Here is a 115,343-nt window from a genome sequence, read left to right on the forward strand (position 1 = left end):
AACAAGATCATATTCAAAAAGCAAATGATGACGGCGAGCCTAGCGGTACAGCTGGCGTACCAATGCTGGAAGTACTTAAAAAACGTGGACTAAAAGATACCGTTGTTGTTGTAACACGCTATTTTGGTGGCATTAAACTTGGTGCAGGTGGATTAATTCGTGCATATGGAAAGTGTACAAGCGAAGGCATTAATCATGTCGGTGTTGTCCAGCGAAAACTAATGCGTGTGATGCAAACCGAGATTGATTACACATTACTTGGCAAAGTGGAAAATGAATTACGCAATTCAAAATATGCCATTAAAGATATTCATTATCTAGAAAATGTCACATTTGATACGTATGTAGAAGAAGACGGCAAACAAGCATTTACAGATTGGATGATTGAATTAACAAACGGGAAATGTACAATTACAGAAGGAGATATGTTGTACTTAGAACAAGATGTTATCTAAGCATAACCCATTTATCACCTTCAAAGATTAATGTAGTGAATTACTTCCCTACAAATGAACTAACGAACTAAGGAGATTATATATGGAAGAACGTTATTATCATCTCCAAAATAGCAGAATAAAAAAGAAGCGAAGAAGGAAACTTTTCTTCTTCCTTATTTTCGCATTTTTATTTGGCAGCATAGGAGTTTATGTGTTAAATTCTTACTCTTCTCTTATGGGGATGTATAGTGGTTTTACTCGTGAAAAATCAGATTTAAGAAACAAAGATGTAGAAATTACAAAAGAACCTTTTACAATTCTCATTATGGGTATAGAAGATTATGCGACAGATGGTCAAAATGGTCGTACAGACTCATTAATGTTTGCAACAGTCAATCCAAAAACGCAAAAGATTTCACTTATGAGTATTCCTCGTGATTCTCGAGTTAAAATTGTTGGCAAAAATAAGGAAGACAAAATTAACGCTGCCCATGCTTACGGCGGAGAAGAAATGGCAATCAAAACTGTCGAAGGCTTTCTAAAAGTTCCTGTAGACCATTATCTGAAAATTGATTTCCAAGGCTTTAAAGGTATCGTTGATGCTGTTGGCGGCGTTACCGTTGACGTACCCTTCGATTTCTGGGAGCGCTCTGACGTGGATTACTACAAAAAAATTCAGTTTAAGCAAGGACAGCAAAACTTAAACGGTGAAGAAGCACTTGCTTACGTCCGTATGCGAAAGCAAGATCCAAATGGCGATTATGGTCGAGCTGCTAGACAAAGACAATTACTGGCCGCTGTTGCTCATAAACTAAACTCCACCTCTACTGTATTTAAAATTAAAGATTTAACAGCTGTCGTTGGAAAATATATAAAAACCGACATTCCTATTTCAGACGGACTTGCTCTTTACAATAAACTTTCTGGATTTGATCCTTCTACAATGCAAACGTTAAAGCTTGAAGGCGAAGACAAAAAGATAGGCGGTATTTATTACTTCCTTCCAGATCCAATCAGTGTAGAAACGGTGCGTAACGAAATTGAAAAAGAATTAGGAGAAAAAGCAAAAAATCCAACTACAAAAAACAACTCAAATCCTGATTTAAATTCAAGTTCTAACTCTAACGAACAAACAAAAAAAGAGACAAACCAAAATAAAACACCAACTGATCCGCCACCTTCTACAAATGCTCATGCAGAGTGGATTATGCGCAATCAGCCGTAAAAAAAAAGGCCCAATCTATCCGATTGGGCCCTTTTTTTTTTACTTATTAAAGTGTTGTAAAATCGCTTCTACAATACGCTCTGATGCACGACCATCACCATAAGGGTTAGATGCTTTCGCCATCTTATCATGGGCTTCTTTATCTGATAACAGCTCATCAGCAAGACCAAAGATTGTCTCTTCGTCTGTTCCTGCTAATTTCAGCGTACCTGCTTCAATACCTTCAGGACGCTCTGTTGTATCACGAAGAACAAGAACTGGTACCCCAAGTGATGGAGCTTCTTCTTGTACACCACCAGAATCCGTTAACATTAAGTATGAACGAGCTGCAACATTGTGGAAATCAATTACATCTAGCGGCTCAATTAAATGAATACGGTTATGTTCACCTAAAATTTCATTTGCTATTTCACGAACAACAGGGTTCATATGAACAGGGTACACAACTTGTACATCTTCATGCTTATCAACAAGACGCTTAATTGCACGGAACATATTGCGCATCGGTTCACCTAAGTTTTCACGGCGGTGAGCTGTCATAAGTACAAGACGATCATTTCCAAGTTTCTCTAGTACAGGATGACTATATGTTTCTTTTACAGTCGTTTGTAGCGCGTCAATTGCTGTATTTCCTGTAATGAAAATACGTGACTCATCTTTATTTTCCTTCTGTAAGTTCGTTGCTGATTTTGCTGTTGGTGAGAAATGAAGATCCGCCATTACACCTGTTAATTGACGATTCATCTCTTCTGGGTATGGAGAATACTTATCCCACGTACGAAGGCCCGCCTCAACATGACCTACTGGAATTTGATTATAAAAAGCAGCTAAGCTTGCAATAAATGTTGTTGTTGTATCACCATGTACAAGTACAATATCCGGCTTCGCTTCTTTCATTACTTTATCCAAACCTTCTAAACCACGCGTTGTAACATCAATTAAAGTTTGGCGGTCTTTCATGATATTTAAATCGAAATCTGGCGTAATTCCAAAGATACTTAATACTTGATCTAACATTTGGCGATGCTGTGCTGTTACAGTCACAATCGATTCAATTTTTTCTGGGTGTTTTTGCAACTCTAATACAAGAGGTGCCATTTTAATTGCTTCTGGACGTGTCCCGAAAATTGTCATTACTTTTAAACGTTCAGTCATGTGATTGCCTCTTTTCTTTCACTAATTACAGCTTCTATTATGACATATAAAAATATGCATGAGTACATCCCTTTTTAACGCATAACAGAAACTTTTCTATTACAAATACTTTTTCTTCCCACCGAGTAATAATCTATCTTTTGTTTCTTAACATCTTCATCAGTATAACAATTTCTCCCATCAAATAAAATAGGCTCCCTCATAAGTTGTACGTACTTTTCTAACGGATAAGTTTGAATATCTTCCCATTCTGTTACGATAAAAACCGCACTCGCATCTCTAATCGATTCATCTATACATCTACTATATTGTATAGCATCTCCAAATATATTTTTTACATATTGAATTGCTTTTGGGTCGTAAAGAACAATTTCTGCACCTATATTAAGTAATGCTTCTATTATAATAAGAGATGATGCCTCTCTAATATCATCCGTATTCGGTTTAAAGGATGCGCCAAGAACTGCAATCCGCTTTTTACTCATGTTCATAACTTTTTTCGCTTTTTCAATCAATAGCAGCTGTTGCTTATTATTTACTTCAATAACCGCTTTTAACAAACGAAAATCATGAGCAACATTTCCCGCAATTTGCACCAGCGCTTTCGTATCTTTCGGAAAACACGACCCTCCGTAGCCAATGCCCGCATTTAAAAAAGATGCACCAATTCTCTTATCCATTCCCATCCCTTTGGCAACATCCAATACATTCGCGCCTACCTTCTCACATATATTTGAAATTTCATTAATGAAACTAATCTTTGTAGCTAAAAAGGCATTCGACGCGTATTTAATCATCTCTGCACTTTTAATATCTGTAACATACGTTTCTAAACATAATTCACTATACAAACTCTCTACTCTTCTTGCTACTTCCTCGCTATCCGCTCCAATTACAATACGATCTCCATGAAAGAAATCATAAATACCTGAACCTTCACGCAAAAACTCTGGATTCGATACGATATGTACTGTATGCCTCCCTTTTAACTTCTCCTCAATCCATCCCTTCATTACATCATTTGTACCTACTGGAACTGTACTTTTCGTAACAACAATAATATCGTTCGTCGCGTATAATCCAATATCGTTACAAGCACTCTGAATATACGTTAAATCTGCCGTCCCATCTAATAAAGGTGGTGTTCCAACTGCAATAAATATAAACTCTACATCATCAAATGCCTCTTCTTTATTTGATGTAAAAATTAAAGCATTATTCTCATATGCATAATTTATTAATTCATGTAATCTAACCTCATAAATAGGTAAATCCCCTTGTTTTATCCGTTCAATTTTTTCATCATCTATATCAAAACATGTAACTGAATGCCCTAATTTTGCCAATCCTACTCCTGTAATCAATCCAACATATCCAGTACCTACTATCGTAATTTTCATTTCTTTTTCGCACAGGAATTTACAATAGAAAAGATATGAAATATAGAACTCTCCCTGCGCTTCCCCCTCTCATATTAAAAATGAGAAAACCCTTTTCCTTTTTCATTATATGAATTACTTCTCTTATTTTTTTTAAAGTTTTTGTAAAATTAAATGCACTATAAAGTAAAACTTAATCAGTAAGAATGAGGCTGCCAGTTTACGCGTAATAAATTCCCACATTTTAACACGAGACTTACTCATTTCTACGTGCAACACTTATAATACTGAAATAAAAGTATTCACTATCGAAGAAAAAGAGAAAATGTCACATTCCGAAGTCCAGTACGATTAACCTTCTTATATGATTCAACATTCTATATACAATTGTCATATATTTTATTCGCTTCCATTAACCGTAAAAAGAAAAAAAGATTGAATTCTAATCTTTTTGTGATACCATATGTTATGAGCCTGTAAACAAACATCATAATTTTCAGATAAATATATTTTCAAAAAAAAAAATTACGTTAGACTATAAAGGGTGGGGTATTAATGGACTCACAAGTGATTTATGCCATTTTGGCATCTTTCATCACTGTACTTGTCGTTACTCCTTTAGTTATTAAATTAGCTTTTAAAATAGGAGCGACAGATAAGCCAAACGCACGTAAAGTGCACCAAAAGATTATGCCACGTCTTGGCGGGTTAGCAATATTTATTGGTGTAGCTGTAGGATTTGTTGTCGGTGGCTTATATGAGCAAAGAATGTTATCGATAACGCTAGGTGCAATTATCATTGTAATCATCGGAATTTTAGATGATATGTACGAGTTATCTGCGAGAGTAAAATTCGGTGGACAACTGTTAGTTGCCATTATGATTGTAAAAAGTGGATTATTAGTGCAAGTATTATATATCCCATTCATTGGGGATACTGAACTTGGATGGCTTGCTTATCCAATTACAGTATTTTGGCTTGTAGGTATTACGAATGCAATCAACTTAATTGACGGCTTAGATGGATTATCTGCTGGGATTTCATCTATCGTACTTGCAACGCTAGCATATATGGCCTTCACTAGCCCATGGGGTACTGGAACAGCTATTATCTTGCCACTTGCATTAATTATATTAGCAAGTACAATTGGATTTTTATTCTACAACTTCCATCCAGCAAAAATTTTCATGGGAGATACAGGAGCACTATTTTTAGGATACTGTATTTCTGTTATATCGTTACTTGGATTATACAAAAGTGTAACGTTATTCAGTTTTATCGTTCCAATTATCATTTTAGGTGTACCTATATTTGATACGATATTTGCAATCATCCGTCGTATCGTAAATAAAAAACCTATTTCAGCACCAGATAAATCGCATTTACATCACCGCTTACTTGCAATGGGATTCTCTCATCGCAAAACGGTACTAATTATATACGCATTCGGTATTTTCTTTAGTGTAAATGCCATTATTTTTACTACTGCAACGTTATGGTTATCCATTATTCTTCTTTTCGCTTTGATTTTCTTCACAGAAATCATCGCTGAAATAATCGGGCTTGTACATGAACGCTACAAACCAATCATTTCCTTTTATAAAAAAGTGAAAAAACGCGAAGACTAATTGTAGTATAGCCTTTTCAATTATGAAATATTCAAATAGCATCCTCTTTCTTATAAGAGGATGCTATTTTTTATTCTCATTTTATATTTCCAAAATATAGATTGTTTGAGAGTTCCTCTATTGGAGAAAGATATACATAATAAGAAAAGTATCAAGTTTTCTTTTTTACATCTTGATTGTCAAACTGAGGGTGAATGTTATGATCAAGCGAGTATTTCAATGTATTATTTTATTTTTAACGATTACTATGTACGTATCATCTAATACTGAAGCAACAACTGTTATTCCTGCTGAATATCATCCAAATACTGAAACAACTTCTCCTACACAAAAAATTGCGTACTTAACATTTGATGACGGTCCAAACAAATATACTACACAAATTTTAAACATCTTAAAAGAAAAGAACGGAAAAGCAACTTTCTTTGTTATTGGTGGAAAAGTACCACATTATAAAAAGACAATGCAACGATTAATTAAAGACGGACATTATATCGGACTTCACAGTATGTCACATGATGTAAAACGCCTTTACACTGGTGACCCTTCCACTTTAATTGCAGAAATGGAGCAAACACAAAGCATTGTCCAGCAAGTTACGAAATTAAATACACATCTCGTTCGCGTTCCATATGGTAGTATGCCTTATTTAAAGAAGAATTACCGTGACGCACTTGTATCGGCCCAGTATAAAATGTGGGATTGGACGATCGATACATACGACTGGAAAAGCTATGACAATCCTTCTGCCATACTCGAAAGAGTACGTAATCAAAGTGATGAACAAGTCGAAGTCATTTTAATGCATGATTCGAGTGTAACCGTACAAATACTGCCAAAAGTAATTGATTACTTACAGTCACAAGGATACAAACTTCTTCCCTATAATCCTTCTTCTCATCTCAAGGTAAATTTTTGGAAAGACACAAGATTGTAACAGCTTTAGTGCCTATGTGCTAAAGCTGTTTTATTTTTCTCTTCCCACCCTTCCCATTTTTGTGTAAAATTTTAAATAGTGATGAAGTTTCGAGGTGAATAGAAATGAAACGAATAGATCTCATTTTTAACGCAATACAAAAAGGCAATTATACAGAAGGTGTAACCGCATCAGAACTCGCTACATTTCTGCAACTAGATCGCGCCAATGTAAGTAGCGATTTAAACAAACTTGTAAAAGATAAACGTTTATTAAAAACAAATACGCGACCTGTTCGTTTTTACATAGAAACGAACACTTCGTTGGAAACGCATTCAAAAGGCATAACTTCATTAGATACATTTGCAATTGAAAATACGAGCCTTAAAATTGCAATTGAAAAAGCGAAAGCTTCTATTCTCTATCCTCCAAACGGTATGCATACTTTACTACTGGGAGAAACAGGGGTCGGAAAGTCTATGTTTGCTTCTTTAATGCACGAATATGCAATTGAAGTTGAACAGCTTCCCAAAGATGCACCATTTATCGTCTTTAACTGTGCTGATTATGCAAATAATCCCCAGTTACTACTCGGGCAATTATTTGGGATTAAAAAAGGAGCTTATACAGGAGCAAGTGATCAAAAAGGGTTAATTGAAAAAGCACATGAAGGAATTCTTTTCTTAGATGAAGTACATCGCCTGCCTCCAGAGGGACAAGAAATGCTTTTCACCTTTATTGACCGCGGAGTATACCGCCGCCTTGGAGAAACAGAGAACGAACGTAAAGCACAAGTATTAATCATTACTGCAACAACAGAAGAACCAAATTCATTTTTATTAAAAACATTTACAAGACGTATACCGATGACTGTTACGCTGCCACCACTTCGTGAGCGTACACATAAAGAGCGCTTTGCTTTACTACAGCTATTTTTCACAAATGAAGCAATTCGTCTGCGAAAAGACATTCACGTTAGCCCAAATGCAATGCGTGCTTTCGTCTTTTACAATTGTCCCAATAACATCGGTCAATTAAAAACAGATGTTCAAATTGCATGTGCGAAAGCCTATTCTGATTTGGTCACAAAGAAACGTGATTCTGTCTATGTTTCAAGTACAGATTTACCTTGGTATATGAAAGAAGGGTTGTTCATTGAAAGAAAGAGCCGTCACTTATACCAAATACCAAATGAAACATTTGTATTTACAGGTGAGGAAGGTTGGAGTAATCATAAAACAGAAAATGAAAAACGCTCTTCTATTTACGATTATATTGATTATAAATACGAAGAACTTCAAGCACGTGGTATTGAAGAGGAAGAATTAGAATTACTAATAGAAAATGATGTTCAAAGCTTTTTCGTACAATATTTTAACCAAATATCCAAAAAAACAAGCCATGAAAATGTTTTTAAAATTGTGGATCGTAATATCGTTTCCGTATGTGAAAAAATAGCGGAACTTGCTGAAAAGCATTTATCTAAGACGTTTGATGAAAAAGTATTTCTTGCTTTAAGTTTACATGTACAGACAACTCTACAACGTTTACAGAGCGGAAAACAAATACATCACCCACAATTAAATCAAATTCGTACGAAATATAAAGAAGCTTTTTCCGTAGCTATGCAATGCATTCAACTACTGGAGGAAGAATTACAAATAACAATGCCTATTGATGAAGCTGGCTTTTTAACAATGTTCTTCGTTGTTGATCCAATTCCTGCCTCACAAACAGAAGTAAAAGTATTAATATTAGCACACGGTAATGGCATCGCAACTGAAATGGCAAACGTTGCAAACGAACTTCTCGGTATTGAGGAAGTAACCGGTATTGATATGCCGTTACACGAATCACCGAAAGATTTCTTGGAACGTGTGAAAGTGTATATGAAAACACTACAAAATGTAAATGGGCTTCTCTTACTTGTCGATATGGGGTCACTTGCTTATATCGGTGACATATTAGAAACTGAGTTCAAAATCCCTGTACGTGTTCTCTCGATGACGAGCACACCACATGCACTAGAAGCAGCTCGAAAAGCTCAGCTCGGTTATTCATTAGATGCGCTGTATGAAACAGTAAAAAATTTAACACCGTTTTACTTAAACGTACAAGAAGAAAAGAAAAAACCTCTCTCTCCAATGAAATCTGTTATTTTAACAGCTTGTTTAACTGGTGAAGGAAGTGCTTTAGCTATTCAAAAAATGTTAGAGAACTATTTACGATTTGATAAAGACTTAATTGAAATTATTCCGATTAGTATCGTCCATGAAAAAGATTTAACGAAAATGATCGAGAACATAAAAAAAGAGCGTAATATCATTTGTATCGTCACGAATTTCGATGTGCAAGTGCCGTGCTTAACATATCATTTCCAAGACATCGTAAACTACACAGCAATTCAGCCCATTCAAGAATTAATTACGTATGAAGAAACATATGCAAAAATGGCGGATATTCTTGAACAACAAATGCAGCGTAACGATGGGGCATTACTTATTAAAACAATTCGTTACGCATTAAATACAATTCAAGAATTAATTTCCTTACAGCTAACTCCTGATAGCTTAATGGGGGTTATTCTGCATATGAGCTGTATGGTTGACCGTCTTCAAAAAGGAGAAAGCCTTCTTCCTCACCCTGATAAAGAGAAAAGAAGACAAGATGAATACTGGATGTATATGAAAGTAAAAAAAGCATTGCAACCGATTGAAAATACATTTGAAATACAAATACCTGATGACGAAGTATTTTACGTTATGGACTTCTTTATTAAAAATCAGCCTGTTAAAAATTAATTGAGGCCGTTTTTAAAAATATCGACCGTAACGTGAGTTATATCGGCGATTTTCAAAACATATCGATTTACCGACAATAATCGCTAAAACTAGCACCTTATATAATGAGAAAAGGCTGTTCCAACATATGGACAGCCTTTTCATCTACTTCTTTACTTTTCTAACTCGCCCTCTTATTTCTCCTCTTTTTTGTGATTTCGTATGGACATTAACATATACATTTGCTTGAATAATTTCTTGAAGTAAATGTACAAATGATTTCCCTTGTAAAGGTCCCTCAAAATCCTCTACATTCACTACACCAGTAATACTTCCCTCGTTCAAACTAATCCCTTGCTCCAGTGGACCATACAAATATAAAACAACAGGACCAATTTGAGTAGACTTCCCTAAATGAATTTGACACGATGTAACCTTTTCTATATTTTTTAGTATTACTCTGTAATGCAATTTCGTTAAATCATCACTAAAAATAAACTCTGCTACCCCAAAAGCTTCTGTATTTACAGGAGGCACTTCCCTCTTACCTGTTAACCTGGCAAAGAAATGTGTTGTCATAAGGCATTCTCCTTATATAAATTTCCCAGCACTACTTCTACTACTTTATGGTTTAGACATAATCATTTATGACTTTTTCAATTTTTAATTACAAAGAAAAGATTCACAAAATCTTTACATTAAAATCGTTCCTGTAGATTGAAAGTCTCTTGTATAATGCACATAGAAAAACATTATAGGAGGTTATTTTGAAAAAAAACAAACACATCTTTCACACATTATTAGAGATTTTTCTCGTCTCATTTAAATTAGGACTTACTTCATTCGGCGGTCCTGTCGCTCATCTCGGCTATTTTCACCACGAATACGTGCAAAAAAGAAAATGGATGGATGAACGAAGCTATGGAGATTTAGTAGCGCTATGTCAATTCCTTCCTGGTCCTGCCAGCAGTCAAGTCGGTATGGGGGTTGGATTATTAAGAGGCGGACTATTAGGAGCTATTATTTCATGGATTGGATTCACTTTACCGTCTGTACTTGTTTTGGTTTTCTTCGCCTCATTCCTTAATCAGTTCGATCTTGGAAGTGCTGGCTGGATTCATGGACTAAAACTTGTAGCAGTAGCTATTGTCGCTCATGCCATATGGGGAATGGCGCGAAAGTTAACTCCAGATCGCAACCGTGCGACGATTGCGATTGTAACTGCCGCAATTGCCTTATTATGGCCAAGTAGTTGGACACAAGTCATCCTTATTATAATATGTGGCTTTATCGGCTGGTTTTTATATCGCAACCAACCAATTAGCCAATCACAAAATATAAAAGTACCTATTTCAAAAAAGATAGCAGTTTCTTGTCTCGTCTTATTCTTTGGACTATTACTGCTGCTACCGATATTAAGACCGTTTTCTTATTACATCGCTTTATTTGATAGTTTCTATCGTTCTGGCGCACTTGTATTTGGAGGAGGACACGTCGTGCTGCCCCTTCTTGAAGGTGAGTTCGTACAAAACGGAATGATGACGAAAGAACAGTTCCTAGCTGGATACGGATTAACACAAGCAGTACCAGGACCACTATTTACATTCGCCTCTTATATAGGAGCAGTATTAAACGGGACGCTTGGGGCAACACTCGCAACAATTGCGATTTTCCTCCCTGCTTTCTTACTCGTTATTGGTGTTTTACCATTTTGGAACAGTGTGAGAAAAATATCATTCATACAAGGCGCACTACTTGGTGTTAACGCCGCAGTTGTTGGTATTTTAATTGCCGCTTTTTACGATCCTATTTGGACGAGTACAGTTATAAATGCTTCAGATTTCGTTTTCGCTTCGCTTCTTTTTTGCTTACTAGCTTTTTGGAAAACACCACCTTGGGTTATCGTTATACTGGGAGCCTTTGGCGGATATATTCTGTCCATTTTATAAATAAAAAACGACGGCATGATGTAGCCGTCGTTTTTTCTATTAAAACTTCACAAGCTCTATGCCTTCTGGCAACTCACTCTCTGTTAAAATACGCAATTCCTTCACACGATCCATTACGTAAGAAGAACGCTTCACAAGCTCTGGATCAATATATGCTGGATGAACCATAATTTCTACCGTTTGTTCACCTTGTACTCTTTCTTTTAACTTCACAAAGTAATCTTCCGTCACACCATCCGCATAAAAATCACTGTAAAACACATCAGAAAATGGATGCACCGCTCTATCTTCCTCACAACGACGAATCGGAACATTATATTTAGCCGCTAATCTCTCAAGAACATCATGTAAGATCGGTAAACCATGCACATGATGATGACTATCTAAATGAGTTGGTGTTAATCCGTAAGATAAAAACTTCTCAATTTGAGCAGTCCATTCTCTCTCAACTTCTTCTGGATTTATATTCCCTTCCCTTACAACACTTTGTTTATGAAACGATCCGTTTTCCCCTACGAGTGACGGTACATCCTTTAACAGTGGTTCTCCTGCCGTTAATACGAGATGTACGCCTACTCCGAGTAGGTTGTACTCTTTCGCTAAGCGTACCGCATGCTCTGTTCCTGGCATATTCATCATCATCGTCGTTGAATTTACAAGTCCATTTATATGCCCATCAATAATGCCGTAATTTGTACCTTCTGTAAGACCGAAATCATCTGCATTTACAATTAACTTAATCATCATAATACCTCCTAATAGAATAAAAAAAGCGGGCTAAATAGCGCCGCTTTTACTTCTCTACCTTTTTGAAGAACTGCGGAAGATACTCTTTATGTGCTTCCAACATTTCATCTAAAATTTGTTTTGCAACTTTATCTGATGGTACAAGTGGATTGATTGTCATAGCAAGCAGCGCCTTATGATAATCCCCTGTAACAGCAGCTTCAATTGTTGTGCGCTCAAATGATTTAATTTGTTGTACTAAACCGCGAACTGGTACTGGAAGATCTCCCACTGCAATTGGTTTTGGGCCTTCTTTCGTAATAATACAGTTCACTTCAACAGCTGAATCATGTGGTAAGCTTGCAATTGTTCCGTTGTTTCGTGTATTAACAGGCTGGATATCACCTTTATTATTGTAAATAGACGTAATTAAGCTACATGCTGCATCACTATAATAAGCTCCGCCACGTTTTTCTAATTGTGGTGGTTTAATATCTAAGTTCGGGTCTTTATATAACTCAAATAAATCATTTTCTAATTGTTTTACTACTTCTGCACGTGTACCTTTTTCAACAGAAGCTTCTTTCTCTTCTTCTAACATTTCACGTGTTTTGTAGTAGTAACGGTGGTATGGACATGGAATTGCACGAAGTCCTCGAATAAAGTCTGGTTCCCAGTTAAGCGCTGCGATATTTTCCATCGTAATTTGCTTTTCTGGATCTGTCACAAGCTCTAACACACGGTCCATTACACTCACGCCATCTAAATATACGTCTAATCCATATACCATATGATTTAAACCTGCGAAATCAACGTGAACACGACTCGCATCTACTTCAAGTAATTTTGCAAGACCCATACGAATTCCGATTGGAACGTTACATAGACCAACTACTCTTTGAATATTTGTATAACGAAGAACAGCTTCTGTTACCATACCAGCTGGATTTGCAAAGTTAATTAACCATGCATTCGGACAGAGCTCCTCCATATCTTTACAAATATCTAAAATAACAGGAATCGTTCTCAACGCTTTGAATAAACCACCAGGACCATTCGTTTCCTGACCGATTACATCATATTTTAATGGGATTGCTTCATCTTTTGCACGTGCTTCTAATAAACCAACGCGAAGTTGTGTTGTTACGAAGTCAGCATCTTTTAATGCCTCGCGACGATCAAGTGTTAAATGTACCTCGATTGGTAAACCTGATTTTTTCACCATACGTTTCGCTAAGTTACCAACGATTTCTAACTTTTCTTTTCCTGCCTCAATATCTACTAACCAAATTTCACGAACAGGCAGTTCATCATAACGCTTAATAAATCCTTCAATTAACTCTGGTGTATAACTAGATCCACCGCCGATTGTAGCAATTTTAATTCCAGTCATGCTTTATTCCCCTTTCGCTTCAAGCTTTTTATAAAGATCGATAAACTCTGCTGCTAATTCTTTCACTGTAATCGCATTCATTAAATGATCTTGTGCGTGAATTAAAAGAACACTAACCTCTGTTTTTTCTCCTCTTGCTTCTGATTGTATGAGCTCTGTTTGGAAATGATGCGCTTCATTAATCGCTTCTTTTGCCTTTACCATCGCTTCATCTGCTTCTACCATTTTCCCCTGTTTGGCAAATTGAAGTGCCTCCATCGCAAAGCTTCGTGCGTTACCACTATTTAAAATCAATTGGAATGGAATTTGTTCTGCTGTAGTCATCATAATTACCGCCCTCTCTATAAGGTTCAACCGATTTAAATACCCCTTCAGTTTGAACATTTCTATTACATTATTATTTTATGAATGATAGTTTGGTGTTCTTGTAGATGAGTTTCATCTTTTTGAACATGATATAAAGGTGATTGTCCTCACAGATAGTGTTATCTGTGAGAACAATTACTGTGTTACATAGGTACAGAGTTGTTATTTCCTTGTGCTGCTGCTTTTTCAGTACGAACAACAGAACGATCGCACAATACAACGAATGGATAGTAGATTACCATCGCAATTACAAAGTTGAATAACTGTAGAATTGCACCTGAAAGATGCCCACCTGTTACAAGATAACCACTAATAATTGGTGGTGTTGCCCATGGAATCATTGCAACTGTTTTTGGTCCCCAACCAATAGATATAGCTGTATAAGAAGTAATTACCAATACAATTGGTGTTATGATAAACGGCAAGAATAAAACTGGATTTAAAATAATTGGTGTACCAAAGATTACTGGTTCGTTAATGTTGAATGCACCTGGACCAATTGATAAGCGGGATACACCGCGTAATTGTGCACTTTTTGCTACAAGTAATACAACTACTAAGAACGCTAATGTTGCACCAGAACCACCAAGATATACGAAAGTATCAAAGAATGGTTTTGTAACAATGTTTGGAACATCAAATGCAGATGTGCCACCTTGGAATAACTTCATATTTTTCTCTAATGCTGGTAAGTATAACGGCTCAATAATACCACCAACGATATTTGGACCATGTAAACCGAAGAACCAAAGAAGATGAACAAGGAGTACAATGACAATTGCACTTGGTAATGTCCCTGCTAAACTTTGCAGTGGTGATTGAATCGTATTAAAGATAAATTCATGAACACTTGTACCAGCTAATTTCACTGCTAATTGAATACCTGCAACTACTGTTAAGATAACAAATGCTGGAACTATAGCTGCGAAAGATCTTAAAACTGCTGGTGGTACTCCATCAGGCATTTTAAAAGTAATGTTTCTTTGTACGAAGAAACGGAATACTTCAGTAACAAGGAGTGCCACAATAATTGCTACGAATAACCCTTGTGCACCTGTCCAAGCTAAGTTCAATCCGCCTTCTTTCGGTGTTGTTGGCGTAAGAATAATTAACGCACCAAATGAAATAATACCTGCTGACAAACCATCAACGCCGTAAGATTTTGCTAAGTTATAACTTGTTGTAAATGCTATGATTAGTGCTAGAATCGCGAAAGAACCAGTCCACATTCCACCGCCAACTTGTTTCCACGTTTCACCAAACAAACCTTTCATGAAATCTTGGAAAGCCTCAGATGGAAAACCATTAATTAGTGATGCCAGTGCACCAACTAAAATAAGTGGCATAACTGCGATAAATCCGTCACGGATCGCAGCTAAATGACGTTGCGACCCGATTTTACCAGCGACAGGAACAATATATTTCTCCATGAATGCAATAAACTTTTGCATTTCGCTTCCCCCCTAATTATTTTTTAAGTGTTAATGCGTGATCTAAAACTGCTTCTCCATTCATCATGCCGTAGTGCATTGGATTGATAACGTCGATTCCAACGTTTCTCTCATCAGCAAGCGTTTTCATTGGAAGAAAGCATGTAACGAACTTGTGGTCCTAGTAATAATACATCTGCTTGATCGATATTCGTTTTTACTGCATCCCCAGATACAGCCCAAATCTTTCCTTCTAAACCGCGAGCTTTTGCAGCCGCTTCCATTTTTGTAACTAGTAAACTTGTAGACATCCCTGCTGAGCAACATAATAAAATATTCATTTGAAAATCCCCCTTGTGTAGTATAAAAAATTTATGTTTTATTTATTTTTCTTTACGCTATTTATTAATGCAATTAGCGTGCCAACTTTTTAAAACCACTAAAATCAGTGCTTTTTCGAGCATTTTCTTTGTGTGTTAACGCTTTCAATTAGTGTGTCGTCTAAAAAACACACAGTGTGTTATAAAACAACACGCTTTTAACACATAACTGTATGAAAATAGATTAGTGTTTAGTTGTCTAGTTATGTTTAATATGAAAAAACACTAAAAAAATTTTTTATCGTAGAAATCTAGTAAAAAACAACATTTTCTTGAGCTCAGTCTTCTATCTATTCTATTGTCCAAGCATACTCTACTAGATTACATAAAATAAAATAGAATAAAATAACACAATTCGAAAGGGGATTCCTATGCCAAAACATAGAAAACAAAGCAAAATAAAGATTTATAGAATAACAAGCTATAAAAAAGACAAGCGTTCTGAATTAGACTCTGACAAATTTGAACTAGAACAGCAGGACAAGCATGATATACAAGACAAACAGGACAAACAGGATGAGCAGAATAAGCAAGATAAGCAAGTACAATCGGAAAATGTAACTATAGTACCTACAGATTCACACAGCTTAGATGTGTGGGATGAAATTTCTCTAAAGGAAATACAAGCTGGTGAACATACGAGCCTATTTGAAGAAAAGAGTAATTATCAAAATATTAATTTAGTCCAAGTAAACGATGTTCGCTTATACTTGGACAAGCAACTACAATTCAGTTCCGTTGATGAGCAAATTTATCATGAAGCACTTGTACATCCGATTATGGCAAAAGTAATTGATCCAAAACGTGTTCTCATATTAGGTGGTGGCGATGGCCTTGCCTTACGAGAAGTTTTGAAATATGAAACTGTGCTACATGTAGACCTTGTTGATTTAGACGAGGCAATGATTAATATGGCACGTAATGTTCCAGAAATAGTATCTTTAAACAAAAATGCTTTTTTTGATAATCGTGTGAACGTGCACGTATGCGATGCAAAAGAATTTCTAAATTCACCTTCATCTTTATACGATGTAATCATTATTGATTTTCCAGACCCAGCGACAGAATTATTAAGTACTTTATATACAAGCGAACTATTTGCTCGTATAGCTACATTCTTAACAGAAGATGGGGCTTTCGTCTGTCAATCTAATTCACCTGCTGATGCACCTCTAGTATATTGGAGTATTGGTAATACAATTGAACACGCTGGATTAACTGTGAAGAGTTATCATACAATCGTTCCTTCTTTCGGAACTGACTGGGGATTTCATCTTGCTACTAATTCTGCACATGTACTCGATCAAATTGAACAATTATATGTAGTACCAACTCCTCGAACATTGCCTGCTCTTCTTTTTCCTTTATTTCAATTTAAAGAAGAACATCTAGAACAACGTAACCTCGCTCTTTTAAATTCAGAATCAAATCTTATCTTACATCAATGCTACAAACAGGAAATGAAGTTTTGACAATATTATAATAAGGAGTGCTACCCTATGGAATATTCTACTTTTGGCAAGCATATAATAGTAGATTTGTGGGGAGTGGACTTTTCCCTATTAGATGATATGCACTTTTTAGAATATCATCTAGTTACAGCTGCAGATTACTCTGGTGCCCATGTTTTAAACGTAAGTAAAAAAGAGTTCCAGCCATATGGTGTTACTGTATTAGTGTTATTATCAGAAAGCCATCTTTCCATTCACACTTACCCGGAACAAAATTTTGCGGCTATTGACTGTTATACTTGCGGTACAACCGTTGAACCACAAATAGCGATTGATTATATCGTAAATATATTAAAACCGGAACGGATGCATATAAAAAGATTAATTCGTGGTATAGGAGAAATTGTTACTGCCGATTAATTATAACTCTTACTCATCCGAAAAAAGGAGGATTGTAAAATACCATCAGTGGGATGAACATTCCACTGATGGTACAGGCACATACATAAAATGAAATTTTAATTAGTGGAAGTTTTACTGCCCGTTAATTCGAGATAAAAAAACCTTGCATAAGCAAGGTTCATTCATCCACCGACATCTTCCTATATAACTCTACAAACTCACTCGCTAATTCTTTCACCGTAATTGCATTCATTAAATGGTCTTGTGCGTGTACCATTAAAAGAGTAACTTCGGTCTTTTCACCACCAGCTTCTTTCTGGATAAGCTCCGTTTGTACACGGTGCGCCTCTTTTAATTCCTCTAGTGCTTCTTGTAATTTAGCTTCAGCTTCTGTAAACTCCCCACGCTTCGCACAATCAATTGCTTCCATTGAACAACTTCTCGCGTTTCCCCCATGCAAGATTAAATGAAAAGCTTTCGTCTCTATCGTATCCATTTTAGTTCTTTACTCCCCCTTTTCTTCCGCCAGTTTTTGTTTATCCCATATTTTTAAGAACGGTAAATAAATGAAGAATGCTAGCGCAAAGTTAACAAGTTGTAAAATAACACCTGAAATTTTCCCGCCCGATCCTAAATATCCACTAAAAAGAATAGGTGTCGTCCAAGGTACAGCGGCCCCACTCGGACGTGCGACCCATCCCCATTCCATTGCAAAGTACGAAACAATTGTTAACACAACTGGAACTAATATAAATGGAATTAGTAAAAGTGGGTTCATCACAATCGGCATACCAAAAGTTACCATCTCATTAATATTAAATATACCAGGTGCAATTGACAATCTCCCTAAACTTTTTAATTGTTGACTTCGTGCAAATAGTAACATTCCGACAACTAGAGCAAGCGTTGCACCAGAACCGCCCATATAAATCCATAAGTCAAAAAACTGTGCCGTAATCGTATTTGGTACATCTTGCCCAGCTTGAAAAGCGACTCGGTTTTGATCCATTAACGACAACCAAACGGGGCTCATTACACCACCAACAATAGTAGCACCATGAATTCCACACGACCAAAGAACATGAACGAGAATAACTGCTATTATTGCGCCCCAAAGACTAGCACCAAGTACACTAAGTGGTTCCTGTAAAATTTGTCCTACAATATTATGGATACTGCCAAAAGAAGTATTTTCTATAATTAAGCGTAAAATCCAAATAACTGTTACAACAATAAATCCTGGAACAAGTGCTGCAAATGAACGCGTGACAGCTGGTGGAACTGTCTCTGGCATCTTTATAATTATCTTTTTTTGTACAATAAATCGATACAGTTCAGTAGATATAAGTGCAATAATCATTGCTACAAATAACCCTTGGCTTCCCATTAATGCAGCTGGGATAGCGCCTTCTACAAGTACACTTTCTTTTGTACTTGGTATAATATATGCAACTTGAAATGGCGTCGCAAGTAAAAACGTCACAAGCGACAATGCCCCGGATGCTAAAGCATCCACTTTATAATACTCTCCAAGCCTGTAAGCGATTCCAAAAACAGCTATTAAAGCCATTATATTAAAAGTTGCACTAACTGGATACCCTAAAGCTCTCTGCCAATTCTCACCAAACAAACCTGCCATAAACTCGTTATATCCGGGTATTGGCAGTGCACTAATAATGAGGAAAAACGATCCAATAATTAAGAAAGGCACTCGTTTTCATAATTCCATCTCGAATTGCTTGCAACTCCCTATGCTCTGCAACCTTCCCTGCTACTGGCATCACGTACTTCTCTAAAAACCGTATCATCTATCCCACTCTCCTCATGGTTTCATTGACAAAGCTGCTTGCAAGATAGCTTCTCCATTACAAAGTCCGTAATGAACGGATTGAATGACATCAACAGGTATCCCTTTATCCTTACATAATTCTTTCATTTTCGGTAATAAATAACGTACTTGCGGTCCAAGTAAAAGGACATCAGCTTTATCAATATGACTATTCACTTCAGAACCTGATACTGCCCAGATTTTCACTTCTATCCCTCTTGCCTCTGCTGCTTTCTCCATCTTTGTAACAATCAAACTGGAAGACATTCCCGCTGCACAGCAAAGTAAAATATTCATCCCGCTTCCCTCCCCTTTTTTCTCTACCTAAATTATGGTGCACTCCTTGCCACCACTAGGTTACAAATATATATGTCTAGATTTCCTGCTGTATGCCGAGCTTAAAAACAAAAATTTCTTGGTTTTCGCGCTATTCCATCTATCCGTATTCTCCTAGTAAAGAGAACTCTAACTCGCTATAATGATTCAGTATGACTTTTTTTAATTGATAGGAGGATATATTTATGAAGGCATATCGCTTTCCACTTATTTTATTATCTTCTATCCTAATTGGTGGTTTCATTGGTTATTTCATGGGTGCCGATGCAGTTGCTTTAAAGCCGCTTGGTGACATTTTCTTAAACTTAATGTTTACGATTGTTGTACCTCTAGTGTTCTTTAGCATCGCATCGTCTATTGCTAATATGGATGGATTAAAACGTTTCGGTAAAATTATGTCTAGTATGGCTGGGACTTTCTTATTTACAAGTATTTTAGCTGCTATTTTTATGATTATTGTTGTGAAAATATTCCCGCCAGCACAAGGTGTTGTACTAGAACTAACACAACCTGACAAAGCCGGCAAAGCTGTTAGTGTTGCAGATCAAATCGTTGGTATTTTAACAGTATCTGACTTCTCGAAGTTACTATCTCGTGAAAATATGTTAGCTCTTATTTTCTTCTCTATCTTAATGGGGATTGCAACTTCAGCAGTTGGCGAAAAAGGAAAGCCATTCGCTACATTCCTACAGGCTGGTGCAGAGATTTCAATGAAGGTTGTATCTTTCATTATGTACTACGCCCCAATCGGACTTGCTGCTTACTTCGCAGCATTAGTTGGTGAATTCGGACCACAACTTCTTGGAACTTACTTCCGAGCGGCAATGGTATACTATCCAGCTTCTCTAATTTATTTCTTTGTATTCTTCACATTCTATGCATACCTTGCAGGTCGCAAGCAAGGTGTACAAGTATTTTGGAAGAACATGGTCTCTCCTACAGTTACATCACTTGCAACTTGTAGTAGTGCCGCAAGTATTCCAGCGAACTTAGAAGCAACGAAGAAAATGGGTATTTCTTCAGACGTTCGTGAAACAGTTGTCCTTCTTGGTTCTACACTTCATAAAGACGGCTCTGTTTTAGGTGGCGTATTAAAAATTGCTTTCTTATTCGGTATTTTCAACATGGAATTCGAAGGGCCGAAAACATTAGCAATCGCACTTGTTGTTTCTTTATTAGTAGGAACAGTAATGGGTGCTATTCCAGGCGGTGGTATGATTGGTGAAATGTTAATCGTATCTCTATACGGTTTCCCGCCAGAAGCACTGCCAATTATCGCAGCAATTAGTACAATCATTGATCCACCTGCAACGATGTTAAACGTAACAGCAGATAACGCTTGTGCGGTAATGACAGCTCGCCTTGTAGAAGGTAAGAATTGGATCAAAAACAAATTTGCTTAATAGAAAGAGGATGCTCGTTTAGAGCATCCTCTTTTTGTCTTTATTTATTGATTAGTCGATACCACTCATTCTCTCTCGCCACAAATTTGTTAAAATCTTCACAAATATTCCACATCCATTATCCATTCTCCGTACTATAATCATGTATGGAAAAGGAGATGGAAACGATGACACAAAGCGCACCTGAATTTAAAGTTTTGCAAAGCATTGCATTTCTCGCTGTCGTTTTGCAAAGTTCCTTATTATATACAATGAATCAAGGAAATGTCTTACTTGAGCAATCCCTCATTATGGGCATGCTATTTAATCTTGCAAAATTCTCAGCACCAGCATTCATATTTATCGTTGGATTTCACTTAATTCGTCACTATACGAAGCAATTAGTATATAAAGAATATATTTCTGAAAAAGCGACACACTTACTCATTCCTTATTTCTTTTGGTCTATTCTTTACTTATTAACAACAAATGATCTTATTACATTACAAGGCGGAATAAAAAGTTTATTACTCGGAACAGCCGCGCCCCATCTTTGGTACGTTATTATGATGTTCCAAATTCACTTATTGTTCCCTTTACTATGCACACTTTTTTATTGGTTTCAAAAACGAACAGAAAATAAAAAAGACATATATAAATATATGACCTTTTTCGCTTGCCTATATTTTCTATTAATGTGGTTCTCTTCTCACTATATTTTTAATGGAGAAAAATTAACAAGCTCAACAATTTTACATTATACAGATCGATCATTTCTATTCTACTCATTCTATTTCGTTATGGGTGGCATTGCCGCTGTACCACTAAAAACTTGGCGTCTATTCGTCATGAAACATATCCCGCTTATAACAATATTATTTTTCATCTTATTTTTATTCATCAATTATGAGTTGTTTAGTTTTTACGGAGCAAACTCTATTCATTTAACTGTTTCTACCTATTTAAAACCATCTATGTTTTTATATATCGTATGCGAAATTATCATACTGTATGTGTTATCTATTATGATAGTACAGCGTCGTGGTTTCTTATATAAAACGTTACGTTTCATTGGAAATTACACGTATGGTGCTTATTTAGCTCACTTATTCTTCTTGCAACTATGCACAAAGTTTCTTTCTTTATTCACACTGCAAGAAAATACTATATTATATAGCCTATTACTATTTGTGTTAACGGCTATTATCTCTATTTCAACAATGGTCATTTGTAGCACAATACCATTTCATACTTGGATTACAGGTCCTTCTCCTACAACAAAGATGAAATGGACGAAGGTTGTATTCCGAAAAAATCATAAAAAACTATTCAAGCCATATATTTGATATAATGATACGCATATAAAAAGAAAGCGAGAGACACCTATGATTAATCAAGTTGGACAAATTATGCTATATGTAAATAACCAAGACGAAACAGTACAATTTTGGACAGAAAAAGTAGGGTTCCAAATCATTGCGGAAGAAAATAACGGAAATGGCTTCCGCTGGATTGAAATTGCACCGGCGAAAGAAGCAGGAACAAGCATCGTCCTTCACGATAAAGCGTTAATCGCGAAGATGCAACCTGAACTAAACCTAAATACACCTTCACTTATGTTCTTCTCAAATGACTTAGACCGTCTATATAAAGATCTTTCTGAGAAAAATGTCACAGTTGGACAGGTTGTAGATTTACCTACTGGTAGAGCATTCAACTTTGCTGATAATGAAAATAATTACTTTGCAGTAATGGAACGTAAATAAAAAATAAGCTATCCGAAAAAATCGGATAGCTTATTTCATCTTAAGAAACTTGTTCTACATTCGTTTCTCTATGCTGTATATGACTCGTGATCCAAGCAATTCCACCGGCAACAACGAGATAACATAACAATATTAAAATTTGCATTTGTAATTGCGACCAATCTCCTAAAGAAATAACATCTTGTAATCCTCTAAGAGAATGAGACATTGGGAGAAACTGTCCAATTTTGCTAAGAACAGCTATGTTTAATTCTCCTGGGAAAGTACCTCCGCTCGTCGCTAATTGCAGGACAAGAAGGGTTACCGCTAAGAACTTTCCAACAAGACCAAATACTGTTACTAACATAAGAATAAATGTCATGAACGTAAAGGAAATAACAATACTTGATAAAACAAAGAGTGGCACACTTGCGACTTCTAATTTCATAACACCTAGCACAACTACATCTACGAGTAGCGCTTGAATAAGTCCAATTAAATATACCAATCCTAGTTTATTAATAAAATGTACCGTTCCGCTTACCTTCATATTTTGTCTGCGGCCAAGAGGTAAAATATTCGATGCCATAATTCCGCCAACATAAAATGCAAGTGATAAGAAATATGGCGCAATGCCTGAACCGTAGTTAGGCACGTCAGAAACTGTTGACTTCACTAACTGAACTGGCTCTGAGAACATCGTATTACGTGCATCATCATTACGAACATCCGCTATCTTCTCTGCGCCCTCTCCCAATTTCGTAGAAAGTTCTTTCGCACCATCATCAAGTTTAACAAGTCCATTTGTTAATTTACCAGCACCGTTATTCAGCTCCGTTCCACCACTCGCAAGCTGATTTACACCTTCTTGCAATGATGTAAACCCATTTCCCCACTTCGTAAATCCATCAGCCAAATTCGATGCACCATCTGCTATCTTTTTCGTTCCAGCAGTAGCTTCATTTAACTTAACTCCGAATGTATTCATGCCTTCTTCAATCTTATGTTGACCGTCAGCAATCTTCTTCGCACCTTGTGTCAATTGTTGTTGGCTATTATTTAAATTATTTGTTGCTTTAGCTAGTCCATCAGACGTAGCAACAATTTTTTGAAAAGCGGGATCTTGCTGCACTTCTGGATGATTTTTCACGTAATCTTCTAATTGTTGTTTTACGCTATTTGCTGCATTGTCCGCTTTCACTTGCCCTTCAGCAAGTTTCTCACTTCCGTTCACCCATTCATTTGTACCAGCACTTAATTCACTAACCCCTGATTGTAAAGTTTTTTGACCTTGCGTCAATAACTCCATCCCGCTATGAAGTGAGGTTGCTCCTTGACTTAGCTCATTCGCTCCATCAGTTAAGGCTGATTTGCTAGAAGCAAGTTTTTCACTTCCCTCTTTCACTTTTGATGTCCCGTCACTTAAACGATGAATACCATCTGCAAGCTGATTTGCTCCATTTCTTGCTTCTGTCGTTCCTTCATGTAACTTCCCAGCACCATTACTTGCATCATTCAACCCTTGTGCTAAGTCTTGAAACTTTGAAAAGACACCTTCTGTATAAGATTTTGTAATACTATTTGAAATTTTTGTTTTCATATTTTCAACAGCTGTCGTTCCAATTTGCGCTGCTACAAAGTTTTTACCCGGATTTACTTTGTACTGAAGCTGCGCTGGCTCTGGTTTCTCATCCATAAGTGTACTTACCTTTTTAGAGAAATCCTCTGGAATCGTAACAACCATATAGTACTTATCTTCTTTTAGCCCTTCATCAGCATTTTTTTCTGATATGAAATGAAAAGCTAGTTCCTTATTCTCTTTTAAATTTTTCACAAAATCGTCTCCTGCACGAATTGTTTTCTCATCCATCGCAGCACCCTTATCTAAATTTACAATCGCAACAGGTAATTTATCTAATCGTCCGTACGGATCCCAATATCCAGCTAAAAAGAATCCTGAATAAATTAAAGGAACGATTAATAAAAAAATTAAAGCGATACGTCCATGTTTATGGTGCCACATCGCTTTCCAATCTTTAAATATAAGTTGAATTCCCTTCATGAAACATACTCCTTCTCCGAATTTAACACCATTACAATGGTTTAACAGATTTACTATACACGTCCATTTTCATACTGTATAATACATCTTTAATTATCAATCCATTCCTTTTGGTCTATAGAAAGGGGAGTCAAAATGGAACTTCTTCAACTAAAATACTTTCAAACAGTTGCACGATTAGAACATATGACAAAAGCCGCTGAAGAATTGCATATCGCACAGCCTTCACTCAGCAAAACAATTGCTAGACTAGAAAAAGACTTAGGCGTCCCGTTATTTGATCGCCAAGGTCGACAAATTACATTAAACTCTTTTGGGAAAGTATTCTTAAAACGAGTAGAGCGCATTTTTCATGAATTAAGTGAAGGTGAACGAGAAATTAAAGATTTAGCTGACTTACAACAAAGCTCTATTACGCTGGCTGTTTCTATTCCAAGAATATTACCCGAACTAATTGGTTCTTTTTTACTAGAACATCCTAACGTTCGATTCCAACAGTTTCTCGCATCTACTCCTTCTATGAAACGACAACTAGATAATATAGAAATTGACTTTTGCATTTCTTCTGTGCCAATTGAAGGCGAGGAGATTATTTGGGAACCACTTATTACAGAAGAAATTTTCTTAGTCGTCCCTTCAGGCCACCGTTTATCAGAACGTGAAAGTGTATATCTGCATGAAGTAAAGGACGAACCGTTTATTAGTATGAACACTGGTTATGGATTTCGGCACTTAACAGATGAATTTTGTAAAGAGGCTGGCTTCACTCCACATATCGCTTTTGAAGTAGATGAACCAACCGTGATTAGCGACCTTATTAAGCAAGGCCTCGGCATTGCTTTTGTCCCAAGTTTAACTTTATTAAAAAACTCTACTTTAGCATTAAATAAGTTACGTATTATTGAACCCATTTGTAAGCGAACGATTGGCTTAAGCTGGTCAAAAAAACGTTACTTATCGAAAACCGCTCAGCAATTCCGTGAATTCGTGATTGATTACTTCTCCAATATTAGGACGTAAAATGATATCAAAAAATAAAAGGTGCTATCCCCATAGGGTGGCACCTTTTATTTTTCACTCTTCTCTAATTCTATTTCAGCTAAAAGCGGCAAAACATTATCAAAAATATGCGTATTGTTATTTTCGCCTGTTACATATCCACCGTAATATCTACTAAATACGTTGTCATTTCGGAATGTGGCCATATGATCATACAATTCCTTCGCAAACTTTGTATCACCTGTTTGTAGTACGTACAAAATCGTTAGTCCATACGCGGCCGGCGATTCATAATTCACAGTTTGTTTTCCCGTTTCTAAATTGTAACGACCGTATAGCTTTCCATCCTCCTGGAACTTCTTCTTTATAAATTCCAAATAAGCAGCTGATGAAAGACCACCTAAACTTCGATGATATGCAACGTATGATTGGTCAATAAGATTCACTTCTTTATCGTACGTAAATGTACCATCTTCTTTATACTCTTTTGGGAATGCCCAGCCATGCCTTGGATAATCTGCTAAAAATTGAACGACTTCCTGATATTGCTGAGCAGAAACTTTGCCGTACTTCTTCATATAGGAGAATGCACGCGGATTTATGTATGATGTTGTTACAAAATTATTTTGTTTCCCTGCATCTGCATCATAATAATCAACATAATAATTATCTTTTTTATTATAACGAAGTACAGCATCACTTAATTGATCGGCAAGGTTTTTATAACGCTCTTCCTTATACATTTCATAAGCACGATATAATTGTTCTATAATACGAAGATCATCTATAAGTGCATTTGTAGCTGACTGCCTCTCTCCCTTTTCAGAGAGTTTCCATAAAACGATATGATTCTTATATATGAAATTATCTTGAATAACCTTTACTTGCTCATCAAATAACGCCTGATCATCTTTATCAAGTGTATACTGTAACCATAATCCCGCCGATTCTGATAAAGCTTCGCGTCCCTTAGCTTCACCCGTACCTGCCTTAGTATCTACTAAACGATACGTGGCAAGTGTTCCATTGTCATTCACCATATGTCTTAAAATAAAATTTTCTGTACGGTTTCCTTGTAAAGCTGACCAAAATACAATTCCACCTAAAGCGATTAAGAAGATAACTCCAATCCCTATATATAAACGTTTCCGCAATCTTTTCACCTCCCTAGTAAGGCTAACCTTAATTTTATCAGAACATACATAAATTTAAAAAAGACAATCTATTAGATTGTCTCCCGCATTTCTATCCCCCGCAAACCTCTTTAGAAGGTTTATATAGCGATTGTACAAGTCGATCATATTCACGACGTGTAATTTCTTTATTATATAGCTTCAATAATAAATCTCTATGCTCTTTTGAAAATGCCATCTTTTTAATGACTTCAGGATACATAAAACACCCTCTCCATTTCACATAAACTTCTTGATTCCGAAAAAAAGAACTTATGTTCGCATAAAAGATTATAAAAGATTCCTGAGCAAAAAACAAACAAAACATGACCAACTATTTATTTCTTTCTATTCAAAATATTACAACATTATATTATCATATTCACTTTTTAAATACATATATATTTTTGGTAGTTTTTTTGAATAAATCTTCCAATTCAATCAGAAAATAATGGCAAAAAAGAAGAGGAGTTTACATATGGATACGGTAACATTAGCAAGAGCATTTTTTGGTTCTTCATTAGCATTCCACATTATCTTTGCAACACTTGGTGTCGGTCTTTCATTGATGATTTTTATAAGCGAAATACTCTATCACTGGAAGAAAGACTCCGACTATGCCATTATGGCGAAAAGATGGACAAAGGCGTTTGCTATTCTTCTCGGTGTAGCAATTCCAACTGGAACAATTGTTGGTGTGCAAATCTCACTTCTTTGGCCTGGTTTCGCCAAAATTGTTGGGCAAGTTATTTCTGTTCCCTTCCAAATTGAGATTTTCGCCTTCTTTTTGGAGGCTTTATTCATGTCGATTTACGTATATGCAGCTGATAAACTTCCTCCATTTATGAGATTAATCTCGCTATTTTTCGTCATGCTTGGTGCCACGGCATCCGCCGTGCTCATTACATCAGCAAATACATGGATGAATACACCAGCAGGCTTTTCAATGAATCCAGATGGATCTGTTTTTAACGTTGATCCGTGGAAAGCTTTCTTTAATCCAAGTTTTGGCACAAGTGCATTCCATGTTGTTATTACGGCTTATGCAACTGGTGCGGCTGTCATTGCTTCTATCGCTGGATTTAAATTATTGAAGAAAAATTTAAGTACACGTGAAATTGCTTATCATAAAAAAGGGCTACTATTAGGGCTTGTCGTTACATTTATTACAGGCGCTACGATGTGGCTTTCAGGACATGAATCAGCGATCGCCTTACATAAACACTCACCTGAAAAACTTGCATCTGCTGAAGCTTTATTTGAAACGACATCACACGCACCGCTATCCATTGGCGGAGTTGTGGATCCCAATACACTTGAACTAAACTATGCACTTGAAATTCCCAACATGCTTAGCTTATTAGTGGGATTAGACCCTAGCACTGTCGTAAAAGGTCTAAAGGAATTTCCCCAAGAAACATGGCCACCATTTTATACACATACACTATTCAACTTAATGGTCGGCACCGCTGCGTTTACCTTTGCAGTTGCAGCAATTGCGCTCTTATATTGGTACTTCGTTTACCGAAAAAAGGGAACAGAACTACCGAAGTGGCTACTTTGGGGGGCTGCCGCATGCGGACCAATTATGATGCTCGGTATTGAATTCGGATGGATTTTCAGTTGTAGCGGTCGTCAACCATGGACAATTTATGGTATGCAACGTACCGTCGATGCATCTACACGCGCCGATTTCGTCGGTCCTTTATTTGTTTTGTTCATCATTTTATATATTGGACTCGCTATTTTAACAGTCATTGTTCTACGGACATTCTTTAGAAGACATCCATTAAAGAATGATTTACAACACCAAGGAGGCGATTCTCATGCATGAGGAAAGTATTGCAATCATCATCTTATGGGCCCTTATTTTCGTATACAGTATACTAGGGTCCATCGATTTTGGAGCTGGTTTTTGGGGCATGGTATACGCAAAACATCCGACGCTCGCTGCTAAACTTGCGAATCGGTACTTATCACCAACTTGGGAGGTAACAAATACGTTTCTCGTCTTCGTCGTTGTCGCATTTCTCGGCTTCTTTCCGAAAGCGGCCTTTACTCTTGCGACAGTAATGTTCGTACCAGTTATGTTAATTTTAGTGCTCGTTGCAGTACGTAGTACGTTTATGGTATTTGCTTACTCCTTGCCAAAATATCAGTACCTTCTTCGGGTTATTTCAGGTATTACTGGTCTCTTAATTCCAGCACTATTAATTACCGTTTTACCCGTTACAGAGGGAGCCTATATTACAATGTCTGAAGGAAAAGAAGTACTTCTGTATGGAAAACTTCTTTCTAGCCCGGTTATCTACTGTTATATGCTTTTCGGACTAACGTCTGAACTATTTCTCTCCTCTCTCTTTCTTGCTGATTTTGCGAGAGAACAAAGTTCAGAAGATACGTATAGAATTTATAGAAGAAATGCTATCATTCTTGGTCCTGCAACGCTCGTTACAGCAATCATCGCCCTCGTTGTAATGGACCCAGAAACACATTGGCTTATGCAAGGATTAATAAAGCAATTCCCGTGGTTTACAGTTTCTATTGTTTTATTCGTTATCGGATACTCGTCCCTTTGGTGGACAAACAAAAAATACAATACACTAGGATACCCTCGCATTGCCGTTTTAGCTGTCGTCGCTCAATATGCATTTGCAAGCTACGCTTACGGCGTCGCGCATTTACCGTATATTATTTATCCTGACGTAACTGTATTTACAAGCTTCACAACGACAGAAACGTTCTATGCACTGCTCATTCTATACGCAATTGGGATTGCAATTTTATTACCAGGATTTATTTTCTTCTGGAATTTATTCTTGAAGGATCGTACTTTTTTGAAGGAAAAATAATATAGTCTTGGAGTCTGTCCCAAAAGGCATTTTGGAATAGACTCCTTTTGTCATGTTTTGTCGATAAGTCGATATATTTTAAAAATCGCTGATATATTTTGAGTTGCGCCGATATATCTCCATAATCGCTGATATATTTTAAGTTGCGCCAATATATCTCCATAATTGCCCATATAAATTTCATTTACTATTTTACTGCCCCAATAATTTATAGACTCCTCTCATAATAGTTATTTCACTATTCGTGACACTTGTCCTTTAGCATGAAAAACACATATTCGGTTCATCTCGTTATACGTCTAGTTCTTCTTATTTTTTGCTGAATATACTACCAATATAAACTTGAGACAAGCTACATCTGTTCAAGGGAAAATAGAAAGGTAGGCAAAATATGAGCATTGAAATATGGATTACTATTATTGTATTCTTCTTAACGATGATTGTTATCTTTTGGCGGCCTCGCGGTTTAAATGAGGCGTGGCCAGCAGCAATTGGTGCTGGCATTATCCTAATTACTGGACTTGTGTCAAAACCAGACGTCATAGATATTGTTAGTAAAATAGGAGGGGCCTCCATAACAATATTAGCGACCATCGTCATGGCAGTTATATTAGAAAGCTTCGGCTTCTTCCATTGGTCCGCAGCGAAACTGGCAAATCTAGCGAAGGGTTCTGGACGCCGTCTATACTGGTATATTCAATTATTATGTTTTCTTATGACTCTTTTATTTAATAACGACGGTAGTATTTTAATTACAACTCCCATTTTAATTCTTCTTCTAAAAAACCTTCAATTAAAACCACATCAACAAATTCCTTATTTATTAAGTGGCGCTTTAATCGCTACTGCATCTAGTGCACCAATTGGTGAAAGTAATATCGTAAACTTAATTGCATTAAATATCGTTAATATGACTCTTTATATGCATACTGCTATGATGTTTGTACCTGCAACATTAGGCTTATTATTTATGTCATGGCTCATGTATTCAGTTTTGAAGAAAAAACTTCCGAAAAAATTACCTGTTTCTTCATATGATATTGAAGAAATTTTCTTCACGAAAAACTTCCATCCACTAAAAGGAAATAATTCTGTTGATACGAAACAAAAACGGACAAGATTCATGTTAAAAGTATTAGGTTTCGTCTTCCTGATGCGCTGTCTTCTATTCGTTGCATCCTTCTTATCCATCCCAATTGAAATCGTTGCAGTACTTGGTTCACTTGTTCTTCTCATTTGGAGATGGTACTACTTACGAACAAACCCTGTCGACATTTTGAAAAAGACACCGTGGCACATTTTAATTTTCGCCTTCTCTATGTACGTCATTATTTACGGACTCCACAACGCAGGATTAACAGCTGCACTTGTACAATGGCTCGAGCCAATTGTGAATCAGCATCTACTCTATGCTAGCTTTGCAATGGGCGGACTTGTATCCATCCTCTCTAACGTCTTCAATAACCATCCTGCCCTTATGATTGGTACAATCACATTAACAGAAATGGGACTAGATCCAGTCACATTAAAAACAATCTATCTTGCAAACATCATTGGTAGTGACATCGGTTCACTATTACTACCAATTGGTACACTAGCTTCACTCATTTGGATGTATATTCTGAAACAAAACAAAATTAAAGTAAAATGGAAAGACTATTTAAGTGTATCCCTTATCGTTATCCCGCTCACAACAGTCGTCACACTATTCCTCTTATTCTACTGGGTACATCTCTTCTTTGCCTTATAAACAACAGAAGCCCCATTTGCTACCGTCTTAGCAAATGGGGCTTCTTCTATAATAAAGTTAGGTACTACAGTGTGATCAATCAAGTAAAGAGGTGTAACATGTTATTGATATAAATGACTACCAGCTTCTTTAAATTCTTCTGCTTTCTCTTTCATTCCTTTTTCAATTGCTTCTGTCGTTTCTAAATCATTTTCTTTTGCATACTCACGAATATCATGTGAAATTCTCATACTACAAAACTTCGGTCCACACATTGAACAGAAGTGAGCTGTCTTTGCCCCTTCTGCAGGCAACGTTTCATCATGATATTCCATCGCACGTTCAGGATCTAAAGATAAATTAAATTGATCGCGCCAACGGAATTCGAAGCGTGCTTTTGAAAGTGCATCATCACGCTGATGAGCCGTTTTATGTCCTTTCGCAAGATCAGCCGCATGCGCTGCAATTTTGTACGTAATAACACCCGTGCGTACATCATCTTTGTTTGGCAAACCTAAATGTTCTTTCGGCGTTACATAACAAAGCATCGCTGTTCCAAACCAGCCAATCATAGCAGCTCCAATCGCCGATGTAATATGGTCATAACCTGGTGCAATATCTGTCGTTAGTGGCCCAAGTGTATAAAACGGCGCGCCCTGACAAATATCAAGCTCTTTCTCCATATTCTCTTTAATTAAGTGCATCGGTACGTGTCCAGGTCCTTCGATCATAACTTGCACATCATGTTTCCAAGCAATTTTGGTTAATTCACCAAGTGTTTCAAGCTCAGAGAATTGTGCTTCGTCATTTGCATCTGCAATCGATCCTGGACGTAATCCATCTCCAAGAGAGAACGAAACATCGTACTGCTTCATAATTTCACAAATCTCTTCAAAATGAGTATATAGGAAGTTTTCTTTATGATGGAATAAACACCACTGCGCCATAATCGAACCACCGCGCGAAACGATACCTGTCGTACGCTTTGCCGTGATTGGAATGTAACGAAGCAATACACCAGCGTGAATTGTAAAGTAATCAACGCCTTGCTCCGCCTGCTCAATTAACGTATCACGATATACTTCCCACGTTAAATCTTCTGCAATTCCGTTTACTTTTTCCAGCGCTTGATAAATCGGTACAGTTCCAACTGGTACAGGCGCGTTACGAATAATCCACTCACGCGTCGTATGAATATTTTTACCTGTAGATAAATCCATAATCGTATCTGCACCCCAGCGCGTTGCCCATGTCATCTTCTCTACTTCTTCTGCAATCGAAGAAGATACAGCTGAGTTTCCGATATTCGCGTTTACCTTCACATGGAAATTACGCCCGATGATCATCGGTTCAGCTTCTGGATGATTAATATTCGCTGGTAAAATAGCGCGGCCTTCTGCGATTTCCTTACGAACAAACTCCGGCTCTACCCCTTCACGAATCGCAACATACTCCATCTCAGACGTAATAATGCCATTACGTGCATAGTGCATTTGCGTAACGTTTGCACCTTGCTTTGCTCTAAGTGGCTTGCGATCCATCTGCGGGAAAACAGGTGTATGTTTCGAAGCCACTTTCACACCGTCATCCTCTGGTTTCACTTCACGCCCTTCGTATGCTTCTACATCACCACGCCCCAGAATCCAAGAATGGCGCGGCGTTGGAATCCCCTTTTCTAACTCCACTTTATACTCAGGATCCGTATAAGGGCCGCTCGTATCATACACACGAATTGGCGGATTTGGAACGCCATTCGTTTCGCTTTGTTCAATCTCACGCATCGGTACTTTCATGCCTTCTCGTGGTCCATCCACATATACTTTCTTACTCCCTGGTAAACTCGATTTCAATTCAATTTGCTCAGCTGAAACAGATTGTTTCATAAATTTTATTGCCCCCCTGTTCGTGACAAGGACGAGATATGGCCAGCGCATGCCAAAATAAAAAGAGCCAGGTCCATAAAAAAATAAGGACCTGGCTCATAAAGACATCATTATGTAAAGCCGTTAACTTCCCTACGCTGGTACGAGCCAGATCAGGTCCAAAGGGTTAAGAAGTTCACGCGCTTCTCTCTCAGCCTACGCATACGTTAGGCACCCCTAGTTTATCACTGATTTAATTTTCAATACTTTCCCATCATACACCATAATCTGAAAAATTCAAAGCTTATTTCTTTTGCTCTTTACGGAATCATCCACGTTAAATAATACGCCTGCACATACGTCATAATACCAACAATAATTACGAAGAATAAGCTATGCTTCACTGTAAAACGGAACAAATCCGATTCTTTTCCAGCAAGACCAACCGCTGCACAAGCGATCGCAATCGACTGCGGGGAAATCATTTTACCTGTTACACCGCCTGTTGTATTTGCTGCAACGAGGAGCACTTCAGATACGCCGACTTGCTGCGCTGTAATGGCTTGTAAATTTGAGAACAGTGCATTCGCAGACGTATCAGACCCTGTTAGGAATACGCCAATCCAGCCTAAGAATGGTGAGAAGAACGGGAATAGGCCGCCAGTTCCGGCTAATGCTAACGCTAACGTGGAAGATAGACCAGAATAGTTTGCGATAAATGCAAACCCTAGTACGAATCCGATAGATAGAATTGGCATTTTTAATTCGCTTAACGTTTCTTTAAATGTCAATACTGCATCTTTTACATTCATTTTCAAAATAAACATGGAAATGATACACGCAATTAAAATCGCTGTTCCGGTTGCCGATAATACATCAAACTTCAAAATTGCCTCGTAAGGCGTTGGTTTATTTACAATTGGCTCTGCTTTCATTACTAGATTATGCAGACCTGGAATTTCAAACTTAAATACAAGACTTTCTAAAGCCCCTCCTGGAGTGAATAATGCCTTAAAGAAACTTTGGCTCCAAATGACTACCATAACCGTTAATACGATAAATGGGGACCATGCCTTCACTACTTTTCCAAACGTTAATTTCGGCATCGATGCCGCTGTCGTTGTTGCTGCTACTTCACTATTTACTTGCCCAGATTGATAAATTTCTTTCGGCTGCCAAACTTTTAAGAACAGCGCTAAACTAATTAAACTTACAAGTGCCGATGTAATATCCGGAAGTTCTGGTCCTAAAAATGTCGCTGTAATGAACTGCGTAATCGCAAATGAACTACCCGCTACAAATAACGCAGGCCACGTTTGTCGTATCCCCTTAAATCCATCCATTAAAAATACGATAAAGAATGGCACAAATAATGATAGGAACGGTAATTGATGCCCAGCCATTTGTCCAATTTTATGTGGATCAATACCTGTTACTTGTCCAGCGACTGTAATCGGAATTCCCATCGCTCCGAACGCCACTGGTGCAGTATTTGCAATCAAACAAAGACCTGCTGCGTATAAAGGATTTAACCCAAGTCCCGCAAGAAGTGCTGCTGTAATCGCTACTGGTGCCCCAAATCCTGCCGCTCCTTCTAAAAATGCTCCAAATGAAAATCCAATTAAAATAACAAGTAGACGATGATCGTTCGTAATCGATAATACCGATGCACGAATCACATCGAATTGACCTGTTTTCACAGAAATTTTATATAAAAATACCGACATAATGATAATCCAAGCAATTGGCCATAATCCGTATAAGAAACCATATCCGGTCGCTGCCATTGCCATCGTGAACGGCATTTTATAAGCGAATAACGCTACTAAAACTGTAAGTACAACTGTAATAAATCCTGCCACATACCCTTTCATGCGGAAAACTGCTAAAGCTAAGAAAAAAAAGATAATCGGAATAAGTGCTACCGCTGCCGAAATCCAAATGTTTCCGAATGGATCATAAACTTGTGTCCATGTGTTCATTGTTCTCTCCCCCTAAAGAATCCCCTTTTAAATAGAATAACCTCATCAATAGACTATCAGGTCATCATACCTTTAAGTCTAAAATAAAAAAACGTTTAAGAAAACGTTTTCAACAACTTTCATTTATACTGTACCATAACAATTTCCATTAAAAAAGATTTTTTTGAAAATTTTATCATTTGACGAAAAAATCTTACAAAATCGTCATGTTCCTGTAATGTTCATCGATAGAAAGCTTGCAAAATTTATTGCATAATAATAGTATAACAACGGACATTATTTATGAGGTGATATATATGAATGGAAACAAAATATTAGCTGCTTTATCGTACTTTAGTGTACTATTTGCCCCTATCTTATTCCCAATTATCGTTTGGATTGTGGGGGACGCTGAAACAAAGCCACATGCAAAACGTGCTCTATGGACACACATCATTCCAAGTATTGCTACATTTATCGGCGTAGCCATTTTAGGAATTATGGGCATGGGATCTGACCAAGCAGATGTAACACTTGGAATTGGATCAATGATTGTCTTAGCTATTTGCGGAATCATCAGCTTATACTACTTCATCTGGAACATTGTAAAAGGAATTAAAGTACTGAAAGCTTAATTTTAAACAAACGTTTGTTTAAAAAAGGACCCTTGCAAATTGCAAGGGTCCTTTTCCTAATTCGTTCACTTTATCTTCTGCGTTTCTTCTTTTTTCTCATCATTTTCTTTCGGCGCGTATTCACTTTATCCGCTATAATGTGAAGCGTACTTGCCACAACAATTCCCATTAAGAACGTTACAATTTCAACCTCATGTTTCTTCGCAATTTCTATTAAATTACCATCCAGTGCGATTACATTTAATAGAAATAAAAATGGAGAAAAGACGATTAACATGTACGCAATACGAATCACATCACCAAGTATAATCGTATGCGTAAAGAAAGATCGATGCGGCATTACTTTTTTATAAGGATACCAAAATATACGTAAGAAACCCCATTTGTTATAAGCATTACTGTACGTATCTAAATCTGGTGTTAAAAATGAAGTACCTACTAAAAAACCAATTGCAAAAGTTAATAAAAAATCAAAATTTGTTAATCCATACGAAAAGAGAAAAAACAAAACAACCGGAAGGGATATTAAGTTTATTTTCGTATGCGTTCTTCCTGATGGCATAATGCACTTCCTCGCTTACGTTCGTCCTGTCACCTTATGACAGGTTTCACCTATTGACCTAATTTCTGATCGATAAATGTTGTGTCTATATCCGAACCAAACCATTCTGCCAACTTCACTCGTGCCTTATCTTTCACATCTTCATTGACGTATAACGACACCTGTATTAGTGCGGCCGTTAACGCCCCTAAATCATCCGTATAGCCAATTCCAGCAATGAAATCTGGAATCGCATCAATCGGTGCAATAAAATAAGCAAGTGCTCCAATTACAATAATTTTCACTCGTTTTGGAACATCGGGTCTTTGCAAAACGTAAAACAGTAATAAACTTGCATAAATGACCGACTCCCCAGCTTGCTTTGCAACATGTTTTACTTTCTTCCAAAACGCTTCAACTGAAAATTTTTGTTTCATGTAAAAAGCCTCCCTATTTTTAAAAAGAAATAAGCTACAATATGTTATCAGTAAAAGTTCATGGAAATTACACAAAACCTATCAATGAACTTTTATTGTAACAAACAAACCAAAAAAGAACAAGTGTTCGTTAATTTTCACACGATTTCCTTCATATAATAGATTTCTAGATAACCCTTATCCATCTTCGTTTCTTATTTCTCAACAAAGAAAATTTTCACTTCTACTTAACATTCTGCTCTACCTTTGTTATATTTTCTAGTTGACGGACATATAAACGAATGTTAAAGTTTTCTCTGGTAGTGACAAATCTTATACAAAAAATGTAAAATGTTATAGTGTTTCTCAGAAATGAATTTTGTTGTATAATACAGAAATGACGTTATGCTTATGAGCAACAAAAGAAACCAAAAGGGTATGCATAGTTATAGTCGTATATGGGTGAATATAGAACCTTTAATTATGGCCAAGAAAACTATGTATTTTTTATTTTAGCATTTTTCGCTCCAAAATCGACCAAGCCTGATAGAGAAAGGGTGGAAATGAATGAAAGAAACCTTGAAATCACAATTTCAAAATGTGCGTTTCACTGTATTCGTAGCTTTAGCCTTATGGCTAAAAACTTACCTTATTACACGCACAAGCTTTGATTTAAAACTTGAATCTTTCATGCAAGAATTCATTTTATTCCTTAGCCCATTAGCAGCATCATTACTGCTTGTTGGTCTTGCATTATTTGCAAAAGGGAAAAAACGTAACTATATAGCACTTGGAATTAATTTTGTCTTAACAATCGTTCTTGTTGGTAACGTAATGTTCTACGGATTCTACAATGACTTCGTTACATTACCGGTGCTAGGACAAACATCTAACTTCGGAAGTTTAGGTTCTAGTGTGAAAGAATTATTTAACTACAAAATTATCCTTGCATTTGCAGACATTATCGTTTTCTTCGTTCTATTAAAGAAAATGAAGAACTTTGCACCTACAGAGCGTGTAGCACGCCCGATGCGTTCTCTATACTTCGTATCAACAGTTGCTATTTTCTTCGCAAACTTAGGACTTGCAGAAGCTGAACGCCCAGAACTATTAACACGTTCATTCGACCGCGTTATGCTTGTTAAAAACTTAGGATTATATGTACACCAAGTATACGATCTTGGCTTACAAGCAAAATCAAGTTCACAAAAAGCGTTCGCTGACGGTAGTAAATTACAAGAAACAGAAAACTACGTAAAAACAACACACAGTAAACCAGATCCAAATATGTTCGGTACTGCAAAAGGGAAAAACGTAATTGTTGTCTCTCTTGAGTCATTACAAACATTCTTAATTGGTGCAACAGTTAACGGACAAGAAGTTACACCATTCTTAAACCAATTTACGAAAGAAAGTTATTACTTTGATAACTTCTTCCATCAAACTGGTCAAGGTAAAACATCTGATGCTGAATTCCTAGTAGATACTTCGTTATATCCACTAGACCGCGGTGCTGTATTCTTCACACACGGTAACAATGAATATACAGCAACTCCAGAAATTTTACGTCAGCAAGGGTATCACACGTCGGTATTCCACGCAAACAACGCAACATTCTGGAACCGTAACATTATGTATCCAGCACTTGGTTATGATCGTTACTACAACGAACTTGACTACAAGATTACGCCAGAAACAAAATTAAACTGGGGATTAAAAGATATCGAGTACTTCGATCAATCTATTGATATGTTAAAACAAGTGAAGCAACCATTCTATACTCGCTTCCTTACTTTAACGAATCATTACCCATTCACTTACGATGACAGTACAAAATTAATCGACGAATACAATTCTGGTGATGGAGTATTTGACCGTTACATGGTAACTGCTCGTTACTTAGACGAAGCAATGAAACACTTTATTGAGCGTCTAAAAGCAGAAGGTATTTACGACAACTCAGTAATCGTATTCTACGGTGACCACTACGGTATTTCTGAAAACCATAACCGTGCAATGGCACAGTTCTTAGGAAAAGAAGAAATCACTGCATTTGACCATATGAACTTACAAAAAACACCGATGTTTATTCACGTTCCAGGTCAAAAAGAAGGTAAAACAATTTCGAAACCAACTGGTGAAATTGACATTAAACCAACTATTCTAAACTTACTTGGTGTAGATTCTACAAATGACGTTCGATTCGGTCATGATGTATTCTCACCTGATAATAAAGGATTCGTTGTTCTTCGTGACGGTAGCTTCGTTACAGATAAATATATGTACACAAACAGTACATTCTATGACCGTGCTACTGGCGAAGTTGTACAATTACCGAAAGAAGAATCTCAACCACTAATTGATCGCGCCCAAAATGAATTGAACATGTCTGATAAAATCATTGAAGGTGACTTACTTCGCTTCTCTGAAAGTAATAAGATCAAAACTGGTGAAGTAAAAACAGTTATTAAAGAAGAAAAGAAGAGTGCTGAGTAATCTCAGCCTCTTTTTTTATTTTCTTCCATACAACTACTTATATTCATTAACTTTAAAATTACATAACCTTTACCAAATATTCACATAGTGTTAATGAAGAATCTCTATAATAAAATATGTAAACGAGGTTCTACATATTTCTTTTCTCTCATCCTTCGCAAGACCCCTTAAAGAAGTGTGTAAATCTCCTGCCCCCCCCTCCCCACCAGCGTCCCGCCGCACGCTCCGTTTCCACCCCCAAAACATTCAACGAGACAATGTCCCTATGAAAGATAGCTACCCTCCTTGTGCAGCATTCCATAAGAATGTTGCTTTTTTTTATTTAAAAGCAGGATTCTCATTCTTATTTTCGAATTTGTATATACAAAATGCTGTAAAGTGAAACTTTAATCAGCCCTCACCAATCGGGCAGCTACGGGCAGTTATTCGCCCAATTCACTTCTTTGCTCCACCCGAATTTTTAAGTAGGAGTTTTACTGCCCGTTAATGCGGGGTAAACCATCCTTACTTCTCTATGATTTACAAATACATATACGGTCATATGTAGAGAATTGCTTACATAAAAATTACTATAGTGATTTTTATCTCGCATGAATGAAAGTTTCACATTACTTACGTACTTACGAAAGGATGGGACGGAAATTGGCATACGAAAAATTTGTACTTTGGAATGATGAAGTTATTGATACAACAAAACAACAAACGTACATAGAACTTGAAGAGAGAGGTTCGCAGTTCGGAGATGGTGTCTACGAGGTTATTCGCCTATATAAAGGGAACTTTCACTTATTAGATCCGCACATAACGAGATTATATCGATCCATGGAAGAAGTAGAATTATCGCTCCCTTTCTCAAAAGCTGAGCTCATCACTTTACTTTACAAATTAATTGAACGAAACCATTTCCACGAAGATGGCACAATTTATTTGCAAGTATCTCGTGGTGTACAAGCTCGCACACATGTATTTTCATATGACACCCCTCCGACAATTTATGCCTATATTACAAAAAAAGAAAGACCAGCCTTATGGATTGAATATGGTATACGCGCTATATCAGAACCCGATACTCGATGGCTACGCTGTGACATTAAATCATTAAATTTATTACCAAACGTACTAGCTGCTACGAAAGCTGAACGAAAAGGCTGTAAAGAGGCACTTCTCGTAAGGAATGGTATTGTAACGGAAGGAAGCCATTCCAACTTCTTTTTAATTAAAAACGGAACTCTTTACACACATCCAGCCAATCACCTTATTTTAAATGGCATTATTCGTCAATATGTCCTTTCTTTAGCGAATACTCTTCACATTCCTGTACAGGAAGAACTTTTCAGCGTTCGTGACGTTTATCAAGCAGATGAATGCTTTTTTACAGGCACAACAATTGAAATTTTACCAATGACCCACCTTGATGGAACCGCGATTCAAGATGGGCAAGTTGGAGCTATCACCAAAAAACTGCAAAAATCTTTTAATAAAATCTTGTTACAATCCAATATGTCATCTTCTTAAACACGAATAATTTCTGTCCTTTTATATTCAATATATGCATTTAAATGGAAATCAAGGTGTAAATTTATATCTTGATTTTTTCTTGTAATCTTTTTGTCATATTCAGATTCCCACATAAGCCTTGACAGTAATCGACATGCTCTTTAGAATTTTTAACAGTTGGTAAATATTTCTTCACTACATTACAGACAGAAAGGAATCGACAAATTATGAAAAAGTATCTTGCCGGTCTTGCGGCAGTGTCTGTAGCAGGAGGAGCAGCACCTACACTTGATAGTGTTCAAGCTGCACCTGAACAAAATACACAAAAAGCTGCTACAACTGTCCAAGCTTCTGCGTCAAACAACTCATCTTATACGGTAAACACGAGCGTCTTACATGTTCGTGCGGGATCAAGCACTTCTCACGACATCATCTCACGTGTTTATAACGGTCAATCACTAAACGTGATTGGCGAAGAAAATGGTTGGTTCAAAATTAACATTAACGGAAAAACAGGCTTTGTTAGTGGCGAATTTGTATCAAAAAGTGGAGCAGCAAACAACAATGTAAGCACAGGTGGAAACAATAAAGTTACCGCTGATGTATTACGTGTACGTACAGCTCCTAACACTTCTAGTTCTGTTTCTGGACGTGTATATGCAGGACAAACATTAAACGTAATTGGACAAGAAAATGGTTGGGTGAAAATTAACCATAATGGACAAGTAGGTTATGTAAGTGGCGAATTCGTATCTGGCGTTTCTTCTAATGGGGGTTCTTCAAACAACAATACGAATAATAACAACCAAGAAGTAAAACCAGCAAGCGGAAACTATACAGTAAATGTATCTTCCCTTCGCGTTCGTACAGGTCCTAGCACTTCTCACACAACTGTAGGTTCTGTCAAAAAAGGACAAGTAGTACAAGTTGTTGGCGAAGTTCAAGATTGGTTCAAAATCAATTACGCAGGACAAACTGCTTATATAAGCAAAGACTACGTAACAAAAGGTGGTTCTAACGAAAACGTTACAGAAGGCAACAAACAAGAGCAAAACAATAATGGAACTATTCAAACTGGCGGTTCTTATGTAGTTAACGCTACATCTTTACGTGTTCGTACAGGCCCTGCTGCTTATCATAGTGTAATTGGTGGCGTTTTAAACGGTACAACATTAAACGTAGTTGGATCTGAAAACGGTTGGTTTAAAGTAAATTACCAAGGAAAAACAGGCTTTGTTAGCAGCGAATTTGTAAAATTCGTTAAAGGTGGCACTACTACTCCTGAGCAACCAAAACAACCTGAAAAACCTAACCAAGGTACAATTGGTGACTACTACATTAATGCTTCTGCACTAAATGTACGTAGCGGCGAAGGTACAAATTATAGAATCATAGGCGCACTTCCACAAGGTCAGAAGGTTCAAGTAATCTCTGAAAACTCTGGATGGAGCAAAATTAACTACAACGGTCAAACTGGTTATATCGGAACACGTTACCTATCTAAAACACCAGTTGGAGGCGCAGTAGATAATAAGCCTAACAATAACCAAAATAACAATCAAAACAATAACAACAATAATAATACAGGTAATAATAGCGGCGACAGTTCTTCCGTACTTGCATACGCAAAATCAATGCAAGGTGTACCATACGTTTGGGGCGGAACTTCTGCTAACGGTGTTGACTGCAGTGGTTACATCTACCACGTATTTAAGAAATTTGGTCATAACATTAGCCGCCAAAGTGTTGCAGGATATTGGAGTAGCCTACCAAAAACTTCAAGTCCACAACCTGGTGACTTAATTTATTTCCAAAACACTTATAAATCTGGTCCTTCTCACATGGGTATCTACCTTGGGGGCGGATCATTTATCCAAGCTGGAGATAAAGGTGTAGCAATCGCTTCATTAAGTAACTCTTATTGGAAGAGCCACTTCTTAGGATACACGAAAGCACCTTAATTAATAGTTTCAAAGCCTTCTAGTTTACTAGAAGGCTTTTTTGCTATGAGTTCAACATATTACTCCCTTTCTCCTACCTTCTCTCTACAAAAATAATGTATCCATTCTTCCATTTCATACACTTTATTCTGCAAAAACAATGCATAACGTTATCATAATGTATATATTCCCATAAAAAACATAACCTATTTCATGTCTATTTATTTCATATGTGTTTTTTTGAAGAATTTTCTTTTTATTTAAACTTTTCATTAGACGTTTGACCTCCGATGTCCATTATGATAAGTTACTTAAGATGTTATATTCGTAAACGTATAGACAACTGGTTTATACACTGTTTTTACTATGAGGAAGGAGCATACACTGCATGAATCTTTTATGGGGAATTGGCGGCGTGATTGGAGTATTAGCAATTGCATTCTTACTATCTTCCAACCGCAAAGCTATTAATTGGCGCACAATTTTAATCGCGCTAGCATTACAAATGTCATTTTCATTTATCGTATTACGATGGGATGCTGGTAAAGCAGGTTTAAAACACGCTGCTGACGGTGTTCAAGGATTAATTAATTTTTCTTACGAGGGAATTAAGTTCGTTGCTGGGGATTTGGTCAACGCAAAAGGACCTTGGGGATTTGTATTCTTTATTCAAGCACTACTTCCAATCGTATTTATTAGTTCATTAGTAGCAATCTTATATCATTTTGGTATTATGCAGAAATTTGTTAGCGTCGTTGGTGGTGCATTAAGTAAACTTCTTGGAACTTCTAAAGCAGAAAGCTTAAACTCAGTAACGACTGTATTTTTAGGACAAACTGAAGCTCCAATCTTAATTAAACCTTACTTAGCACGCTTAACAAATAGTGAATTCTTCACTATTATGGTAAGCGGTATGACAGCTGTTGCTGGATCTGTTCTTGTCGGCTATGCAGCAATGGGTATTCCGTTAGAGCACTTATTAGCAGCTGCAATAATGGCAGCTCCATCAAGCTTATTAATTGCGAAACTCATTATGCCAGAGACAGAAAAAGTAGATAATAACGTTGAACTTTCTACAGAACGTGAAGACGCAAACGTTATCGATGCAGCTGCACGCGGTGCATCTGAAGGTATGCAACTTGTTATTAACGTAGCAGCAATGTTAATGGCTTTCATCGCATTAATCGCTTTATTAAATGGATTATTAGGATGGGTTGGTTCTCTGTTCGATATTAAACTTAGCCTTGATTTAATCTTCGGTTACTTATTATCACCATTTGCAATCTTAATCGGGGTTTCTCCTGGTGAAGCTGTACAAGCAGCAAGCTTTATCGGTCAAAAACTTGCAATCAACGAATTCGTTGCATACGCAAACTTAGGACCACACATGGCAGAGTTCTCTGACAAAACAAATCTAATTTTAACATTTGCAATCTGTGGATTCGCAAACTTCTCTTCTATCGCAATTCAATTAGGTGTAACAGGAACGTTAGCTCCTACTCGCCGTAAACAAATTGCACAATTAGGGATTAAAGCAGTTATCGCTGGTACATTAGCGAACTTCTTAAATGCAGCAGTTGCAGGTATGATGTTCCTATAAACTTATATAGAGTCTTCTCTTTCTACAAGAGGAGACTTTTTTCATGCAATCCAAGCGTCTTTTATGTATCTATTAATCAATTTATCCTAAATATAAGTACATTATGATACAATAATGTTTAAGTCTTTTTATTTTTCTTATGAAAATAGAGATACTACTTGTTGTTGCCCTTCAAAAGAATGTAACGACATAGTCAATTTCTTAATAATTGCGCATACTACAAGTATCTATTGATGAAATAGCTTTAAGGAGGAAAGTTTTGTGAAAGATAAGTTCTATAAAATCCTCTCTATGTGGATTTTACAAATTGTATTTTATTTTACTACTGTACATGTGACGAAATATGAGCATGCGCTCATTTTTACAATAATATACGTAATCGTAAATGTACTATTCTTATTTTTAGCTGACAAAACAGCATTTGTTTTCTTCATACTAGGAACCATTATTTCCGTATTTTATTTGTTCTATCAAGCATGGCTTCACTTATGGAGTACATCAGATCAATGGCAATATATGATTACCCACTTCCTGATGGCAGCTAACTTCTTCATTGTATATATAACAACTCACCTATTGAAAAAAGTGATTCATGAAAATAAAACTTTAACTGAGCGTGTGAGAACATTGGAACAATATATTGGAGAATCCAAATTACTAACAAGACAAGAATTCGAGAGACGCCAAGCGTTATTAACGACTGCAATGAATCGTCGTAATGAAACAGGCGTTATCATTTACTTTGATTTCACTTCCTTTAGTAAATATACGAAGGAAAGTGTTATGGACCGTGTAGCTTCCTTATTAGTTGAAACGGTAAGGAATGATTTTGACCTTGCTGCTGAATATGATAATAATACGCTAGTTATTTTATTACAAAACACAAATGAAGCTGGTGCTGACATTGTAATGAACCGCCTAAAGCCAAAAATGGAGCAATGGCTTGCTGCTGAAGCAATCCGAGATATAAAAATTTCACGCGAGCACATTGGAAACAAAGGACAGACACTGTTATGATGACTCTCGTTATACTTCTTTTATTCCTTCTGTTTTGCGTACTCGTTTTTTGGATTAGTATCACATTTTCAATTAAATATGTACTGATTTTTACGGCCTTTCTATTCTCTGGCTTACTCGTTTACTACTCTTTCTTAACAATTGCGGGCTTAATTCATCGAAATAGCAAACGAAAAGATCGTACGCTAGAACATTATCCGAGCGTCGATATTTTCATACCTGCCCATAATGAAGGCGTCGTTATTAAAGATACTTTAGAGGCAATGGCGAAGATTGAATATCCAGGAAAGCTAACTATTTATTTATTAAATGATAACTCTCAAGATGAAACACCTGAAATCGGCGATGATTTCGACAAAGCTTATGCTCATATTCGCCATATTCGTGTTCCACCCGGTGAACCGAAGGGTAAATCACGTGTACTAAACTATGGGCTTAGTATTTCAGATGGTGAATACTTCTGTGTTTACGATGCAGATAACCAGCCTGAACCACACGCACTGCGAATGCTTGTAGAGCACGCTGAAACAACTGAAGATGCTGTTGGAGCTGTTGGACACGTTCGTACAGTAAACGAAAAGCGAAACTGGCTGACGCGAATGATTTCACTAGAATTCCAAATCTTCCAGCTCCTTATGCAATCTGGACGCTGGTTACTATTCCAAACAGGCTCACTGACAGGAACAAATATGCTTCTTCGTCGCTCCGCACTAGAAGAGCTTGGTGGCTATGATCCTTATGCAATTGCAGAAGATGCTGAATTAACATTACGAATTACACAAAAAGGTTATCTCTTACCAATCGTCCCAGAATCAGTTACTTGGGAACAAGAACCAGAGCATTTAAAAATTCTTATTAAACAACGTACACGTTGGCTCCAAGGGAATTTATATATTTTAGAAAAAATGTTCTCGTCATTAAGTTTCTTTAAAGGAAAGCTGCTTGTTCATTCCTTACAACAAGTTCTAGTGTATGTTGTATTTTGGCTATTCCTAATCATTTCAAACGTTTGGTTTGTAATTGGGCTACTCGGGATATTCCAAATTCAATATAGCATTCCGCTACTATTTATGTGGTATGTCGCATATATTACATATGTTTCTCAATTATTTAGTGCCCAGAGTGTTGAACGAACCTTTACACCGACTAATATTTTCATTAGCGTTATTATGTACTTTACGTACGCACAGCTCTTTACGTACTTATTTATTCGTAGCTTAATCTTATACTTACGTGCAAAGAGCAAGAAACAAGTCATTGGCTGGGATAAGACAGTTCGATTCAAAAAAGATAAATAATAACAATAAGCACAGAGCGCCGTATGCTCTGTGCTTATTTATTGCCGTATAAATTATATATCAGACAATACCCCTTAGCTGAAAGTAATTTCACGTCCATCCCCCAACGAACGATCGACCTTCATTTATATACGAAAAAGTGATTGCTATTTTTGTAGAACCAATTGCTTCTCTTGCTGTTCTTTGCGCGTTTCAGTCTTAGGTTCCGTGCTTTCTTGGACACTACGATGTGCCACACGTTTCAAACAAATATGCTTCCACTTTCTTTCGTAACGTTTCATTATTCTAGATGTCCCCCTTGAATGCGCTTTAAAACTATTTGAAATCGCTTACAGGAAATAATATAGCACATATATATAAACGTGACAACACATTTCCGACATATTTTTGACAAAAATACGAATAGAATTCGTAAGATATCGAATATTGTCGAAATCTATCGTTTTTTCTTCGTATAAAAGGCATACTACTTATATGGTAAAGTATTTTATTTCCCCTACCCGCATTTCAAATTCCTTCTATATAAAGTGAAACTTTCATTAGCCATCACCAATTGTACTTTTACAGGCAAATAGAGAAATAAAAAAGAGCTGATATGAAATCAGCTCTTTTCCTTCTATTATTAATGACGCTTCATACGCCCTTCTTTTTGTAACTCTTTAAATAATGCTGCCATCATAAAGAAAATAACGAAGACGAACGGGAATGCCGCAATGATAGCTGCCGTTTGTAAGGCTTCTAATCCGCCAATATATAATAGCGTAGAAGCTATCGCGGCTAGAACGATACCCCAAATCATTTTAATACGATTTGGTGGGTTTAAACTACCATGTGTCGTTAACATTCCTAAAACAAATGTTGCAGAGTCTGCCGATGTAATAAAGAATGTTGCAATAAGTAAAATACCTAAAACTGATAAAGCTGATCCAAAGCTGCCCATCTGATCGAACATAGCGAATAATCCTACTTCTGTTCCCATTTCTTTCACTTTGTCGAAGATATGTGCATCACCAAACAGCTCCATATGAATACCAGTACCGCCGAACACAGAGAACCAAAGTGCACCAATTACGGTCGGCACAAGTAACACACCGATAACAAACTCACGAATCGTACGACCTCGTGAAACACGAGCAATAAACGTACCTACGAACGGTGACCACGCAATCCACCATGCCCAATAGAAAATTGTCCATGACTGAATCCATTGATTCCCACCTTCGTCTAATGGACTTAAACGGAAACTCATACTTGGCAATTCCTGAATATAAGAACCGATTGTTGAAGTGAAGTAATTCATAATAAAGTTTGTTGGACCTGCAAATAATACAATGATCATAAGTGCAAATGCAAAAATAATATTCGTATTACTTAAATATTTAATTCCTTTATCAAGACCTGTTTGCGCAGATAACATAAATAATACTGTTACGATTGCAATAATAACTAACTGAGTCGTTAATGAGTTCGGGATAGATGTTAAATAACTAACACCACCTGCAATTTGTTTCGCACCAAGACCTAATGACGTTGCAACACCAAACACAGTTGCGAAAACAGCTAACACATCAAATGAATGAGCAATACGCCCGTGTTCCCCGCCCTTAAATAACGGACCTACTGTCGCACTAATCGTACTTGCTTTTCCTTTTCTAAAGGTAAAGTAAGCAATACATAACGCTACAAACGCATATAGTCCCCAAGGATGTAATCCCCAATGGAAAAATGAAAAACGCAGTGCAAGGCGCGCACTTTCCTCAGTTGCACTATCTCCAAACGGAGGTGCGTATAAATGGTTTAATGGTTCGGCAACGCCCCAGAAAACTAAGCCAATACCCATACCAGCACTAAATAACATAGCAAACCATGTCATATAACTATAATCAGGTTCATCATCATCTTTACCTAAACGAATAGAACCGTATTTCGAAACAATTAAAAAGATAGACACACCTAAAATAATAGAAACGGAAATAATATAAAACCACCCGAACTTACTAACTAATGCAGTTTGAATTGCGGTTGTTACATTTCCTAAGCTACCTTTTCCAATAATAGATTCGGGAATAATCCCCCAAATTGTAAATGCAATACATAATGTTAATGAAACGATGAATGTTTTTGTCAGTTTCCTCATCAAATCCCCCTTCGTAGGTTTCGTTTTTGTAAATAACATAAATTCCGATATGTAAAATCGGATAGAAAACTATAATTTTGCGGTGATTTTCTTACTTTCACCTTCACCAATTCGAATTCTTATGGACAGCCTTACCTTTCGTATAACCTTTTCACTCTGCAAGAGCTACAAGTTAGAAATACTGCTGTCAAATTGTGTGAGAAAAACGCGGATAGGAATGTATTTTCCTAAAAAAGGATGTGTTACATATGTAAAAAAGGGCAAAGTTCTTCCTTGCAACCCTTTCGTTTTGTAACAATTATGCGGTTTTTTTGCTAGTATATAGCACGTGTTTATAGCTTCACAAACAAAATGTTTATGTTTATATAACTATATTACCCATAAAACGGTAAAATACTCAAGGAATGTAATCGTTTAGTAAACATCATGTAACATTCCTGTAACATTTTTATTTACGTCGAAAAAAACATGTTGTATTAAATATTTTGAATATAACTAGAAACCTATGAGTCATATAGAATGAAAAACGCTTTCCTATATTTTTTGTTATATTACAGGATGTTAACGACTTATTACGAATGGTTTGTAATTGTGTGTTTTCCCCAAATCCGAAAAAATCTGTTGCTATAATGAGGACACGAAAACAAACGCAATGGAGGCTATCATGAAAAAATTAATTGGTATAGCAACAGCAGCAGTTTTTGGTCTTGGGATTTTCACATCATCTGCTAATGCAGAAACTGTTGTAACAACAGACGTACTAAACGTACGCGAAAACCCTACTACTGAATCAAAAGTTGTCGGTAAATTACTAAACGGTAATAAAATAGATGTTCAAAATACAGAGAACGGATGGTCAAAAATTACTTTAGACGGTAAAGACGCATTCGTAAGTGCAGAGTTCACAAAAAGCATCTACTACGTAACAGCTAACGTATTAAACGTACGTGCTGAAGCGAACACAAACTCAGAGGTTCTTGGAAAGTTGAAGAAAGACGATGTAATCGAAACAACGAACCAAGTACAAAATGAGTGGTTACAATTTGAATATAACGGGAAAACAGCTTATGTTCATGTTCCTTTCTTAACAGGTACAGCACCTGTAATTGAGAAACAAGAAACAACTGCTCCTGCTAAAGCTGCAGCACCAGCTAAGGCTCAAGCACCTGTAGCACAAGCAAAACCAGCTGCTAAGCCTGCTGTGAAAGCTGCTGAAACTAACACACCATCTGGTGGTCGTGAGTTAACAGTTGTAGCTACAGCATATACAGCTCACCCGAGCGAAAACGGTGGCACATATGGCGGCCGTGTATTAACTGCAATGGGTCATGATTTAACTGCGAATCCAAACATGAAAATGATCGCTGTTGACCCGAAAGTAATCCCATTAGGATCTAAAGTATGGGTAGAAGGTTACGGAGAAGCTATCGCTGGAGATACTGGTGGTGCAATTAAAGGTACCCGTATTGATATCTTACTTGGATCAGATAGCGCTGCTCAAAAATGGGGACGCAAAACTGTTAAAGTGAAAATTTTAAAATAACCAATGACTGCTAAATTACAAGCCGGTTCTCTTTATTGAGAGCTGGCTTTTATTTATTTATAATACATATAAGGAGGCTACGCCCATGAATGTACAAGCAAAAGTAGACTGGATTGGTACGCCAAAACCGTACATATATAAAGATGAAGTAACATATAACGCTACTTCTATTGATTTTTCACTCGCTGGCGATGATAACCGCTATAAGTTAATTGTGCTCAAGTCTGAAAACAATACACATTACAAAATTGTGCAATATGGAATAAAACCAGGCTCTCAAAAGCCATTTCCTATCGACATTCCATTTGAACAAAATATGTTGCCAATTATAGAGCAAATACTACATGATCCATATGTACAAGCGATACTAAAGGAAACACACTCATAATTGTAAAAAAATATATCAACGATTTTTCGATTATATCTATCATAACTTACGATATATCAACGGTTCGACACGAAATATCGATTTAGCTACAAAAAAGAAGCTGTTCAAATATTGAACAGCTTCTCACATATTAACGAGTTGGACCAGATACATCTTCTGATTTCAACGTATTATTTGCACCAAGAGAATGATACAACATCTTTCCATTTCCATTCACAGTTACAATATGTTCGTTATTAAAACTTTTGAACTTCACAGATCCATCACCGTAACGAATATGATACTCTTCATATGTCGTTACTTTATATTTCGTAGCACTTTGACGCTCTACATTACGAACTTCCATCGTTAATAAGTCTTCTGTAATTCCTTTTTTGTGTAAATACTGTATATAATCACGGTCTTCCTTATACGATTTTCCGCTCTTATCATAATTATTTTCAATTAAACTAAAATCATTTAATGAAATTGCACGTACGTTATCATAAATATGATTTCTTACAAATTCGCCCACTGCTGAACTTGATGTTTCTTTCGGGAATTTTAAGTAATATGTGCTTTGGTCTCCAATTTTAACACTTTCAGATTTCATCACACCAAGATCAGTAGTTTTCTCTAAATGTACTTCTACTGTTTCATCTGTGGATACAGGGCCAAGCTTATAACTTCCATAATTTAATTTTCCACGTTTTTTCCCATTCACAAATACAGTTGCATCACTTTCATCAGAAGAAATGCTTACATACTTGCCTTCAAGCGATAAATCAATTTTCACTTTCTCGCTCTGTTCATCCGCTAAATCTACTTCTTTCTCTGTTTCTAATTCAGTAAGTTCTGTCTTCGCCGTTGCCTTTACAACATATGTACCTGGGAAGTATGGCCCCAACTCTTTCGAATTTTTATCACTAGAAAGCTCTGTTTCTTTTTTGTCATTCACATATATTTCTGCATTCTTTGCAGTTGTACTTACATTCATATAATAAGATTTCATGCTGAACTTATACTTTGGATATAAGAACCACTCTTTTCCCTCTTCTACTATTTCCCCGTCTTTAAATGCAGGTTTATCTTTTGTTAACTTTTGATCTACTGTCTCTTTCTGTAAATAAGACAGTAATTGTTTGTTGTAAGAAGGATTCTCTTTTAAATAACGCATGTACGCTTTAATATCCTCTGTCTTAATCTTTAAGCTTGAATCATTTGCTTTTACAAACTCATCAATTGCATTAATATCTTTCTTTTGGAATGCTTCAATCATTACATTTACTTGCTTTTCTTTTGAAAACTTATATGCTCCAAATTTATATGCCCCAAATAATAATGCAGCAATAATGGCAAAACCAATGATTAAAAATAAATTTTTCTTACTTTTCACTGGTTTTGTCTCGCTTTGTAATTCTTTATATGAAGCAGCAGTGTTATCAACGATTACTTCTACTTTACTCCCACACTCAGGACAAAAGTTCAAATGGTCTGCAACGTTCTTTTTACATGTTCCACAAAACTTCAACGTGCTCTCCTCCTATTTTTTAGCTAATTTCATTCCAGCAAATGCTGCTACATATGTCACAATCAAGCTAAACAAAGTTAAATATATAAATGAATTTTGCATAGATAATACCGTTCCACTTGTTCCAAATAAACTTGTTACAGTTCCTGAAACATTAATTTGGAACTTAGAAATCATATTCATTACAATCATCATAATTGTGTAAGAACCACTGCATACCGCTAATGTAATATATATATTGGCAGTCGGTAATTTAGCTAACTTTCTTCCCGCTCTAAACATAAAGAACAATGGAATAATAAGCAGTAATAAACCATAATGGAATACGTTATTCACTCTATCAAATTCTGCAAGGCTTTCCTCATTTGCTCCTTTTGAAATCAATATCTCTCTAAGCTCTACGCCATTTACAGAGACGCCTGATATAAATGAAAACGATAGTGTGCTCTCATGTGCATTTGATTTCTTACCAATTCTAGTAAATTCCTTACTAAGTGCTGGACTTGATACTTCTAACGGCGCAAAATGAGCCATACTCCATAATTGAGGTGTTAACTCTAATGCTAATAATGTACTTTCAGATTTTAAAGTTGTTATTTCTTTTAATGGTTCAATACCGTTTTCCTTACTTACTAACGCCATAATACAAACCGCTACTGCTGTTACTAAAAGTCCTTTTATCATAGCCGAAACACCGTAATAAACAGACGCTCCATATGGCATTAACTCTTGAAATGCTGCTGCCATATTGTTTTTGCTTGTATGAGCAATAAATCCTAATAAGGTAAATAATGTCCCACATACAAAACCACTCAATAAACTCTTCATCGCTGAATAGCCAACCGTAATCTTACCTGCTTCTGAGAATGGGATTGCAAAAGATTGTGATGCTATAAAACTTATAATGAATAAAAAGACTCCATAAATAATACCAACTGTTGCTGCCATAAAGATTTGATCTTTAATCGTTTTCGCAACATGCTGTTTCCCTAACCAAATTCCTGTACCAGTGAAAATAATAAATGGAATGATTAATAATAATGTAAATGGAGTATGCCAAGATAAAGAAAATATCAATCCACTATCATCGTTAGCTGTAAAACCAAGTAAATGGTAACTTAACATCGTAGAAGTTGCACTCGAATAAAAACTTGGCAACATTTCTAATTCTTTCGCAAATTTGCTAAACATCTCACTTAACATAGAGGCAAATAATAAACTACCAATCCAACCAGCAATTAACATGAGAATACTTGCAACAGCCCCACCAATAAAACCTTTTTGTAAAACGGCTTTATCTGCTTTAAATTCAACTTTAGGAGCACCATCCATTGTAGGCAATTTTACAGTTTGTTCTTTTTTCTTCACAACAGATAAAGAATACCCACACTTTTGACAATATAAATTTTTTTGAGCATTTTCACTGCCACAACCTCTGCAGTATTTTGCAGTATCTTTTTCTAATGTTACTGCATCTATAGCTCCTGCAATCTCCATACTACCTTCATTTGGGCAATAATTTACTTCTTCACCATGTTGTTTTCCACATGTGCGACAATACATTTAATTCACTCCCCACTTTGCTTAATTCCACAAACTGGACAGTAAGTAGAGTTTTTATCGATATGCTCATTACATGAAATACAATTTACCGTTTCACCTTCATTTTCTACTGTTAACATCGGGTTAGGCTTTCCACACGAACCACAAAACTTATCATTTATTGATAAAGGTCCACCACATTCACATGTAGCTTTTTCACCTTGTTGTTTTTGCAATTCAACAATGCGCTTTCTTGCTTGATAAATAGCTACATCAAATTCTTGAACTGGAGCAATCATTTCTTTTAAGCTCGCTTCATTTACTCCACTTCCTCTTAATTGAACATACACTTGCTGTCCAACCTCTAATAGAACCTCTGCTTTTTTCTGCATTTGCACTTGCATTCCCTTTTTCAATTGAGCAATTTCTTGTGCAACTTGCAACTTCATTTTCCCTTGTTCTATTCCTTCTTGTAACTTATTCATTCCACTACCTAACTTCGTGTGTAAATCTGACAAATCATTTCTCCTCCTATACATATATATTTATATATGAAATTAACATTTTATATATTACCATGATTTTCAAGTTATGTAATCCAAATTTCATTTTTTCTGTTTTGAGCATTTTTTGTTTATAATGGTAAAGGAAAGAAATATGTGTACGGAGGAATATTATGCTGCAACACTCAATTACGAAAGATGAAATTATGATGATTGCGAATGAGTTCGTTCAAGGACTAGATCCACAGCAAACAGCTGATCAGGAACATGTCGCTACAGCTCGGCACCTATATCGTAGTGGTGTTGTCTACAACGTTGACTTTGATGGTTATACACTATCAGGAACTGTAGATGCGGAAGGCAACGTATATAGCGTTCATATTCCGATTCGTAATGTCGCTGAAAGTTATTGTGATTGCTTCGCACCAACACAATGTGAGCATATGCTCGCTGTATTACTATCTGCAGCGTCTAGTTTCGGGCAAGTAGGAGATGTATTAACTTTATTTAAAAATAATATGAAACCTTCCCTTCCTCCTATTCGAACTGCAAGACAAGTATTGCAATCATCAGCTTTTGAAGAAACGGATTATAAAAGTTGGGAATCATATTTTGAAAAAGAATATGAATCATTTAAAAAAGAACAAGCTCGCCTTACTTATAAACAAATGTATTTTCTTATGAGTATCTTTACAGATTTCTATACGAAACTTGAGCGGAAAGCTCCGCGCGTCATCGCCATACATGAATTATTCAGGTTACATGCAGCACTTTACTGCTTTCAAAAATTATTAGAAGAAATTCAGGCATTCGAAGCAAACAAAACGTATTCTTATCACCAACCTGTTAATGTCGTTCGCCTATTTGTAGATAAAGTGGAATCCATCGTTCGGGACTTACAATCAGAAGCGATTCCTTCAGAATCTGAAATAATTTTGCAAGAAACAGCTCGTCTTGTTCATGAAGTATTCTTCTCTACCGACGCTTATACGCAAGAGCGATTTTTCATTTATCGCCACATATGGAGTGAACTTTTAAACAATAAAGAGAAAATGCAAGAGGAAGAAAAACGAATCGATACGAAAATTAATCCACTATCTAAAGCATTAGCGTCTTCTCACCTTCTCTTTTTAAATGAAGAAGATCTACTAGCGATGGACTTACTAAAGAAACAACCTGCTTCTGTTGTGAGTCTATACTTCTATTGGTTAGAAGAACTATTAAGTGCCATGCAGTGGGATCGTGCGAAAAACTGGCTTTCCTTTACGTATAAACAAGTAAAGAAAACGATCCAAGATCACGAAAATACGATTTTCATAAAAGATATCGTTCGGCTATTTGTAATCATGTATGAAACATACGCAACACATACAAATGAACAAGCTGGTTTTGAAATGATCTTGCAGGAACTATTACCGTATAGTTTCACAAACTATGAACAGTACGTACTCGCGAAAAAACAGTATCGTACATGGGCAGAGCTTCATCTCTTATATGGGTTTGAAGCAATTGAACTGTTAAAAGAACCACTGAAAGATATTGAAAAAGAAGCGCCAGAAGCAGCACTTCCTCTTTATCATCTTGCTGCTGTAGAGGCAATTGAAGAACGAAATCGTAAATCATATAGACGCGCAGTTCGTTACTTAAAGAAATTACGTACATTATATAAACGATTAAAACGCACCGATGAATGGGATGCTTTCATTATTCACATCGCCAATCTCCATTCACGTCTGCGTGCACTACAAGAGGAATTACGGAAAGGAAAATTAATCGATGATCAATCAAACTGAAGTAACAATTAGGCTCCAGCATGTTAGTCAAGGTTGGTTCCTTTGGGGAGAAGATGACAGCGGTACTCCATTATCCGTAACAAGTTGGAAACGACATGCATTCACATGGCACTCCACTTCTTTCTACGGTACGTTTCTAAAAGAAGCAAACTTCGAAGGAAAACAAGGTGTGCTACTAACAAATGCACAAGCCTTTGAATACATTGCAAACAAACCGATGAATTCCTTTGCACATATTCAACTGAACGGCCCTATTACAGCACTTACAAAAGATGCAAATGAATTATGGGATGCCTTTACGAGTGGTAGCTTCGTACCAGATATCGAGCACTGGCCCAAACAACCATCTTGGAAAGTTCAAAATACGCCAATTGAAGATGACACATTAGCATCTCTTTTCTCAGCAGCAGTTAATGAAAGCATATTACAAGATAATCGCTCAAATGACGGCTGGGAAGATGCTAAAAGACTATATGAACATTACGACTTTACGAAAAGACAATTGGAAACAGCACTACATGAAGAAGATTGGCTTCGAAAAATTGGTTATATTGAAGATGATCTTCCGTTTACAATCGGACTAAGACTGCAAGAACCACAAGAAGAATTTGAAATGTGGAAACTTGAAACAATCGTGACACCAAAGCGCGGGGCGCATCGCATATATGTATATGAAAACATCGATTCCTTACCGAAAAGATGGCACGATTACGAAGAACGGATTACAGAAACACAAGAAGGTTTTAGTAAGCTCATACCGTGGTTAAAAGAAGGAGATACATTCCGAAATGAGCTCTTTGAAACAGAAGCTTGGAACTTCTTAACAGAAGCAAGCAATGAATTACTTGCAGCCGGCATTACAATTTTACTACCATCATGGTGGCAAAATTTAAAAGCAACAAAACCGAAATTACGTGTCCAGCTGAAGCAAAATACAGTACAAACACAATCGTTCTTCGGTATGAATACGCTCGTTAATTTTGACTGGCGAATTTCGACGAACGGCATTGATTTATCAGAAAGCGAATTTTTTGAACTCGTTGAACAAAACAAACGTCTATTTAATATAAACGGTCAATGGATGCGACTAGATCCAGCCTTTATCGAAGAAGTAAGGAAACTCATGAACCGTGCCGATAAATACGGACTAGAGATGAAAGATGTCCTGCAGCAACATTTATCAAATACGGCTGAAACAGAAATTGTAGAAGATGATAGTCCGTTTACTGATATTGAAATTGAACTAGATGGATATTATGAGGAACTATTCCAAAAGCTGCTTCATATTGGAGATATTCCAAAAGTAGATGTCCCTACTTCACTAAACGCAACACTTCGTCCGTATCAACAACACGGCATTGAATGGTTATTATATTTACGAAAGCTTGGATTTGGAGCATTGCTAGCTGACGATATGGGACTCGGGAAAAGTATTCAAACAATCTCTTACTTACTATATATAAAAGAAAATAATCTCAAAACAGGCCCTGCATTAATCGTAGCGCCGACATCTGTTCTTGGAAATTGGCAAAAAGAATTTGAGCGTTTCGCACCGAATTTACGTGTTCAATTACATTACGGAAGTAATAGAGATAAGGGCAATTCTTTTGAAGATTTCCTTCAATCAGCAGATGTTGTATTAACATCTTATGCATTGGCTCAACTCGATGAGGAAGAACTAACTTCATTATGCTGGGATGCTGTTATTTTGGATGAAGCACAAAATATTAAGAACCCACATACGAAACAGTCGAAAGCAGTACGAAACTTACAAGCAAATCACAAAATCGCTTTAACTGGTACGCCGATGGAAAATCGCCTTGCTGAACTTTGGTCCATTTTCGACTTTATTAATCATGGATATCTCGGAAGCTTAGGGCAATTCCAACGTCGCTTCGTCACACCGATTGAAAAAGATCGTGATGAAGGAAAAATCCAGCAAGTTCAACGGTTTATCTCACCATTTTTACTGCGCCGAACGAAGAAAGATCAAACGGTCGCATTAAATTTACCAGATAAACAAGAACAAAAAGCTTACTGTCCTCTTACTGGTGAACAAGCTTCCTTATATGAACAACTTGTTCAAGATACACTGCAAAATGTCGAAGGATTAAGTGGAATTGAAAGACGCGGCTTTATATTACTTATGCTGAACAAGCTAAAACAAATTTGTAATCATCCAGCTCTTTATTTAAAAGAAGAAGAGCCACAAAATGTCGTTGAACGCTCTATGAAAACAAAAACGTTAATAGAGCTCATCGAAAATATAAAAGATCAAAATGAAAGTTGCCTAATCTTCACTCAATACATCGGCATGGGGAACATGCTAAAACGTGTGCTAGAAGAAAAATTCGGCCAGCGTGTCCTCTTCTTAAACGGTAGTGTGCCGAAAAAAGATCGCGACAAGATGATTGAGGAGTTCCAAAACGGAACGTATGACATTTTCATCTTATCCTTAAAAGCTGGCGGAACAGGATTAAACTTAACCGCTGCCAACCATGTCATTCACTACGATCGTTGGTGGAACCCAGCTGTGGAAAATCAAGCAACAGACCGCGCATATCGCATTGGTCAAAAACGATTTGTTCATGTTCACAAACTCATTACAACAGGAACATTAGAAGAAAAAATTGATGAAATGCTAGAAAGAAAACAATCTCTAAACAATGCGGTCATCACAAGCGATAGCTGGATGACTGAACTATCAACAGACGAACTAAAAGAATTACTTGGTGTATAAAGTGAAACTTTAATCAGTGGAGGTTTTACTCCCCGCAAAAAAAAGCGCTAATCTCATTTGAGATTAGCGCTTTTTTCTATTCCAAAACCAATTACTTATTATAATTCCCGTTAATCCGCCGCACGTATCAAGCAATGAATCTTGCCACATTGGTGTGCGGTCTCCCGTATACCATTGGTGAATTTCATCAAATGTTGCATAACCCGCAACGAAAAGAAGGGCATATATAAAACATCTTTTCCTCGAATGACCTGATCGATGAAAAGCGTAATAAATCAATGAACCTAGCATAAAGAACACCATAAAATGAGCACCTTTACGAAGGAAAAACTCAATAAATCCGCCTACACCTTTATTCGCAATACTAACAGGGGTTCCTCCACCATAATCAATAGATACCCATGAAAAATGCTCTTTCACAAATTCAACATTTACATATTGTTCAATATCTGAACGCATATCCTGCTTTTTATATGGTTGTGCCGAAGAATAGAAAATCAGCCCCATCCATAGTAATACAGGAATCCAAAATAACCATTTACGATTCATTATCCAGAATTCTCCTCTCTTAATCTTTTAAGGGTACCAAAAAAAAGAAAAAATTTCACGCCAAAACATGACATTTGTACCCTATTTATAAAGTGAAAGGAGGTGATACACATGGCAATTGAAACAATCGTAATGGATTTAACTTTACGTCTTGTCTTAAATAACGGATTAGATAAGAACGGCAAAACAGTTTTCAAGAACAAACAATTTAAACGTGTTAAAACAAATGCGAGCTTAGATCAAGTACACAACGTAGCTCATGCTCTAGCTTCCTTACAAGCATCACCACTTCACGCTGTACAACTTGTAAGCACATCAGATCTTTCTAAACTATAAAGTAAAACTCGGATCAGTGGGGATTTTATTCATCCCCGCTGAGTATTAGACCGCAATTTAACCGGCAGACCCAAATCCCATAAATAGCTTGATAAATACAAAGGAGGGAATAACACATGCAAGTACTAGAGTTGATTTTCGCAAAAGAAGATGGAAAAACAGTCGTTTTTTCTATCGATACGCCCATCACACCAATCGATGCACAAGTCGTAAATCAAGTAATGGATACAATCCTCGCCTCATCTGTATTTTCATCCATTGATGAAAATACACGAAAAAAGGGAGCTCGCCTTGTAGAAAAAAATGTATCTGAAGTTCCAATTACTCTATAAAATGAAAAAGACGAATCTGCATCATTTTGCAGATTCGTCTTTTTTCTTCGGCATTTCAATCGGAATAAAAATCTTTGAGAAACCGACGCATACGTACTTATAATGTTCTTCACCTATATCAAACTCAGTCGTATATGTTGAGAAGAATATATAATCATTTCGCTTCGTATAATGATCAATTAATAACCCAACTTGTGGCTCAACATACTTTTTCGCTAACTTTTTACCGGCCGATGCCAAGTCGCCAAGGAGACCCTCTTCATTCTCTTTTTGAACTTCATCTAGCTTCTTACTCACATCATTACGCTTCATAAACTGCTTCGCTGCCCATTCTGTATATTCGCCCTTACTCGGATTACTGTTTGCTAAATATACTAGGAGAACGACAACTAAAGCCATAATAATATACTTTTTCTTCATACTATATCACCGCCTACTCTTTTCTATTTTCATATATATGTACAAGCGATGCAAATTAGAAAGACTATCACCTATTGATTGTAAACGAATAGCCAAAATTTACAATACAAAACAAAATATTAACACTTAATTTACTTATTCCGTATATAATTATATTCGAAATGTTAATTTCATAAGGGAGGACTTAAAATCATGAATGATGAAAATAACATTATTATTTCTAGTTCTACTATGATGCTTGTTCCATACAATCACCCTTATTATCGTACAAAACTTATCGACAGTAGCGGAAACCATCTTTACTCCTGTCAAACTGCTCTCCAACTTATACAGAAATCTTGTCTAACAAATATTCATTCTACTTATCAAGGGAGACGTAATGCTGTAAAAACAAAATTTAAATTTAAACAAAACGTTCCAATTCCGATCAATCATAGAGAATATATTTGTGCTTTCCCAACAGAATCTCCTGCTTCTCCAAATTGTATTTGGCTTTTCTTCAAACATGTTCATACAATAGAGTTTTTCAAAAAAGCTAAACGAGCTAAAATTCATTTTTCAAACGGAGCTACCGTAACGATACAAATTAGTCCCCATAAGTTAAGCCAGCAATTATGGAAAGCTGGATATGTATTATCCCAAATGAACATGCAAGATTCATCACCTTAATAACAAATAGAATGGAAGGTAGTATTTCCTTACCTTACCTTCCATTCTATTTTCTATTTTTATCCTTTTACACTATCTCGCATTTTCTCGAGTGCTTGCCGATACATCCATCTTACTTGATAATATGTCATTTCCGTCTCTAAAGCGATTTCTCCCATCGTCTTCCCTACAAAAAAACGTTCAAAAATAATATACTTCTCCTTCTCATCTAACACGCTCATAAAATCCTTCACTCTTATTTCAACGTCCTCAAAATGAAAGATATCCTCATACTCTCCTACACATACACATCTCTCCTGCACTGCGAACTCTTTCTTCAATCTCTCTAATATATAACCTCGCACCGTTACAACTGCATATGCAGGGAAATACCCCTTCTTTTCATCAAATCTTTCATACGCATGCCAAAGACCGATTAAACCACATTGATAATACTCTTCATAATCTTTACGAATACCTAATTTCTTTATTTGATTTACAATCATCCCTTCATACAAAACAACTGCCTCTTTAAAAGTCGCTGGCTTCACACAGTACCCGTTTCTAAAAGGTATACCTTTCTAGTATTCCGCGGTACCTTCACAATATAAAAATAAAGAAAAGATTTCACTGTGAGTCATTTCAAATACTACCGACGGAATTTGAAATTACACTATGTAGAATTTGAAATTCTGTTGGTGGTATTTGAAATAGGGGTAAAAATAAAAAAGGTGACTCTTGGAAGAGCCACCTTTTCTATCTTATTTCCTTATTGGAACATACCTTGTAAAGCTCCGATTCCAAGAGTTAAAACAAAGAAAACAATAGTAATAATTGTTGCCTGCTTTTTAGTCAAACCTGCTGTAATTTGAAGACCTAGCCATGTAACTACATATCCCCAAATTGTAAACACTTCAAATTTACTTACAATACCTTTTACAACACCACTACTCGAGGCGAAAATTGGTCCTAGGCCAGTGTACATTTCTTGACCCGATCCACCTAAAATATAAGCTAAAATTATATTTATTAATACACCAATTAATGAAATAACACTTGAATATACAGTAATCGCCAATAATTTTTTATAAGAAGTATCATTGCTCATAAACACCATTAATACTTTATACACTACAGCACTTAGTAAGAAACTAAATCCCATACCAAGAGCACCTACACCGAATCCCATACCATATGTCATTCCAGCTGAAACAGTAACACCTAACTCCTTATTGAGCTCAATTGCTTCAGGTGTTAGAGAATATACATAAGCAGCAAATCCCCCAATAAGTCCACCTAATAAAACAAGTAGCCAAAACGCTCCCCAAACTGCATTACTCGTTTTCATTCTTTCGAACTGCACTCCAGGAGAAGTAATCATTCCTAATAATGATGGCTTCTTCACGCCTACATCTTGCGTATTAATATTTGCTTCCATTATAACGCCTCCTTCTATTTATATAACCCGTTCTAACGGGCGGTTCACTTCCTCATATAGAGGCTACGAACCGCCCACTAGAACGGTAATGTGTAGTTCTACTACACTATTAATTACTCATAACGCAATGCTTCAATTGGATCTAATTTCGCAGCTTTATTTGCTGGAATTAATCCGAAAATAATACCGAGTGTCATCGAGAACAGTACGCCTCCAACGACAACTTCCCACGAAACGAGCGGTGGCCATTTTGCGAATGTAGAAACGATATATGCTCCGCCATACCCAAGACCAATTCCGATTAAACCACCTAAAAGTGTTAACATAACAGCTTCAATTAAAAACTGTAATAAAATTTTACTACGCGTTGCTCCAAGCGCTTTACGTATCCCAATTTCGCGCGTACGCTCCGTTACAGATACGAGCATGATATTCATAACACCAATACCACCAACGACTAATGAAATACCAGCGATACCACCGATAATCATCGTCATGATGCTAGTTACTTTAGAAACATTTTCTTGGAGTTCTTTTAAATTCACCAGTTCATATTTACCTGGGATTTCACTTGGCTTACGACTATTTAATACATCAACAGCTCGTTTCCCTGCTGCTTCTAAATTGTCTACATTTTTAGCTTGAATTGCGATATTTTGAATATCATCTGTCCCGTATAAAACAGGCCATAACGTAAGAGGAATTAACGCTTCTTCCATTTCAAATCCCATAAATTCATTATCTGATGTATACACACCAATAATTTGCATTGGCTGTCCCTTCATCTCAATAATTTGTCCAACTGGGTTTACGTCCTTAAATAACGTTTCCTCTGTTTTTGTGCTAATCATCACAACGTTATTCGCGTGAGAAATATCTGATTCATTTAAGGAGCGGCCCTTTACAACCTTTACTTTATTAACCGCAAAATATTCATTATCAAGTCCAATAACATTCAGCCTTGCTTTTTTATCATTTACATCAAGTGTCTCTGTTGTCGAATTTGTTGTAATAACGTGTGAAACATCTTTCACTTGTTTTACTTCCAAAATATCCTCTTCCGTTAACTTCGGTATTTCAAATCCACCTATAGCAAATTCATCATTAATATCTGTTTTAAATTGAATTGGCATAAGGTTATTACCACCAGAACCTGCGAATTTCGACTTCAACATCGCTTCCCCGCCTTGCCCAATTGCAACGACAGTAATAATCGAACCTACCCCGATAATAATACCGAGCATCGTAAGAGCAGAACGTAGTTTATGAGCTAAAATAGAAGATAAGGCAATTTTTATACTATCTAGTAAACTCATACCGCACACCTTCTATCTTCTGTAACTTTCCCGTCTCGCAGTACAATGCGGCGGGAAGAATACGCTGCTACTTCCTCTTCATGCGTAACCATAACAATCGTCGTACCTTCTGCATTAAGCTTCGTGAAAATATCCATAACTTGCTCACCAGACTTCGTATCAAGTGCACCAGTCGGTTCATCGGCCATAATGAACGTTGGATTATTTGCAATCGCTCTTGCAATTGCTACACGCTGCTTCTGTCCACCTGATAACTCATTTGGTAAATGATGCACGCGATCTGCCAATCCAACTTTACCTAACGCCTCCAAAGCCCGCTTGCGACGCTCCGCTTTCTTCACGCCACCATATACGAGCGGAAGCTCAACATTTTCCACTGCGGAAAGACGCGGCAGCAAATTAAAATGCTGAAACACAAAACCGATATATTCATTACGAATTAAAGCAAGCTTTGACTCGTCTGCTGTTAAGATATTCACATCATTCAGCATATATTCACCTTCTGTTGGACGATCTAAACAACCGATAATATTCATAAGCGTCGACTTACCAGAACCAGAAGGTCCCATAATCGAAACGAACTCACCGCTCTGAATCGTTAAACTAATACCGTGTAAAATCGGCACTGCCAATTTTCCTTGATAATACGTTTTAGCAATATGATTTAACGTAATCATTTCTCTTTCACTTCCATTCCGTCATACACATCGTCGGAAGGATTTTTAACCACCTTTTGCCCTACTGTTACGCCTTCTACAACCTCTGTCCAATCTCCATCAGTAGAACCTTTTTTCACATTTTGTTTACGAAGCTTCCCTTTATCCTCAACATAAACAAATGCATCATCGCCTTTTGCTACAATGCTCTTACTTGGGACAGCAATCATCTTCTTATTCTCTAAGTTTACTTGCAGAGAAACGTGATAACCTGGAGATAAACCATCTTGACTATCAAGGCTAGCTTTATATGTATACTGAGACATATTTTGAGTTGCTTCACCCATGCCGCCAGCTTGCGCCATCTCTGCACTTGTTGGGAACTCACTTACCTCTGTAATCTTACCTGTCCACTTCTTCTTATTATTTGCTTTTGCAGTTACAGTGAATGTTTGATCTTTTTGAATTTGTGACTTTTGAAGCTCAGTTAACGTACCTTGAACTTGGAATGGATCTTTAGAAGCTACTTGTAAAAACGCTTTTCCTTGACCACCTAACGTTTGAGATGAACTTTGTGCCGCATCTTTGTCTAACTTTTGAACAACACCAGCAAAATTGCTATAAATCGTAAGTTCTTTCTGCTTCTTACTTAACTCTTCTTTCTGCAACTTTCCTTTTTCTTTCTCAAGGTCAATTGTTTTTTGTCCTATCTCTAACTCGTTTACTTGCTCGTCCATCGGATCTGTTACTTCTTTCCCAGCTCCGCTATCTTTCGCCTTCTTAATTTCTTTCTTCAACGAATCAATCTTCTTTTTCCCTTGATCATAACGCATATCCGCCATCTTCTGATCAAGCTCAGCTTGCTTCATTTGAAGGTTAATCTCTTCATTATCATAAGAGAATAACTTCGTGCCTTTCTCTACCTCTTGCCCTTCTTTTACCTCAATATCTTTCACTTTCCCTTTGGCCGGATCTGCATAGAAGCTTTCAATATTACTAGGCTTCACCTGACCAGAAATTAACTTCGTATTATTCAGCTTACGCTCTGTCACTTTCTCAAAACTTACAGCATCAGCATTTGTTGATGCACCCTTCTTCTTACCTTGCATAACAAAAATATTAATTGCCGCTACAATAACAATTAGTGCAATAACCCCAATAATAATCCATTTCTTCTTCTTGTTTGGAGTACGAACCGTATTTGGTAACATATTACCGCTCCTTTTTTATAACTTAATAGTTTAATATAAAAATTGTATAAAACTTTCTGAAAATAAACTGTATATTATTACAATCTTTTTACAAAGTTTTACACATCCATTTATATTGTAACAAAAATTCCAATGATTAGAAATATGACATTATATCTTTTAAGATAGATTTAAGGAAAGGAAAAAGAGCAATTTTAATTGAATGGAAGCCATTCTTTATTAACAAAATTTCTTTCCAAAATGAATCATTAAAATTATTTTCCTAATTGCACCATCGCTATTTTGTCATATATATTTGACATTTCATCTATTCAATTATAAAATGTCACATATAAATGACATTTTGGTACACAAGGTCTACAACCATCAATGGGAGGGTTATATTTGAATAACGTTAAACAATATCGAAAATCTGAAGATCTATCGCAGCTAGAATTAGCTAAAAAAGTTAACGTAGCGAGACAGACAATAAACTTAATTGAAAACAATAAATATAACCCTTCTTTAGCCTTATGTATCGAATTAGCAAAAGCACTAAAAACAGATTTAAACAGTCTATTTTGGGAGGGAGATTAAATGATGAAAATTGAATGGAAAGAAAGAGTTTATAATAGTTTTGTTGGAACACTAAGTGAGAGAGATGAATACCAAAAACAAGAAATCAATAAAGAGTTATCTGTAGCTGGAATTGGTTTGTGGTGGTTAAATATGTTGGTAATGCTTATTATGTTACTTGTTGATACTATGAATCACACAATATCTATAGGGACAATATTCATTTTTCTATCTAATATGATTTATGCTAATTACTTAGCCTTTAAATTCAAGAAAAAAGGTTTAAGTGATACTGAATGTGCAACAAAAGAAGAATATTTACAACACAAGAAAAAATTAAGAAAAGCTGGCTTAAAAGCGGGTGTGCTTTGGGGCTTTCAAATGTTTGTTTTTATGAATTATCTCCTTCCCTATATAGGTTCAGAAGAAATCTCTATTTCTTTATTTGATGTTGTGCTTTGGGGTTGCGCTGGCGGATTTTTCGGTATAACCATGTATCTATTTGGTTTATGGAATCTAAAAAAATTATATTAATTAACAAAAATCATTTATATATTAAACTGCAATTTTACATACTGTTTGTTTTTTCTAATATAAAAGCTATCCAATCACACACAATTGGATAGCTTTTTCAAACAAAATATTATGCTACTTTAGGATCTTTTCTCTCATGTCCACGTTGAACAATAAATAAGAAGACTGTTGATAAAATTGCTCCTGTTAATAGTAAGATGAAACAACCATCCCAGCCAGAACTATCAACAATAACACCAATTGCTGCGTTAGCTACAAGACTTCCGCCTACATAACCGAATAGACCACACATACCAACTGTCGTACCTACTGCAAATTTCGGTACTAATTCCATCGCACTTAAACCGATTAAGAACTGTGGTACATAAATTAAACAACCGATAATAGAAACTGCAATACTTACAACAAGTACGCTAGTTGCTTGCCAATATATAAACGTACCAATAACAACTCCAACCATACTAATAATACATAATGGCATACGTTTTCCTTTAAATAATTTATCACTTAAAAAACCAACGATTAATGAACTTGGAATTGCCATACCTTCAAAGATTGCATATGCCGCATGCGCTTCTGCTTTTGAAAATCCTTTAACTGTCGTTAAATAAAGTGGAACCCAGTTAATAACACCGAAACGAATTAAATAAACAAAAGCATTCGCAATACATAAGAACCATACAAATTTATTTTTCACTACATACTTCATTAAAATTTCTTTTGGTGACATCTTGTTAGCATTATCTGCCTTTTCAAGATTTTCATAGTCATTACGATACTCATCAATTGGAGGAAGACCTTCAGATTCTGGTGTATCCTTCGCATTGATCCAAACAAGTACTGCAATTACCATTGCGATAATCGCAGGGAAAATAAACACGCCGCCTTGCCAATGATTTTCACCGAAAATACCTACACCAATTCCGACAAGTGGTGGCACAAGCATTCCACCAACGTTATGTGAAATATTCCAAAGACCTGTTTTCGTACCACGTTCTTTCTTCGAGAACCATTTCGTCATAACAATACTACAAGGTGGTGCTCCCATACCTTGTACAATACCGTTAACAACAAGTAATGTAACAATCATCCCAAATGATGATGCAAAGCCGAAACAAATATTTACAAGCCCTGATAAGAATAAACCGACTGCGATAAAGCGCTGGGCGAAAGCTTTATCTGATAAATTCCCCATAAAGAACTTACTAAATCCATAAACAATTGCCATTACTGAGCCTAGTAGACCAATTTCAGCTGTACTAAAACCATATTCTTGTACTAAATACGTACTTGATAACGTAAAGTTACTACGAACTAAATAATAAGCAGCATATCCAACTGAAATCCCGATTAACACACGAATACGTAGTAATCGATATACATGATCGATCATATCCGCTGGCAATCTTTCAATTGCAGGTGCTGGCTTGAGCCATTTAAACATATATTTCCGTCTCCTTTTCTCACTTCAGAGAGAGACGCTGTCTATTCCATATCTCGATTATTCCGCTATTTGATATATTTAGGTTCGTCCTTCTAACCGGCTGTCCTTCTATTTCTTTCTCATTCTTCGCAAACATCGTTGGTACGCCAAACGACACTTTTTCTAAAATATGCCCCGCTTCTTCTGATAAACAATAATCAATAAATAAATCCGCAATAATACCACTCGGTGCACGTTTTAGTTTAGAAATCGCATTAACAGATAACCCTGTTTGCTCAGGTTCGTTACTTAAAATCGGAAAACCTTGTTTTTGAAGCATTCTCTGATCTCCCATAAAGTTGATGCCTATCATATATTCACCGCTCGCAACAAGTTCTGCTGGGATGTAACCATTCACTGTTACTTCTCCAACTTGTTCTGCCAGACTCTTCACATATTCCTTCGCTTCCTCTTCACCTAACGTATCAATAAGTGACTGGAAAAACGTATATGCTGTACCTGAAACATTTGGATCGGGCATGACAATCTTTCCCTTATATACTGGATTCAATAAATCTTTCCATCTTAACGGATACGAGAGACCGAGCGGCGCTATTTCCTCGTTCCACCGCTCTTTATTAATCGCAATTGCCAGCTTCTCCACTTCATAACCGTACCAATAACCATCTTTATCTTTAACAGTTTTTGAAATACGATTTGCATGTTGGCTTATCACAGGAATAGAAAGATTTTTCTGCTTCATCATTTGATGCGCATCTACTGCACCGCCAATAATAATATCCGCCTTCGGATTTCCAGCTTCTTCTTCCACTCTACGAAGAAGTTCTTCTGTTGAAAGACGAATAAATTCATACGTACATCCGCGCGGCTTACAAAATGATGAAAGTAACGCTTCACCAACTTCCTCACGAGCCGCCACATACGCAACAATATGACGATCATCCAAAATAGGGAGACCATTTTTACTATATTTAATAGAGGTTGTATCTCGAGAGCAACTAGACATCGCTCCTCCAATTACTAGCAAAAAGAAGAAAAAGGCTATCTTTCTCATGACGCATTCTCCTTTACGAATAACTCTGCTAGAGAGCCTTTCATATACATGACATTTCCGTTATTATCACCGAGATATTGCACAACAAAGTACGATGGATACACAGAAATCGTAAGAATATCTTCACGATCATTCTTTACACGCTTACCTGTTTTATAAGCTGTAATATAAGCAATCGGTTCATTCTGCGATTGTAATAACTTCTGAATTTCTCCATAATCTGTAATTTGCTTTGCGTATCGAATAGAATCAAGTATGTGCGTAAGATTGATAGTACGTACCACATCACCTTGACGTACTACGACATCCTTTGCTGAAGCAAAGAAATCACTAATACGCTCTGGTGTGTAATACAGGCTTAATAAATACGTTTGAAGTGCTGAAATCATCGGATCCATGCCATTCTTTCCGTATACATTTTCCCCATACTGGAACAAGTCACCTACTGCAAAAGTACGCTTATGTCCATTCAAGTACGTTACTTCTCCAGTAAATACTTGTTCTTGGCTCTTAACGCCCTCAGGCTCTATTCGAATTCGGTCAAAGAATGAAACAATCGTATGCAAACGAACTTCATCCGTTACAACGATTTCTCCCCACTTTTCATGTCTTACTTTCACTTCAATTGGAAGAGATTCATTCACCCTTTGTAAAACGGCTTGTTTATCATTTACAATGTTGATTCGATTATAGATTTGCTTCTCCATAACATAAAACAAAACAAGAGAAACAATCATACAAATGACAAACATAAGAATTTGAAATGATAGCCTTTTCATTTCTGCCTACCTCCAAGATAAAAAAACGTTGTTTCGAAAATACCGCATAATTGTTTCATAAATGTATCATTTAACCGCTTTCAAGTTTTTTATGTCTTCCATCCTTCTCGGAAGCAAAAATGTAATGAATATTGTAGTACCTACTTCTTCACTACTCTCAATCCGCATGCTTCCGCCCTGCTTACTCATAATCTCCTGACAAATATACAAACCATAACCATTCCCGTAACTAGAAGGAAGTGCCTTTCCTTTCGGAGACTCATTCCACTCCGCAAGCACCACTTCATCTATACCGATCCCATCATCATGAACAAAAACCTTCGCTTCATGCTCATTTACAATTACATTCATACGAATGTGCGAAGCATCACTATACTTAATTGCATTATCAAGCACATTTAAGAAAATTTGCTTCGTCTTATCAAAATCTGCAACAACATGTACATCCGTTAACTCATTTATCACTTCAATTTCAAATTGATTTAGGCGAGGCTTCACAATTGAAACTGCTTCTTCTGCCAATTCCTTTATATTCACAACTGTAGGAGACACTTCAAACGTACTCTTCCCATATTTCGAAGACTTAAGCAGTTCCTCTACAAGTGATAATAAACGCTCACTTTCCACAGATACATAACGAAGACTTTCCTGTACATCTTCTTTCGATTGTAACTTCGGAATTAAATCAACATAACCGATAATTGCCGTTAGCGGTGTTTTTAGCTCATGCGTAATGCGGTCTAGGAAATCTTTCTGCTTCTCTTTCTCCTCCTGCAATTGCTTAATATGCAGCTCAATTCCATCGGCCATCGCGTTAAAAGATGCTGAAAGCTGAGCGATTTCCACGTACTCATTTAACTCAATCTTACTCTTATAATCACCATTCGCGAGCCTCTGTGCCATTTGTCTCAACTGATCAATTGGTTTATGAAGAGACTTTGCCAAACGAATTGCAAAGAAAATACCGGTAGCTACTAGGCAAAGAGACGTCATTAAGAAAGTCCAGCTCACATTTGTTAAAACTTCCTTCTCACCCGTTAACTCATTTATAAAACGAATACTTCCAATGACATCGTTTCCATAATATACTGGGCTTGAAAACAAAAGAATGGGAGCGGGATCCGCCTCCTCAAAAACATAAGACTTCTTCCCCTTCAAAGAACTCTCAATGTCGATGTTACGGTGAAGCAATGCTCCTTTTTGTGTATCTGCAACAACATCGCCATTCTTCCCAATCATCTGCACACGGACATCCATACGCTTTGCTAAATACGACGCAATTAAAAGTGAATTAGGACCAAGCGTATCCACTTCTGCTTCCTTCTCTAAATAATTCATCGTATAAATTTGTGCTTCTACACTTAACTTTTCTAAAGAATCTGCTGCGTTATGATACATATTCTTTTCTAACGTAATATAAACAACTGCATATAAAAGAACAAAAATCGGAATTAACAGCCCAACTATTCCAAATACCATATTTCGCTTTAAAGACATACCATCACCACTTAACAATCCAGTTTATAGCCAACGCCATAAATTGTCTTAATATATTCTCCGCTCGTCCCAAGCTTCTTTCGAAGTCTCTGCACCATAATATCAACTGCTCTCGTATTTCCGATATACTCAAACCCCCATACTTTCTCAAGTAACTCATCCCTCATAAACACACGCTGCGGATTTGAAACAAACAACTGACATAAATTAAACTCTCGGTACGTTAACTGAATCTCTTGTCCACTCACATGTACCTTTCTTTCCTTAGGACAAATCACTATCTCTCCAGCCTCAATTACTTCATGACTTACAGCGGCCTCCGTCTTCTTTACACGCCGCGCCATATTCTTAACCCGAAGAATAAGCTCCGCATAATTAAACGGCTTCGTCACATAATCATCAGCACCAAGCTGCAAGCCAAGCAACTTATCATTCATCTGACTCTTTGCCGTTAACATAAGCACCGGAATATCCCTATCCCTCTCACGGAACAAACGAAGCAACTCATACCCATCCGTATCCGGAAGCATAACATCCAAAATCAATACATCTGGCCCTTCATTCCATCGCTCCAAAGCTTCTCTCCCGTCAGCCGCTGCCAATACTTCATAACCTTCCATCTCCAACTGCATCCGAATCAAATTACGAATACTCGATTCATCATCAACCACAAGTATTTTCATCATTCTCCTCCTTCCATCATGTATTATAGTACAGTTTAGTATAGCAAAAATCCTATAAAAAAAGAGAGGGTATTGTCGAACATATTTTGTCGACGATACCCTCTCTTTCACTTATTATATTTATTTAGCATATCCATTCGGTTGCTTTTGATGCCAATTCCAAGCATGTTCAATGATTGTCTTAACATTTACATACTTAGGATCCCATCCTAGCTTCTCTTTCGCTTTCTTAGAAGAAGCAACTAAACGTGCTGGATCGCCCGCACGGCGCGGTGCTACCTCAGCAGGAATTTCATGATTTGTAACCTCACGAACTGCATCAACGATTTCTTTTACACTGAAACCATTACCATTTCCTAAGTTATAGAAATCACTCTCTCCGCCATTCTGCAAGTCTTTAAGCCCTAAGAAATGAGCCGCTACTAAATCTTCAACATGAATATAATCACGGATACAAGTACCGTCTGGTGTATTATAATCATCACCAAACATCATAATCTTCTCACGTTGACCTAAAGCCACTTGCAACACAAGAGGAATTAAATGTGTCTCTGGGCGATGATCTTCTCCAATAATACCATTTGGAGTTGCACCAGCCACGTTAAAGTATCTGAAAATCTTATAACGTAAATTAGAAGCTTGGCTATACCAATGAAGCATCTTCTCGATTGCTAACTTCGTCTCTCCATACGTATTCGTTGGATTCGTCATCGTTTCTTCAGTAATAAGATCAACATCTACCTCACCATACGTTGCCGCAGTAGAAGAGAAAATGAACTTATCTACCTTAAACTCATCCATTACCTCTAATAAACAAAGTGCACCATACACATTGTTATTATAATATTGAAGGGGCTTTTCCATACTAACTCCAACTAAAGAATCAGCTGCAAAGTGCATAACCGCCTCAATATTTTCTTGTTTAAAAACATCCCTTAAAAATGATTTATCACGAAGGTCGCCATTATAAAACTTCGCGCCTTCCGTAATTGCATCTTCATGACCAGTTTGTAAGTTATCTACTACTACTACAGATAAACCTTCGTCTACTAATTTTTTCACAGCGTGAGAACCGATATAGCCAGCTCCACCACAGATTAAAATTGAATTCATTGTTTTCCTCCTACTATTTTCAGATATCTTAATTATAAAAGGAAAAGGTATACGGGAACTCGTACACCTTTTATCTCTCCTTCATTACTTAGCTACAAAATAATCAGTTACATGTTTCGCCCAAACATCATGTCCTTTTGCACTTGGGAAACCAAATTCTTCTTGTAGGTATGGTAAAATTGCTTTCGTTGAAGCATCCGGCCATGCTCCCCAATGATCAATATATGTATAATTATTTTGCGTTGCAAATTGTTTTAATGCTTCAATCGATTTCGGGTAATTTTTCGCACCATACACTGGATTTGATGGTTGAATCATAATCGTAGCGCCTTTTGCACTAGTAGAAAGTGCTTGAACAAACTTCTGTGTATTCACAACAGAGTTCCCATTACCAGTTTTACCGTTATCAGTAATAAATGGTGGTTCAAATAAAATCACATCTGGATTGTCTTTCGCGATCTCTTTATCACGCTTATTCGCGATTAACTCTTCTGTGCTTTCACCCTTATATTCCTTTATAGTCACATTCCATAAACCTTTACCATAAGCAGTTTCTAAATTAGCCGTTAGCTTAGCTGCCCAAGCACCTTTTTCAGATGAAGAAGCTTCATCACCAACAATAACAAGATTTACTGCCTTTTTATCCTCAGCAGCTTTCTTTAACTTCTCTTTCACTGCATCTGGCAAGTTCTTCGCATAGGCTTCATTAAAAGATGACTTCGTATCTTGTTTTTTCTCTTCCTTTTTCTCTTCTTTCTTCACTCCGCTATCTTTCACTTCATCCTTTGTTTTCGTTACTTCACTCGTTTGTCCTGTTGCATTCGCAATCTTCTTATTCCAGTACAATTTACCGCTCACAATCGAAGCAACAAACAATACAAAAATAACAAGGACAAGTACTGCTTTCTTATTCATCGATTCACCTCATCTATTAATCTCACAATATATAATACTAATATAAATCCATGCAAAAATAAACCCAACTCCTTCCAAAGGAGTTGGGTTATTACATACTACTTGGTCACTTCAAGATGCGCTCTTAACTTATTCGTTAAATCTTGTTTTGCTGCCTCTGGGACATAGTAGTACCAAATACCATCAGCGGCTTTGTGACCGTCACCTGGGATTTGAATATCTTCACTGTTTTCCAGACAATTTTTATAATTCTTTTGCATATCAAACATTTGATCTTGCGTTAAGTTTGTCTTCACATTTTTTTGAATTGCTGTTAACACATCACCATAACTTGTTAAAGAAGAGAAAGTAGCGCCTTTCTTAATAACAGCTTGCATCACTTGGCGCTGACGCATTTGACGTCCGAAGTCACCACGTGGGTCTTCATAGCGCATACGTGTGAATGATAGTGCCTCATCACCTGTTAAATGAATATTTCCTTTAGCAAAATGATGCTTGTCTTGTTTAAACTCTAAATCATTATTGACATCTACCCCACCAACTGCATCCACAATATCCTTAAATCCTGCCATATTCACTTCAATATAATAATTAATAGGAACATTCAAGAATTTTTCTACTGTCGCTACAGACATGTCTACCCCACCAAATGCGTAGGCATGGTTAATTTTATCACTCTTTCCTTTTCCAACAATTTCAGTATATGTATCACGTGGAATACTCACTGTCTTCATAGAATTATTTTTAGGGTTTAATGTAATAAGTATTAAAGAATCAGATCTACCTTTTTCATTCCCACGTTCATCTACCCCTAATAATAAAATTGAAACGGGTTCAGATTTGCTAATTTTCACTTCTTCAGTACCTTTAGAATCTTTATCGCGTTTCAATGGCTTATGAACTTCATCTAATGTTTTTGAGACAGAAGAGTATATACTATAGGCATAAGCTCCTCCACCTATAATTAGGATTCCTATAATTCCTAATATCCAAAATAGGATTTTCTTTTTCATTTTTTATCCTTCTTTCTACTTATTCACTGTTCTCTGCATCTGATTTTTAAAAATACATATATTAAAATGTATTACCACGTTTCCTTAGAAATAACCTTAGGAAGTTTTTTGCAGTCAAAGTTTTAATAAAAATAAATGTATCATTTAGATTTCATGAGCATTTTTATATTACTCCACAAATATATTATATCATTTTTCTTAATCATTAAGTAAATCACATATACTACCAGATAGATGCATACAGCTGATATAACACTTAAATACCATGATATAATAATAAATATAATCGTTATAACTATCTCTAATATAATGTCCTTCTTAACTTCAATATCCAAGAACCTTGCTAGATAAATTTCTGCAATAATACACCTAAATGCCAATAAGAATATTATACATAAAATTGTTAAGTGCAAACTATTGAATACAAACACGCTTAGACACGTTAATAATAAACTCATTGCTACCGTAATTAAATTTATTATTAGCATCCACTTTTCCTTACGAAGTGTTTTCAAATACGTATTAATTAATAATAACATTTTACTTTCATACAAACACATTGGAAATAACAATGCCATATAAATTAAACTATCAGCATATTGCGGTAACCACGCTGATAGGATTACTTTTGCTGGATAATAAAAAACTAACAACCCTACTAACGGTATCATAATTGTAGTTCTTATAGTTTTGTAAATAAAAGGTAAATTTTCTTGTGATGTACGACGTAAAGCAGGAAATAAAACCACTGCTATTGCATTAATGAACAGTAGCAACATATTGGCGATACTTAAAGTTAATGAAATCTTACCAAATATTTCAATACTCCAATTACGCTCAATAAAAAAGCGTACGATACCAATAATAAGCAGGCTCGCAAAATTAGCAAATAATAATTTACTCCCAACAGATATATTTACATATATCTCTTTGGCACTCATCTTAATGGATTCAAACTTCCCAAACACTAACTCCCGACAAACAAAAAATGAATAAATTACGGAAAAGATTTTCCCAATAACATCCGCAAGAATAAGATATTCAAACTCCTTAACTCCATTCATTAAAAAAGCTATAACTAATATAAAATAAATGGATCGCTCTAAAATAATTATGATTGAAAACTCTTTAATTCGATTTGTCGCTTGCAACATAAATGTCAATAATGAACGTGGGACTACTAATACTCCAGTTAAACAAGTTAATGCTACGACAATAGTTTTACTTGTATCTGTAGCAATCGAAATATAATATAATAAAATTGCAGAATTTGCAATAATATCAAAAACAACTAGAAACCAATACTGTGAAACAAAAACGGGCTTACGCAAGTCGCTATATTCCCAACCTCCATAACGCAAATACGCCCCATCTGTTAAACCTAAAGACATATATGATATATATGAAGAATAAAAAATATACAATTGCCAATATCCATAATTACTAACATCAATAAATCTAGGAACGATTAAAAGTAATACTGTGGAAATAATTATAGACAAAATATTAGCAATAAATGTATAAGAGAAATTACGAGCAAATTTTTTCACTTTATAGTTCATTTTATTACCTCTTTAATTCTACGCAATAGCGTATATAACTAAACAACAGCCGAACTCTTTAAACTAAAATATAATTCTTAAACTATAAAAATGGTAGCCCTCTAAAGAACTACCATTCAAGATTTATATTTTCATTTCTATATTAACAATTTTAGTTACTTGGTTTAGCATTCTTCCAGATAAAATAATATAAATTAAGATTTAATCTAGCAAGCACACAAGAAAACTTAACAAATTTACTCGTTAAATCATTAATTTTAAATTTATACAAATTTTTCTTCAATCTTTCTTTGTCTTGTCTTCTAATCTTATCTTCGTGAATACCATTCATTAACAAACTAATATTTAAATGCATATAGTAGTTTTTATACTGTTCTAATTCAATTCCCTTTTGATCATTAAGTAAGTTTATAATATTATCCAAAGAGTTAAGGGCTGTTAGTTTTTTAAAACTAAAATTTGATTTAGAAGCATTATTATTGTGAATTATATAATGATAATACGGAGTTGAATCATATACAATTTGTTTAGACTCTAAAATTGCTTGACAACAAAATAATAAATCTTCACAAAAATGTATATCCTCATCCAAATATAAATTTTTTTTACGAAATAAATCTACTGAAAAAAGTTTATTACATAAGAAACCTCTAAAATCATTTGGATTAAGAATAGAATTTAATGTGTCTTCTTTATTTAAAATTTTTGTACTTAATTCAACAGGCCTGCTTATTAGTAATCCGTTTATATCTTCTTTCACATAGCCACACATAGCAATATCTGCTTTGTGCTGAATAATTAATTCATATAGCTTATTAATCATATTTGGCTCTATCCAATCATCTGGATCTACAAAACCAATATAATTTCCATTTGCCTTATTCAATCCTACATTTCTCGCAGAGGAAACTCCTCCATTCTCTTTATGAAAGACAATAAAACGCTCATCTTTTTCTGCATATTGGTCACAAATCAATCCACTCTGATCTGTAGATCCGTCATTTACCAATACAATTTCTAAATTTTGATATTCTTGTTTTATAATGCTATCTAAGCATCTTGGTAAGAACCCTTCAACATTATATATAGGAACTATAAGAGAAATTAACATTTTAAACCTCTTTCCTATGAAATCCAACAAATTCATAACTAATGAAACTACGTTGTCGTTTGAACCCTTTTTTTCTTTTGACCAGATAGTATTATTGTCCCTAATAAAATTAAACATATAGTTAAAATATTAATTAAACTAAATGTAGATACAATAAATGATGTAAAAGTATCTCGTGGTGCATAGAGTAATAAGCGAGTCATAGATAGACACATCCAGGCTCCTAAGATACCAGCCCTAAACAATTTATTCATACATCCTAAAATAATCCCTAAAATAAAGTTCCCAATAATTATACCGAAATAACTAAAATCCTTATATAGTTCAGCTACATAGCTCGATCCATATCCCCAGCCGTTCAAATATCTCTTAGGACTTAAAATGTATGAAACACTTTCCGCAAAGTTATTACCATATAATGCAGAATCCAGGCTCTGAGGAACATATTTTGGTACATCTATCAAAAATTGAGTTATAGCATTACTATTAATAAAATCAATGAGTCTACCAATAGTATATATTTTTCCCTCAGACAGTTGACCAGCCAATGTTTGAGCATAACCAATCAAATTGACACTTACACCTTGAGCGTAGAAGAATTCAATTATACCATCTAAAAATGAATGCTCTACTGAACTATCCATACGTAAATATGAAACTGTATTTAATAACAAAATCATAAAGGGTAATGCACAAATACAAGCAAGTATCTCTTTTTTTCCAAACCATTTTTCCTTCTTATCAGTATAATTTCGAAGGCAAAGATATACTAGAACTATCAATATATTTAGAACAAAATTATTTCTCTGTCCTACCGCTAATGATAAACAACCTAATAGAACATATAAAACTAAAGGAATAAAGGATTTCTTTTTTGTAGGTAGTGTACCTAGATATATAAATAACGCGGTCGGACACATTTCTGCTAATTTAATAACCCATCCTGGAAATGAAGATGCGTATGAAGCATAAAGTTCAGTATAACCAACATTATTTGTAAATTTTGCTTTATCCCATAGCACTAAAACATTAAAAATATAGGTAATGTAAAATAATGATTTACTTACTAGAGCTACATTTTTAATATTATTCTCAGTAAAAAACTTTGACTTTTTACCTTTATAAGCCCTGTTATTCTTCACTAATGCATATCCCAAAAAGAGAAACAACAAGCTGAAAAATAAACTAATAAAAATACTCCATATTACCTTTTCATCACCGAAATCTAAACCATAATAGCTATTATTATATTTATCATAATAACCAAAGAGTGGCTTAACTACCAATCTAGCTACTAAAAAAGTAAAAAAGGTACTATTAAAAGCAAAAAATATAATTCTCTCACTAAATTTTTCACAAGAATATAATAAATTGTGAATCAACATACCACAAATTGCTACTAAGAGAATATTAAGATTTAAAAATAGGGCCCCTATACCAAACATACTTACAGCAAAAAACAAAATTATATATCGAATAATTTTTTGCAAGTCCTATTACCCTCCTATAAAATTTACACATAATCATTTTAGATAATATCTACAAGGACCCAGAACTAGACTTCCCAAGTTTAGTAGCAAATTTGGAATAAAGAACCTTAGCATTACTTCTTTCCTTCCAAATATTTAATGCATTATCGCACATTTTCTTATACGACCCATTATCCATTATGTGGAATTCGTTAAGTGATTCAACAATTTGTGAAACTGTACAATCTTTATCTAATAGGTATCCATTTTTTCCATTTTCAACAATTTCCCTTGTACCACCAACATCCGTAGCGATAACTGGAAGCCCCATAGATATTGCTTCCATGATTGCTACAGGTACTCCTTCGGATGCAGATAAATTAACAAAAACAGTTGCAGGATTTTCTTTATACCAATTTAAAACTTCTTGATTTTTAACGAATCCAGTAAATTTAACTTGTTTCATATTAAGCTTACTTTTGGCTAATTTTTTTATACGTTCAAATTCTGGTCCTCCACCAATATGAGTCCAGGAATATTGGATATCCTTCTCTTCTAACTTTACTAATGCTTCTATTAGTAAATCAATTCTTTTTACTTTGCGTACTACAGAACAGCTCACAATATATAACTGATCGTTCATAGTATTACTAAGTACATTAGTTGAGATTGTTCCCAACCTTTCTACACTTACCTTATCCTTATATGCAGGATATGTTTGATTTAAAGCATCTACTCCGTCTTGCGAACAAGGATATACTGCATCAAGAGACTTTAATAAATAGTCTCTCTCCGGTAAATATTTTAAAGGTGCCGCATCTTCATACAAATCATATCTATGCGCGCGCGAAATTGTATATGGATTTCTTTCCTTAAAATATTTATGCTTTAATTCTACAGCAACTCTTGCAGTTATGTATAACCAATAACTATATACTGTAATTGAATCATACTGTTCAAAATCGTACTCATTCAATTGATGCTCCACTCGATCATATACATCCATTGCACGACTTTCAAAATAATAACAATATAATTTATGCGACAGTTTCCCTTTAGAATCCGCTTTAATCATTTTTGTTTTTAATTTATCTTTATTAATAGTACTAAATTGCCTTAATACCATTTTGGCTTTTCCTGCAATGGAATGTTTTATTCCTATTGGTAAAATTACAACATTTTCAGGGACAGTCCTAGTCTGTTGCATCTCATTAGATACCATAGTGGAAATAATATAAATCTTTTTATAACTCTTAGATAGGTACTCTATTTCTGATTCCAAATATTCCTCACCTTTATGAAAAGGGTAATAATTGGTCAAGAGTATCAAACAATTATTCACTAATTTCCCACCTTTTGTTTTTCATCGTTATTTCTATTTATATTTTTTGATTTTATTACAGAGGCTGCCGTTAAGAATATAACCTTTAGATCCAACATAAACGATACATTTTCTACATAATACACATCATTTTTCACACGTTGCTCCATTGTAGAATTATTTCTTAAGACCGCTTGATTATAACCTGTAATACCAGGACGGACATCAAATTTTTTAAAGAATTCTTTTGGATAAATATCCTTATTTCCTAATGGACTTGGTCTTGGACCTACAAAACTCATATCACCTTTTAGTACATTAAGTAGTTGTGGAAGTTCGTCTATACTTGTCTTCCTTAAAACATTCCCAATTTTTGTTACCCTTGGATCGTTATCAGAATTAAATGTACTACCATCTTCATTACGAATATCCGGTGCATTTACTTTCATCGAACGAAACTTATACATAGGAAATTCTCTCATTCCTTTTCCTAATCTAGGCGCATTATAGAAAACAGGTCCCTTATCTTCTAATTTAATCATAATAACTACCGGTATCATGATTATTAGTAAAAAAGGAAGTAATAATAAAGAGCCTATTATATCAAAAACGCGTTTAATACCATAACGGTACATCATCCAACCCCCGCATTAATAAATGTATTTCTTCTACAGCTGTAGCAAAATTATAATCTGTTGAAAAATCTAGTAATTCCTTTGCTTTACTACTATCCATATAAGAAGAATGTATTCCTTCATTAGCATTAGGATTTTTCACTAATAAATTATCTTTGTTTCCAAACGCATTATTAATTGTATTTGCAACTTCATAATTTGTTAAAGCATCCCCGCTACCTATATTAAAAGTACCTGAAACCTTCTCTTGTTTTAATGCATAAATTACAGATTTTGCTGCATCTTTTGCATATAGAAACTCTCTTTTTGCAACACTATTAGCATGTAAAGTTAATTGTTCACCATGAAATGCTTGTCTGAAAAATCTATTAATCATATAATTATTTTTTTCATTAAACCCATATAAATGGGCGAACCTCAAGTTTTTAATACAAAGCCCTTTTTTTCTAGAATAAATATTTCCAATATGCTCACAGGCCAACTTACTAACACCGTACATTAAATCAGGTAACGGTAACTCCTTCTCATTCCACGGTAGGGACGTTTCATCAGAGTAGGCTGATATTGTAGATGCATACACAATATTACTAATATTATTTTCATAGCATGCATCGTATAAATTTTGTGTTAGAATTTCATTATCATGAAACTCAGATATCTTCCCTTGGCTACCTCTTGTGGCTGCAAGATGCACCACTGCATCTACATCATTTAATTGATTTATCAAGTCTTCCAAAGTATAATCCGAAACTCTGTATTCGTAATCATTTATCGCTTTATTACCAATACTTCTTGTTAAAATGATAGGCGTATTCCCATCATTTTTAATGCTTTCAACAACGTATTGACCTAGAAAACCCGTTCCACCAGTAACAGCTATTTTCATCTTAGTCTCTCTCTCCGTAATTTGTTTTTAATCCTAACTAGCACTACTCTCAAATTATTCAATGGCTTTATTTAATCTTTATAAATAAAATATCCAATTTTATCATTTTTACCATTTACTGGACGTATATTATCTCCTTGTTTGTAATAATTAAAGCTATCTAGGGAATTTTCTATTTGGTTTTCAAATGCCAAATAATCTGCTGCGGTATTTGGTTTTTGACAGATAAATTCCAAAATATATTTATCATTTGGATTTTTTTTGACATTCTCCAATTCAGAAGTATCTCCATTTAATAAGTGCTCAAATGTTAGCTTCATTAAATTAACTTCATTATAATAAGATAGTAAATTCCACATATGGCAACCATCTAAACGAGGGGTTATTTCAATAATATATGGCATTCCCTCTTCTAATTTCATTTGCGCATAAACAGGTCCATTTTTTATTTCTAATTTGGCACATGCAGCTTCTATTATGCCATTTAATAAACTCGTAGTATTAGAATTAAGGTTTACAGTTGGGACAATGTGTTTATGAATTAATCCCGTATATTCAGGCCAAGTTTCTCTATCGGACGCAACTAAATACTTCACTTTTCCATTTACTAGATAACCATTTACAGAAAGTTCTGGACCAGAAATATATTGCTCTAATATTACTAATCCTGAACGAGAATATTCTGTAGCAGCCTTATAGCTTTCTACATATTCCTCTCGATTTTGAACTAATTTTACCCCTCTTTGCCCTTGTGAATCAGCTGGTTTTAAGATAAAAGGAAATTCCATTTTTAATTCATCATCTTCACTTTTTACAACCTGAAATTTTACATTTCCTTCAAAGTCGTTCCCCAAAGTTTTTCTCATTAAGTCCTTATTATTACATATACGTGCCGTTTTTTCTGATACAAAATGTGGCATTTCTAATTTTTCACTGATTAAAGATGCTATCGGCATAGCTAAGTCTGAACCTGTAGAGTAAACAACAGAAATTTGGTTTTTCTCGATATAATCAATAATTGCCTCTGAATCTAAAATATTTATTTCGGCAAAGTGATCTGCTACATCTGCTCCTGGTCCATCTTTAGCCATTGCACAAGCATAAGTTTCATATCCCACTTTTTTCAGTTCCAAGATTGCATCCATCTGAACTGCTGCAACTCCTAGAATTAGAACTCTTTTTTTCATATATTTATAGTTCTCCTTATCTATTGTTTAAAATCTCTTTAAAAGTATCAGTAATATATTTTATCTCTTCATTTGTTAATCTTGTATGCAAAGGTAACGTGATTTCATTTTTATACATATTAAATGCATTAGGATAATTCTTTATATCAAATCCTAAGTTTTTATACGCTGTAAACATAGGCAATGGTTTATAATGTACATTGCTTGCAATTCCCATCTCGGCTAACTCAATAATAATTTTATTTCTTTCAGACTCTTCAATCCCAGGTATTCTTGCTAAATAAAGATGTCCCGATGAAGAGAAATCCTCCCCATAATGTTTCAGACTTTGAATTCCATATGGCAACAATTCTTTGTCATACATTTCAATAATCTCTCTACGTCTACCCATAAGAGATTCATATCTATCCAACTGGACTAATCCAATTGCTGCCATTATATCTGTCATATTACATTTATAAGCTGGGTAAACAATATCATACTCCCATGCGCCTTTTTGAGTCTTTGCTAGGGCATCCTTAGATTGTCCATGAAGGCTGTATAACATAAATTGTTGATATACCCACTCATCGTCTAAACCTAAATCATTGCGCCATACAACGCCCCCACCTTCTGCCGTTGTTAAATTCTTCACAGCATGGAAAGAATAGCAAGTAAAATCAGCAACTTGTCCACATCTCTTTCCCTTTCGTTCAGCACCAAATGCATGCGCTGCATCGGTCATTACAATTATTCTTTCAAATAACTCTTGAGTTTTATTATTAGGTTTGAATAAATCTTTTTTGCTTTCTACTACGCTATATATTGTATCGTAATCACACATTTTACCCGCAATATCAACTGGAATAATTACCTTAGTCTTTTCAGTAATTGCATCAGCAAGCTTTTCATAATCCATTTCAAAAGAATCAGGAGCTGTATCAACTAAAACAATTTTTGCTCCTACGTGCTCTATAATTGATGCAGAAGCTGTATAAGTATAAGCTGAAGTAATAACCTCATCTCCGGGTCCTACACCTAAAATTCGAAGTGTTAACTCCATAGCAGCCGTAGCTGAGTTTAAGCAAACCGCTTTATTTGTCCCAACATATTCAGCTATTTTCTTTTCAAGTTCCTTTGTTCTAGGACCTGTTGTAATCCAACCCGACTTCATCGCTTTTATTACTTCTTCTATTTCTACTTCTGTAATGTCTGGTGGAGAAAACGGGATATTTCTTATTGTATTATTAATCATTTAAGCTTCCTCACTTTACTCATTAATTTTCGTTTTAAAACTAGCTAGCTAATCTTAAATATCCAGCAAAAGCCTCTTGTTATACTCAATATTTTAAATTTAGCTATTCACTTCAACTTTATTATTCGCAAAATCTAATAAGGTTTTCCTAATACTCTCTTGACTCATCTGCTCAAACTCATCTATAAATTGTTGAATGGATTCAAAATCTTTTAAAACAGCCTTTCCTATATGGATTTTAGGAAATACTTGTTCCTTATGAATTTCATTATCATTTAACAACTCTTCGTACATCTTCTCTCCCGGTCTTAGTCCACTATATTCAATTCCAATTTCCTCAATAGAATAACCCGAAAGCTGAATTAAATTCTTTGCCAAATCTGCAATTTTAACAGGTTCGCCCATATCCAATACAAATAGCTCTCCACCTCTTGCCAAAGATCCTGCTTGGATTACAAGTCGTGATGCCTCTGGAATGGTCATAAAGTAACGGGTAATATCTGGGTGGGTAACTGTAACTGGTCCCCCACTTTGAATTTGTTTTTTAAACAATGGAATTACACTTCCGCGACTACCTAATACATTTCCAAACCTAACAGCAACAAATCTTGTTTGACTGATCATAGCCATGTGTTGAACAACCATTTCTGCAACACGTTTTGTTGCTCCCATTACATTTGTTGGGTTTACCGCTTTATCTGTTGAAACCATGACAAATGTATTTATTCCAAATGTATCTGCGGCTTCTGCAACATTTTTGGTACCAATTATATTATTCTTTACAGCTTCTTCAGGATTTCTTTCCATCAATGGAACGTGTTTATGTGCAGCTGCATGGTATACAACAAAAGGCTTGTGTTTTTTCATTATTTCAAATATTTTATTTCGATCTTGTATGTCAGCAATTTCTGTTACAAATTCTGCTTGCTCTTTATACTTAGTTCTCAATTCCATCTCGATATGATAAATACTATTCTCTCCATGTCCTAAAAGAACCATTTTTGCTGGTTTATATTTTAAAATCTGACGGCAAATCTCTGATCCAATAGAGCCCCCAGCACCCGTTATTAAAACCGTCTTATCTTGAATCTTCTCACCTATTCCCTTATCATCTAATTGAACAGGCTCTCTCCCTAGTAAATCTTCCACTTGCACATCACGAAATTCATTTACAGACACTTTTCCATCTAATAAGTCTTCTAACATTGGCACAATTTGCGTTTTCGCCTTCGTTTTTCTACACTTCTCAAAAATCTCATTTATTTGCCCTCTATTTAATGAAGGGATTGCAATAATGATATGTTCTATATCATTATCTTCTACAATTTCTTGAATATGATTTGTTGTACCAATAACCGGCACATTATAAATCTCCAATTTTTGCTTATTTCTATCATCATCGACAAACGCAATTGGATATAAATCTGCTTCTTTATTATGTTGTAATTGACGCACTACCATCGTTCCTGCTGAACCAGCACCAATAATTAATGTTCGTTTTTTATCAGTAGCTTTTGTAATATATGTATCACGGAACATACGCCATACAAAACGAGAACCGCCGATTAATAATAAATGTAGCATCCATGCGATTGCTAAAATTCGAACATAAATATCGTGATTAATAATTTGTTGAACAATTGCTGTTACTAAAATTGATAGCGTAATCGCCTTAAATATTTGCTTTAACTCTCCAATACTTGCATATTCCCACGCCTTGTTATAAAGCTTATAAATAGCTGCAAAAACATGATGACTACACAATAATGTAATAGAACTAATAACTACTGTCATAGGAATTTTGTTTAATACATTTGGATGTATAAACCAATAACTTAAATACACGGCAGTTAATACAATAAATGAATCTAATAAAATCAATAATGAGAGCCGTCTTCGATAACTCAATATACCTGTTCCCTTCTTTATATAATTCTTATTTTATTCATAATAAAAAAAGGACATTCTCCTATGAATGTACCTCTTCCTTTTTTACAAGCTCCTTCATATACTTCATTAACTCTACATTTAATTCTTCATTTTGTAGCGCCATCTCAATCGTCGTCTTAATAAATCCAAACTTCTCCCCAACATCGTAACGCGTACCTTTAAAATCATAAGCAAATACACGTTGAACTTCATTTAATCGTTGAATTGCATCTGTTAATTGGATTTCTCCACCCGCACCTGTTTGTTGATTTTCAAGGAACATAAAGATTTCTGGTGTTAATACGTAACGTCCCATAATTGCTAAATTTGATGGTGCTGTTCCTTGCTCTGGCTTCTCTACAAATTGACGTACTTGATAACGTCGATCATTTTGTTCAACTGGATCGATAATACCGTAACGATGCGTTTCATTTTCTGGTACTGTTTGTACACCTATAACAGATGATTGTGTTCCTTCATATTGATCCATTAATTGACGCAAACATGGCGTTTCTGCTTGCACAATATCATCACCAAGTAATACCGCAAATGGTTCATTTCCAATAAATTTACGTGCACACCATACTGCGTGTCCTAAACCTTTTGGTTCCTTTTGTCTTATGTAATGAATATTAATTTTTGAAGAAGCTTGTACTTTTTCTAGCATTTCATGCTTCCCTTTTTCTAGTAGGCTTTGCTCCAATTCAAAAGAATGATCAAAGTGATCTTCAATGGCGCGTTTTCCTTTTCCAGTAACAATAATAATATCTTCAATTCCTGATTCTATCGCTTCTTCTACTATGTATTGAATTGTTGGTTTATCAACAATTGGTAACATTTCTTTCGGCATTGCCTTTGTTACCGGTAAAAACCTTGTCCCCAGTCCCGCAGCTGGAATAATTGCTTTTCTTACTTTTTTCAAATCTAGTACCCCCCAAATGCATTATTATATCCATATGTAACAATAACAAAAACCCTACCTATAGGGTCGTCTTTACAACTCCATAAGTAGAGTTTCTAACATAAATAAATTATGGGCATCTAACCCATCCTCACGTCATACTCCCGACGACAAGCGTCTAAGGTAGGTTCGAAATAAAAATTTCTACCCACAGCACGACCGAGTGCCTCCTTTGATAACGGTTAGGAGACATCACCAACACTCTTCAATTAAAAAATACCAAATAATTTTTTACGACGAATTTGTTCTGGATCTTCTTTATAAATTGTTTTCCCGCTAATTACTAAGTACGGATTTTCTTTCAAATCACCCATAACATTCATTCCAAATTCTTTCTCAATTAGTTCATAGCTTTCCGCTAAATGAAATCCTCTCGATGTTGTGTTATGCGCATCTGATGCGATCATATGTGTTAAATTATGTTCCACAAGCTGTAATGAGAATTTTTTAATCTTTTTACCAAATTTCCCAAGCAAACTACCTGCTGTCACTTGTGTTAATGCACCTTTATTTACAATGTTATATAACTTATCTGGCCGCTCGATTAACTCGGCATTACGTTCTGGATGAACGATTATTGGAATCATTCCTTTTACACGTAATTCGTATAATAATTGTTCGGCATAACGCGGTACGTGATTCGATGGAAATTCAATAAATATATATTTATTTGTTTCGTTTAAAGTAACAATTTTACCAGCTTCATAGTCTTCTAATAAATCGCCATATAACCTGACTTCTTGCCCCGGTAAAATAGTAAGTGGAATATTATGTTGTTGTAGTTCATCATTTAGTTGTTTTACGTGATGAATAATTGGGGTACGTTCATTTACATATTTTCCATTTTGATGGTGCGGCGTTGCAACAATTGTATGTATTCCTTCTGAAGCGGCTTTTTGTGCCATTGCTAAACTATCTGTTACTGTCTGTGCACCATCATCGATACCAGGTAAAATGTGACAATGTAAATCTATCATTTGTTTCATCCTCCCTCTCTCCTATAAAGATCTTTTTTCCCTTGAATATGAGATATCGCTCATATTCAAGGGAAAAAAGGAGATATGTTTTTACCATATCTCACTTTAAAACTAGTTTGCACCGTAGTAATAATATAAGCCTTGTTCACGTTCACGGTCGTTTAGAACAACACCTAACAATTTACCATTTGCAGACTCCAATAATCCTTTTGCTTTTACTGCTGTTTCTTTCTCTGTTGATTCACTACGAACAACAAGAATAGAAGCATCACATACATTTGCCATAATTTGCGCATCCGTTACAGCTAAAATTGGCGGCATATCAAAAATAACTAAATCGTACATACTGTATGCTTGTCCCAGAAGTTCTTTCATTGATTTTGATCCTAACAATTCTGCTGGATTTGGTGGGATTGGACCACATGCTAAAAAGCTTAGATTATCTATAGATGTCGTTTGCACACATTTCTCTAAACGTTCACTATGTGTTAATACATTCGTGAGTCCAAAAATATTATCTACTTGGAACATTTGATGCATTGCTGGTTTACGCATATCTGCATCAATTAATAATACTTTCTTTCCTTGTTGAGCAAACACAACTGCCATATTCGCTGTCGTTGTCGTTTTCCCTTCACTCGGATTCGCAGATGTTACCAGTAATGAATGTAAATTCATATCAATAGCTGCAAATTCAATATTCGTTCGAATATTACGATATTGTTCTGAAATTGGTGATTTCGGTTGTTGATGAGCAATTAATTGACGGCGTTGACGATGACTTTTTTTCTTTTTAAATAAATTAAGAGCCAATTGTTTGTCCCCTCACTTTTCTTGATGATGGAGCGTGTGATTTCACGTTCATTGTTTCTTCATCCATACGAGCTACAATTCCTAATACTGGTAAGCCAAGTAAATTTTCCACATCTTCTTCTTTTTTCACTGTGTTATCTAAGTATTCTAATAAGAATGCAAGACCAACTGAAGCCATTAAACCAACAACGAAAGCGATTGCCACATTTAACATTGGACGTGGTTTAATTGGAGATTGATTTTCTGCAACTTCTGCTTTAGATAGCACTGTTACGTTATCAACATTCATAATTTTTGCAACTTCATCTTTAAATACATCTGCAGTTGCATTCGCAATATCACGAGCTAGTTTCGGATCTTTATCCTCAGCTGTAACAGAAATAACTTGAGAATCCTTTTCATTCGCAATATTAATCTTCTTTGTTAAAGCTTGTGCTGTCATATTTAAATTTAATTTTTCATTTACTCGATCTAAGATTACTGGACTTTTAATAATAACCTTATATGTATTCGTTAATTGAATATTTGATTGAATTTCCCCTAACTGAATCGCTGCCCCTTCTTGCTTCTTCTGGTTAACAAGAATTTGCGTCGAAGATTGATAGATTGGTGTCATGAAGAAAAAGCTAATGATAGCACTTACAATAGCTGCACCAAAGGCGATTACGAGGATCATTGCTAAACGTTTTTTTAAGATATGAAATAACTCTTTTAAACTAATTGTTTCTTCCATAAGTTCCTCCAACTTTCTAAAATTTACACATAGGAAAAATTATAACATATAAATCTTACATTTTTCATTTTTAATAATTCAGTTTTATATTTGTTCACAACAAACAAGTTTAATCTTACAAAATTATCTTAAATATGACAACACATTCCAATGATTTTCCAAATTATTTATCATATCATGCTTTTTATACTATGTAACTTGAGAAATAAATTTCAAAATGAGAAAAAAGCCAATAAGTATTTCTTATTGGCTTTTTTCTCATTTTAGTAATAACCATACTGTTCTTTTTCTTCTCTTTTATCATTCAAAACGACTCCGAGTATTTTGCCTGATGCTTTATCTAATATTTGTTTCGCTTTTACGATTTTATCTTTTTCCGTCTTTTCACTTCGTACAACGAGTACGATTCCATCACATTTATTCGCAAGAATTTGTGCATCTGTAACCGCAAGGACAGGTGGTGTGTCAATTAATATAATATCAAACATGTTATATGCTTCTAGCAACGCCTCGTCCATCGCCCGGCTCCCTAATAGTTCTGCTGGGTTTGGCGGGATTGGACCTGCTGCCATTAAGTATACGTTCTCTATATCTGTTTTTTGAATGCATTGCATAAGTTTTGCTTGTCCTGATAATAAGTTCGTTAACCCATTTGAACTATGAATGGCAAATAAGTTTTGTATCGTTGGCTTACGCAAGTCAGCTCCAATTAATAAAACTTTCTTTCCTTGTTGTCCGAAAACAACTGCTAAGTTTGAGATTGTTGTTGTTTTCCCATCACCTGGATCTGCTGAAGTAACAATAATAGAACGAACATGGTTATCTACAGATGTAAACTCAATGTTTGTACGAATGTTACGGTATTGTTCTGTAATACGCGATTTAGGCTCTTTATGTGTAATTAATTGTCGTAATGGTTTTCTTTTCTTTCTCCCGAACATATTCATAATCTCCTTTTGTGAAATGCGACATTTCCCTTTTCTCTCTCTTATGCTCGATTTCATACGTCTAATTAATATTCTTGCTGAGTTCCCCACATTTCATCATAATCAATAACATTCTACTTTGTCTTATTTAAGTACCTTAACAATATGACAATGCCCTTATTTCTTTATTACCTTTATCACTTATCCTGTTTTCTAGATAAACAATAAAGTAAGTATATGGTAATTACCATCTATTTACAAGCAATTTTCTGATTAGTTTGTATATTATCTTTTCATCGTTATATAGCAGTAAACAAAAAATCTCCTTGTCTTTTCACAAGGAGATTTTTTATTTTTCTCTATTCTTTTTTATCACCAATCGCAAATGTAATTTCTGCCTCACATGCAACTTCACCATCTACTGTTGCGATTGCTTTTCCTTTTCCAATTGGGCCGCGTACGCGTGTCATTTCTACTTCTAGACGAAGCTGATCACCTGGGCGTACTTGTTTTTTGAAACGGCAATTGTCGATACCTGCAAAGAAAGCAAGTCTTCCGCGGTTTTCTTCTTTCTTTAATACTGCAACTGCTCCGACTTGTGCTAATGCTTCTACAATAAGTACACCAGGCATAACTGCATAGTCAGGGAAGTGTCCGTTAAAGAATTCTTCGTTTGCGGATACATTTTTAATCCCAACCGCTCTTTTACCTTCATCTACTTCTAATATTTTATCAACAAGTAAAAATGGATAGCGGTGAGGAATGATTTCTTTAATTTGTTCTATATTTAGCATATAACAATCGCCCCTTTTGTAATATTGGTCTTACCACTTGGACATATTGCTATTATCCCATTTTGTTTATTGTTTGTCATTACAAAGTAACATTTTATATTTAGCACAACTTCCTAAAAAAAAATGCACACACTCTATTCCATTAAAATAGTTGCACATTTTTGCAACTGACACGGAGGTGGAAAGGAGTGTATGCCCAAATTAGGGAAAGGCAATATGTATTGAAACATTATTTGCCTTAATGTCGTATTCGACTCATTATATTATAAACGTTTTCAATTAAGGAAATATTAAATTTAACCATATATATGAATATTTTACCTGTTTCCTTCACATTTCTCTATTTTCCTTCCATTTTCGCAAAAAATCAAAATAAAAAAATATAAAAACGAAAAAAAGAACTAAGGCGTCAGCCTTAGTTCTTTCAAATTATCTCAAAGCACGCTTTGGTAATCTGTCGATATTCTCTAACATAATACCTGTACCAACCGCAACGCAGTGCATTGGGTTTTCAGCAATTAATACTGGTACTTTTAGTTCTTCTGCTAGAAGCATGTCGATACCGTGTAGTAAAGCTCCACCGCCTGTTAGAATAACACCGCGGTCGATGATATCTGCAGATAGTTCTGGTGGTGTGCGCTCTAATACGCCTTTTGCAGCTTGTACAATAACAGCTGCATTTTCTTTTAATGCTTCTGTAATTTCTTCAGAGCATACTGTAATTGTACGTGGTAAGCCTGTTACCATGTCACGTCCGCGAATTTCAAGCTCTTCGCTACGTGCACCTGGGAATACTGTACCAACTTTAATTTTAATATCTTCTGAAGTACGTTCTCCGATTAATAGCTTATACTTACGTTTAATATAGTTTAAGATCTCCATATCAAACTTATCGCCAGCCATTTTGATAGAGGAAGAGGTAACAATATCACCCATAGATAGTACAGCGATATCTGTTGTACCTCCACCAATATCAACAACCATGTTACCGCTTGGTTGGAAGATTTCCATACCAGCACCAACTGCGGCTACTTTTGGTTCTTCTTCTAAAAATACTGTTTTACCACCTGAACGTTCAGCAGCTTCACGAATTGCTTTTTGTTCTACTGATGTAATATTTGTTGGACAACAAATTAAAATACGAGGTTTTGAAAAGAAGCTCTTTACGTCCAATTTGTTAATGAAATACTTTAACATTGCTTCTGTAATTTCGAAGTTTGCGATTACACCATCTTTAAGTGGACGAATTGCTACAATATTACCCGGTGTACGTCCCACCATGCTTCTCGCTTCTTCACCTACTGCTAATACTTTACCACTATTACGATCAATTGCCACAACAGATGGCTCATTTAATACAATACCCTTACCTTTAACATGAATTAATACGTTAGCCGTACCTAGGTCAATTCCGATATCTCGCGCAAACATTCCCGTTTTTTCCTCCTCGATATTCAAAATCAGGTTACACCCGAATTCTTTTCACCTAATTTCTGATTTTATCATAAATTTAACAGAAACGTAATATTCGCAAAAAGAATTCTTCTGAAAAATATTATCGAATGTGAACGGAATGCTTGCTACTGTAACATTATTGACGTACAGGCTTCTCTACATCTTCTTTTCTATACTTTTGCTTTGTTGCTTCTCCACCTCTTAAATGACGAATAGACTTATGATAATCAAGAATTTCTTTCACTTCATTTGCGAGCTCTGGATTAATTTCTGGTAGACGCTCTGTTAAATCTTTATGGACTGTACTCTTTGATACCCCAAATTCCTTTGCAATGACACGCACTGTCTTTCTTGTCTCCACGATATACTTACCAATCTTGATAGTTCTCTCTTTGATGTAATCGTGCACACCACTCGCCTCCCTAATTTGGATGTGAGAAGGGTGAAATGAGCCTCGCTGCATACGACTAAGAAGTAAGTGTGAGTGCTGTTTGTAAGCGTTAAACATTCTTGGATTTATAATGAAATGATTCACGATTTCTCACCTCAAACACTCTCTTTGCTTTGGTTTATACCATTGTATTGCCCGCACTACTGATATATGCTACATGTTCACTATTTTTGCGGACTAAGTTAAGAAAAATTACGTTTTTTTGTGAGAAATACGTTAACAGTGACTATTTTGACGAAAAAAAATGACACCTTATATATAAGGCGTCATTCTTCTCTTTCAAACTCTTCTTCTAATAATTGATGGTGGGGAACCTCTTTCTTACCGGCAATATAATAATATAAGGTGAATAAAACAAACAATAAAATAATAGCAGTCGACAGAACAAATAAAAATGACACAGTATCCCCTCCCTTTTGTAATATATATTCGAGAATCTCGTCATTTTTCCTTGTTTTTGCAACTTTTTTCTCGAAATTGAGTATTTTTATATAAAAATAAAAAAATCAGCTCCCCTAGTGGGAACTGATTTTTTCACTTTCTTATTCTTGTGAAGAAGAATCGTTAGATGATTCTGTAGAACCATTTGTTGATTTTTCTTCTTTCTTCGGTTCTTCTTTTTTGTCACTAGTTGAACCGCTTGTTGATTTCTCTTCTTTTTGAGACTTGTCTTCTGTTTTACTTTCCGGTTTCGTGCTCGTTGACTTCTCTTCTTTTTGAGATTTGTCATCAGCTTTTTTACCAGAAGCATTCGTAGCCTTTGCAGCACCTGCATCAGCTTTAATTTCTGTTACTGATTTATTTAAGTAACGTTCAGGGTTCACAGCCACATTGTCTTTACGTACTTCAAAGTGAACGTGAGAGCCTGCCTCTTTATTCATTGCACTTAGACCGGATGTTCCTAATACTTCACCTTGTGCAACTCTTGCACCTTTTTCTACTTTCACACTGCCTAAGCTTTGATAAGATACCGCTACACCATTTCCACTATCAACTGTTACAACATAACCAAGAAGTGAATCTTTTTCAGCTTTCGTTACTGTACCACTTAAAGCAGCAGCAACATTGAATTCTTTTCCATTCTTCGCAGCAATGTCAATTCCTTTGTTTGGGGAATATGTGTTGTTATAAAAGACAAGTGCTTTTTCTTGTTCCGCCTCAGTTGCTGCATCTTCATAGAATTTCTTCTGTACGACTACTTCCGCATTCGCGGCAGCTGGCATTTTCACTACTTCTGAAGATTTCGTTACTGGTACTGCTGGATCTTCCGATTGTGTATACGGTGTTGCTTGATCGTGGTTTGGAGTCTTCTTCGGATTAGCTCCTTGGAACCATAGCGCAACCATTAAGATTACCGCTGCACAAGCAATGTATAGTGCCGGAAACACCCATCTTTTTTGAAATAAATGTACTACCTTTTGCGACTTTTTATTATTTCTTCCTCGCATTCCATCATCACCTCAGCAATCATTTTGAACAATATTCACGTATCCTATACAACGTATAACTAATTACTTTTCGACAAAATCTGTAAAAATATGTATAAGAACTGTAAAATTTCCGAGGAAATGATAGAAAAAAGAAAAAACTGAGCACTTTTAGCTCAGTTTTTAGTCTAATTGTTTCTTTTTATATACGATTAAACATACAACGAGCGATATAATAAGCCAAACTGCAACATTTAATACATGCCCACTAATACTACTAAATCCCGCCCCACCTACTAAGCTTTTAAGTGCTTTCACAATATGAGATGTTGGAAGATATCCAATCATCGTCTTAATTACTTTATTTTCAACCATTGGCTCAAACTGTACAGCCAAATACATCGTCATTAATATCGGCATTCCAATTATTGATGTTTGTGGTACAGAAGATGCAAGTAATCCGATCATTGTTCCAAGTACGATAAACAAAATAGTTCCGCATAAGAATATCAATCCTACCAATGGAAGATTAATATTTAACTGATCTAAAATGAATAAATTTGCAATACAAATGACCATCGTCAGACCCGATGTTAATAAACTCTTTCCAAGTAGAACTTCAACCGAAGATGCCGGTGATAGCATTAATACACGCAATGTATGTTTTTCTTTTTCTTCTGCAATTACCATAGATTGAACAAAGCCTGCGACAAATAGGAAGGCCGTTATAGTAGTAATACCTAACATTTCCTTTCCCACTCCAAATCTGCTAAACAAAAATGAAAGTATAATTGGTAAAAATGCCATTAACAACACTTGTGAATTTGTCTTAAAATCTTGTACTTCTTTTCTAAAAATAGCTGATACACGTCTCATTGAAAATGTCATTATAATCCCCTCCCAGTAACTTCAATAAAGATATCGCCTAGCGTTGGTTCGTGTGAATGAATGGATAGTAATTCTCCTTTGTTCATCCATTCTGAAATACGTTTTGCGCCTAATTCATCTTTTTGCACTACTTCTTTTCGTTTACCTTTTAATACGACCTCTATTTGATCCTTAGCGTATTGTAAGCGCAGGTTCTCTGGCGTATCGAGTGCTACAATTTCTCCGCCACAAAGGAAGGCAATACGGTTACAAAGCGTTTCTGCTTCATCCATGTTGTGAGTCGTTAAGAAAATCGTCGTTCCTTCTTCATTTAAGTCTTTTAAGATTTTATGAATGTTTTGTACGTTTACTGGATCAAGTGCAGATGTTGGTTCATCTAAGAAGAGGATATCTGGTTTATGAAGGATTGCTCTCGCTAGTGTGACGCGTTGCTTCATTCCCTTTGATAGTTTCTTTACTGGTGTTTTTTTATCATCTAATAAATTTACTTGTGTTAGTACTTCATCGATTCGTTCTTTTTTGCAATCATATAAGTCACAAAATAATAGTAAGTTATCATAAATGCTAAGTCTTTCATATAAGCCGCTGTTATCTGTTAAAATACCAATTCGTTTATAATCGATGCTACTTGGTCCTGTAATATCTTTCCCTAATACTCTTACCGTTCCAACACTATGAAGCAATTGAGAAGTTAAAATTTTTACTGTTGTCGTCTTACCAGATCCACTCGGTCCGAGGAATCCGAATATCTCTCCTTGCTTCACCTCAATATTTACATTTCGAAGTGCCGTTTTTCCACTGAAACTTTTCATTACATCTTTCATTTCAATTGCCAATGTCATTTCTTCATCCCCTTTGTTTTTCTTCTTTATAGATGAAAGTCGCTTTAGCGCTTTTCGTTCGTTTGTTTCGCTTTTCTTGACTCAATCATATGAAAAACAAAGGGATTACGCAGTAAAATACCGGTAAAAGGAGTATTTTTACCGGTGAATGAATCGCATGTTGAGCTTATTGGAGCACTTTTTATAGCCCAATCACACCTTTTAATTCATCCATGCGTCCTTTTGAAAGCGGAATTGAACTTTTTCTTTCGTCATCCAAAATTAAACTAAAACTGTTACGAGTCCAAGTAATCACTTCTCGTACTCTTTGTAAATTCACAAGATACGAGCGGTGACATCTAAAGAAACCAAAACCTGTTAATCTTTCTTCTAGTTCACTTAATGTTAATGCACATACGAAATCACCTTCACGAACGTGAATATGCGTTACTCCGTTTTGCGTTTCAATGAAATGGATTTCCATCGGATCAAGTAAAATGATTTTATCGTTCACTTTCGCAGGTATTCTTTCTAACTTCATTTGCGGAATTATTTGAACGACCTTCTCTTCATCGACTTTTTCTGCTTCCTCTTGTTCAATTTCTACTTTTTTCACACCATCATTGTTTAGTATGTATACATCTTCCGTTAACGAAAGGGCATCCGATAGAAAAGATGACGTAATAAAAATCGCCTTTCCTTGCTCTTTCATTTTCATGATTGCTTTTCGAATAATAACCGTACTCTCTATATCTACATTTTGCTCCGGTTCTTCCAAAATGATTAAATCCGGATTATGAATCATCACTCGTCCGATATGAAGACGGCGTTTCTCTGAAAATGATAATTTTTCTATTTTAACGTTTAGTTTATCTAGGAGACCAACAGACTGCACAACTTCTTCTATACTTATCTTTGATTCATAAAGCCCTAATAGAAATTTGAAGTATTCTTTCACCTTCAAACGATCATATGCCTCATCTTTCAAAAAACAAAAACCGATGCGGGAATAATTTTTCTTTCCAATTGCTTCTCCTTCAAACAGTACATTGCCAGTCGACGCCTCTTCTTCACCAATAATGATGCGGTGTAACACTTTAGCTGTATGATTATTGCATTGCAAAACAATACATTGTCCCTTCTCCACCTCTAGCTCAATTGCCGGTAACTGGTTCGCCTTCCCTAATTGTTTCAACTCTAGTAACGCCATTTCATTTCCCCCAAATGCCTTTTTATCCTATTATATCAAACAATTAATGGAAAATTATGATATTTTAAACAGAAAAAAATAGGTGCCAGAGTTCTGACACCTATTTCTTCACCATCAATTTTCCTTCATAATCATTCATCGTCTTTATTGCAACGCCTTTATAGTAATGAGCGACAATATCTGTATATTTCTTTCCTTCCGCTGCCATGCCGTTCGCCCCGTATTGACTCATACCAACACCGTGACCGAAGCCTTTCGTCGTAACGATGATTTTATCCCCTTGTTGTTTCCACGTGAAATCAGAAGAACGTAAATCTAACTTTTCACGAACTTCTTTTCCAGTTAATGTTTTTCCTTGAAAAGCTACATCCTTTACGCGCTTTCCTTCCGTAAGGTCTTTAATATTTCCAACCTTCCCGTCTGCTAGCACTTTCACACCGAGACGTTTTTGAAAATCAGCTACTGTAAATGTTTGCTCGCTCGTAAACTTTGGAGAGGCTTGATCCCACGGACTATCTACACTTTTCAAGTACGGATAATCATTTCCCCAATAGTCAGCTGCATTTTCTGTTCGGCCATTACTCGTTGAAAAGAAGGATGCTGAAATTGGTTTTCCATCATACGTTAAAACTTGTCCTGCTGTTTTCGAAACGGCTTCTTCGATTTTCTTCAAATTATTTTCGTAGTTATTACCCCATTGCTTCTTCAATTCATCTTTGCTTTTGTACACTTGATCTTTCACCGTATCTGTCACATCCGCATTATTTTTCTTTCCTCCGCTTAGCATACGTTGTACTACAAATGTTCTCGCTGCTAATGCCTGCGCCTTTAGTGCCTCTATTTCAAAACTGGCATTCATCTCAGAAGCTACTACACCTGTCACATACTCCTCCACTGGTAATGTTTCTACCTTCTTCTGTTTTTCGCGATATACAGCAACTTGAACAGCTGTATCTACTTTTCCTGGAGCTGGTATGCTTTCTATCGCTGGAGGAGTTTTAGAGGCCGTTTCTTCCCCTACTTTTGCTTTCGCAAATGGAATAACAAGGGCTGCAGGTACAATGATAACGAGCGCTATTAAGAGCGCTACTGTAATAAAAAGTGGCTTTGAAAATTTCATCCTATTTTCCTCCAATATAAAAGCTTTACTCCATTCATTCTTATGGAACAACTCTTTCTTTTAGAACATACTTAAGGGGGAAGAGTATAAAACAGAAATTTTCTAAATATTTTTACTGGTACGTGCATAAGTATAGAATTTATTGACTATAACAGTAATAACCAAAAAAAATAGCCCCTATGTCAAAAGACATAGAGACTATTTTAATTAAGCGTGAAGATCAGAAACTTCTTGTTCTTTCACTTCTTCTACTTTTTCGTTTACACGTTCAATAGTTGCACCTAATGCAGCTAATTTCTTATGGAAGTTTACATAGCCACGGTCAAGATGTTTTAACTCAGTTACACGAGTATAACCTTCTGATACTAAACCAGCTAAGATTAATGCAGCTGCAGCACGTAAGTCAGTTGCTGCTACTTCAGCACCTTGTAAGCTGTTTGGACCGTTCATAATAACAGAACGACCTTCAATTTTAATATCAGCATTCATACGACGGAATTCTTCAACGTGCATAAAGCGGTTTTCGAATACCGTTTCTGTAATCATGCTTGTTCCATCAGCTTGTAGTAATAATGCCATCATTTGTGATTGCATGTCTGTTGGGAAACCTGGGTGAGGCATAGTTTTAATATCAACCGCTTTTAACTTATCTGGGCCGATAACACGTACACCTTCGTTTTCCTCAATAATTTTAACACCCATTTCTTCCATTTTCGCTGTAATTGAGCGTAAATGTTCAGGTACAGCATTTTCAATTAAGATGTCTCCACCAGTAATTGCTGCTGCAACCATGAATGTTCCCGCTTCAATACGGTCAGGAATAATAGAGTGGTTTGCACCATATAATTTATCAACGCCTTCGATACGAATCGTTCCAGTTCCAGCTCCGCGTACTTTCGCTCCCATCGCATTTAAGAAGTTAGCTAAGTCAACGATTTCTGGTTCTTTCGCTGCGTTTTCAAGAATTGTTGTCCCTTTTGCTAATGTAGCTGCAGACATAATGTTTTCTGTCGCGCCTACGCTTGGGAAGTCTAAGTAGATTTTAGCTCCTTTTAGTTCTCCCTCAACATATGCCTCAACAAAACCGTTACCAACCTGTACTTTTGCTCCCATTGCTTCGAAGCCTTTTAAATGTTGGTCAATTGGACGTGAACCAATTGCACATCCACCAGGAAGTGCAATACGAGCACGACCGTTACGTGCTAATAATGGTCCCATTACTTGAACAGATGCACGCATTTTACGTACATATTCAAATGGTGCTTCAATGTTTAGTTCTTTAGAAGAATCGATTGTTACTTGATTATTTTCAAATACGACTTCAGCATTTAAATGACGTAATACCTCATTAATTGTGTATACATCAGACAAAACTGGTACTTCAGATAGTACATTCTTTCCATCACTCGCTAATAGGGCTGCAGCGATTATAGGTAATACAGCATTTTTTGCGCCCTCAACACGCACTGTGCCGTTTAACCGCTTTCCGCCACGGACGATGATCTTTTCCAAATTATTCCCCTCCGTGTCCTTTTTTCAGTATCTATTCACTCAATACTCAGAAGTTATGATCGGTGTGCCAACCACAATTGTATCTTTGTTGTCTGTAGAACGTATTGCTATTTGCACATTTATTTTCTCTCTATTTGTTGAAAGAGCGTCATCCCACTTTTTATTGTATGCGGAGACTGACACAAATGCTCTTTCTTCTACTTGTTCGATCGCTCTTGCTGAAAGATCTTTCAAAACCTGATTGGTTTTATTTTGCAAAACACCTTCAATCTTATCATTCAGTACACCTTGAACACAAGTGTAAATTATAGGTTTTTCACTAAAAATTTTATTCATGTTTTGAACATACTTCGGGTCCCATTTCGCCCCACTTACTTCAAAGATAATGAAAGTGTTTTCTTTAGTATTTTCTTTACTCCAAGTTACTACTACTCGTTCTTCATAAGAAGAAAGCTTTTTATAGGATGTAGCTTTATATCCATCTGGAGATTGCTCTACTTCCCACTTTTGAATATTTGCCTTTTCCTTCACATCGTTTAACAACTTTTGAAACGTATGTATGTTAGAAATTGTTTTTGTTTCTCTCGCTAACCATGACCATTTTTCTACTTTAGCATCATTTTTCTCTAAAGCCTTGATCATGCTCTCCATTTTCTGTTCATCGCTTATCGGTTTCATCTCTCTATATCCAACCAAAAATAAAACAACACTAAGTGCAACAATAAGAATGGCTTTAAGCTTCAATTTCATCCCCTCCTATCCCCATTGTTAACGGAGATTTGAGGTTCTATACACTTACTTTACTAAATACGTTAAACTCTTCGAATAGCCTAAATAATCAAGGAAAAAGTTACTTACAGATGTCCCAATTGCAATTGTAATTAAGATGAGTAATACTCGCGTCTGCAGCACTTTTCCGGACTTCATTAAACGCTCAATGTGAATGCCTTGTAAGGCCCACCACGTAATGGTAATAAACAATAAATGCGAAACAATGGCAATCAGTGCTTGTTGCCCTAAAAGTTGTGCCAAAAAATCGACCCCTTTTTACTCAGCTACTACTTATGAAAGAATATAAAAACGATACCATAATAAGTAGGAGCTACACTTTTTCAAATGCACATAGACATCTTACATTTTACATCGTGATTTTCTTTCCAAAAACGTATATCTACATTACAAGTTAACACAAAATAAAAAGCGCAGAGTACTGACTCCACACCTTTTATTTTCACTATTGTACCACGTTCCCTAAGAAGAAGAAATCTTTCATTAATGGAAAATATTCATAAAAGAAATTGTACCCAATCATCGGCATAATCCCTAGTATTACAATCGAAATTGCACAAAGACTCATAACAACCTTTATATTTAACGGTAACCGTATTCTCTCTTCTGTCTCTCCGGTGCGGAAAAACATTTGTTGTAAAATACGGAAATAATATACGAATGAAACAACTGTCGTACCCATCATAATCGAAGCTAGTACGTAATGTGCTGGCTCTACATGAAGTGCGCCTAAAAAGATATTAATCTTTCCAATAAAGCCAGCCGTTCCTGGTATCCCAGCCAACGATAAAATAAAAATTGTCATCATTATCGCTGTAAATGGTGACCTTTTATATAAACCTGTGAAAATTGTTATATTTTCCTCATTATTTTGTAAGATTAAGCCGTGGATGATAGCAAATGCGCCTATATTCATAAGCATGTATGCCAGCATATAAAACCACATGCTATCCATCGTAAATGGTGATAATGCCACAAGTGGAACGAGTAAATATCCTGCATGAGCAATGCCCGAATAAGCAAATAAACGCTTTATATTGTATTGTTTTAATGCGACTACATTCCCAACAATCATCGTAATACTTGCTAGCACCGCAATATATATACTCATATGCCCATATAAAGATTGCATATCTCCTTGTATTAATACACTTGCAAAGATCATAAGGAACAAACGAATAATGAGTAGGAACCCGGCAATTTTAGAAATCGTTCCAAGAAAAGCAGTAACAGGTGTAGCCGCTCCTTCATACACATCAGGTGCCCACATATGAAACGGCACTGTGGCAATTTTAAATGAGAGACCAACTAGCAATAAAAGAAATGCGAGAGCTAACAATAACTGAATACCACTAGCGAGTTCCCCAGTGAGTACCTTTTGCATATCTACAATGTTAGTTGAACCTGTAATACCGTATAAATAACTCATTCCGAAGAGCGTAATCGCCGTTCCAATTCCTCCGCTAATGACGTATTTCATTGCCGCTTCATTTGATGCACGGCTCTTTTTTCGTATTCCTACTAAAATATAAGAAGAAAGTGAAAGTAACTCCAAACCAACGAAAAGGGTAATAAAATCTACACTAGAAGCCATGAACATCGCACCAAGAAGTGCCATTAAAAATAAGTAATAATATTCACCTTTATCTTCGATTGGATTCTTCTTATCATCGCTCATTGCGGTGCATAAAATGAGGGCTGAGGCACCTAATAGCAACGTTTTAAACCCTTTTGAAAATCCATCTAACACAAACGATCCATTTAAAATATCTCCTGCCGGTTCGCTATATAGAGTAATTAATGACACGATTGCTAATACGATGGCAGCAATCGCACCAAGAGCTACATATCTATGGTTCAGCTTAAAAAACAAATCACATATGGAAAGGAGGATGGCGGCGCCGAGAATAATAAATTCTGGCACCATTAGATGCCACGATAAGCTAAATAACGTATTCATATCCATCCTACTTCACCCCCAATGTTTTCAATGTATTTTGAAGCGGATCCCCTAGTATTTCTGGCATAACTCCAATTGCAATAATACAAAAGATAAGTAGTAAAACAGGGACATACTCCCATCCGTGTATATCATATTTTGCTTCCCACTCTTTCTTTCCAAATGTCACTTGAAGTGTCGCCCTTAATACATATACAGCGGTTAAAATGATGCCAATCACACCGACTGCAGCAATGACGGGCTCTCCTTGAAATAAACCGAGAAAGGCAAGAAATTCACTAACAAACCCAGACATCCCTGGTAATCCGAGCGATGCCATTCCTCCTGCTAAGAAGAAGCCGCTAAGTACTGGGACACTTTTTGCGAGTCCACCAAGCGCTGTAATGTCTGATGTTCCGAAACGTTGTTCTATAACACCGAGTAAGAAAAACAGCAAGGCTGCAATTAAACCGTGCGATACAACCTGGAATAACGCTCCTTGTGTACCAGGTGCATTAAGTGACGCAAGTCCCATTAACACAATTCCCATATGCGAAATACTAGAGTAAGCCAGTACTTTCCTAAAGTCTGTTTGGATGAGCGCTAAAAAGGCACCGTATAATAAATTAATTACGCCTAATATCGCAATTAGTGTTGCAACATCGTGAAAATATTCCGGGAATAGCCCTTTCCCGAAGCGAATAATACCGTACGCTCCAATCTTCAGCAAAACACCCGCATGAAGCATAACTACAGCTGGATGCGCTTCTATGTGTACATTGACCATCCAGCGGTGCAACGGAAAAACAGGTAGTTTAATTGCAAAAGCAATCATTATGGCAATAAATACACTAAGCTGCAAACTACTTGGGATGACGAGTGCTCCCTCTGCATTTACGCTTCTTAATATCTCTTTCAGCTCCACAATATTTGTTGTACCTGTTTTCGCGAACAAAATTGAGAAAACAATGAGCAAAATAGCTGAGCCAATACCGTTATATATTAAATAACTATACGCAGCCTTTTCACTCGACAATTTTCCCCACTTTCCAATTAATAAGAACATTGGTGGCAAAGTAATTTCAAAGAAGATAAAAAACAACATTAAGTTTTGAGCAGCAAAGACGCCGAGCATTCCTATTTCTAGCATGAGTAACAGCATATAAAATGCTTTTAAATTTCTTTTAATAGAAAAGGCTGCAATTGCTGCAAGCGTTGCTAGAAGAGCCGTCAGTACCATCATGACAAGCGACAAACCATCAATACCGAGCTCGTAATAAATAGAAAACCACCTTTTATCTACCGCTGTAAAATCGCCGAACTTAATCCATTTCATCTTTTCATCGAATAGTGACAAATTCTTTCCAGAAGCATATGTACAAGCGAGGACGATAGCGATTCCAAATGGAAGTGCCGTCCCAAATAAGCCAAGCGCTCGCACTGTACGCAATTCCTTTTTCGGTGTTAATACAAGCAATAAAATTCCTAAAAGCGGGGAAAAAATGAAGAACGTTAACAACAAATCATTCATCGTAAATCCCCTCCCGTATAGAGCAAAATAATGACGAGTACAGCGAGCGAAACCACCGTTACAGTACCGTACACTTGTACATTCCCGTTTTGAAGTTTCGATCCAAGGTTACTTGTGCCTTTCACTACACTTGCAATTAAAACTGCAATTCCTTCGACTACATACACTTCAAATAAGCGAAGCACATGAGCGATTCCTTTCGTAATAGGGATCACCGTCATGTTGTATAGTTCATCCACATAATATTTTTCTTTCAAAAGATTATAAAGCGATGTTTCCGTACCCCCAGCCCAATTCCTAGAAATTGATTTCTTCCTATATATGAAATATGCAAGAGCGATTCCCGCAAATGAAACGAGTGTCGCAACAATCATAATCCAAACTGGTCCATGCGTTTCTTCAACCTTAAACCCTACATCTTTCGTCAACCAATCTCCGAGAAACGTCCCAAACCATGGTGTATTTATATATCCTGCCACTACTGCGAGAACGCCGAGAACAATCATTGGATACGTCATAACGCGAGGCGATTCATGTACTTCTTCCTTCGTCTTCGTTTCTCCAGTAAAGACAAGAAAGTAAAGGCGGAACATATAAAACGCTGTTAAAAACGCCGCAATTACCGCTAAAGTAAATAAAACGTAATTGCCATTCATCCACGTCGCCGCTAAAATTTCATCTTTGCTGAAAAAACCGGAAAGCAGCGGAACACCGCTAATGGCAAGGGTACCTATTAAAAATAGCGTACCAGTTACTTTCATCTTCTTCTGTAAACCGCCCATTTTATTAATGTTTTGCGTATGCACAGCATGAATTACACTTCCTGCCGCCAAAAATAGTAGTGCTTTAAAAAAAGCATGTGTCGTTAAATGAAATATACCAGCTACATAACCGGCAGAACCTAACGCGAGCATCATATACCCGAGCTGGCTAACTGTAGAATAAGCAAGCACCCTCTTTATATCTGTTTGCACAAGACCGATAGAGGCCGCAAAGATTGCAGTGAAAGCTCCAACGATTGCCACTGTCTGCATCGCCACTGTACTTGCTGAAAATAGAGGGAACATCGTCGCTACTAAATATACGCCAGCTGCGACCATCGTCGCCGCGTGAATAAGTGCCGAAACGGGTGTTGGCCCCTCCATTGCATCTGGCAACCACGTATGAAGCGGGAACTGACCTGATTTCCCCATCGCCCCGATAAAAATTAATATCGCTGTTATTGTAATCATGTAAGGAGGTAGATCCCCTGTATAAATCGCCCTAAATATTGCGTCATATTCAAAACTACCTGCGTACCAAAAAATTAAAATCATCCCGATAAATAAACCAACATCCCCAATACGGGTCATAATAAAAGCCTTTTTTGCAGCAGCCTTCGCTTCTTCTTTAAAGAAATAAAAACCGATAAGTAAAAATGAGCCAAGGCCAACTAATTCCCAAAATATATAAAGTTGTAATAAATTCGTTGATATAACAAGCCCTAACATCGCAAATGTAAAGAGTCCTAAATATGCGTAAAAGGTCGGTAATCGTTCATCACCTTTCATATAACCTTTCGAATACACATGTACAAGTAGACTCACAAGCGTCACGATAAATAACATTAAAGCTCCTAATGCAGTCACTTCAAAGCCGAATGATATATCCACATCTCCAGCTCTAAGCCACACCCACTTATGCTTCACGCTTGCTTCTGAAAACCTTTCTATTAACACAAGTACCGCAAGTATAAAGGAGAGAAAGACGAAAAAAATACTAAGTACGCTGCTTCCTTCTCTAATTTTCTTCCCGAATATAATAAGTAACAAAAACGAAACGAGTGGGAAAAGCGGTATGAGCCATGCATAATCGATCATTGTTTCCTTCCCCCTTTTTCGGTCACAATGCTATCCTTTGAGCGTATCCATTTCATCCACCTGAACTGTCGTACGATTACGATATAAAGCAATTAAAATAGCGAGTCCTAACGCCGCTTCCGCTGCCGCTACAGCCATCGTAAACAGTGAGAAAATTTGACCTGTTAAATTCGGAAATAAGCCTAATTTACTAAACGCCACTAAGTTTAAATTGGCAGCATTCAGCATTAATTCGATACAAACTAATACGATTACTGTATTCCGCTTTGTTAAAGCTCCAAATAGACCGATGCAAAACAAAATAATCGCAAGTGTTAAATATGCAGAAGCTGGAACGCTACTCATTGGAATCCTCCTCTTTCTCGTCCTTTTTCGCAAGTATAATTGCGCCAACGAGTGCTACAAGTAAAATAACTGAAGTTAGTTCAAATGGAATAATATATTTTGAATAGAGAAGCGTACCGATTTGAAGTGTGTTGTTTTCATGGAGAGGTAAACTTCCTTGTGTGCTTTCATTTGCAAAATCAACATTATTAACAGCGAAATACATAACCGCTCCAAATGCTACAACTGCAAAGAAGATAATCCATTTTCGAAGAGTAAGACGCGATTCATTTTCCGCGTTATGTTTCGTTAACATAATGCCGAAAATCATAATAATTGTGATTGCACCGGAGTAAAGTAAAATTTGTGCAACGCCTATAAATTCGGCTGACAAAAGAAAATACAAACCTGCAATGCTGAGAAATGTCAGAACGAGAGCTAGCATCATGTGCATAACTTTCGTTAAGTTCAACATAAGAACACCGCCGATAATTGCAGACAAGGATAGTATAAAGAATGCTACAAACTCGCCATTCATGCCTTATTCTCCTTCCTGACGTTTTCGTCGTTTTCGTCAAGCCACTGCAAATTTTTAAATAAGTCATCACGTGAATATTCCGCGAGTTCAAAGTTATTTGTCATGACAATTGCCTCTGTCGGACAAACTTCTGTACATAAATCACAAAGAATACAAATTTCAAAATTAATATCATACGTGTCGATAATTTTTCCTTTTTTCGTAGGATCCGGATGTTTCTTTCCTGTTAACTGAATACAGTCTGTCGGACAAATGTTAGAGCACTGATTACAAACAATACATTTCTCCGGATAAAATTTTTGAATCCCCCGAAAACGGTCTGGCAACGGCAACGGTTGATTTGGATAATCATACGTTACCTTCTTCTTGCTCAAATTACTTAATGTATATTTTAACCCTTTAAATAGTCCTTTCATCTCTTACTGGCACCCCCCTCATAGATTAGAAGAATAACTCCTTAATCAATGCCGTTAAGAAAATATTTGCAAGTGCAATCGGCAATAATACTTTCCATCCAAACTCCATTAACTGGTCACCTCTTATACGCGGGAACGTAACGCGGAACCAAATTAATAGAAAGACTACACTGCTAAATTTCAAAGCAAACCATACGGCACCTGGGATAAATCCAAGAAACATGACTGGATTCCATCCGCCTAAAAAGAGCACTGTAATTAACGATGCCATCCCGAAGAAATATACGTACTCTGAAAGCATGAAAAACGCCCAGCGAAAACCTGAGTATTCCGTATGATATCCAGAAACAAGTTCTGACTCCGCTTCCGGCAAATCGAATGGCGTCCTATTTAACTCTGCAACTGCTGCGATTAAGAAAACGACGAAGCCAATTGGCTGTACGAAAATGTACCAGACCTTCTCCTGCGCCGCTACAATCTCATTTAAATTCAGGCTACCAGCTAGCAAAACGATACCAATTACACTCATTACGAGCGGAATCTCATAAGAAATCATTTGCGCCGCCGCACGCATCCCTCCTAAAAGGGAATATTTATTATTCGATGCCCATCCCCCAGTTACAACACCTATCGTCGTAATACCGGAAACAGCAATATAATAAAGTAGCCCGACTCCAATATCTGCAAATTGAAATTTATCAGTGAACGGGATAACCGCAAGCACCATAAATGCTGGTGCAAATGCAATGACAGGCGCTAATATAAACAGCGGTTTATCTGCTGCTTTCGGAATACTATCTTCTTTCAATAATAGTTTTAAAACATCAGCTACCGTTTGCAGTAAACCGAATCGGCCTCCAACCTGGTTTGGTCCAATCCGCCCTTGCATAAACCCCATCACTTTCCGTTCTGCCAAAATTCCATATGTAACGAAGCCAAGGACTGCAAATAGTAGAAGTACCGCTAATCCGAAAAAAATGAAGAAATTCGTCCAGCTTGAAGGTGATTGTAAGAGCGTCTCAATCATTAGCCATCAACCTCCCCAAGTACAATATCAACTCCACCTAAAATCGTAATTAAATTAGCGATGTTTTCACCTTTCAATAACTTCGGTAAAATTTGCAAGTTATAAAAAGATGGTCTACGAAACTTCAAACGGTACGGCTCTTTCTTTCCATCACTTGCGATATAACAACCAATCTCTCCGCGCGGCGATTCGATACGTACGAACGCTTCTCCCTTAGGTGCCTTAATAATTTTCGGTACTTTTGCCAGCACAGCTCCATCTTTCGGGAACTGCTGAACCGCTTGCTCAACAATCTTTAAAGACTCCTCGATTTCTTGCATTCGGCAAACGTAGCGATCCCAAGCATCTCCCACGCTTCCAACAGGAATATCAAAATCAAAACGATCATAAATCGAATACGGCTCATCTTTGCGAAGATCCCAGTTTACTCCAGTGCACCGCAAATTTGCTCCGCTTAAAGAATACGAGATCGCTTCTTCCGCGCTATATATACCAACGCCTTTCACACGATTTAAGAAAATCTCATTACCGCTAACAAGATCATGATAACCTGCTAATTGCTCCCTCATATACGGAACAAACTCTTCCACCTTTTCAATCCAACCATCTGGCGCATCCCACTTCACACCACCAACTCTCATATAGTTAAAAGTAAGCCGTGCCCCGCATAATTCATTTAATAAATTTATAATCATCTCTCGTTCACGAAACGCGTACAAAAACGGGCTGACCGCTCCTATATCAAGAAGATTCGTCCCCCACCAAACGAGATGGCTCGCAATTCTTCCTAGCTCCATCGCAAGTACTCGCAAGTATTCGGCACGCTCTGGAATTTCAAGCCCCATCATCGTCTCCACAGCATGGCAAATGACGTAATTATTCGTCATGGCTGATAAATAGTCCATTCGATCTGTATAAGGGATAATTTGCGTATACTGTAAGCTCTCAGCGATCTTTTCGGTCCCGCGATGCAAATATCCAATAACAGGTGTAGCTTCTTTAATAATTTCCCCGTCAATCTTAATTACGAGCCTGAACACACCATGTGTACTCGGATGCTGAGGTCCTACATTCAAAAGCATCTCTTCCGTGCGGATCATAGCTACACCTCCACATCATACGGTTCATAGTCTTTTCTAAGCGGATATCCTACCCAATCATCTGGCATTAAAATACGCGTTAAATTCGGATGCCCTTTAAATACAATACCGAGCAAATCGTATGCTTCTCTCTCCGGCCAGTCAGCTCCTTTCCAAAGCGCTGTCACAGACTCGACTTGCGGCGCTTCCCGGTCTAGCTTTACCTTCACCGCTACCGATTGTTTCTTGCCATATGAAAACAAATGAACATACACTTCCATATGTGTCACAAAATCTGTCGCATGTAGCTCTGACATATAATCAAAAGCAAGTCCCTCATGGAATCGCAATGACTCCATCACTTCATAATACTTTTCGGGATCCACCACAAGAGTTGGCACATCCTTTGACAGTTTATTAATGTAGGAATCTACTAATGCACCCTCTCCTAACTTCTCCCTAATAGCCTCAACATACTGATTTAAATACGGCTGATTTACGGACGGTTCTTCCTGCTTCGGCTCATCCTCTTTCTTACCTTCAGCTCCCTTTGTCTTCGCTCTTGCAGCCGCTGCTGCTTTCGCTTTTGCCGCTGCAATTGCCTTTGCCTTTTCATCTCCCGAATCCCCATCACCTTGCGAGGCTTTCTGCTTCGCCAATGCTGCTGCCTTCGCCTTCGCTTTCGCTTTTTCTTCTTCCGTTACTTCTTCGGTTCCTTCTCTTTTCTGTTTCGCTAATGCTGCCGCTTTTGCTTTTGCGGCTGCTGCTGCCTTCGCCTTCGCTTTCGCTTTTTCTTCTTCCGTTACTTCTTCGGTTCCTTCTCTTTTCTGTTTCGCTAACGCCGCCGCTTTTGCTTTTGCGGCTGCTGCTGCCTTCGCCTTCGCTTTCGCTTTTTCTTCTTCCGTTACTTCTTCGGTTCCTTCTCTTTTCTGTTTCGCTAACGCCGCCGCTTTTGCTTTTGCGGCTGCTGCTGCCTTCGCCTTCGCTTTCGCTTTTTCTTCTTCCGTTACTTCTTCTGTCCCTTCTCTTTTCTGCTTTGCTAATGCTGCCGCTTTTGCTTTTGCGGCTGCTGCTGCACGTCGTTTTGCTTCTTCTATAGTAATATCATCATTTTTTGGTAGCGCTTTCTCTTTTTCTTGATCTTCCTCCTCAAGTTCACTTATTTCCGCCTCGTGTTTCGCTACAAGGCGTTTTCTCGCTTCTTCTTTCGCACGCCTAGCTGCTTCTTTTTTTAGATCCTCTAAATCTTTATTTGGATTACTCATTTATTCGTCACCTGCTTTCCGGTCTTTGCCTCGTAACGAATTTTCTCTTTTAATTTATTAATTCCATAGATTAAAGCAGCTGGATTTGGGGGACAACCAGGAATATACACATCAACTGGTACGATTTGGTCTACACCTTTCACAACAGCATATGAATTTACATACGGACCACCTGCTGTCGCACAAGATCCCATCGCAATAACCCATTTCGGTTCGGGCATTTGATCATATAAACGCCGAACAATAGGAGCCATCTTCTTCGTTACTGTTCCCGATACAATCATGACGTCCGATTGCCTTGGTGAAGTTCGAAAAAATGACCCAAATCGATCTAAATCGTAATGTGATGAGCCTACCCCCATCATTTCAATTGCACAGCATGCCAGTCCGAATGTCATCGGCCATAAAGAGTTGCTCCTCGCCCATCCTTTCAACTGTTCCAATGTAGAAAAAAAGATATTTCGCTCTAATTCTGCTCGCTCATTTGGATGTAATTCCTCAAAATTTATAACCATTGTAACACCTTCTTTTTCCAAGCATACGCTAATCCAACTAGCAACATTACAACAAAGATGAGCATTTCAATTAATGCAAATAAACCTAGCTTGTCATACGCAACAGCCCAAGGATATAAAAATAAAGTTTCTACATCAAAGATCACAAACAATAAAGCGAAAATATAATAACGAGCATGAAACCGAATATTTGCATCATGAAAAGGCTCAATTCCACTCTCATACGTCGTCGCCTTTGCTGCACTTGGTTTATTTGGGCGCAGCATCCTTCCTAATGTAAGAGCCACTACCGGCAGCAATATACCTAATAGCAAGAAAATCAAAACGATCATATAACTATTTTCATATACACTTGCCATTGTGAAACCCTCCCCCCTAAATTAAGAACAAGTTCACATAGTAAACAATATGTCCTAGTTGCAGTAATTATTATTTTTAAATTTTTCTAAATAATGCAACTATTCTAATCATTATAGCAAACTTCAAATTCCTATGTCGATATGTTGGGAGACAGAAACAAGAATTATTAAAATCTATCTTTACAACTTGCTATAATTGTGCAAAATAAATATAAAACTTATATATGCTTTTCAAGAAACCGTAGGTGATATAAATGAAAAAACAAACACATGTAAGTATTCTTATAAGCATTGTATTGCTGTCTATAACGCTTCACTATGTAGCAATGCCTTTTGTATATGAATACTCATTTCCTTTTCAGCTATTAATCGGAACGAGCACCCTATTAATTGATATTATCGCTTGTAGTTATATACTTTATTTTTCAAACATGAAAGAAGGGCTATCTCGTTTATTTTGGATCATATTATCTGTTGGAGCTCTCTCTTATTTTATCGGTGATATAGTCGTTGCCTATCAGCGTTTAATTGTAAAGGACTTCTATACGTTCGTTGATCCATCTGACTTTTTTTACTTACTTTTTTTAGTTAGCTTTACGTTTGCCTTTCTATACGAAATCATTTATAACCGAGATTTATTAGAAAAACTTTTTATGCTATGTGATATTTGTATTATCGTTACAGCCCAATTTACTTTAAGTTACTACTTACTTATTGAACGAACTATTCATATCTTTACAACATCCTATATCGACATATTTGTTCAACTTACCTATCCAATGGCTGATTTACTCTTTCTCTTAATAGGAATCAACCTTTTATTCAAACCACTATCCTTATTACCTAAAAAGGTCGGTGCACTTCTTGGCAGTGCTTTAATTTTATATGCTACTACAGATGCGATTTATGCTTATATAAAATACTTCATACCAGAGTATTCTATGTTTACAGTTACGCCTTTCTATCAAGTAACCTTAGTACTAGTAGCAATCGCCTGTATTCTCCATACAAAAAAGCCTGAAAAACAAGAACAAGTACTACTAACACCTAAAATTGGCGAATCAATCCGATTATCATTACCGTATATTTCTGTAGTAATGCTTATTGTTTTTATATTAGTTGAATACGTTTTTGCGCCTATTATAGTAATCGGACTTATAATAACTTTTTCTTTCGTTCTCATACGTCATAGTTTAGTTCGAAAACAAAATAAAATATTATTGATCGCTCAAATGCAATTCAACTCAGAACTCGAGAAACAAATTAAACTACGTACAGAAGATTTAGTAGAACAGAAAAATGAACTCTATCATAATCAACAAATGTTTAAATCTTTATACGAGCATCATCCAGATCCAATTTTCACATTAGATTTGTACGGTAATTTTCTCAAAGTAAATAACGCTGGTACTACTTTACTCGGTTATCAAACGAATGAATTATTAAACCAGCCTTACTATTCACTCATATACGAAGAAGATTTAGAAGAAATGATTAACGCCTTTCATCGCGTGAAAAAGGGATATTCGATTTCTTTAGAAATACGGGCTTACCATAAAAACAGAGATATTTACTACTTGCACGTTACCGCCGTACCGATCTTTTTAAAGGAGAAAATTTCTGGGGTTTATTTAATGATTAAAGATATTACGGAAAGCAAACAACAACAAGAACAAATCAACTTCCTAGCATACCATGATACTTTAACAGAGCTTGCAAATCGTCGTGCATTTCATCAACATTTAGAACAGGCAATTGCGCGAGCAAAAATATCGAAAAAGCCTTTTGCTGTTATGTTTCTCGACCTAGACCGTTTTAAAGTTATTAATGATACCCTCGGTCATCGAGTAGGAGACCTATTGCTCATCGCAGTAGCAAAAAGGCTCGAAAGAATAGCAACATCAAATATGAAACTCGCGCGGCTAGCTGGGGATGAGTTCACAATCCTTATCGAGAATTACAAAAAAAAGCCAGATGTCCAAAAAATAGCTGATAGGATTGTAGCGGCCATGAATGAGCCATTTGAAATCGAAAATCAACATTTACAAATCTCACCGAGCATCGGAATTGCAATATATCCTGAAGCAGGTGAAGATGCGCTATCCATTTTGCAGCATGCTGATATGGCCATGTACGAAGCAAAGAATAAAGGAAAAAACGGTAGCTCTCTTTACACGAAAGAACTATATAAAAAAATGGAACGAAAAGCTCGAATTGAAAAAGATTTGCCAATCGCTTTAGTAAACAAAGAATTTTATCTCGTTTATCAACCACAAATTGATACGACAACAAATAAAATTATCGGTGCTGAAGCTTTAATACGATGGAAACACCCGCTATTAGGTGACATTTCACCATGTGAGTTTATTCCAATTGTAGAAGAGACGCCACAAGTAGTCCCACTTGGACATTGGGTATTACAAGAAGCTTGTCTCCAATTAAAAATATGGCATACCTTTGGCTACCAAAATTTAAAAATAAGTGTTAATTTATCCGCAAAAGAATTCCGGCAAGATCAATTAATCGAAAACATTTCACAAATATTAAACGACGTGCAAGTCGACCCAAAATATGTAACCCTTGAGTTAACAGAAAGAATTGCAATGATTGACGAGAAAGAAACGTTATTGAGACTGAAGCAATTA

Annotated in this window: 104 protein-coding genes, 2 pseudogenes and 1 riboswitch (2 of these 107 running past the window's edge); of the genes and pseudogenes, 32 read left to right on the plus strand and 74 right to left on the minus strand. The window is 36.2% G+C overall.

Annotated features, from left to right (window positions below; translation table 11 throughout):
* Together BC_RS25920 and BC_RS25925 are read left to right on the plus strand one after the other, a co-directional pair.
* Positions 1 to 455 carry the 3' portion of a YigZ family protein gene (locus BC_RS25920; RefSeq protein WP_000926669.1) on the plus strand. The gene continues 181 nt to the left of window position 1, outside the view, so the window shows 455 of its 636 coding nt (coding positions 182-636); its start codon lies beyond the left edge, outside the window; the stop codon is at positions 453 to 455.
* 82 nt (positions 456 to 537) lie between these two features.
* Positions 538 to 1,662 (plus strand): LCP family protein, encoded by a 1,125-nt coding sequence (locus BC_RS25925; protein ID WP_000392794.1) that lies wholly within the window; start codon positions 538 to 540, stop codon positions 1,660 to 1,662.
* Positions 1,663 to 1,701: 39 nt separating this feature from the next.
* Here BC_RS25925 and wecB read toward each other — a convergent pair whose 3' ends face one another.
* Positions 1,702 to 2,817 (minus strand): non-hydrolyzing UDP-N-acetylglucosamine 2-epimerase, encoded by a 1,116-nt coding sequence (gene wecB / locus BC_RS25930; RefSeq protein WP_000140145.1) that lies wholly within the window; start codon positions 2,815 to 2,817, stop codon positions 1,702 to 1,704.
* A 74-nt stretch (positions 2,818 to 2,891) separates the two neighbouring features.
* Positions 2,892 to 4,217, minus strand: a complete 1,326-nt coding sequence (locus BC_RS25935; RefSeq protein ID WP_000704931.1) for a UDP-glucose dehydrogenase family protein — start codon at positions 4,215 to 4,217, stop codon at positions 2,892 to 2,894.
* Positions 4,218 to 4,751: 534 nt separating this feature from the next.
* Here BC_RS25935 and BC_RS25940 point away from each other — a divergent pair.
* The 3 genes from BC_RS25940 to BC_RS25950 all read left to right on the plus strand — a co-directional run bounded on the left by BC_RS25940 (position 4,752) and on the right by BC_RS25950 (position 9,542).
* Positions 4,752 to 5,825, plus strand: a complete 1,074-nt coding sequence (locus tag BC_RS25940) for a glycosyltransferase family 4 protein (RefSeq protein ID WP_000378318.1) — start codon at positions 4,752 to 4,754, stop codon at positions 5,823 to 5,825.
* Between the two features lie 199 nt (positions 5,826 to 6,024).
* The gene (locus BC_RS25945; RefSeq protein WP_000597149.1) at positions 6,025 to 6,762 is read left to right on the plus strand and encodes a polysaccharide deacetylase family protein; all 738 of its coding nucleotides are present in this window, start codon (positions 6,025 to 6,027) and stop codon (positions 6,760 to 6,762) included.
* 104 nt (positions 6,763 to 6,866) lie between these two features.
* On the plus strand, positions 6,867 to 9,542 hold the full coding sequence (locus BC_RS25950; protein WP_000820973.1) for a PRD domain-containing protein: 2,676 nt from the start codon (positions 6,867 to 6,869) through the stop codon (positions 9,540 to 9,542).
* A 144-nt stretch (positions 9,543 to 9,686) separates the two neighbouring features.
* On the opposite strand, the gene exsM is transcribed toward BC_RS25950, so the two are convergent.
* Entirely contained in the window at positions 9,687 to 10,100 is a 414-nt protein-coding gene (gene exsM, locus BC_RS25955) for an exosporium regulatory protein ExsM (protein ID WP_000207046.1), read from the minus strand.
* 188 nt (positions 10,101 to 10,288) lie between these two features.
* Here exsM and BC_RS25960 point away from each other — a divergent pair, with 188 nt between their 5' ends.
* The gene (locus BC_RS25960; protein WP_000739648.1) at positions 10,289 to 11,470 is read left to right on the plus strand and encodes a chromate transporter; all 1,182 of its coding nucleotides are present in this window, start codon (positions 10,289 to 10,291) and stop codon (positions 11,468 to 11,470) included.
* Positions 11,471 to 11,509: 39 nt separating this feature from the next.
* On the opposite strand, the gene chbG is transcribed toward BC_RS25960, so the two are convergent.
* The 5 genes and pseudogenes from chbG to BC_RS25985 form a co-directional block, all read right to left on the minus strand.
* Positions 11,510 to 12,214, minus strand: coding sequence for a chitin disaccharide deacetylase (gene chbG, locus BC_RS25965; protein WP_000593496.1), 705 nt, complete (start codon positions 12,212 to 12,214; stop codon positions 11,510 to 11,512).
* Between the two features lie 49 nt (positions 12,215 to 12,263).
* On the minus strand, positions 12,264 to 13,589 hold the full coding sequence (gene celF / locus BC_RS25970; RefSeq protein ID WP_000145750.1) for a 6-phospho-beta-glucosidase: 1,326 nt from the start codon (positions 13,587 to 13,589) through the stop codon (positions 12,264 to 12,266).
* A gap of 3 nt (positions 13,590 to 13,592) precedes the next feature.
* A complete protein-coding gene (locus BC_RS25975) occupies positions 13,593 to 13,916 on the minus strand; it encodes a PTS lactose/cellobiose transporter subunit IIA (protein ID WP_000989059.1) in 324 nt (107 codons plus the stop codon).
* Positions 13,917 to 14,098: 182 nt separating this feature from the next.
* Positions 14,099 to 15,406, minus strand: a complete 1,308-nt coding sequence (gene celB, locus BC_RS25980) for a PTS cellobiose transporter subunit IIC (RefSeq protein WP_001168821.1) — start codon at positions 15,404 to 15,406, stop codon at positions 14,099 to 14,101.
* Between the two features lie 16 nt (positions 15,407 to 15,422).
* Positions 15,423 to 15,726, minus strand: a pseudogene (locus tag BC_RS25985) (PTS sugar transporter subunit IIB).
* A gap of 410 nt (positions 15,727 to 16,136) precedes the next feature.
* On the opposite strand from BC_RS25985, the gene BC_RS25990 reads away from it, so the two are divergent.
* On the plus strand, positions 16,137 to 17,237 hold the full coding sequence (locus BC_RS25990; protein WP_001123965.1) for a polyamine aminopropyltransferase: 1,101 nt from the start codon (positions 16,137 to 16,139) through the stop codon (positions 17,235 to 17,237).
* Between the two features lie 27 nt (positions 17,238 to 17,264).
* A complete protein-coding gene (speD, locus tag BC_RS25995; RefSeq protein WP_000456821.1) occupies positions 17,265 to 17,636 on the plus strand; it encodes an adenosylmethionine decarboxylase in 372 nt (123 codons plus the stop codon).
* A gap of 160 nt (positions 17,637 to 17,796) precedes the next feature.
* Here the strand turns inward: speD and BC_RS26000 are convergent, their stop codons facing one another.
* From BC_RS26000 to BC_RS26010, 3 genes and pseudogenes are all read right to left on the minus strand, one after another.
* Complete coding sequence (locus BC_RS26000) at positions 17,797 to 18,114, minus strand: PTS lactose/cellobiose transporter subunit IIA (protein WP_000379645.1); 318 nt, start codon at positions 18,112 to 18,114, stop codon at positions 17,797 to 17,799.
* A 9-nt stretch (positions 18,115 to 18,123) separates the two neighbouring features.
* A pseudogene (gene celB, locus BC_RS26005) lies at positions 18,124 to 19,426 on the minus strand (PTS cellobiose transporter subunit IIC).
* Positions 19,427 to 19,440: 14 nt separating this feature from the next.
* Positions 19,441 to 19,743 carry a PTS sugar transporter subunit IIB gene (locus tag BC_RS26010; RefSeq protein WP_001023543.1) on the minus strand — a complete coding sequence of 101 codons (303 nt, stop codon included), beginning with the start codon at positions 19,741 to 19,743 and terminating at the stop codon, positions 19,441 to 19,443.
* A 224-nt stretch (positions 19,744 to 19,967) separates the two neighbouring features.
* On the opposite strand from BC_RS26010, the gene BC_RS26015 reads away from it, so the two are divergent.
* The 3 genes from BC_RS26015 (at position 19,968) to BC_RS26025 (ending at position 22,930) form a co-directional block, all read left to right on the plus strand.
* Positions 19,968 to 21,185, plus strand: a complete 1,218-nt coding sequence (locus BC_RS26015) for a dicarboxylate/amino acid:cation symporter (protein WP_000649362.1) — start codon at positions 19,968 to 19,970, stop codon at positions 21,183 to 21,185.
* Positions 21,186 to 21,352: 167 nt separating this feature from the next.
* On the plus strand, positions 21,353 to 22,510 hold the full coding sequence (locus BC_RS26020; RefSeq protein ID WP_000194336.1) for an acyltransferase: 1,158 nt from the start codon (positions 21,353 to 21,355) through the stop codon (positions 22,508 to 22,510).
* A gap of 39 nt (positions 22,511 to 22,549) precedes the next feature.
* A complete protein-coding gene (locus tag BC_RS26025; RefSeq protein WP_000610162.1) occupies positions 22,550 to 22,930 on the plus strand; it encodes a VOC family protein in 381 nt (126 codons plus the stop codon).
* Between the two features lie 40 nt (positions 22,931 to 22,970).
* On the opposite strand, the gene BC_RS26030 is transcribed toward BC_RS26025, so the two are convergent.
* A complete protein-coding gene (locus BC_RS26030) occupies positions 22,971 to 24,971 on the minus strand; it encodes a YhgE/Pip domain-containing protein (protein ID WP_000676339.1) in 2,001 nt (666 codons plus the stop codon).
* A 135-nt stretch (positions 24,972 to 25,106) separates the two neighbouring features.
* Between BC_RS26030 and BC_RS26035 the strand changes: the two genes are divergently transcribed.
* Positions 25,107 to 25,991, plus strand: a complete 885-nt coding sequence (locus BC_RS26035; protein ID WP_000421915.1) for a LysR family transcriptional regulator — start codon at positions 25,107 to 25,109, stop codon at positions 25,989 to 25,991.
* Between the two features lie 47 nt (positions 25,992 to 26,038).
* On the opposite strand, the gene BC_RS26040 is transcribed toward BC_RS26035, so the two are convergent.
* A complete protein-coding gene (locus BC_RS26040) occupies positions 26,039 to 27,124 on the minus strand; it encodes a hypothetical protein (RefSeq protein WP_001231659.1) in 1,086 nt (361 codons plus the stop codon).
* 91 nt (positions 27,125 to 27,215) lie between these two features.
* Positions 27,216 to 27,365, minus strand: a complete 150-nt coding sequence (locus BC_RS27810; protein ID WP_000283180.1) for a hypothetical protein — start codon at positions 27,363 to 27,365, stop codon at positions 27,216 to 27,218.
* Positions 27,366 to 27,620: 255 nt separating this feature from the next.
* On the opposite strand from BC_RS27810, the gene cydA reads away from it, so the two are divergent.
* The 3 genes from cydA to BC_RS26055 all read left to right on the plus strand — a co-directional run bounded on the left by cydA (position 27,621) and on the right by BC_RS26055 (position 31,744).
* On the plus strand, positions 27,621 to 28,976 hold the full coding sequence (gene cydA / locus BC_RS26045) for a cytochrome ubiquinol oxidase subunit I (RefSeq protein ID WP_000381978.1): 1,356 nt from the start codon (positions 27,621 to 27,623) through the stop codon (positions 28,974 to 28,976).
* Positions 28,969 to 29,994: a cytochrome d ubiquinol oxidase subunit II gene (locus tag BC_RS26050; RefSeq protein ID WP_000544187.1), complete on the plus strand. Its 1,026-nt coding sequence runs from the start codon at positions 28,969 to 28,971 to the stop codon at positions 29,992 to 29,994. Before cydA ends, BC_RS26050 begins: the two co-directional genes overlap by 8 nt.
* Positions 29,995 to 30,385: 391 nt before the next feature.
* Positions 30,386 to 31,744, plus strand: coding sequence for an arsenic transporter (locus BC_RS26055; protein ID WP_000021126.1), 1,359 nt, complete (start codon positions 30,386 to 30,388; stop codon positions 31,742 to 31,744).
* A 101-nt stretch (positions 31,745 to 31,845) separates the two neighbouring features.
* Here BC_RS26055 and thiC read toward each other — a convergent pair whose 3' ends face one another.
* On the minus strand, positions 31,846 to 33,606 hold the full coding sequence (gene thiC / locus BC_RS26060) for a phosphomethylpyrimidine synthase ThiC (RefSeq protein WP_000814482.1): 1,761 nt from the start codon (positions 33,604 to 33,606) through the stop codon (positions 31,846 to 31,848).
* 112 nt (positions 33,607 to 33,718) lie between these two features.
* Positions 33,719 to 33,834, minus strand: a riboswitch (TPP riboswitch).
* Positions 33,835 to 33,905: 71 nt separating this feature from the next.
* The gene (gene lldP, locus BC_RS26065) at positions 33,906 to 35,567 is read right to left on the minus strand and encodes an L-lactate permease (RefSeq protein ID WP_001099335.1); all 1,662 of its coding nucleotides are present in this window, start codon (positions 35,565 to 35,567) and stop codon (positions 33,906 to 33,908) included.
* Between the two features lie 296 nt (positions 35,568 to 35,863).
* On the opposite strand from lldP, the gene BC_RS26070 reads away from it, so the two are divergent.
* A complete protein-coding gene (locus tag BC_RS26070; RefSeq protein WP_001014096.1) occupies positions 35,864 to 36,181 on the plus strand; it encodes a DUF4870 domain-containing protein in 318 nt (105 codons plus the stop codon).
* Between the two features lie 70 nt (positions 36,182 to 36,251).
* Here BC_RS26070 and BC_RS26075 read toward each other — a convergent pair whose 3' ends face one another.
* Together BC_RS26075 and BC_RS26080 are read right to left on the minus strand one after the other, a co-directional pair.
* Positions 36,252 to 36,743: a metal-binding protein gene (locus BC_RS26075; protein ID WP_001139056.1), complete on the minus strand. Its 492-nt coding sequence runs from the start codon at positions 36,741 to 36,743 to the stop codon at positions 36,252 to 36,254.
* A gap of 50 nt (positions 36,744 to 36,793) precedes the next feature.
* Entirely contained in the window at positions 36,794 to 37,159 is a 366-nt protein-coding gene (locus BC_RS26080; RefSeq protein WP_000810367.1) for a YkvA family protein, read from the minus strand.
* A 546-nt stretch (positions 37,160 to 37,705) separates the two neighbouring features.
* Here BC_RS26080 and BC_RS26085 point away from each other — a divergent pair.
* The 6 genes from BC_RS26085 to BC_RS26110 all read left to right on the plus strand — a co-directional run bounded on the left by BC_RS26085 (position 37,706) and on the right by BC_RS26110 (position 46,986).
* Complete coding sequence (locus BC_RS26085; protein WP_000665356.1) at positions 37,706 to 39,634, plus strand: LTA synthase family protein; 1,929 nt, start codon at positions 37,706 to 37,708, stop codon at positions 39,632 to 39,634.
* A gap of 630 nt (positions 39,635 to 40,264) precedes the next feature.
* Positions 40,265 to 41,149 (plus strand): D-amino-acid transaminase, encoded by an 885-nt coding sequence (locus BC_RS26090; protein ID WP_002195934.1) that lies wholly within the window; start codon positions 40,265 to 40,267, stop codon positions 41,147 to 41,149.
* Positions 41,150 to 41,358: 209 nt separating this feature from the next.
* Positions 41,359 to 43,092, plus strand: coding sequence for an SH3 domain-containing protein (locus tag BC_RS26095; protein WP_000760278.1), 1,734 nt, complete (start codon positions 41,359 to 41,361; stop codon positions 43,090 to 43,092).
* A gap of 367 nt (positions 43,093 to 43,459) precedes the next feature.
* Positions 43,460 to 44,671 carry a NupC/NupG family nucleoside CNT transporter gene (locus BC_RS26100; RefSeq protein WP_001051019.1) on the plus strand — a complete coding sequence of 404 codons (1,212 nt, stop codon included), beginning with the start codon at positions 43,460 to 43,462 and terminating at the stop codon, positions 44,669 to 44,671.
* Between the two features lie 261 nt (positions 44,672 to 44,932).
* Entirely contained in the window at positions 44,933 to 45,688 is a 756-nt protein-coding gene (locus tag BC_RS26105; protein WP_000653222.1) for a diguanylate cyclase domain-containing protein, read from the plus strand.
* On the plus strand, positions 45,685 to 46,986 hold the full coding sequence (locus BC_RS26110; protein WP_000988751.1) for a glycosyltransferase family 2 protein: 1,302 nt from the start codon (positions 45,685 to 45,687) through the stop codon (positions 46,984 to 46,986). The genes BC_RS26105 and BC_RS26110 overlap by 4 nt, the downstream gene beginning before the upstream one ends.
* 622 nt (positions 46,987 to 47,608) lie before the next feature.
* Here the strand turns inward: BC_RS26110 and opuD are convergent.
* On the minus strand, positions 47,609 to 49,123 hold the full coding sequence (opuD, locus tag BC_RS26115) for a glycine betaine transporter OpuD (RefSeq protein WP_001229103.1): 1,515 nt from the start codon (positions 49,121 to 49,123) through the stop codon (positions 47,609 to 47,611).
* Between the two features lie 664 nt (positions 49,124 to 49,787).
* Here opuD and BC_RS26120 point away from each other — a divergent pair.
* Together BC_RS26120 and BC_RS26125 are read left to right on the plus strand one after the other, a co-directional pair.
* The gene (locus BC_RS26120) at positions 49,788 to 50,666 is read left to right on the plus strand and encodes a cell wall-binding protein EntA (RefSeq protein WP_000733327.1); all 879 of its coding nucleotides are present in this window, start codon (positions 49,788 to 49,790) and stop codon (positions 50,664 to 50,666) included.
* An 85-nt stretch (positions 50,667 to 50,751) separates the two neighbouring features.
* Positions 50,752 to 51,054 carry a DUF3910 family protein gene (locus BC_RS26125; RefSeq protein ID WP_001102539.1) on the plus strand — a complete coding sequence of 101 codons (303 nt, stop codon included), beginning with the start codon at positions 50,752 to 50,754 and terminating at the stop codon, positions 51,052 to 51,054.
* Between the two features lie 130 nt (positions 51,055 to 51,184).
* Here BC_RS26125 and BC_RS26130 read toward each other — a convergent pair whose 3' ends face one another.
* Genes BC_RS26130 through BC_RS26140 form a run of 3 tightly spaced genes read right to left on the minus strand, consistent with a single transcriptional unit; the run spans position 51,185 to position 54,624 of the window.
* On the minus strand, positions 51,185 to 52,564 hold the full coding sequence (locus BC_RS26130) for a zinc ribbon domain-containing protein (RefSeq protein WP_000666879.1): 1,380 nt from the start codon (positions 52,562 to 52,564) through the stop codon (positions 51,185 to 51,187).
* Between the two features lie 12 nt (positions 52,565 to 52,576).
* Positions 52,577 to 54,127 (minus strand): zinc ribbon domain-containing protein, encoded by a 1,551-nt coding sequence (locus tag BC_RS26135; protein WP_000271651.1) that lies wholly within the window; start codon positions 54,125 to 54,127, stop codon positions 52,577 to 52,579.
* Between the two features lie 5 nt (positions 54,128 to 54,132).
* Positions 54,133 to 54,624 (minus strand): zinc ribbon domain-containing protein, encoded by a 492-nt coding sequence (locus BC_RS26140; RefSeq protein ID WP_001281394.1) that lies wholly within the window; start codon positions 54,622 to 54,624, stop codon positions 54,133 to 54,135.
* Between the two features lie 158 nt (positions 54,625 to 54,782).
* Here BC_RS26140 and BC_RS26145 point away from each other — a divergent pair, with 158 nt between their 5' ends.
* Positions 54,783 to 56,402 (plus strand): SWIM zinc finger family protein, encoded by a 1,620-nt coding sequence (locus tag BC_RS26145; protein ID WP_000939127.1) that lies wholly within the window; start codon positions 54,783 to 54,785, stop codon positions 56,400 to 56,402.
* The gene (locus BC_RS26150) at positions 56,386 to 59,142 is read left to right on the plus strand and encodes a DEAD/DEAH box helicase (protein WP_000610098.1); all 2,757 of its coding nucleotides are present in this window, start codon (positions 56,386 to 56,388) and stop codon (positions 59,140 to 59,142) included. Before BC_RS26145 ends, BC_RS26150 begins: the two co-directional genes overlap by 17 nt.
* A 63-nt stretch (positions 59,143 to 59,205) precedes the next feature.
* Here BC_RS26150 and BC_RS26155 read toward each other — a convergent pair whose 3' ends face one another.
* Positions 59,206 to 59,691, minus strand: coding sequence for a VanZ family protein (locus tag BC_RS26155; protein ID WP_001080707.1), 486 nt, complete (start codon positions 59,689 to 59,691; stop codon positions 59,206 to 59,208).
* 111 nt (positions 59,692 to 59,802) lie between these two features.
* On the opposite strand from BC_RS26155, the gene BC_RS26160 reads away from it, so the two are divergent.
* Together BC_RS26160 and BC_RS26165 are read left to right on the plus strand one after the other, a co-directional pair.
* Positions 59,803 to 60,027, plus strand: a complete 225-nt coding sequence (locus BC_RS26160; RefSeq protein ID WP_000963857.1) for a DUF1659 domain-containing protein — start codon at positions 59,803 to 59,805, stop codon at positions 60,025 to 60,027.
* Between the two features lie 116 nt (positions 60,028 to 60,143).
* Positions 60,144 to 60,359 carry a DUF2922 domain-containing protein gene (locus BC_RS26165; protein ID WP_001197593.1) on the plus strand — a complete coding sequence of 72 codons (216 nt, stop codon included), beginning with the start codon at positions 60,144 to 60,146 and terminating at the stop codon, positions 60,357 to 60,359.
* Between the two features lie 21 nt (positions 60,360 to 60,380).
* On the opposite strand, the gene BC_RS26170 is transcribed toward BC_RS26165, so the two are convergent.
* Positions 60,381 to 60,779, minus strand: coding sequence for a DUF4359 domain-containing protein (locus BC_RS26170; protein WP_000731405.1), 399 nt, complete (start codon positions 60,777 to 60,779; stop codon positions 60,381 to 60,383).
* A 192-nt stretch (positions 60,780 to 60,971) separates the two neighbouring features.
* On the opposite strand from BC_RS26170, the gene BC_RS26175 reads away from it, so the two are divergent.
* Entirely contained in the window at positions 60,972 to 61,448 is a 477-nt protein-coding gene (locus BC_RS26175) for a competence protein ComK (protein WP_000997461.1), read from the plus strand.
* Between the two features lie 59 nt (positions 61,449 to 61,507).
* On the opposite strand, the gene BC_RS26180 is transcribed toward BC_RS26175, so the two are convergent.
* From BC_RS26180 to BC_RS26200, 5 genes are all read right to left on the minus strand, one after another.
* The gene (locus tag BC_RS26180) at positions 61,508 to 61,978 is read right to left on the minus strand and encodes a sigma-70 family RNA polymerase sigma factor (RefSeq protein WP_002025078.1); all 471 of its coding nucleotides are present in this window, start codon (positions 61,976 to 61,978) and stop codon (positions 61,508 to 61,510) included.
* A gap of 218 nt (positions 61,979 to 62,196) precedes the next feature.
* Positions 62,197 to 62,865, minus strand: coding sequence for a Yip1 family protein (locus BC_RS26185; RefSeq protein WP_000387932.1), 669 nt, complete (start codon positions 62,863 to 62,865; stop codon positions 62,197 to 62,199).
* A gap of 113 nt (positions 62,866 to 62,978) precedes the next feature.
* On the minus strand, positions 62,979 to 64,181 hold the full coding sequence (locus BC_RS26190) for an ABC transporter permease (protein WP_000054370.1): 1,203 nt from the start codon (positions 64,179 to 64,181) through the stop codon (positions 62,979 to 62,981).
* Positions 64,178 to 64,858, minus strand: coding sequence for an ABC transporter ATP-binding protein (locus tag BC_RS26195; protein ID WP_000631603.1), 681 nt, complete (start codon positions 64,856 to 64,858; stop codon positions 64,178 to 64,180). The genes BC_RS26190 and BC_RS26195 overlap by 4 nt, the downstream gene beginning before the upstream one ends.
* Positions 64,855 to 66,048, minus strand: a complete 1,194-nt coding sequence (locus BC_RS26200; RefSeq protein WP_000937330.1) for an efflux RND transporter periplasmic adaptor subunit — start codon at positions 66,046 to 66,048, stop codon at positions 64,855 to 64,857. Before BC_RS26200 ends, BC_RS26195 begins: the two co-directional genes overlap by 4 nt.
* Positions 66,049 to 66,432: 384 nt before the next feature.
* On the opposite strand from BC_RS26200, the gene BC_RS26205 reads away from it, so the two are divergent.
* Entirely contained in the window at positions 66,433 to 66,624 is a 192-nt protein-coding gene (locus BC_RS26205) for a helix-turn-helix transcriptional regulator (RefSeq protein ID WP_001067011.1), read from the plus strand.
* Positions 66,625 to 67,137 (plus strand): DUF3278 domain-containing protein, encoded by a 513-nt coding sequence (locus BC_RS26210; protein WP_000975592.1) that lies wholly within the window; start codon positions 66,625 to 66,627, stop codon positions 67,135 to 67,137. It abuts the gene before it with no gap.
* A 109-nt stretch (positions 67,138 to 67,246) separates the two neighbouring features.
* On the opposite strand, the gene BC_RS26215 is transcribed toward BC_RS26210, so the two are convergent.
* The 45 genes from BC_RS26215 to nuoA all read right to left on the minus strand — a co-directional run bounded on the left by BC_RS26215 (position 67,247) and on the right by nuoA (position 112,698).
* Positions 67,247 to 68,581, minus strand: coding sequence for an MFS transporter (locus BC_RS26215; RefSeq protein WP_000477575.1), 1,335 nt, complete (start codon positions 68,579 to 68,581; stop codon positions 67,247 to 67,249).
* Positions 68,582 to 68,600: 19 nt separating this feature from the next.
* Positions 68,601 to 69,635, minus strand: a complete 1,035-nt coding sequence (locus BC_RS26220) for an ABC transporter substrate-binding protein (RefSeq protein ID WP_001225637.1) — start codon at positions 69,633 to 69,635, stop codon at positions 68,601 to 68,603.
* Positions 69,632 to 70,414: a DUF3919 family protein gene (locus tag BC_RS26225; protein ID WP_000826618.1), complete on the minus strand. Its 783-nt coding sequence runs from the start codon at positions 70,412 to 70,414 to the stop codon at positions 69,632 to 69,634. Before BC_RS26225 ends, BC_RS26220 begins: the two co-directional genes overlap by 4 nt.
* Before the next feature lie 66 nt (positions 70,415 to 70,480).
* Positions 70,481 to 71,911, minus strand: coding sequence for a HAMP domain-containing sensor histidine kinase (locus BC_RS26230; protein ID WP_000054029.1), 1,431 nt, complete (start codon positions 71,909 to 71,911; stop codon positions 70,481 to 70,483).
* Positions 71,912 to 71,922: 11 nt separating this feature from the next.
* Complete coding sequence (locus BC_RS26235) at positions 71,923 to 72,594, minus strand: response regulator transcription factor (RefSeq protein ID WP_000699553.1); 672 nt, start codon at positions 72,592 to 72,594, stop codon at positions 71,923 to 71,925.
* A 120-nt stretch (positions 72,595 to 72,714) separates the two neighbouring features.
* The gene (gene galE, locus BC_RS26240) at positions 72,715 to 73,707 is read right to left on the minus strand and encodes a UDP-glucose 4-epimerase GalE (RefSeq protein WP_001084657.1); all 993 of its coding nucleotides are present in this window, start codon (positions 73,705 to 73,707) and stop codon (positions 72,715 to 72,717) included.
* A gap of 84 nt (positions 73,708 to 73,791) precedes the next feature.
* On the minus strand, positions 73,792 to 74,622 hold the full coding sequence (locus BC_RS26245; protein WP_001034173.1) for an SGNH/GDSL hydrolase family protein: 831 nt from the start codon (positions 74,620 to 74,622) through the stop codon (positions 73,792 to 73,794).
* Between the two features lie 98 nt (positions 74,623 to 74,720).
* The gene (locus BC_RS26250) at positions 74,721 to 75,635 is read right to left on the minus strand and encodes a LytR family transcriptional regulator (RefSeq protein WP_000727039.1); all 915 of its coding nucleotides are present in this window, start codon (positions 75,633 to 75,635) and stop codon (positions 74,721 to 74,723) included.
* Positions 75,636 to 75,775: 140 nt separating this feature from the next.
* Entirely contained in the window at positions 75,776 to 77,197 is a 1,422-nt protein-coding gene (locus BC_RS26255; protein WP_001108298.1) for a lipopolysaccharide biosynthesis protein, read from the minus strand.
* A gap of 151 nt (positions 77,198 to 77,348) precedes the next feature.
* Entirely contained in the window at positions 77,349 to 78,308 is a 960-nt protein-coding gene (locus BC_RS26260; protein WP_000908873.1) for a glycosyltransferase, read from the minus strand.
* A 47-nt stretch (positions 78,309 to 78,355) separates the two neighbouring features.
* Complete coding sequence (locus BC_RS26265; RefSeq protein WP_001169436.1) at positions 78,356 to 79,798, minus strand: O-antigen polysaccharide polymerase Wzy family protein; 1,443 nt, start codon at positions 79,796 to 79,798, stop codon at positions 78,356 to 78,358.
* 49 nt (positions 79,799 to 79,847) lie between these two features.
* On the minus strand, positions 79,848 to 81,119 hold the full coding sequence (locus BC_RS26270; protein ID WP_001057959.1) for a glycosyltransferase: 1,272 nt from the start codon (positions 81,117 to 81,119) through the stop codon (positions 79,848 to 79,850).
* A complete protein-coding gene (locus BC_RS26275) occupies positions 81,119 to 81,733 on the minus strand; it encodes a sugar transferase (RefSeq protein ID WP_000286451.1) in 615 nt (204 codons plus the stop codon). The genes BC_RS26270 and BC_RS26275 overlap by 1 nt, the downstream gene beginning before the upstream one ends.
* A complete protein-coding gene (locus BC_RS26280; RefSeq protein WP_000686358.1) occupies positions 81,714 to 82,619 on the minus strand; it encodes an NAD-dependent epimerase/dehydratase family protein in 906 nt (301 codons plus the stop codon). The genes BC_RS26275 and BC_RS26280 overlap by 20 nt, the downstream gene beginning before the upstream one ends.
* Positions 82,620 to 82,690: 71 nt before the next feature.
* Positions 82,691 to 83,806: an ATP-grasp domain-containing protein gene (locus BC_RS26285; RefSeq protein ID WP_000747555.1), complete on the minus strand. Its 1,116-nt coding sequence runs from the start codon at positions 83,804 to 83,806 to the stop codon at positions 82,691 to 82,693.
* A gap of 16 nt (positions 83,807 to 83,822) precedes the next feature.
* Positions 83,823 to 85,040: a DegT/DnrJ/EryC1/StrS family aminotransferase gene (locus BC_RS26290; protein ID WP_000609547.1), complete on the minus strand. Its 1,218-nt coding sequence runs from the start codon at positions 85,038 to 85,040 to the stop codon at positions 83,823 to 83,825.
* A gap of 99 nt (positions 85,041 to 85,139) precedes the next feature.
* Positions 85,140 to 86,948 carry a polysaccharide biosynthesis protein gene (locus BC_RS26295; protein ID WP_033685340.1) on the minus strand — a complete coding sequence of 603 codons (1,809 nt, stop codon included), beginning with the start codon at positions 86,946 to 86,948 and terminating at the stop codon, positions 85,140 to 85,142.
* Positions 86,949 to 87,009: 61 nt separating this feature from the next.
* Entirely contained in the window at positions 87,010 to 87,891 is an 882-nt protein-coding gene (gene bpsC / locus BC_RS26300) for a UTP--glucose-1-phosphate uridylyltransferase BpsC (protein WP_000757832.1), read from the minus strand.
* 248 nt (positions 87,892 to 88,139) lie between these two features.
* The gene (locus tag BC_RS26305; protein WP_011110492.1) at positions 88,140 to 88,907 is read right to left on the minus strand and encodes a tyrosine-protein phosphatase; all 768 of its coding nucleotides are present in this window, start codon (positions 88,905 to 88,907) and stop codon (positions 88,140 to 88,142) included.
* Positions 88,908 to 89,018: 111 nt separating this feature from the next.
* Positions 89,019 to 89,720 carry a CpsD/CapB family tyrosine-protein kinase gene (locus tag BC_RS26310; protein WP_001207193.1) on the minus strand — a complete coding sequence of 234 codons (702 nt, stop codon included), beginning with the start codon at positions 89,718 to 89,720 and terminating at the stop codon, positions 89,019 to 89,021.
* On the minus strand, positions 89,710 to 90,453 hold the full coding sequence (locus tag BC_RS26315) for a YveK family protein (protein WP_000393128.1): 744 nt from the start codon (positions 90,451 to 90,453) through the stop codon (positions 89,710 to 89,712). Before BC_RS26315 ends, BC_RS26310 begins: the two co-directional genes overlap by 11 nt.
* Before the next feature lie 263 nt (positions 90,454 to 90,716).
* A complete protein-coding gene (locus tag BC_RS26320) occupies positions 90,717 to 91,394 on the minus strand; it encodes a CpsD/CapB family tyrosine-protein kinase (protein ID WP_000467955.1) in 678 nt (225 codons plus the stop codon).
* A gap of 344 nt (positions 91,395 to 91,738) precedes the next feature.
* Positions 91,739 to 92,173 carry a 3-hydroxyacyl-ACP dehydratase FabZ gene (fabZ, locus tag BC_RS26325; RefSeq protein WP_000931959.1) on the minus strand — a complete coding sequence of 145 codons (435 nt, stop codon included), beginning with the start codon at positions 92,171 to 92,173 and terminating at the stop codon, positions 91,739 to 91,741.
* A gap of 429 nt (positions 92,174 to 92,602) precedes the next feature.
* Positions 92,603 to 93,604, minus strand: a complete 1,002-nt coding sequence (locus BC_RS26330; RefSeq protein ID WP_000457980.1) for a rod shape-determining protein — start codon at positions 93,602 to 93,604, stop codon at positions 92,603 to 92,605.
* A 160-nt stretch (positions 93,605 to 93,764) separates the two neighbouring features.
* Positions 93,765 to 94,037, minus strand: a complete 273-nt coding sequence (gene spoIIID / locus BC_RS26335) for a sporulation transcriptional regulator SpoIIID (protein WP_000544012.1) — start codon at positions 94,035 to 94,037, stop codon at positions 93,765 to 93,767.
* 308 nt (positions 94,038 to 94,345) lie between these two features.
* On the minus strand, positions 94,346 to 94,480 hold the full coding sequence (locus tag BC_RS26340; protein WP_000008901.1) for a hypothetical protein: 135 nt from the start codon (positions 94,478 to 94,480) through the stop codon (positions 94,346 to 94,348).
* 141 nt (positions 94,481 to 94,621) lie between these two features.
* Positions 94,622 to 95,527 carry a M23 family metallopeptidase gene (locus tag BC_RS26345; RefSeq protein ID WP_001214926.1) on the minus strand — a complete coding sequence of 302 codons (906 nt, stop codon included), beginning with the start codon at positions 95,525 to 95,527 and terminating at the stop codon, positions 94,622 to 94,624.
* A 162-nt stretch (positions 95,528 to 95,689) separates the two neighbouring features.
* On the minus strand, positions 95,690 to 96,394 hold the full coding sequence (locus BC_RS26350; protein ID WP_000144450.1) for an ABC transporter permease: 705 nt from the start codon (positions 96,392 to 96,394) through the stop codon (positions 95,690 to 95,692).
* A complete protein-coding gene (locus BC_RS26355) occupies positions 96,394 to 97,236 on the minus strand; it encodes an ABC transporter ATP-binding protein (RefSeq protein ID WP_000170865.1) in 843 nt (280 codons plus the stop codon). Before BC_RS26355 ends, BC_RS26350 begins: the two co-directional genes overlap by 1 nt.
* A gap of 181 nt (positions 97,237 to 97,417) precedes the next feature.
* Entirely contained in the window at positions 97,418 to 98,425 is a 1,008-nt protein-coding gene (locus BC_RS26360; protein WP_001185912.1) for a LytTR family transcriptional regulator DNA-binding domain-containing protein, read from the minus strand.
* 100 nt (positions 98,426 to 98,525) lie between these two features.
* Positions 98,526 to 99,545, minus strand: a complete 1,020-nt coding sequence (gene spoIID / locus BC_RS26365) for a stage II sporulation protein D (protein WP_000672662.1) — start codon at positions 99,543 to 99,545, stop codon at positions 98,526 to 98,528.
* A 207-nt stretch (positions 99,546 to 99,752) separates the two neighbouring features.
* Positions 99,753 to 101,057: a UDP-N-acetylglucosamine 1-carboxyvinyltransferase gene (gene murA / locus BC_RS26370; protein WP_000411274.1), complete on the minus strand. Its 1,305-nt coding sequence runs from the start codon at positions 101,055 to 101,057 to the stop codon at positions 99,753 to 99,755.
* A gap of 39 nt (positions 101,058 to 101,096) precedes the next feature.
* A complete protein-coding gene (locus tag BC_RS26375; RefSeq protein WP_000767916.1) occupies positions 101,097 to 101,801 on the minus strand; it encodes a YwmB family TATA-box binding protein in 705 nt (234 codons plus the stop codon).
* A gap of 51 nt (positions 101,802 to 101,852) precedes the next feature.
* Positions 101,853 to 102,089, minus strand: a complete 237-nt coding sequence (locus BC_RS26380; protein WP_000057889.1) for a DUF1146 family protein — start codon at positions 102,087 to 102,089, stop codon at positions 101,853 to 101,855.
* 202 nt (positions 102,090 to 102,291) lie between these two features.
* Positions 102,292 to 103,806, minus strand: coding sequence for an NADH-quinone oxidoreductase subunit NuoN (nuoN, locus tag BC_RS26385; protein ID WP_016125743.1), 1,515 nt, complete (start codon positions 103,804 to 103,806; stop codon positions 102,292 to 102,294).
* A gap of 7 nt (positions 103,807 to 103,813) precedes the next feature.
* Positions 103,814 to 105,316, minus strand: a complete 1,503-nt coding sequence (locus BC_RS26390; protein WP_000998926.1) for an NADH-quinone oxidoreductase subunit M — start codon at positions 105,314 to 105,316, stop codon at positions 103,814 to 103,816.
* Positions 105,313 to 107,175 (minus strand): NADH-quinone oxidoreductase subunit L, encoded by a 1,863-nt coding sequence (gene nuoL, locus BC_RS26395; protein ID WP_000568230.1) that lies wholly within the window; start codon positions 107,173 to 107,175, stop codon positions 105,313 to 105,315. The genes BC_RS26390 and nuoL overlap by 4 nt, the downstream gene beginning before the upstream one ends.
* A 30-nt stretch (positions 107,176 to 107,205) precedes the next feature.
* Entirely contained in the window at positions 107,206 to 107,520 is a 315-nt protein-coding gene (gene nuoK / locus BC_RS26400; protein ID WP_000100077.1) for an NADH-quinone oxidoreductase subunit NuoK, read from the minus strand.
* Positions 107,513 to 108,037, minus strand: coding sequence for an NADH-quinone oxidoreductase subunit J (locus BC_RS26405; RefSeq protein WP_001012812.1), 525 nt, complete (start codon positions 108,035 to 108,037; stop codon positions 107,513 to 107,515). Before BC_RS26405 ends, nuoK begins: the two co-directional genes overlap by 8 nt.
* Positions 108,034 to 108,453 (minus strand): NADH-quinone oxidoreductase subunit NuoI, encoded by a 420-nt coding sequence (gene nuoI, locus BC_RS26410; RefSeq protein WP_000677191.1) that lies wholly within the window; start codon positions 108,451 to 108,453, stop codon positions 108,034 to 108,036. Before nuoI ends, BC_RS26405 begins: the two co-directional genes overlap by 4 nt.
* Before the next feature lie 25 nt (positions 108,454 to 108,478).
* On the minus strand, positions 108,479 to 109,480 hold the full coding sequence (gene nuoH, locus BC_RS26415; protein WP_000573426.1) for an NADH-quinone oxidoreductase subunit NuoH: 1,002 nt from the start codon (positions 109,478 to 109,480) through the stop codon (positions 108,479 to 108,481).
* Positions 109,480 to 110,580: an NADH-quinone oxidoreductase subunit NuoD gene (gene nuoD, locus BC_RS26420; RefSeq protein WP_000621434.1), complete on the minus strand. Its 1,101-nt coding sequence runs from the start codon at positions 110,578 to 110,580 to the stop codon at positions 109,480 to 109,482. The genes nuoH and nuoD overlap by 1 nt, the downstream gene beginning before the upstream one ends.
* A 2-nt stretch (positions 110,581 to 110,582) precedes the next feature.
* The gene (locus BC_RS26425; RefSeq protein WP_000070263.1) at positions 110,583 to 111,824 is read right to left on the minus strand and encodes an NADH-quinone oxidoreductase subunit C; all 1,242 of its coding nucleotides are present in this window, start codon (positions 111,822 to 111,824) and stop codon (positions 110,583 to 110,585) included.
* Positions 111,821 to 112,339 carry an NADH-quinone oxidoreductase subunit NuoB gene (gene nuoB / locus BC_RS26430; RefSeq protein WP_000236331.1) on the minus strand — a complete coding sequence of 173 codons (519 nt, stop codon included), beginning with the start codon at positions 112,337 to 112,339 and terminating at the stop codon, positions 111,821 to 111,823. The genes BC_RS26425 and nuoB overlap by 4 nt, the downstream gene beginning before the upstream one ends.
* The gene (nuoA, locus tag BC_RS26435) at positions 112,330 to 112,698 is read right to left on the minus strand and encodes an NADH-quinone oxidoreductase subunit NuoA (protein ID WP_000179273.1); all 369 of its coding nucleotides are present in this window, start codon (positions 112,696 to 112,698) and stop codon (positions 112,330 to 112,332) included. The genes nuoB and nuoA overlap by 10 nt, the downstream gene beginning before the upstream one ends.
* Positions 112,699 to 112,952: 254 nt before the next feature.
* Between nuoA and BC_RS26440 the strand changes: the two genes are divergently transcribed.
* Positions 112,953 to 115,343 carry the 5' portion of an EAL domain-containing protein gene (locus BC_RS26440; RefSeq protein WP_000745011.1) on the plus strand. It continues 339 nt past the right edge of the window, so 2,391 of the gene's 2,730 nt are visible here — the first part of the coding sequence; it begins with the start codon at positions 112,953 to 112,955; the stop codon falls past the right edge of the window.

The sequence above is a fragment of the Bacillus cereus ATCC 14579 genome (assembly GCF_000007825.1).
GTDB lineage: Bacteria > Bacillota > Bacilli > Bacillales > Bacillaceae_G > Bacillus_A > Bacillus_A cereus.

Coding starts and splice junctions, on each gene's coding strand:
- BC_RS26150 (WP_000610098.1), top strand. CDS start 56,386: ATGATCAATCAAACTGAAGTAACAATTAGGCTCCAGCATGTTAGTCAA.
- BC_RS26425 (WP_000070263.1), bottom strand. CDS start 111,824: ATGAGTAATCCAAATAAAGATTTAGAGGATCTAAAAAAAGAAGCAGCT.
- nuoB (WP_000236331.1), bottom strand. CDS start 112,339: ATGGTTATAAATTTTGAGGAATTACATCCAAATGAGCGAGCAGAATTA.
- BC_RS26125 (WP_001102539.1), top strand. CDS start 50,752: ATGAATGTACAAGCAAAAGTAGACTGGATTGGTACGCCAAAACCGTAC.
- nuoA (WP_000179273.1), bottom strand. CDS start 112,698: ATGGCAAGTGTATATGAAAATAGTTATATGATCGTTTTGATTTTCTTG.
- BC_RS26250 (WP_000727039.1), bottom strand. CDS start 75,635: ATGAAAAAGAAAATCCTATTTTGGATATTAGGAATTATAGGAATCCTA.
- BC_RS25940 (WP_000378318.1), top strand. CDS start 4,752: ATGGACTCACAAGTGATTTATGCCATTTTGGCATCTTTCATCACTGTA.
- nuoH (WP_000573426.1), bottom strand. CDS start 109,480: ATGATTGAGACGCTCTTACAATCACCTTCAAGCTGGACGAATTTCTTC.
- BC_RS26035 (WP_000421915.1), top strand. CDS start 25,107: ATGGAACTTCTTCAACTAAAATACTTTCAAACAGTTGCACGATTAGAA.
- cydA (WP_000381978.1), top strand. CDS start 27,621: ATGGATACGGTAACATTAGCAAGAGCATTTTTTGGTTCTTCATTAGCA.
- BC_RS26260 (WP_000908873.1), bottom strand. CDS start 78,308: ATGTTAATTTCTCTTATAGTTCCTATATATAATGTTGAAGGGTTCTTA.
- BC_RS26210 (WP_000975592.1), top strand. CDS start 66,625: ATGATGAAAATTGAATGGAAAGAAAGAGTTTATAATAGTTTTGTTGGA.
- BC_RS26350 (WP_000144450.1), bottom strand. CDS start 96,394: ATGACATTTTCAATGAGACGTGTATCAGCTATTTTTAGAAAAGAAGTA.
- BC_RS26145 (WP_000939127.1), top strand. CDS start 54,783: ATGCTGCAACACTCAATTACGAAAGATGAAATTATGATGATTGCGAAT.
- BC_RS26235 (WP_000699553.1), bottom strand. CDS start 72,594: ATGAAAATACTTGTGGTTGATGATGAATCGAGTATTCGTAATTTGATT.
- BC_RS25950 (WP_000820973.1), top strand. CDS start 6,867: ATGAAACGAATAGATCTCATTTTTAACGCAATACAAAAAGGCAATTAT.
- wecB (WP_000140145.1), bottom strand. CDS start 2,817: ATGACTGAACGTTTAAAAGTAATGACAATTTTCGGGACACGTCCAGAA.
- thiC (WP_000814482.1), bottom strand. CDS start 33,606: ATGAAACAATCTGTTTCAGCTGAGCAAATTGAATTGAAATCGAGTTTA.
- BC_RS26215 (WP_000477575.1), bottom strand. CDS start 68,581: ATGTTTAAATGGCTCAAGCCAGCACCTGCAATTGAAAGATTGCCAGCG.
- celF (WP_000145750.1), bottom strand. CDS start 13,589: ATGACTGGAATTAAAATTGCTACAATCGGCGGTGGATCTAGTTATACA.
- BC_RS25925 (WP_000392794.1), top strand. CDS start 538: ATGGAAGAACGTTATTATCATCTCCAAAATAGCAGAATAAAAAAGAAG.
- BC_RS26160 (WP_000963857.1), top strand. CDS start 59,803: ATGGCAATTGAAACAATCGTAATGGATTTAACTTTACGTCTTGTCTTA.
- BC_RS26275 (WP_000286451.1), bottom strand. CDS start 81,733: ATGTACCGTTATGGTATTAAACGCGTTTTTGATATAATAGGCTCTTTA.
- BC_RS26345 (WP_001214926.1), bottom strand. CDS start 95,527: ATGCGAGGAAGAAATAATAAAAAGTCGCAAAAGGTAGTACATTTATTT.
- BC_RS26070 (WP_001014096.1), top strand. CDS start 35,864: ATGAATGGAAACAAAATATTAGCTGCTTTATCGTACTTTAGTGTACTA.
- nuoL (WP_000568230.1), bottom strand. CDS start 107,175: ATGATCGATTATGCATGGCTCATACCGCTTTTCCCACTCGTTTCGTTT.
- BC_RS25975 (WP_000989059.1), bottom strand. CDS start 13,916: ATGATGACTACAGCAGAACAAATTCCATTCCAATTGATTTTAAATAGT.
- nuoD (WP_000621434.1), bottom strand. CDS start 110,580: ATGATCCGCACGGAAGAGATGCTTTTGAATGTAGGACCTCAGCATCCG.
- BC_RS26100 (WP_001051019.1), top strand. CDS start 43,460: ATGAATCTTTTATGGGGAATTGGCGGCGTGATTGGAGTATTAGCAATT.
- BC_RS26075 (WP_001139056.1), bottom strand. CDS start 36,743: ATGCCATCAGGAAGAACGCATACGAAAATAAACTTAATATCCCTTCCG.
- BC_RS26050 (WP_000544187.1), top strand. CDS start 28,969: ATGCATGAGGAAAGTATTGCAATCATCATCTTATGGGCCCTTATTTTC.
- BC_RS26175 (WP_000997461.1), top strand. CDS start 60,972: ATGAATGATGAAAATAACATTATTATTTCTAGTTCTACTATGATGCTT.
- opuD (WP_001229103.1), bottom strand. CDS start 49,123: ATGAGGAAACTGACAAAAACATTCATCGTTTCATTAACATTATGTATT.
- BC_RS26195 (WP_000631603.1), bottom strand. CDS start 64,858: ATGATTACGTTAAATCATATTGCTAAAACGTATTATCAAGGAAAATTG.
- BC_RS26015 (WP_000649362.1), top strand. CDS start 19,968: ATGAAGGCATATCGCTTTCCACTTATTTTATTATCTTCTATCCTAATT.
- BC_RS26000 (WP_000379645.1), bottom strand. CDS start 18,114: ATGGATACGATAGAGACGAAAGCTTTTCATTTAATCTTGCATGGGGGA.
- BC_RS26315 (WP_000393128.1), bottom strand. CDS start 90,453: ATGGAAGAAACAATTAGTTTAAAAGAGTTATTTCATATCTTAAAAAAA.
- spoIID (WP_000672662.1), bottom strand. CDS start 99,545: ATGAAATTTTCAAAGCCACTTTTTATTACAGTAGCGCTCTTAATAGCG.
- BC_RS26285 (WP_000747555.1), bottom strand. CDS start 83,806: ATGAAAAAAAGAGTTCTAATTCTAGGAGTTGCAGCAGTTCAGATGGAT.
- BC_RS26320 (WP_000467955.1), bottom strand. CDS start 91,394: ATGTTCGGGAGAAAGAAAAGAAAACCATTACGACAATTAATTACACAT.
- BC_RS26245 (WP_001034173.1), bottom strand. CDS start 74,622: ATGAATAAGAAAGCAGTACTTGTCCTTGTTATTTTTGTATTGTTTGTT.
- exsM (WP_000207046.1), bottom strand. CDS start 10,100: ATGACAACACATTTCTTTGCCAGGTTAACAGGTAAGAGGGAAGTGCCT.
- BC_RS26120 (WP_000733327.1), top strand. CDS start 49,788: ATGAAAAAATTAATTGGTATAGCAACAGCAGCAGTTTTTGGTCTTGGG.
- BC_RS26405 (WP_001012812.1), bottom strand. CDS start 108,037: ATGAATGGCGAGTTTGTAGCATTCTTTATACTATCCTTGTCTGCAATT.
- BC_RS26200 (WP_000937330.1), bottom strand. CDS start 66,048: ATGTTACCAAATACGGTTCGTACTCCAAACAAGAAGAAGAAATGGATT.
- BC_RS25990 (WP_001123965.1), top strand. CDS start 16,137: ATGCCAAAACATAGAAAACAAAGCAAAATAAAGATTTATAGAATAACA.
- BC_RS26330 (WP_000457980.1), bottom strand. CDS start 93,604: ATGTTTGCGCGAGATATCGGAATTGACCTAGGTACGGCTAACGTATTA.
- BC_RS26030 (WP_000676339.1), bottom strand. CDS start 24,971: ATGAAGGGAATTCAACTTATATTTAAAGATTGGAAAGCGATGTGGCAC.
- BC_RS26190 (WP_000054370.1), bottom strand. CDS start 64,181: ATGAGTTTACTAGATAGTATAAAAATTGCCTTATCTTCTATTTTAGCT.
- BC_RS26135 (WP_000271651.1), bottom strand. CDS start 54,127: ATGTATTGTCGCACATGTGGAAAACAACATGGTGAAGAAGTAAATTAT.
- nuoN (WP_016125743.1), bottom strand. CDS start 103,806: ATGAATACGTTATTTAGCTTATCGTGGCATCTAATGGTGCCAGAATTT.
- BC_RS26290 (WP_000609547.1), bottom strand. CDS start 85,040: ATGATTAATAATACAATAAGAAATATCCCGTTTTCTCCACCAGACATT.
- BC_RS26255 (WP_001108298.1), bottom strand. CDS start 77,197: ATGAACTATAAAGTGAAAAAATTTGCTCGTAATTTCTCTTATACATTT.
- BC_RS26165 (WP_001197593.1), top strand. CDS start 60,144: ATGCAAGTACTAGAGTTGATTTTCGCAAAAGAAGATGGAAAAACAGTC.
- BC_RS26055 (WP_000021126.1), top strand. CDS start 30,386: ATGAGCATTGAAATATGGATTACTATTATTGTATTCTTCTTAACGATG.
- lldP (WP_001099335.1), bottom strand. CDS start 35,567: ATGAACACATGGACACAAGTTTATGATCCATTCGGAAACATTTGGATT.
- fabZ (WP_000931959.1), bottom strand. CDS start 92,173: ATGCTAAATATAGAACAAATTAAAGAAATCATTCCTCACCGCTATCCA.
- galE (WP_001084657.1), bottom strand. CDS start 73,707: ATGAATTCAATTTTAATCTGTGGTGGAGCTGGCTATATCGGTTCTCAC.
- BC_RS25945 (WP_000597149.1), top strand. CDS start 6,025: ATGATCAAGCGAGTATTTCAATGTATTATTTTATTTTTAACGATTACT.
- celB (WP_001168821.1), bottom strand. CDS start 15,406: ATGCAAAAGTTTATTGCATTCATGGAGAAATATATTGTTCCTGTCGCT.
- BC_RS26185 (WP_000387932.1), bottom strand. CDS start 62,865: ATGGAAGCAAATATTAATACGCAAGATGTAGGCGTGAAGAAGCCATCA.
- chbG (WP_000593496.1), bottom strand. CDS start 12,214: ATGATTAAGTTAATTGTAAATGCAGATGATTTCGGTCTTACAGAAGGT.
- BC_RS26080 (WP_000810367.1), bottom strand. CDS start 37,159: ATGAAACAAAAATTTTCAGTTGAAGCGTTTTGGAAGAAAGTAAAACAT.
- BC_RS26280 (WP_000686358.1), bottom strand. CDS start 82,619: ATGAAAATAGCTGTTACTGGTGGAACGGGTTTTCTAGGTCAATACGTT.
- BC_RS26305 (WP_011110492.1), bottom strand. CDS start 88,907: ATGATAGATTTACATTGTCACATTTTACCTGGTATCGATGATGGTGCA.
- BC_RS26220 (WP_001225637.1), bottom strand. CDS start 69,635: ATGAGAAAGATAGCCTTTTTCTTCTTTTTGCTAGTAATTGGAGGAGCG.
- BC_RS25935 (WP_000704931.1), bottom strand. CDS start 4,217: ATGAAAATTACGATAGTAGGTACTGGATATGTTGGATTGATTACAGGA.
- BC_RS27810 (WP_000283180.1), bottom strand. CDS start 27,365: ATGTATCCTGAAGTCATTAAAAAGATGGCATTTTCAAAAGAGCATAGA.
- BC_RS26010 (WP_001023543.1), bottom strand. CDS start 19,743: ATGAATATTTTACTTTGCTGTGCAGCGGGAATGTCTTCCAGTTTGATT.
- BC_RS26025 (WP_000610162.1), top strand. CDS start 22,550: ATGATTAATCAAGTTGGACAAATTATGCTATATGTAAATAACCAAGAC.
- nuoI (WP_000677191.1), bottom strand. CDS start 108,453: ATGAAAGGACTATTTAAAGGGTTAAAATATACATTAAGTAATTTGAGC.
- nuoK (WP_000100077.1), bottom strand. CDS start 107,520: ATGAGTAGCGTTCCAGCTTCTGCATATTTAACACTTGCGATTATTTTG.
- BC_RS26230 (WP_000054029.1), bottom strand. CDS start 71,911: ATGTCTTTAAAGCGAAATATGGTATTTGGAATAGTTGGGCTGTTAATT.
- BC_RS26360 (WP_001185912.1), bottom strand. CDS start 98,425: ATGGCGTTACTAGAGTTGAAACAATTAGGGAAGGCGAACCAGTTACCG.
- BC_RS26225 (WP_000826618.1), bottom strand. CDS start 70,414: ATGAAAAGGCTATCATTTCAAATTCTTATGTTTGTCATTTGTATGATT.
- BC_RS26110 (WP_000988751.1), top strand. CDS start 45,685: ATGATGACTCTCGTTATACTTCTTTTATTCCTTCTGTTTTGCGTACTC.
- BC_RS26390 (WP_000998926.1), bottom strand. CDS start 105,316: ATGAATGATTTGTTGTTAACGTTCTTCATTTTTTCCCCGCTTTTAGGA.
- BC_RS26020 (WP_000194336.1), top strand. CDS start 21,353: ATGACACAAAGCGCACCTGAATTTAAAGTTTTGCAAAGCATTGCATTT.
- BC_RS26170 (WP_000731405.1), bottom strand. CDS start 60,779: ATGAAGAAAAAGTATATTATTATGGCTTTAGTTGTCGTTCTCCTAGTA.
- BC_RS26095 (WP_000760278.1), top strand. CDS start 41,359: ATGAAAAAGTATCTTGCCGGTCTTGCGGCAGTGTCTGTAGCAGGAGGA.
- BC_RS26090 (WP_002195934.1), top strand. CDS start 40,265: ATGGGACGGAAATTGGCATACGAAAAATTTGTACTTTGGAATGATGAA.
- BC_RS26355 (WP_000170865.1), bottom strand. CDS start 97,236: ATGACATTGGCAATTGAAATGAAAGATGTAATGAAAAGTTTCAGTGGA.
- speD (WP_000456821.1), top strand. CDS start 17,265: ATGGAATATTCTACTTTTGGCAAGCATATAATAGTAGATTTGTGGGGA.
- BC_RS26085 (WP_000665356.1), top strand. CDS start 37,706: ATGAAAGAAACCTTGAAATCACAATTTCAAAATGTGCGTTTCACTGTA.
- BC_RS26155 (WP_001080707.1), bottom strand. CDS start 59,691: ATGAATCGTAAATGGTTATTTTGGATTCCTGTATTACTATGGATGGGG.